113 protein-coding genes, 1 tRNA gene and 3 pseudogenes (2 of these 117 cut by a window edge) are annotated in these 112,334 nt (G+C 60.1%); 54 read left to right on the forward strand and 63 right to left on the reverse strand.

Translation table 11 applies throughout. The features are described from left to right. Positions 1 to 542: the 3' portion of a 4-hydroxythreonine-4-phosphate dehydrogenase PdxA gene (gene pdxA / locus ACP7E0_RS04695; protein WP_426123273.1), read on the forward strand. 487 nt of this gene lie to the left of the window's left edge; only the last 542 of its 1,029 coding nucleotides appear in the window; its start codon lies off the left edge, out of view; the stop codon is at positions 540 to 542. Then, positions 542 to 1,369 carry a 16S rRNA (adenine(1518)-N(6)/adenine(1519)-N(6))-dimethyltransferase RsmA gene (gene rsmA, locus ACP7E0_RS04700; protein WP_426123275.1) on the forward strand — a complete coding sequence of 276 codons (828 nt, stop codon included), beginning with the start codon at positions 542 to 544 and terminating at the stop codon, positions 1,367 to 1,369. The genes pdxA and rsmA overlap by 1 nt, the downstream gene beginning before the upstream one ends. A 233-nt stretch (positions 1,370 to 1,602) precedes the next feature. On the opposite strand, the gene gmk is transcribed toward rsmA, so the two are convergent. The 7 genes from gmk to fabD all read right to left on the reverse strand — a co-directional run bounded on the left by gmk (position 1,603) and on the right by fabD (position 8,568). Continuing rightward, the gene (gmk, locus tag ACP7E0_RS04705; protein WP_426123277.1) at positions 1,603 to 2,271 is read right to left on the reverse strand and encodes a guanylate kinase; all 669 of its coding nucleotides are present in this window, start codon (positions 2,269 to 2,271) and stop codon (positions 1,603 to 1,605) included. A gap of 2 nt (positions 2,272 to 2,273) precedes the next feature. Beyond that, on the reverse strand, positions 2,274 to 3,161 hold the full coding sequence (locus ACP7E0_RS04710) for a YicC/YloC family endoribonuclease (RefSeq protein ID WP_426123279.1): 888 nt from the start codon (positions 3,159 to 3,161) through the stop codon (positions 2,274 to 2,276). A 167-nt stretch (positions 3,162 to 3,328) separates the two neighbouring features. Next, on the reverse strand, positions 3,329 to 4,510 hold the full coding sequence (gene mltG, locus ACP7E0_RS04715) for an endolytic transglycosylase MltG (RefSeq protein ID WP_426123280.1): 1,182 nt from the start codon (positions 4,508 to 4,510) through the stop codon (positions 3,329 to 3,331). A gap of 307 nt (positions 4,511 to 4,817) precedes the next feature. After that, entirely contained in the window at positions 4,818 to 6,077 is a 1,260-nt protein-coding gene (gene fabF / locus ACP7E0_RS04720) for a beta-ketoacyl-ACP synthase II (RefSeq protein WP_426123281.1), read from the reverse strand. Between the two features lie 220 nt (positions 6,078 to 6,297). After that, positions 6,298 to 6,534, reverse strand: coding sequence for an acyl carrier protein (locus tag ACP7E0_RS04725; protein ID WP_018327362.1), 237 nt, complete (start codon positions 6,532 to 6,534; stop codon positions 6,298 to 6,300). Positions 6,535 to 6,859: 325 nt separating this feature from the next. Next, positions 6,860 to 7,597 carry a 3-oxoacyl-[acyl-carrier-protein] reductase gene (gene fabG, locus ACP7E0_RS04730; RefSeq protein ID WP_113245345.1) on the reverse strand — a complete coding sequence of 246 codons (738 nt, stop codon included), beginning with the start codon at positions 7,595 to 7,597 and terminating at the stop codon, positions 6,860 to 6,862. Positions 7,598 to 7,623: 26 nt separating this feature from the next. Further along, positions 7,624 to 8,568, reverse strand: a complete 945-nt coding sequence (gene fabD, locus ACP7E0_RS04735) for an ACP S-malonyltransferase (protein ID WP_426123285.1) — start codon at positions 8,566 to 8,568, stop codon at positions 7,624 to 7,626. 228 nt (positions 8,569 to 8,796) lie between these two features. Between fabD and ACP7E0_RS04740 the strand changes: the two genes are divergently transcribed. Beyond that, positions 8,797 to 9,840 (forward strand): aldo/keto reductase, encoded by a 1,044-nt coding sequence (locus ACP7E0_RS04740; protein ID WP_426123286.1) that lies wholly within the window; start codon positions 8,797 to 8,799, stop codon positions 9,838 to 9,840. Positions 9,841 to 9,916: 76 nt separating this feature from the next. On the opposite strand, the gene ACP7E0_RS04745 is transcribed toward ACP7E0_RS04740, so the two are convergent. Both ACP7E0_RS04745 and gcvA read right to left on the reverse strand, forming a co-directional pair. Next, positions 9,917 to 10,369 carry a GNAT family N-acetyltransferase gene (locus tag ACP7E0_RS04745; protein ID WP_426123288.1) on the reverse strand — a complete coding sequence of 151 codons (453 nt, stop codon included), beginning with the start codon at positions 10,367 to 10,369 and terminating at the stop codon, positions 9,917 to 9,919. Positions 10,370 to 10,619: 250 nt separating this feature from the next. Beyond that, the gene (gene gcvA, locus ACP7E0_RS04750; RefSeq protein WP_426123289.1) at positions 10,620 to 11,519 is read right to left on the reverse strand and encodes a transcriptional regulator GcvA; all 900 of its coding nucleotides are present in this window, start codon (positions 11,517 to 11,519) and stop codon (positions 10,620 to 10,622) included. A gap of 235 nt (positions 11,520 to 11,754) precedes the next feature. Between gcvA and ACP7E0_RS04755 the strand changes: the two genes are divergently transcribed. From ACP7E0_RS04755 to ACP7E0_RS04770, 4 genes are all read left to right on the forward strand, one after another. Further along, positions 11,755 to 12,372, forward strand: a complete 618-nt coding sequence (locus tag ACP7E0_RS04755) for a glutathione S-transferase family protein (RefSeq protein WP_426123290.1) — start codon at positions 11,755 to 11,757, stop codon at positions 12,370 to 12,372. Between the two features lie 27 nt (positions 12,373 to 12,399). After that, positions 12,400 to 13,086, forward strand: coding sequence for an LLM class flavin-dependent oxidoreductase (locus tag ACP7E0_RS04760; RefSeq protein WP_426123291.1), 687 nt, complete (start codon positions 12,400 to 12,402; stop codon positions 13,084 to 13,086). 101 nt (positions 13,087 to 13,187) lie between these two features. Further along, positions 13,188 to 13,448 (forward strand): hypothetical protein, encoded by a 261-nt coding sequence (locus tag ACP7E0_RS04765; protein ID WP_426123293.1) that lies wholly within the window; start codon positions 13,188 to 13,190, stop codon positions 13,446 to 13,448. 162 nt (positions 13,449 to 13,610) lie between these two features. Further along, a complete protein-coding gene (locus ACP7E0_RS04770) occupies positions 13,611 to 15,827 on the forward strand; it encodes an adenylate/guanylate cyclase domain-containing protein (protein ID WP_426123295.1) in 2,217 nt (738 codons plus the stop codon). 32 nt (positions 15,828 to 15,859) lie between these two features. On the opposite strand, the gene ACP7E0_RS04775 is transcribed toward ACP7E0_RS04770, so the two are convergent. Together ACP7E0_RS04775 and ACP7E0_RS04780 are read right to left on the reverse strand one after the other, a co-directional pair. Next, positions 15,860 to 16,384 (reverse strand): YHS domain-containing (seleno)protein, encoded by a 525-nt coding sequence (locus ACP7E0_RS04775; protein WP_426123296.1) that lies wholly within the window; start codon positions 16,382 to 16,384, stop codon positions 15,860 to 15,862. Between the two features lie 45 nt (positions 16,385 to 16,429). Then, positions 16,430 to 17,020: an ankyrin repeat domain-containing protein gene (locus ACP7E0_RS04780; RefSeq protein ID WP_426123298.1), complete on the reverse strand. Its 591-nt coding sequence runs from the start codon at positions 17,018 to 17,020 to the stop codon at positions 16,430 to 16,432. A 1,175-nt stretch (positions 17,021 to 18,195) separates the two neighbouring features. Here ACP7E0_RS04780 and rpsF point away from each other — a divergent pair. The 4 genes from rpsF to rplI all read left to right on the forward strand — a co-directional run bounded on the left by rpsF (position 18,196) and on the right by rplI (position 20,696). After that, positions 18,196 to 18,657: a 30S ribosomal protein S6 gene (gene rpsF, locus ACP7E0_RS04785; RefSeq protein WP_113246009.1), complete on the forward strand. Its 462-nt coding sequence runs from the start codon at positions 18,196 to 18,198 to the stop codon at positions 18,655 to 18,657. A gap of 11 nt (positions 18,658 to 18,668) precedes the next feature. Then, positions 18,669 to 18,917: a 30S ribosomal protein S18 gene (rpsR, locus tag ACP7E0_RS04790; RefSeq protein WP_037107250.1), complete on the forward strand. Its 249-nt coding sequence runs from the start codon at positions 18,669 to 18,671 to the stop codon at positions 18,915 to 18,917. 201 nt (positions 18,918 to 19,118) lie between these two features. Beyond that, positions 19,119 to 20,096: a DUF2232 domain-containing protein gene (locus tag ACP7E0_RS04795; RefSeq protein ID WP_426123300.1), complete on the forward strand. Its 978-nt coding sequence runs from the start codon at positions 19,119 to 19,121 to the stop codon at positions 20,094 to 20,096. Between the two features lie 24 nt (positions 20,097 to 20,120). Then, a complete protein-coding gene (gene rplI / locus ACP7E0_RS04800; RefSeq protein WP_426123302.1) occupies positions 20,121 to 20,696 on the forward strand; it encodes a 50S ribosomal protein L9 in 576 nt (191 codons plus the stop codon). 108 nt (positions 20,697 to 20,804) lie between these two features. Here rplI and ACP7E0_RS04805 read toward each other — a convergent pair whose 3' ends face one another. From ACP7E0_RS04805 to ACP7E0_RS04815, 3 genes are read right to left on the reverse strand one after another with little or no spacing between them, the layout of a single operon-like run. Further along, on the reverse strand, positions 20,805 to 21,860 hold the full coding sequence (locus ACP7E0_RS04805) for an HlyD family secretion protein (protein WP_426123303.1): 1,056 nt from the start codon (positions 21,858 to 21,860) through the stop codon (positions 20,805 to 20,807). Between the two features lie 19 nt (positions 21,861 to 21,879). Beyond that, positions 21,880 to 23,553: an MFS transporter gene (locus ACP7E0_RS04810; protein WP_426123305.1), complete on the reverse strand. Its 1,674-nt coding sequence runs from the start codon at positions 23,551 to 23,553 to the stop codon at positions 21,880 to 21,882. A 7-nt stretch (positions 23,554 to 23,560) separates the two neighbouring features. After that, positions 23,561 to 24,004 (reverse strand): MarR family winged helix-turn-helix transcriptional regulator, encoded by a 444-nt coding sequence (locus ACP7E0_RS04815; protein WP_426123307.1) that lies wholly within the window; start codon positions 24,002 to 24,004, stop codon positions 23,561 to 23,563. 357 nt (positions 24,005 to 24,361) lie between these two features. Between ACP7E0_RS04815 and ACP7E0_RS04820 the strand changes: the two genes are divergently transcribed. The 9 genes from ACP7E0_RS04820 (at position 24,362) to ACP7E0_RS04860 (ending at position 33,442) form a co-directional block, all read left to right on the forward strand. Further along, on the forward strand, positions 24,362 to 25,864 hold the full coding sequence (locus tag ACP7E0_RS04820; protein ID WP_426123308.1) for a replicative DNA helicase: 1,503 nt from the start codon (positions 24,362 to 24,364) through the stop codon (positions 25,862 to 25,864). A 143-nt stretch (positions 25,865 to 26,007) separates the two neighbouring features. Beyond that, the gene (locus ACP7E0_RS04825; protein WP_426123309.1) at positions 26,008 to 26,652 is read left to right on the forward strand and encodes a TerC family protein; all 645 of its coding nucleotides are present in this window, start codon (positions 26,008 to 26,010) and stop codon (positions 26,650 to 26,652) included. Positions 26,653 to 26,781: 129 nt separating this feature from the next. Further along, positions 26,782 to 27,945: an alanine racemase gene (alr, locus tag ACP7E0_RS04830; protein WP_426123310.1), complete on the forward strand. Its 1,164-nt coding sequence runs from the start codon at positions 26,782 to 26,784 to the stop codon at positions 27,943 to 27,945. A gap of 65 nt (positions 27,946 to 28,010) precedes the next feature. Further along, positions 28,011 to 28,259, forward strand: coding sequence for a type II toxin-antitoxin system ParD family antitoxin (locus ACP7E0_RS04835; RefSeq protein WP_426123311.1), 249 nt, complete (start codon positions 28,011 to 28,013; stop codon positions 28,257 to 28,259). Then, the gene (locus ACP7E0_RS04840) at positions 28,259 to 28,570 is read left to right on the forward strand and encodes a type II toxin-antitoxin system RelE/ParE family toxin (protein ID WP_426123312.1); all 312 of its coding nucleotides are present in this window, start codon (positions 28,259 to 28,261) and stop codon (positions 28,568 to 28,570) included. The genes ACP7E0_RS04835 and ACP7E0_RS04840 overlap by 1 nt, the downstream gene beginning before the upstream one ends. Continuing rightward, a complete protein-coding gene (radA, locus tag ACP7E0_RS04845; RefSeq protein WP_426123314.1) occupies positions 28,570 to 29,973 on the forward strand; it encodes a DNA repair protein RadA in 1,404 nt (467 codons plus the stop codon). Before ACP7E0_RS04840 ends, radA begins: the two co-directional genes overlap by 1 nt. A 240-nt stretch (positions 29,974 to 30,213) precedes the next feature. Continuing rightward, positions 30,214 to 30,828, forward strand: a complete 615-nt coding sequence (locus tag ACP7E0_RS04850; RefSeq protein ID WP_113315092.1) for a CvpA family protein — start codon at positions 30,214 to 30,216, stop codon at positions 30,826 to 30,828. Between the two features lie 251 nt (positions 30,829 to 31,079). Then, positions 31,080 to 32,570: an amidophosphoribosyltransferase gene (gene purF, locus ACP7E0_RS04855; protein WP_426123316.1), complete on the forward strand. Its 1,491-nt coding sequence runs from the start codon at positions 31,080 to 31,082 to the stop codon at positions 32,568 to 32,570. Between the two features lie 131 nt (positions 32,571 to 32,701). Continuing rightward, a complete protein-coding gene (locus tag ACP7E0_RS04860) occupies positions 32,702 to 33,442 on the forward strand; it encodes an SDR family NAD(P)-dependent oxidoreductase (protein WP_037107202.1) in 741 nt (246 codons plus the stop codon). Positions 33,443 to 33,450: 8 nt separating this feature from the next. Here ACP7E0_RS04860 and ACP7E0_RS04865 read toward each other — a convergent pair whose 3' ends face one another. The 5 genes from ACP7E0_RS04865 to ACP7E0_RS04885 all read right to left on the reverse strand — a co-directional run bounded on the left by ACP7E0_RS04865 (position 33,451) and on the right by ACP7E0_RS04885 (position 39,589). Next, positions 33,451 to 33,858, reverse strand: a complete 408-nt coding sequence (locus ACP7E0_RS04865; RefSeq protein WP_426123317.1) for a GFA family protein — start codon at positions 33,856 to 33,858, stop codon at positions 33,451 to 33,453. Positions 33,859 to 33,906: 48 nt separating this feature from the next. Continuing rightward, positions 33,907 to 34,770, reverse strand: a complete 864-nt coding sequence (gene pssA, locus ACP7E0_RS04870; RefSeq protein WP_426123318.1) for a CDP-diacylglycerol--serine O-phosphatidyltransferase — start codon at positions 34,768 to 34,770, stop codon at positions 33,907 to 33,909. 32 nt (positions 34,771 to 34,802) lie between these two features. Continuing rightward, positions 34,803 to 35,501, reverse strand: coding sequence for a phosphatidylserine decarboxylase (locus ACP7E0_RS04875; RefSeq protein WP_426123319.1), 699 nt, complete (start codon positions 35,499 to 35,501; stop codon positions 34,803 to 34,805). Between the two features lie 130 nt (positions 35,502 to 35,631). Then, the gene (locus tag ACP7E0_RS04880) at positions 35,632 to 37,515 is read right to left on the reverse strand and encodes an ABCB family ABC transporter ATP-binding protein/permease (protein ID WP_426123320.1); all 1,884 of its coding nucleotides are present in this window, start codon (positions 37,513 to 37,515) and stop codon (positions 35,632 to 35,634) included. Positions 37,516 to 37,720: 205 nt separating this feature from the next. Continuing rightward, positions 37,721 to 39,589: a LysM peptidoglycan-binding domain-containing protein gene (locus ACP7E0_RS04885; protein WP_426123321.1), complete on the reverse strand. Its 1,869-nt coding sequence runs from the start codon at positions 39,587 to 39,589 to the stop codon at positions 37,721 to 37,723. Positions 39,590 to 39,848: 259 nt separating this feature from the next. On the opposite strand from ACP7E0_RS04885, the gene ACP7E0_RS04890 reads away from it, so the two are divergent. The 3 genes and pseudogenes from ACP7E0_RS04890 to ACP7E0_RS04900 all read left to right on the forward strand — a co-directional run. Then, on the forward strand, positions 39,849 to 40,469 hold the full coding sequence (locus tag ACP7E0_RS04890; protein ID WP_426123323.1) for a TIGR00730 family Rossman fold protein: 621 nt from the start codon (positions 39,849 to 39,851) through the stop codon (positions 40,467 to 40,469). A gap of 118 nt (positions 40,470 to 40,587) precedes the next feature. After that, positions 40,588 to 40,824 (forward strand): transcriptional regulator, encoded by a 237-nt coding sequence (locus tag ACP7E0_RS04895; RefSeq protein WP_426123325.1) that lies wholly within the window; start codon positions 40,588 to 40,590, stop codon positions 40,822 to 40,824. Positions 40,825 to 40,829: 5 nt separating this feature from the next. Next, positions 40,830 to 41,089, forward strand: a pseudogene (locus ACP7E0_RS04900) (type II toxin-antitoxin system RelE/ParE family toxin); the annotation flags it as partial. Positions 41,090 to 41,219: 130 nt separating this feature from the next. Here the strand turns inward: ACP7E0_RS04900 and rarD are convergent. After that, positions 41,220 to 42,158: an EamA family transporter RarD gene (gene rarD / locus ACP7E0_RS04905; protein WP_426123326.1), complete on the reverse strand. Its 939-nt coding sequence runs from the start codon at positions 42,156 to 42,158 to the stop codon at positions 41,220 to 41,222. 240 nt (positions 42,159 to 42,398) lie between these two features. Between rarD and ACP7E0_RS04910 the strand changes: the two genes are divergently transcribed. Further along, positions 42,399 to 44,384 (forward strand): bifunctional 2',3'-cyclic-nucleotide 2'-phosphodiesterase/3'-nucleotidase, encoded by a 1,986-nt coding sequence (locus ACP7E0_RS04910; RefSeq protein WP_426123609.1) that lies wholly within the window; start codon positions 42,399 to 42,401, stop codon positions 44,382 to 44,384. A gap of 241 nt (positions 44,385 to 44,625) precedes the next feature. Beyond that, a complete protein-coding gene (locus tag ACP7E0_RS04915; protein WP_426123328.1) occupies positions 44,626 to 45,399 on the forward strand; it encodes an alpha/beta fold hydrolase in 774 nt (257 codons plus the stop codon). Positions 45,400 to 45,408: 9 nt separating this feature from the next. Here the strand turns inward: ACP7E0_RS04915 and cimA are convergent, their stop codons facing one another. The 8 genes from cimA to cysS form a co-directional block, all read right to left on the reverse strand. Then, the gene (gene cimA, locus ACP7E0_RS04920; RefSeq protein ID WP_426123330.1) at positions 45,409 to 47,025 is read right to left on the reverse strand and encodes a citramalate synthase; all 1,617 of its coding nucleotides are present in this window, start codon (positions 47,023 to 47,025) and stop codon (positions 45,409 to 45,411) included. A 162-nt stretch (positions 47,026 to 47,187) separates the two neighbouring features. Next, positions 47,188 to 48,147, reverse strand: a complete 960-nt coding sequence (gene pip / locus ACP7E0_RS04925; protein WP_426123331.1) for a prolyl aminopeptidase — start codon at positions 48,145 to 48,147, stop codon at positions 47,188 to 47,190. 35 nt (positions 48,148 to 48,182) lie between these two features. Continuing rightward, positions 48,183 to 48,656 (reverse strand): GFA family protein, encoded by a 474-nt coding sequence (locus ACP7E0_RS04930; protein WP_426123333.1) that lies wholly within the window; start codon positions 48,654 to 48,656, stop codon positions 48,183 to 48,185. A 1-nt stretch (position 48,657) separates the two neighbouring features. After that, a complete protein-coding gene (locus ACP7E0_RS04935) occupies positions 48,658 to 49,152 on the reverse strand; it encodes a GFA family protein (protein ID WP_426123334.1) in 495 nt (164 codons plus the stop codon). Continuing rightward, a complete protein-coding gene (locus ACP7E0_RS04940; RefSeq protein ID WP_426123335.1) occupies positions 49,149 to 49,631 on the reverse strand; it encodes a GFA family protein in 483 nt (160 codons plus the stop codon). The genes ACP7E0_RS04935 and ACP7E0_RS04940 overlap by 4 nt, the downstream gene beginning before the upstream one ends. Further along, positions 49,628 to 50,032, reverse strand: coding sequence for a type II toxin-antitoxin system VapC family toxin (locus ACP7E0_RS04945; RefSeq protein ID WP_426123610.1), 405 nt, complete (start codon positions 50,030 to 50,032; stop codon positions 49,628 to 49,630). The genes ACP7E0_RS04940 and ACP7E0_RS04945 overlap by 4 nt, the downstream gene beginning before the upstream one ends. 14 nt (positions 50,033 to 50,046) lie before the next feature. Then, a complete protein-coding gene (locus tag ACP7E0_RS04950; RefSeq protein WP_426123336.1) occupies positions 50,047 to 50,301 on the reverse strand; it encodes an antitoxin in 255 nt (84 codons plus the stop codon). A 56-nt stretch (positions 50,302 to 50,357) separates the two neighbouring features. Beyond that, entirely contained in the window at positions 50,358 to 51,788 is a 1,431-nt protein-coding gene (gene cysS / locus ACP7E0_RS04955) for a cysteine--tRNA ligase (RefSeq protein ID WP_426123337.1), read from the reverse strand. A gap of 411 nt (positions 51,789 to 52,199) precedes the next feature. Here cysS and ACP7E0_RS04960 point away from each other — a divergent pair, with 411 nt between their 5' ends. After that, complete coding sequence (locus tag ACP7E0_RS04960; RefSeq protein ID WP_426123338.1) at positions 52,200 to 52,337, forward strand: hypothetical protein; 138 nt, start codon at positions 52,200 to 52,202, stop codon at positions 52,335 to 52,337. 21 nt (positions 52,338 to 52,358) lie between these two features. Here ACP7E0_RS04960 and ACP7E0_RS04965 read toward each other — a convergent pair whose 3' ends face one another. Then, the gene (locus ACP7E0_RS04965; RefSeq protein WP_426123340.1) at positions 52,359 to 53,123 is read right to left on the reverse strand and encodes an SOS response-associated peptidase; all 765 of its coding nucleotides are present in this window, start codon (positions 53,121 to 53,123) and stop codon (positions 52,359 to 52,361) included. Between the two features lie 66 nt (positions 53,124 to 53,189). Between ACP7E0_RS04965 and ACP7E0_RS04970 the strand changes: the two genes are divergently transcribed. From ACP7E0_RS04970 to ACP7E0_RS05005, 8 genes are all read left to right on the forward strand, one after another. Next, the gene (locus ACP7E0_RS04970) at positions 53,190 to 53,612 is read left to right on the forward strand and encodes an NUDIX hydrolase (RefSeq protein WP_426123342.1); all 423 of its coding nucleotides are present in this window, start codon (positions 53,190 to 53,192) and stop codon (positions 53,610 to 53,612) included. 55 nt (positions 53,613 to 53,667) lie between these two features. Next, positions 53,668 to 54,090 (forward strand): TIGR02301 family protein, encoded by a 423-nt coding sequence (locus tag ACP7E0_RS04975; RefSeq protein ID WP_426123343.1) that lies wholly within the window; start codon positions 53,668 to 53,670, stop codon positions 54,088 to 54,090. A gap of 125 nt (positions 54,091 to 54,215) precedes the next feature. Then, the gene (locus tag ACP7E0_RS04980; RefSeq protein WP_113315114.1) at positions 54,216 to 54,485 is read left to right on the forward strand and encodes a hypothetical protein; all 270 of its coding nucleotides are present in this window, start codon (positions 54,216 to 54,218) and stop codon (positions 54,483 to 54,485) included. A 13-nt stretch (positions 54,486 to 54,498) separates the two neighbouring features. After that, a complete protein-coding gene (locus ACP7E0_RS04985) occupies positions 54,499 to 55,248 on the forward strand; it encodes a hypothetical protein (protein WP_426123344.1) in 750 nt (249 codons plus the stop codon). A gap of 73 nt (positions 55,249 to 55,321) precedes the next feature. After that, complete coding sequence (locus ACP7E0_RS04990; protein ID WP_426123345.1) at positions 55,322 to 56,161, forward strand: YgfZ/GcvT domain-containing protein; 840 nt, start codon at positions 55,322 to 55,324, stop codon at positions 56,159 to 56,161. Next, positions 56,158 to 56,766, forward strand: a complete 609-nt coding sequence (locus tag ACP7E0_RS04995; protein WP_426123611.1) for a YfbR-like 5'-deoxynucleotidase — start codon at positions 56,158 to 56,160, stop codon at positions 56,764 to 56,766. The genes ACP7E0_RS04990 and ACP7E0_RS04995 overlap by 4 nt, the downstream gene beginning before the upstream one ends. A 1-nt stretch (position 56,767) precedes the next feature. Further along, positions 56,768 to 57,307 carry a tyrosine phosphatase family protein gene (locus ACP7E0_RS05000; protein ID WP_426123347.1) on the forward strand — a complete coding sequence of 180 codons (540 nt, stop codon included), beginning with the start codon at positions 56,768 to 56,770 and terminating at the stop codon, positions 57,305 to 57,307. After that, the gene (locus tag ACP7E0_RS05005; RefSeq protein WP_426123612.1) at positions 57,255 to 58,271 is read left to right on the forward strand and encodes an NUDIX hydrolase; all 1,017 of its coding nucleotides are present in this window, start codon (positions 57,255 to 57,257) and stop codon (positions 58,269 to 58,271) included. Before ACP7E0_RS05000 ends, ACP7E0_RS05005 begins: the two co-directional genes overlap by 53 nt. Positions 58,272 to 58,295: 24 nt before the next feature. On the opposite strand, the gene ACP7E0_RS05010 is transcribed toward ACP7E0_RS05005, so the two are convergent. After that, on the reverse strand, positions 58,296 to 58,781 hold the full coding sequence (locus tag ACP7E0_RS05010) for a superoxide dismutase family protein (protein WP_426123613.1): 486 nt from the start codon (positions 58,779 to 58,781) through the stop codon (positions 58,296 to 58,298). A 134-nt stretch (positions 58,782 to 58,915) separates the two neighbouring features. Then, positions 58,916 to 59,631: pseudogene (locus ACP7E0_RS05015) on the reverse strand (sulfite exporter TauE/SafE family protein). 138 nt (positions 59,632 to 59,769) lie between these two features. Between ACP7E0_RS05015 and ACP7E0_RS05020 the strand changes: the two are divergent. Continuing rightward, entirely contained in the window at positions 59,770 to 60,000 is a 231-nt protein-coding gene (locus ACP7E0_RS05020) for a hypothetical protein (protein ID WP_426123349.1), read from the forward strand. A 10-nt stretch (positions 60,001 to 60,010) separates the two neighbouring features. Then, positions 60,011 to 60,232, forward strand: coding sequence for a DUF6434 domain-containing protein (locus tag ACP7E0_RS05025; protein ID WP_426123350.1), 222 nt, complete (start codon positions 60,011 to 60,013; stop codon positions 60,230 to 60,232). A 12-nt stretch (positions 60,233 to 60,244) separates the two neighbouring features. Here the strand turns inward: ACP7E0_RS05025 and nadC are convergent, their stop codons facing one another. The 4 genes from nadC to ACP7E0_RS05045 all read right to left on the reverse strand — a co-directional run bounded on the left by nadC (position 60,245) and on the right by ACP7E0_RS05045 (position 65,573). Next, complete coding sequence (nadC, locus tag ACP7E0_RS05030) at positions 60,245 to 61,153, reverse strand: carboxylating nicotinate-nucleotide diphosphorylase (RefSeq protein ID WP_426123352.1); 909 nt, start codon at positions 61,151 to 61,153, stop codon at positions 60,245 to 60,247. 160 nt (positions 61,154 to 61,313) lie between these two features. Continuing rightward, positions 61,314 to 62,912, reverse strand: a complete 1,599-nt coding sequence (locus ACP7E0_RS05035) for an L-aspartate oxidase (protein WP_426123354.1) — start codon at positions 62,910 to 62,912, stop codon at positions 61,314 to 61,316. A gap of 171 nt (positions 62,913 to 63,083) precedes the next feature. Beyond that, positions 63,084 to 64,163 carry a quinolinate synthase NadA gene (gene nadA, locus ACP7E0_RS05040; protein ID WP_426123355.1) on the reverse strand — a complete coding sequence of 360 codons (1,080 nt, stop codon included), beginning with the start codon at positions 64,161 to 64,163 and terminating at the stop codon, positions 63,084 to 63,086. A gap of 171 nt (positions 64,164 to 64,334) precedes the next feature. Beyond that, a complete protein-coding gene (locus ACP7E0_RS05045) occupies positions 64,335 to 65,573 on the reverse strand; it encodes an MFS transporter (RefSeq protein ID WP_426123357.1) in 1,239 nt (412 codons plus the stop codon). 408 nt (positions 65,574 to 65,981) lie between these two features. Here ACP7E0_RS05045 and ACP7E0_RS05050 point away from each other — a divergent pair, with 408 nt between their 5' ends. Beyond that, positions 65,982 to 66,989 (forward strand): aldo/keto reductase, encoded by a 1,008-nt coding sequence (locus ACP7E0_RS05050; RefSeq protein ID WP_426123359.1) that lies wholly within the window; start codon positions 65,982 to 65,984, stop codon positions 66,987 to 66,989. A gap of 6 nt (positions 66,990 to 66,995) precedes the next feature. On the opposite strand, the gene ACP7E0_RS05055 is transcribed toward ACP7E0_RS05050, so the two are convergent. From ACP7E0_RS05055 to rpoZ, 16 genes are all read right to left on the reverse strand, one after another. Continuing rightward, positions 66,996 to 67,841 carry an MOSC domain-containing protein gene (locus tag ACP7E0_RS05055; protein ID WP_426123360.1) on the reverse strand — a complete coding sequence of 282 codons (846 nt, stop codon included), beginning with the start codon at positions 67,839 to 67,841 and terminating at the stop codon, positions 66,996 to 66,998. A gap of 67 nt (positions 67,842 to 67,908) precedes the next feature. Beyond that, positions 67,909 to 68,565: an HD domain-containing protein gene (locus ACP7E0_RS05060; protein WP_426123362.1), complete on the reverse strand. Its 657-nt coding sequence runs from the start codon at positions 68,563 to 68,565 to the stop codon at positions 67,909 to 67,911. Between the two features lie 38 nt (positions 68,566 to 68,603). Beyond that, entirely contained in the window at positions 68,604 to 71,462 is a 2,859-nt protein-coding gene (locus tag ACP7E0_RS05065) for a DUF2339 domain-containing protein (protein WP_426123363.1), read from the reverse strand. A gap of 141 nt (positions 71,463 to 71,603) precedes the next feature. Beyond that, positions 71,604 to 72,113, reverse strand: coding sequence for a PaaI family thioesterase (locus ACP7E0_RS05070; protein ID WP_426123364.1), 510 nt, complete (start codon positions 72,111 to 72,113; stop codon positions 71,604 to 71,606). 14 nt (positions 72,114 to 72,127) lie between these two features. Next, positions 72,128 to 72,874 (reverse strand): DNA repair protein RecO, encoded by a 747-nt coding sequence (gene recO / locus ACP7E0_RS05075; RefSeq protein WP_426123365.1) that lies wholly within the window; start codon positions 72,872 to 72,874, stop codon positions 72,128 to 72,130. Positions 72,875 to 72,970: 96 nt separating this feature from the next. Continuing rightward, positions 72,971 to 75,292, reverse strand: coding sequence for a Tex family protein (locus tag ACP7E0_RS05080; RefSeq protein ID WP_426123366.1), 2,322 nt, complete (start codon positions 75,290 to 75,292; stop codon positions 72,971 to 72,973). Positions 75,293 to 75,416: 124 nt separating this feature from the next. Continuing rightward, on the reverse strand, positions 75,417 to 76,673 hold the full coding sequence (locus ACP7E0_RS05085) for a class I SAM-dependent methyltransferase (protein WP_426123368.1): 1,257 nt from the start codon (positions 76,671 to 76,673) through the stop codon (positions 75,417 to 75,419). A 301-nt stretch (positions 76,674 to 76,974) separates the two neighbouring features. Next, positions 76,975 to 77,973 carry a glutathione S-transferase family protein gene (locus ACP7E0_RS05090; RefSeq protein ID WP_426123369.1) on the reverse strand — a complete coding sequence of 333 codons (999 nt, stop codon included), beginning with the start codon at positions 77,971 to 77,973 and terminating at the stop codon, positions 76,975 to 76,977. Between the two features lie 156 nt (positions 77,974 to 78,129). Continuing rightward, a complete protein-coding gene (gene era, locus ACP7E0_RS05095; RefSeq protein WP_113313569.1) occupies positions 78,130 to 79,062 on the reverse strand; it encodes a GTPase Era in 933 nt (310 codons plus the stop codon). A 110-nt stretch (positions 79,063 to 79,172) separates the two neighbouring features. After that, positions 79,173 to 79,889, reverse strand: a complete 717-nt coding sequence (gene rnc / locus ACP7E0_RS05100; RefSeq protein WP_426123372.1) for a ribonuclease III — start codon at positions 79,887 to 79,889, stop codon at positions 79,173 to 79,175. Continuing rightward, positions 79,886 to 80,620, reverse strand: a complete 735-nt coding sequence (lepB, locus tag ACP7E0_RS05105) for a signal peptidase I (RefSeq protein WP_426123614.1) — start codon at positions 80,618 to 80,620, stop codon at positions 79,886 to 79,888. The genes rnc and lepB overlap by 4 nt, the downstream gene beginning before the upstream one ends. Before the next feature lie 203 nt (positions 80,621 to 80,823). Next, on the reverse strand, positions 80,824 to 81,231 hold the full coding sequence (gene acpS / locus ACP7E0_RS05110; protein WP_426123615.1) for a holo-ACP synthase: 408 nt from the start codon (positions 81,229 to 81,231) through the stop codon (positions 80,824 to 80,826). Positions 81,232 to 81,308: 77 nt separating this feature from the next. Next, entirely contained in the window at positions 81,309 to 82,028 is a 720-nt protein-coding gene (locus ACP7E0_RS05115) for a DUF2062 domain-containing protein (RefSeq protein ID WP_426123374.1), read from the reverse strand. A 59-nt stretch (positions 82,029 to 82,087) separates the two neighbouring features. Then, positions 82,088 to 82,240 carry a DUF3563 domain-containing protein gene (locus ACP7E0_RS05120; protein WP_082546971.1) on the reverse strand — a complete coding sequence of 51 codons (153 nt, stop codon included), beginning with the start codon at positions 82,238 to 82,240 and terminating at the stop codon, positions 82,088 to 82,090. A 292-nt stretch (positions 82,241 to 82,532) separates the two neighbouring features. Beyond that, complete coding sequence (locus ACP7E0_RS05125; RefSeq protein WP_426123376.1) at positions 82,533 to 84,755, reverse strand: RelA/SpoT family protein; 2,223 nt, start codon at positions 84,753 to 84,755, stop codon at positions 82,533 to 82,535. A 158-nt stretch (positions 84,756 to 84,913) separates the two neighbouring features. Then, the gene (rpoZ, locus tag ACP7E0_RS05130) at positions 84,914 to 85,321 is read right to left on the reverse strand and encodes a DNA-directed RNA polymerase subunit omega (RefSeq protein WP_060641402.1); all 408 of its coding nucleotides are present in this window, start codon (positions 85,319 to 85,321) and stop codon (positions 84,914 to 84,916) included. A 597-nt stretch (positions 85,322 to 85,918) separates the two neighbouring features. On the opposite strand from rpoZ, the gene ACP7E0_RS05135 reads away from it, so the two are divergent. Beyond that, positions 85,919 to 86,497, forward strand: a complete 579-nt coding sequence (locus tag ACP7E0_RS05135) for an NYN domain-containing protein (RefSeq protein ID WP_113313563.1) — start codon at positions 85,919 to 85,921, stop codon at positions 86,495 to 86,497. A 61-nt stretch (positions 86,498 to 86,558) separates the two neighbouring features. Here ACP7E0_RS05135 and smpB read toward each other — a convergent pair whose 3' ends face one another. Then, the gene (gene smpB, locus ACP7E0_RS05140; protein ID WP_113313562.1) at positions 86,559 to 87,035 is read right to left on the reverse strand and encodes an SsrA-binding protein SmpB; all 477 of its coding nucleotides are present in this window, start codon (positions 87,033 to 87,035) and stop codon (positions 86,559 to 86,561) included. After that, positions 87,035 to 87,919: a 4-hydroxy-tetrahydrodipicolinate synthase gene (gene dapA, locus ACP7E0_RS05145; RefSeq protein ID WP_426123379.1), complete on the reverse strand. Its 885-nt coding sequence runs from the start codon at positions 87,917 to 87,919 to the stop codon at positions 87,035 to 87,037. Before dapA ends, smpB begins: the two co-directional genes overlap by 1 nt. Before the next feature lie 314 nt (positions 87,920 to 88,233). Here dapA and ACP7E0_RS05150 point away from each other — a divergent pair, with 314 nt between their 5' ends. After that, a complete protein-coding gene (locus ACP7E0_RS05150) occupies positions 88,234 to 90,306 on the forward strand; it encodes a transglycosylase SLT domain-containing protein (RefSeq protein WP_426123381.1) in 2,073 nt (690 codons plus the stop codon). A gap of 121 nt (positions 90,307 to 90,427) precedes the next feature. Next, positions 90,428 to 91,321, forward strand: a complete 894-nt coding sequence (locus ACP7E0_RS05155; RefSeq protein ID WP_426123382.1) for an alpha/beta fold hydrolase — start codon at positions 90,428 to 90,430, stop codon at positions 91,319 to 91,321. A 105-nt stretch (positions 91,322 to 91,426) separates the two neighbouring features. Here ACP7E0_RS05155 and ACP7E0_RS05160 read toward each other — a convergent pair whose 3' ends face one another. The 4 genes from ACP7E0_RS05160 to ACP7E0_RS05175 all read right to left on the reverse strand — a co-directional run bounded on the left by ACP7E0_RS05160 (position 91,427) and on the right by ACP7E0_RS05175 (position 95,706). Next, positions 91,427 to 92,494, reverse strand: coding sequence for a porin (locus ACP7E0_RS05160; RefSeq protein ID WP_426123384.1), 1,068 nt, complete (start codon positions 92,492 to 92,494; stop codon positions 91,427 to 91,429). Positions 92,495 to 92,595: 101 nt separating this feature from the next. Beyond that, positions 92,596 to 93,525: a tyrosine-type recombinase/integrase gene (locus ACP7E0_RS05165; RefSeq protein ID WP_426123385.1), complete on the reverse strand. Its 930-nt coding sequence runs from the start codon at positions 93,523 to 93,525 to the stop codon at positions 92,596 to 92,598. Between the two features lie 174 nt (positions 93,526 to 93,699). Next, a complete protein-coding gene (locus ACP7E0_RS05170) occupies positions 93,700 to 94,764 on the reverse strand; it encodes a porin (RefSeq protein ID WP_426123386.1) in 1,065 nt (354 codons plus the stop codon). A gap of 852 nt (positions 94,765 to 95,616) precedes the next feature. Continuing rightward, positions 95,617 to 95,706: transfer RNA gene (locus ACP7E0_RS05175), tRNA-Ser, on the reverse strand. A 346-nt stretch (positions 95,707 to 96,052) separates the two neighbouring features. Here ACP7E0_RS05175 and ACP7E0_RS05180 point away from each other — a divergent pair. After that, a complete protein-coding gene (locus tag ACP7E0_RS05180) occupies positions 96,053 to 96,232 on the forward strand; it encodes a hypothetical protein (protein WP_426123388.1) in 180 nt (59 codons plus the stop codon). Between the two features lie 87 nt (positions 96,233 to 96,319). Here ACP7E0_RS05180 and ACP7E0_RS05185 read toward each other — a convergent pair whose 3' ends face one another. Next, positions 96,320 to 98,542: a caspase family protein gene (locus ACP7E0_RS05185; protein ID WP_426123390.1), complete on the reverse strand. Its 2,223-nt coding sequence runs from the start codon at positions 98,540 to 98,542 to the stop codon at positions 96,320 to 96,322. Positions 98,543 to 98,874: 332 nt separating this feature from the next. On the opposite strand from ACP7E0_RS05185, the gene ACP7E0_RS05190 reads away from it, so the two are divergent. The 4 genes from ACP7E0_RS05190 (at position 98,875) to ACP7E0_RS05205 (ending at position 101,565) form a co-directional block, all read left to right on the forward strand. Continuing rightward, positions 98,875 to 99,231: a PilZ domain-containing protein gene (locus ACP7E0_RS05190; protein WP_426123392.1), complete on the forward strand. Its 357-nt coding sequence runs from the start codon at positions 98,875 to 98,877 to the stop codon at positions 99,229 to 99,231. A gap of 98 nt (positions 99,232 to 99,329) precedes the next feature. Beyond that, on the forward strand, positions 99,330 to 99,743 hold the full coding sequence (locus ACP7E0_RS05195; protein ID WP_426123394.1) for a DUF2177 family protein: 414 nt from the start codon (positions 99,330 to 99,332) through the stop codon (positions 99,741 to 99,743). A gap of 203 nt (positions 99,744 to 99,946) precedes the next feature. After that, positions 99,947 to 100,315, forward strand: a complete 369-nt coding sequence (locus ACP7E0_RS05200) for a PilZ domain-containing protein (RefSeq protein WP_426123395.1) — start codon at positions 99,947 to 99,949, stop codon at positions 100,313 to 100,315. A gap of 128 nt (positions 100,316 to 100,443) precedes the next feature. Beyond that, positions 100,444 to 101,565: a pyridoxal phosphate-dependent aminotransferase gene (locus ACP7E0_RS05205; RefSeq protein WP_426123396.1), complete on the forward strand. Its 1,122-nt coding sequence runs from the start codon at positions 100,444 to 100,446 to the stop codon at positions 101,563 to 101,565. Between the two features lie 59 nt (positions 101,566 to 101,624). Here the strand turns inward: ACP7E0_RS05205 and ACP7E0_RS05210 are convergent, their stop codons facing one another. After that, positions 101,625 to 101,891, reverse strand: a complete 267-nt coding sequence (locus tag ACP7E0_RS05210; protein ID WP_426123398.1) for a sel1 repeat family protein — start codon at positions 101,889 to 101,891, stop codon at positions 101,625 to 101,627. A gap of 538 nt (positions 101,892 to 102,429) precedes the next feature. On the opposite strand from ACP7E0_RS05210, the gene ACP7E0_RS05215 reads away from it, so the two are divergent. The 5 genes from ACP7E0_RS05215 (at position 102,430) to ACP7E0_RS05235 (ending at position 105,469) form a co-directional block, all read left to right on the forward strand. Then, positions 102,430 to 102,771, forward strand: a complete 342-nt coding sequence (locus ACP7E0_RS05215; protein ID WP_426123617.1) for a DUF2147 domain-containing protein — start codon at positions 102,430 to 102,432, stop codon at positions 102,769 to 102,771. A 356-nt stretch (positions 102,772 to 103,127) separates the two neighbouring features. After that, a complete protein-coding gene (locus tag ACP7E0_RS05220) occupies positions 103,128 to 103,301 on the forward strand; it encodes a hypothetical protein (protein ID WP_113312591.1) in 174 nt (57 codons plus the stop codon). Between the two features lie 12 nt (positions 103,302 to 103,313). Further along, the gene (locus ACP7E0_RS05225; RefSeq protein WP_037107001.1) at positions 103,314 to 103,487 is read left to right on the forward strand and encodes a hypothetical protein; all 174 of its coding nucleotides are present in this window, start codon (positions 103,314 to 103,316) and stop codon (positions 103,485 to 103,487) included. Between the two features lie 81 nt (positions 103,488 to 103,568). Further along, entirely contained in the window at positions 103,569 to 103,889 is a 321-nt protein-coding gene (locus ACP7E0_RS05230) for a YnfA family protein (RefSeq protein ID WP_426123618.1), read from the forward strand. A gap of 77 nt (positions 103,890 to 103,966) precedes the next feature. Further along, a complete protein-coding gene (locus ACP7E0_RS05235) occupies positions 103,967 to 105,469 on the forward strand; it encodes an AMP nucleosidase (protein WP_426123400.1) in 1,503 nt (500 codons plus the stop codon). Between the two features lie 3 nt (positions 105,470 to 105,472). On the opposite strand, the gene ACP7E0_RS05240 is transcribed toward ACP7E0_RS05235, so the two are convergent. Then, entirely contained in the window at positions 105,473 to 106,429 is a 957-nt protein-coding gene (locus tag ACP7E0_RS05240; RefSeq protein ID WP_426123401.1) for a lysylphosphatidylglycerol synthase domain-containing protein, read from the reverse strand. A 106-nt stretch (positions 106,430 to 106,535) separates the two neighbouring features. Between ACP7E0_RS05240 and ACP7E0_RS05245 the strand changes: the two genes are divergently transcribed. Beyond that, positions 106,536 to 107,540 (forward strand): glycosyltransferase family 2 protein, encoded by a 1,005-nt coding sequence (locus ACP7E0_RS05245; protein WP_426123402.1) that lies wholly within the window; start codon positions 106,536 to 106,538, stop codon positions 107,538 to 107,540. 8 nt (positions 107,541 to 107,548) lie between these two features. Here the strand turns inward: ACP7E0_RS05245 and ACP7E0_RS05250 are convergent, their stop codons facing one another. Continuing rightward, positions 107,549 to 108,463 carry a diacylglycerol/lipid kinase family protein gene (locus tag ACP7E0_RS05250; protein WP_426123404.1) on the reverse strand — a complete coding sequence of 305 codons (915 nt, stop codon included), beginning with the start codon at positions 108,461 to 108,463 and terminating at the stop codon, positions 107,549 to 107,551. 278 nt (positions 108,464 to 108,741) lie between these two features. Between ACP7E0_RS05250 and ACP7E0_RS05255 the strand changes: the two genes are divergently transcribed. Then, on the forward strand, positions 108,742 to 110,247 hold the full coding sequence (locus tag ACP7E0_RS05255; protein ID WP_426123406.1) for a glycosyltransferase family 39 protein: 1,506 nt from the start codon (positions 108,742 to 108,744) through the stop codon (positions 110,245 to 110,247). 16 nt (positions 110,248 to 110,263) lie between these two features. Here the strand turns inward: ACP7E0_RS05255 and ACP7E0_RS05260 are convergent, their stop codons facing one another. Next, positions 110,264 to 110,611, reverse strand: a complete 348-nt coding sequence (locus ACP7E0_RS05260) for a winged helix-turn-helix transcriptional regulator (protein WP_113312597.1) — start codon at positions 110,609 to 110,611, stop codon at positions 110,264 to 110,266. A gap of 101 nt (positions 110,612 to 110,712) precedes the next feature. Here ACP7E0_RS05260 and ACP7E0_RS05265 point away from each other — a divergent pair, with 101 nt between their 5' ends. Both ACP7E0_RS05265 and ACP7E0_RS05270 read left to right on the forward strand, forming a co-directional pair. After that, positions 110,713 to 111,726 carry a zinc-binding alcohol dehydrogenase family protein gene (locus tag ACP7E0_RS05265; RefSeq protein WP_426123407.1) on the forward strand — a complete coding sequence of 338 codons (1,014 nt, stop codon included), beginning with the start codon at positions 110,713 to 110,715 and terminating at the stop codon, positions 111,724 to 111,726. Between the two features lie 91 nt (positions 111,727 to 111,817). Beyond that, positions 111,818 to 111,931: pseudogene (locus ACP7E0_RS05270) on the forward strand (DMT family transporter); the annotation flags it as partial. Positions 111,932 to 111,999: 68 nt separating this feature from the next. Here ACP7E0_RS05270 and ACP7E0_RS05275 read toward each other — a convergent pair. Then, positions 112,000 to 112,334, reverse strand: partial view of a L,D-transpeptidase gene (locus tag ACP7E0_RS05275; protein WP_426123409.1) — the 3' portion only. Its footprint extends 283 nt past the window's final position; only the last 335 of its 618 coding nucleotides appear in the window; its start codon lies beyond the right edge, outside the window — the gene reads right to left on this strand; its stop codon occupies positions 112,000 to 112,002.

Below are 112,334 nucleotides of genomic sequence, written 5' to 3' on the forward strand. Positions count from 1 at the left end.
CCGGACCGAAACTGATGGCCGTACCTGTGACCATCCATATCCCGCTGAAGGATGTGCCTGAACAGCTGACCGCCGACCTGATCTACCGGACCTGCGTCATTACCGTGCGTGACCTCAAGAACCGTTTCGGCCTTGCCTCCCCGCGTGTCGCCGTTGCCGGCCTCAATCCGCATGCCGGTGAAAATGGCGCATTGGGCCTGGAAGACGATGCGATCATCCGCCCCGTCATCGAGCGGCTGAAGACTGAAGGCGTCGACATTACCGGCCCCCTGCCCGCCGATACCATGTTCCACGATCGCGCCCGCGCCACCTATGACGTGGCGATCTGCATGTATCACGATCAGGCGCTGATCCCTGCCAAGGCGCTCGGTTTCGACGATAGCGTCAACGTCACGCTCGGCCTGCCGTTCATCCGCACGTCGCCAGACCACGGCACTGCATTCAGCCTTGCCGGCAAGGGCATTGCCCGCGCCGACAGCCTGCTGGCAGCACTGCGGATGGCCCAGCAATTGGCGGATAATGCCGAACGAGGGAAAAACTGATGGCGGCGATCGACGGCCTACCGCCGCTGCGCGATGTAATCACCCGCCACGGCCTCGACGCAAAGAAAGCGCTCGGCCAGAACTTCCTGCTCGATCTCAACCTCACCCAGAAGATCGCCCGCACGGCCGGTCCGCTGGAGGGTGTGACCGTGATCGAGGTCGGCCCCGGTCCCGGCGGCCTCACCCGCGCCATCCTGTCGCTGGGCGCCAAGAAGGTCATCGCGATCGAGCGGGACGCCCGCTGCCTGCCCGCCCTTGCGGAGATCGCCGATTTCTATCCTGGCCGCCTTGAGGTGATCGAGGGTGATGCGTTGAAGACGCCGTTCGAGGACCTTGTTACCGAAGGCCCCGTCAAGATCATCGCCAACTTGCCCTACAATGTCGGCACGCAGCTTCTGGTCAACTGGCTCCTGCCTGAAACATGGCCACCGTTCTACCAGTCGATGACGCTGATGTTCCAGCGCGAGGTGGGCCTCAGGATCGTCGCCGACGCCGATGACGACCATTACGGCCGCCTCGGCGTGCTGTGCGGCTGGCGCACCAATGCCCGCATGGCCTTCGACGTATCGCCACAGGCCTTCTCACCACCGCCGAAGGTTACCTCGTCCGTGGTTCATCTGGAGCCGATCGAAAACCCGATCCCCTGCGCGGCCGCAGACCTCGAAAAAGTGACAATGGCTGCCTTTGGCCAACGCCGCAAGATGCTGCGCCAGAGCGTCAAGTCGATCGGCGGCGAAGCCTTGCTGGCCAAGGCGGAGATCGACCCGAAACGCCGGGCGGAAACGTTGTCGGTAGAGGAATTCTGCCGGTTGGCGAACTGCCTTTGATGGCGGTTTGAAGAGCGAGCCGCTGGGGACACCCCTGCCAACTTCACTACGAGTGCAGTTCTACGGATTTAATGCGCCAACCCCGGTCTCCCTCTTCTCCCCAACGGGGAGAAGAGCCGAGCGATGCGAGGCGATGAGGGGGCGGTTCGGCACATTCTGAGTGTTTGGCCCCCTCATCCGGCCCTGCGGGCCACCTTCTCCCCGCTGGGGAGAAGAGGGAGCGTGCCGCGCGATTACGCGATCTTCGGCGTTTCCGTCAAAAGCCCGTTGACGAATTCGAACAGGCCAGGGCGGCGGTCGCGGCGCAGGCGTTCGGCTTCGACGATGGCCTGGACGGAGGCAAAGGCGCTGTCGAGGTCCTCGTTGACGACGATATAGTCGTATTCCAGCCAGTGCTCGATCTCGGAGCGCGAATTGGCCAGCCGCGTGGCGATGACCTCTTCGGTATCCTCGGCGCGGCGGTGCAGGCGCGACTGCAGTTCGGCCATGGTCGGCGGCAGGATGAAGATCGACACCACGTCGCCGCCCATCTTTTCCTGCAACTGCTGGGCGCCCTGCCAGTCGATATCGAACAGCATGTCCTGTCCTTCCGACATGGCGGCCTCGACGGCGTCGCGCGGCGTTCCGTAGAAATTGCCGTGGACCTCGGCCCATTCCAACAGCGCGTCGGTCTGGCGAAGCCCCTCGAACTCGCGGATCGACTTGAAGAAATAATGCCGTCCATCGATCTCGCTCGGACGCCGCTTGCGCGTCGTCACGCTGACCGAAATGCTCATGTGCGGGTCGGATTCGAGCAGGTTGCGCGCAATCGTCGATTTGCCGGCGCCCGAAGGCGACGAGATCACCAGCATTAGGCCGCGGCGCTGAATGGCTTTGATAGAGGTTTGGCTCGCGGGGCTCATGGTCACTCCAGATTTTGGACCTGTTCACGGAACTGGTCGATAACGACCTTCAGTTCGATACCGGCGGCGGTCACGGCAGCGGTATTCGACTTGGAACAGATGGTATTTGATTCGCGGTTAAATTCCTGGGAAAGGAAATCGAGTTTGCGGCCGACGGGCCCACCTTTTTTCAAAAGGTCGCGGGCAGCCGTCACATGGGTGCGCAGGCGGTCGATCTCCTCGCGGATATCGGCCTTGGCCGCCAGCATCGCCACCTCGGCATAGAGGCGATCCGGATCGACCTTCGAGCCGCCGTCCATCACCAGGGCGATCTGGCTGGCAAGGCGGGCGGTGATCGCGGCAACGCTGCGCGACGGATCGGTATCGATCTCGCCGGTCAGCATCTCGATCCTGTCGATCTGCTCCAGCAAGACGCGGTAGAGCGCCACGCCCTCCCCTTCACGCATCGATGTCATGTCAGCAAGTGCCTGCCGCAGCCCGGCGAGGATATCGCCGTCGCGCGCAGTGCGCTCGCCTTCCTGTTCCTCCGGCTCGCGGAAATCGACGATGCCGCGAATGGACAGCAGCGTGTCGAGACGCAGCGGTGACGGATCGATGACATCGCGCAACTGCTCGCGCAGCGACAGGACGGCGGAAAGGGCACCCTGGTTGATCACCGGCTCGACGCCGGTCTCGCTGGCGCTGACGTTGAGGTTGACCTGCATGTTGCCGCGCGAAAAGCACTCGCCGGCCAGCTTGCGGATTTCGGTCTCCAGATGCTCGGTGCCCGCCGGCAGGCGCAGCCGCAGATCGAGGCCCTTGCCGTTGACCGAGCGCAGTTCCCACGCCCAGCGATAGCGTCCGCAAGTCCCCTCGCGGCGGGCAAATCCCGTCATGGATTGCAGCGGCATCGTGTTGTCCTCCGGCCCTACGGCGCCTATGCATCAAAACCAATGGAAAGACGCGGCAGGACATTGAATTGATGCATGAATGTGTACGGCCCCAGCACGGTCAACCGCAAGGGTCAAGCGTACCGGAGCCGTATCATCCACAAGCGTGATGCCGGAAATCCAGCCTCTTACGGCTGAGCCGGTGCAGGCTCGGCTTCCTTTGCCGCAGCAGCGGCCTTTTCAGCCTCGATCTTGCGCCAGCGGCGGACGTTGTTGTTGTGCTCGTCGAGCGTGGCCGCAAACACGTGTCCGCCCGTGCCGTCGGCGACGAAATAGAGGTCGGATGTTCGCGACGGATTGGAAACCGCTTCAAGCGCTGCCCGGCCCGGATTGGCGATCGGCGTGGGCGGCAGGCCCTTGATCATGTAGGTATTATAGGGGGTGTCCTTCTCCAGGTCCGACTTCAGGATCGGCCGGTCCGCCGGCTTGCCGTCCCCGCCGAAAATTCCATAGATGATCGTCGGATCGGACTGAAGACGCATGCCTTTTTCAAGGCGATTGATGAAGACGGAAGCGACGCGCGACCGTTCGTCAGCGATGCCGGTTTCCTTCTCGACGATCGAGGCCAGGGTGACGAATTCGTCGCGGCTGGCGATCGGCAGGTCCGGATCGCGCCGGTCCCAGATCTGATCGACCAGCTGTTTTTGCGCCGCCGCCATCTGCGCGACGATTTCCGCACGCTTGGTGCCGCGCGAGAATTTGTAGGTATCCGGACGAAGCGTGCCCTCTGCCGGCATCTGCGCCGGCAGGTCGCCTTCCAGAACCGGATCGCTGCTCAACCTGGCAAACATCTGCTTGACCGTCAGGCCCTCCGGCAGGGACACCGAGTAGAGGATGGACTTGCCCGATTTCAGAAGCTGCATGATCTCCTGCATCGAGGAGCCGGCCTTGATCTCGTATTCGCCGGCCTTCAGCGTATCATTGTCCTCGAGATAGGCTTCCGACATGAAACGGAAGACGCGGCCATCGGAAACGATATTGTTGCGCTCGAGGTTGCTGGCAATCTCCTGGATGCCGGCCCCGCTGCGCACGATGAAATTGGTATTGGCCGTCAGCGGCCCATTGTCCTCATAGGCGGACATCGCATAATACACCGTCCCGGCTGCAGCGATGGTCAGGCAGACGATCACGGTCATCAGGAAATTCAGAAAGATAACGACCTGGCTTTTTGCCTTGCGCGACCGCTTGGGCGGCTGCGGCACTTTTTCCGGACGAAGAGCTTCGCTCGCCGATTTCGGGATGATCGGGCCGTTATTGCCCGCCTCGTTGCGGCCGAAAGGCGCTGCGTTGTTTTCGTTTGCGTCGTTCACTGGTGTCCTGGGTCTGGAATTCGCATCATGCACGTCTCCATTCCTGATGCGAACTCCAGAAGAGAAGCAGGAATGAGAATCACCTTGTCACGATTATAGCGACAGTACGCCTCTGGCCTTGTGTCAGCATGGTTACAAAGCCACATGCTGACGATACCGGCTCAGTCGCAATCGTCCATATGCCATGTTTGAACCGAGCAATGCGGCAAAAGCACGATAGTGGGAGAATTATCGTACTTGCAGGGCACGCCAGCCGATGCCGGCGTTGATGACAGGCCGCCATCCGGCGGGCCTGTTGTGTCCGAAATCAGGCGTAGCGGCGCAGAATCAACGAGGCGTTGGTGCCACCGAAGCCGAACGAATTCGACAGGGCGACATTGATCTCGCGCTTGCGCGCCACATGCGGCACTAGGTCGATCTTGGTTTCGACCGAGGGGTTGTCGAGATTGAGCGTCGGCGGCGCGACATTGTCGCGGATCGCCAGCGCGCAGAAAATCGCCTCGACAGCACCAGCCGCACCGAGCAGGTGACCGATCGCCGACTTCGTCGATGACATCGAGACCTTGCCTGCATGGTCACCCATGACGCGTTCGACCGCACCGAGCTCGATCGTGTCGGCCATGGTCGAGGTGCCGTGGGCGTTGACATAATCGACATCGGACGCCGACAGGCCGGCACGCTTCAGAGCCATCTGCATGCAACGATAAGCACCGTCGCCATCTTCGGCCGGAGCGGTGATGTGATAGGCGTCGCCGGACAGACCGTAGCCGACCACTTCGGCATAGATCTTGGCGCCACGCGCCTTGGCATGTTCGAGCTCTTCCAGGACGACGATACCGGCACCCTCGCCCATGACGAAGCCGTCACGATCCTTGTCGTACGGGCGCGATGCCTTGGTCGGGTCGTCGTTGTGCTGGGTGGACAGCGCCTTGCAGGCGGCGAAACCGGCCAGCGCAATGCGCGAAATCGGCGATTCCGTACCGCCGGCGACCATCACATCGGCGTCGCCCATGATGATGAAGCGCGCCGCGTCGCCGATGGCGTGGGCGCCTGTGGAACAGGCGGTGACGACGGAATGATTGGGGCCACGCAGCTTGTGGCGGATCGATACCTGGCCGGAGGCAAGGTTGATCAGGCGGCCTGGAATGAAGAAGGGGGAAACCCGGCGGGGGCCTCGGTCGCGCAGCGTGATGCCGCCCTCGACGATGCCTTCGAGGCCGCCGATGCCTGAACCGATCATCACGCCGGTGGCGATCTGGTCTTCGTCGGTCTTCGGATGCCAGTCAGCGTCGGCAAGCGCCATGTCGGCTGCCGCCATCGCATAGATGATGAAACTGTCGACCTTGCGCTGTTCCTTCAGTTCCATCCAGTTGTCGGGATTGAAGGTGCCATTGGTGCCATCGCCGAACGGCAGGCGGCAGGCAATCTTTGCAGGCAGGTCGTCGACTTCGAATTCGGTGACTTTGCGGGCGGCATTGTCGCCGGCAATGAGCCGCGACCAGGATATCTCGGTTCCGCAACCCAAGGGAGATACCATGCCGGTACCGGTGATAACGACACGTCTCATGCCCGTGATCCATCCTGCCTGTTAGTCTCAGAACCGGACCGGACCTCGCGCTAAAAACCGGATCCGTACATCCTTTTCCGTGATGCTGTACTGCGTGATCTCAGGTACGGAAGCCATCAGGCTTTCCTTGACCACGCTTTTTGCTCCCGAAATGGGGAGCAGTCCCGCTAAAGGGACGAAAGGCGGGCCGCAGAGCGCCCCGCCCGAACACGGCCTGATATCAGGCCTGTGCCTTTTCGATGAACTTGACGGCGTCGCCGACCGTCAGGATCGAATCCGCTGCATCGTCAGGAATTTCGACGCCGAACTCTTCTTCGAATGCCATGACCAGTTCGACGGTGTCGAGCGAGTCAGCGCCCAGATCGTCGATAAAGCTTGCGCCTTCCGAAACCTTTTCGGCATCGACGCCAAGATGATCAATAACAATTTTCTTTACGCGTTCTGCTACGTCGCTCATGTCGGATTCCTCGACCTTTGTTTTTCTCAACGATGCCGTTCTGACATCGGTACCCTATTAACGCCTGGTAGATCAAGACGATCCGCCCGGCAATTCCTTCAATCGAAAGCGGGCAAACCACGCCTGCCAAAGCCAGCGTATACCGCATATCTTCCGATCGACTGCGCACAGTCATGGCCCGCTTAACACGGTTTAAGTCTGTCGCAAAGTCCGAAAATCTCCGGGAATGGCTTGGTCAACATGCAATTCCCGGTATTTCGCCCCCACGTCTCCGATTGATGCGAAAACGTGGCGACACAGGCCTTTGACGGCCCGTACCAAGGAATTAGATCATCGCCATGCCGCCATTGACATGGATGGTCTGGCCGGTGACGTAACCGGCCTCATTCGAAGCCAGATAAGCAACTGCGGAGGCCACTTCTCCGCCCGTTCCCATCCGCTTCATCGGGATGGCGCCCATGATGGCGTCCTTCTGCTTGTCGTTCAGCTTGCCGGTCATCGCACTTTCGATAAAGCCAGGTGCCACGCAGTTGACGGTGACGTTGCGGGTGGCGATTTCCTGGGCGAGCGACTTGGAAAAACCGATCATGCCGGCCTTGGCGGCACAGTAATTGGCCTGGCCCGGATTGCCGGTGACGCCGACGATCGAGGTGATGTTGATGATGCGGCCATGGCGGCGGCGCATCATCGGATGCGTCAGCTCGCGGGTCAGCCGGAAGACCGAGGTCAGGTTGACTTCGATAACGGCGTCCCAGTCCGCGTCGCTCATGCGCACGAACAGGCCGTCCTTGGTGATCCCGGCATTGTTGACGAGGATATCGACGCCACCGAGTTCGGCCTCCGCCTTTTCGCCGAGCGCCTTGACGGCATCGCGGTCAGCCAGGTTTGCCGGAAACAGGTGAACGCGCTCGCCGAGCGAATTGGCCAGCTCTTCCAGCTTTTCGACGCGGGTGCCGTGCAGGCCGACAATGGCGCCCTGCGCATGCAGGATGCGGGCAATTTCTTCGCCGATGCCGCCGGATGCGCCGGTAACGAGGGCCTTGCGGCCAGACAGATCGAACATGGTCTTGGGTCCTTGTTGGGGTCGGCTCAGCCGAGCAGAGTTTGAAGCGCCGCGTCGATGTCGGCGGGAGAATTGACGGCGATGCCGGTGACTGTCTTGTCGATGCGACGCGCAAGCCCGCTCAGCACCTTGCCGGAGCCGATCTCGTACAGCGTCGTCACGTCATGGGCGGCAAACCACTCGACGGTTTCGCGCCAACGGACCTGACCGGTGACCTGCTCGACCAGAAGTGTGGCGATCTCGCCGGCATCGGTCACCGGGGCCGCGCGCACATTGGCGATCAGCGGCACGGCCGGATCGTGCTTGGAAACAGTTGCCAGCGCCTCGCGCATGGCATCGGCTGCAGGCGCCATCAGCGTCGAATGGAAGGGTGCCGAAACCGGCAGCAGGATGGCGCGCTTGGCGCCCTTTTCCGTCGCGAGCGCCGCCGCCTTTTCGACCGCCGCCTTCTCGCCCGAAATCACCAGCTGGCCGCCGCCATTGTCATTGGCGATCTGGCAGGAACCGATCTCGCCGACGGCATCGCAGATAGCCTGCACATCGCTGTGTTCCAGCCCGATGATCGCCGCCATCGCGCCTTTACCAACAGGAACTGCCGCCTGCATGGCATTGCCGCGAATGCGCAACAGCCGGGCCGTGTCTGCCAGCGAAAACGTGCCGGCGGCACAGAGCGCGGAATATTCGCCGAGCGAATGGCCGGCGACATAGGAAACCTTGGATTTCAGGTCGAGGCCCTTGGCTGCCAGGACCCTGAGAGCTGCGATCGACACCGCCATCAGCGCCGGCTGGGCGTTGGCCGTCAGCGTCAGCGTTTCTTCCGGGCCGTTCCACATGATGTCGGAGAGCTTTTCGCCGAGCGCGTCATCGACTTCGGCAAAGACGCTTGCTGCTTCAGGGAAGGCATCGGCCAGATCCTTGCCCATGCCGAGCGCCTGGCTGCCCTGTCCTGGAAATGTGAATGCAATTGCCATGAGGTTTTTCCTCGTCATGCGTGGTCTGGCCACGCCGTTTCATTCCAACTCTTTGCCGGCAAACATAAGGCAGGCATAGGCTTTTTCCTCTCCATTCACATTCCTGGCCCCTGAGTCAAGCTTTTGAGCCCCAAAGCCCAGCCTGTGCACGGTAACCGCTTTTCTCTTGCGCTGCAGCAAACAGCCTCTACATTCGCCGCCGAACAGTTTTGAGGCACTTTGAGCACCATGAAATACAACACACTCGGCCGCACCGGCATCAAGGTTTCGGAAATCTGCCTGGGCACCATGACCTGGGGCACGCAGAACAGCGAAGCGGAAGCTCATGAGCAGATGGATTATGCCGTCAGCCAAGGCGTCAACTTCTTCGATACCGCGGAGCTTTACCCCGTCACCCCGGCCGGCCCGGAAACCATGGGGCTGACCGAGGACTATATCGGCACCTGGCTGAAGAAGAGCGGCAAGCGCAACGAGATCGTCGTCGCCACCAAGGTCGCCGGCCCCGGCCGCCCTTATATCCGCGGCGGTTCGCCTGCCAGCCCGAAGACCATGCGCGAGGCGCTGGAGATCAGCCTGAAGCGCCTGCAGACCGATCATGTCGATCTCTACCAGATGCACTGGCCAAACCGCGGCCACTATCATTTCCGCCAGGCCTGGACCTACGACCCCTCGCATCAGGACACATCCGCGACGATCGAGGATCTTGCCGCCATCCTCGAAACGCTCGGCGCGTTCGTCAAGGAAGGCAAGGTCCGCGCCATCGGCCTCTCCAACGATACCGCCTGGGGCACCATGAAGATGCTGTCGCTTGCCGAAAAACACGGCCTGCCGCGCGTCGCCTCTCTGCAAAACGAATACAATTTCCTCTACCGCGCCTTCGACCTCGACCTGGCCGAAGTCAGCCATCACGAAAATGTCGGCCTGCTCGCCTATTCGCCTTTGGCCGCCGGTCTTCTTTCCGGCAAATACCTGAACGGCGCCAATCCCGAAGGCTCGCGCCTGTCGATCAACGGCGACCTCGGCGGCCGCTACACCGAATACCAGGAAGGAGCCGTCCAGGCCTACGCCGCCCTTGCCCGCGAACGCGATCTCGACCTCGCCCAGATGCAACTCGCCTTCAGCCTGACGCGCCCCTTCATGACCTCGGTGATCATCGGAGCGACCAGCATGGCGCAATTGAAGACGAATATCGGGGCAAAGGATGTGGTGCTGTCGGCAGACGTGCTGAAGGGCATTGCCAAGCTGCACAAGATGTATCCGGCGCCGATTTGAGGGGCATAGCGGGGCGCCCGGCTTGCGCCAGAAACCGTCACAGCCGGGCAACCCATGAGGTCGCCCGGCCGCTGTTTCAGCCCTTTAATCGCAAATGCGCGTTCTGGAACGGAAAGCCTTCATCGTCGTTGGCTCTCCGCGACACTTCAACGAACCCAAACGCCGTGTAGAACCGCATGGCTTGTTCGTTTTCGGTATAGACTTCCAATGAAAGCGCGCCTTTTCGATCCACCGCATGGGTGATCAGCGTGCGTCCAATTCCCCGGCCCTGCTGGTCCGGGGCAACAAAAATTCCCCCGATGAACGTGTCCATCAAGCTGATGAAGCCAACGGGTTCACCCATGTGGCAGGCTACCCAGGTCTCAGCATTGGGCAGGTATTTTTCCTCGATCAGTTGCCGCTGTTCGATGAGCCTGGATGCACCGATGAACGGGTGAGCGAGAAGGGAAGCGTCGAGCCAGATGCCCGACAGTTTTTTGGTGTCCGTCGCCGCCACAAACGGCCGGACCACCGGATTTTGGTTCTCCATGAGAACTCCACAGAATAGATATGCAAAGAAGACCGGCACCTTGGTGGTGCCGAGCGATACCGCTACATGCGGTTTAAATCTGATCCTCTGCGCATAAGTCTCCTTCTGCCAATACGTCTGTTTATGTCCATCAAATCATGACGTCAATGGCGGCTCTGGCCCAACAGGCAACTGACCTCTTGGCCGCATAGCCGGAAGCGGACATAGCCCCGAACCTGCCTGCCCTGATGCGCTTATTTTGCGCAGCCCGTCAGCCTGACAGGAATTCCCCTGACGCCTCCGCCTTCAGCCAGCCGATAAACTGCTGCACCGTCTTGCGCGCAGCCGTTTGCGGATGCGTGACTGCGTAGTAAGCAAAATCGGTTGGCCAAGGGGTTTCCAATGCCAGCGCAAGGCGGCCGAGAGCAATTTCCTCAGTGGCATACAGATCACGCACAAGGGCTATTCCCTGACCGGCGATGGCCGCACGGACAAGCAGGAAATCGTCGTCGAAAGATGGCCCACGCTCAGCGCGCTGATCGTCGGTAACACCGGCGGCCCGAAACCACATCGGCCAATCCGCCCGTGCACTGTCCTGAAGAAGCGGATAGGCAAGGCAATCTGCGGGATTGTTGATCGGTGGCCCGTTCCTCAACAGCGCAGGAGCTGTGACAGGCAGGAGAACCGGGGTCATCAATCGTTCCGAAACGAGGCCCGGATAGCGACCAAGACCATGACGGATGGCAACGTCGACGCGATCCCTTTGTAGATCGGCGAGTTCCGACGTCGCCTCCACACGAATTTCGATCTCCGGATGACGGGCCGTGAACCGTCCGAGGCGAGGCACCAGCCAGGATGCTGCAAAAGACGGCTCCGTGCTGACGGTCAGCGCCGGCCGGGCATTGACCGTCTCCAGGACGTCAAGACTGCGAGCGATCTGGTCGAAAGCCAGAACGAGTGCCGGGTGCACCTTCTCGCCGGCTGGCGTCAAACGCACACCATAACGCGTGCGTGTGAACAGCATCACGCCAAGGCGATCTTCCAATTGCTTGATCTGCTGGCTGATGGCCCCGGCGGTGACGCCCATGGCATCCGCCGCTTTCTTCAGGCTGCCATGACGCCCGGTTTCAGCAAATGCGCGCAGCGCAAGGAGGGGGAGAACGGGATTCAATGATTAGCTCACCTAAACTTTAAGCGAAGAATGAATCGTTTTTTATCGACAATAATTCAACGTATTAACAGATTTTATGCCACCGCGCAAATTTAGAAAAGCGCATATCAGGAAGCGACGCATAACACATGCCAAACTTACCATCGACGAATTTCCACGGTCCCGTCATCACCGTGGCCGCAACACTGCAGTGCAGATCAGGCCGGATTTTGTATCTCCCCAGCGGGCAGCCTGAATGATTGACCTTTATACCGACTCTTCCCCGAACGGGTTCAAGGCAACAATTGCGCTCGAAGAACTGGCGTTGCCCTATCGCCTGCATCATATCGACATCGACCAAGGCGAGCAACCGGCCTTCCTGGCCCTCAATCCGCACGGCCGTATTCCAGTGATCGTCGATCACGAGACTGGCGTCACTTTGTTCGAATCCGCCGCCATCCTGCTCTATCTCGCAGAGAAGAGCGGACAGCTTCTTCCACAGGCGACCCTTGCGCGATGGGAAGCGATCAAGTGGCTTCAGTTCCATTCATCGAGCATCGGACCGCTTCTGGGTCAGCGGGTTCACTTCGAAATGTTTGCCGAAGCTAAAATACCCGCGGCAATCGAGCGCTACCGCCGCCTGACGGAAGACGCGTTCGCGGTGCTCGACGGCCGGCTTGCGACGAATGAATGGCTGGCGGGCGAAAATTACTCCGTCGCGGATATCGCCAATTTCGGCTGGACCCACATCGCCGTGATCTGCGGATTTGGCTTTACTCATCACCAGCACCTTACCCGGTGGCACGATCACGTTGCCCTGCGCCCTGCCGTCCAACGCGGCATTTCCCTTCCGGCTCCGGCAACCGGCCCCTGAGCAAGCATTTCATAGGATACGATCACGATGAACATTATGGATAACACCGCAACGACGGGCAACCTGCTTGGAGGGGCCTCCTTTGATACCTTCGCAGCGCATCCGGGCTATCGCCGCATGTTCGCACCCGGCCATCTGACGATCGGCATCTTCCTGCCGTTGCGTTTTTGGCAGGGTGACATGCGGGTGTTGGAAGGCCAGGCCGAACACGTTGCCGATATTGATCGCCGGGGCTTTGCGGCCGTGTGGGTCCGTGACGTCCCGCTATACGATCCAAACTTCGGTGATGCGGGGCAAGTCTTCGACCCTTTCACCTATCTCGCCTACCTGGCGGCGAAGACCGAGCGCATTGCGCTGGCAACTGGAAGTGCGATCTTCAGTTTGCGCCATCCCATCGACCTTGCGAAAATGTCGGCGACGATCGACCATCTCTCGGGCGGAAGGCTGGTGATGGGCATTGCATCAGGCGACCGGCCTGTCGAGTTCCCGGCTTATGGTATCGATTTCGACACGCGTAGCGCGCGTTTCGCAGAAGCTGTCGCCTGGTTTCGCCAGCTTGTCGCGGCAGGCCAGCCGTCCATTCGCGGAACGTTGGGTACGATCCAGGAAGCAACTTTATTGCCCAAACCCGCAGCAGGACGTATCCCGCTCATTGTGACGGATCAAGCCGTCAATCGCCGGAATGGGTGGCGGAACACGCGGATGGCTGGCTGACATATCCGCAGGCCACCCATACCGCAGACGGCCCGAAACGGCTGGCCGCGAACATTCGTGCATGGCGCAAGGTTATCCCCGATGGCGGGTTCAGGCCGCACATGACCAACGAATGGCTCGATCTTGTCGACGATATCGATTTCCCGCCCACCCCGCTGCAAGGCGGCTTCGTGCTCAGGACCGGCAGAAAGGGCTTGATAGCGCTTCTTCACGCGTGGCGGGAGGCCGGTGTCAATCATGCCGCCCTTGGCATCCAATTTTCGGAACGCCCCGTTAAAGAGATCATCCAGGAGCTGGCCGAGGAGATCCTGCCGCACTTTCCGTCGTTCGAGGGTCATGAACGGTTGAGAGCAAGATGGTGACGGATATCGGCACGAAGGATGTGGCGCTGCCGACCGGGGTTATGAAGGGCGGATTGGGGCCTGCCATCCTGTCCTGACGGCCCTGGATTTGGACAACCGCGATGGCATCGGCGATGGACCTACTGTAGGATATCGCCCAGAGCACGCCGAGAAAGCCCGGACATGGAGCGTCATCTCGCAGCAATCCTGATCGCCGATGTCGTTGGTTACAGTCGTTTGAGCCAGATCGACGAAGAAGGCACGCGCGTTCGTTTCCAGGCCGATATGCAGCATATCTTCGAGCCGGGGATTGCCGAACACAGTGGCCGGCTGGTCAAGACCATGGGAGACGGCCTGCTGGTCGAATTCCACAGCGTCGTCGATGCCTTGCGCTGTGCCATCGGCGTGCAGCAGCAGAAAACCAAGCAGAATGCGGCCGTGCCAGCCGAACAGCGGCTCGATTTCCGCATCGGCGTCAATCTCGGCGACATCATCGTCGAGGGTGAGGACATCCACGGTGACAGCGTCAACATTGCCGACCGGATACAGGCGCTGGCCGAACCGGGCGGCATCGCCATTTCCGGGACCGCCTATGACCAGGTAAAAACGAAACTTGCGGTCGGCTACGCCTCACTGGGGGAACAGAAGGTCAAAAGCATCAGTGAGCCGATCCGGGTGTACCGGGTTTTGTTGGACCCGGCAGTGGCGGGCAAGACGATTGGCGCTCGCAAAAAGCGGCGTTCCTGGCGGATTCCAGCCGCAATGGCGGCGATCGTTTTCCTTCTGTTGGCGGGTGCCGCGTTCTGGTGGCAACCCTGGACGCTTCTGCAAACGCCGGCGGCCGTGAACCGCCTGGCTTACCCGCTGCCGGATAAACCATCAGTCGCCGTGTTGCCCTTTATCAATGTCAGCGGCGACAAGGAGCATGATCACCTTGCTGAAGGCCTGACAGACGATCTCATCACCGAACTGTCAAAGGTGTCCGGCCTTTTCGTCATCGCGCGCCATTCCGTTTTCGCGATCGGCGATACCTCCGGCAAAATCCAGGACGTGGCGGCGGAACTCGGTGTCCACTACGTCCTGGAAGGCACTTTGCAGCGGGCCGGCGCAAGACTGCGGATCAACGTCAAGCTTATCGATGCACTCACCGGACTGTCGCTCTGGGCCGAGCGGTACGATCGCCAATATGCCGACCTCTTTGCGGTGCAAGACGATGTTATCGGCAAGATCATCTCGGCCCTGGCCGTCAAATTGAGCGAGGGCGAACGGGACCAATTGGCACGAATCCCCACCGACAATCTCGAGGCCTACGACTACTATCTGAGAGCGGAGCAGGAGGGGATAACCTACAGCGATGTCGAGACCTATCGCAGGACATTGTCGTTTTACCAAAAGGCAATCGATCTCGACCCGAACTTTGCCAATGCACACGCCGGCATCGCCCGCGTCGCCGTCGATGTCTGGCGCAACGACTACACCTATCTCTGGTCGGCAGCCGTGGCCCGCAAGATAGCCTATGACGCGGCAGGGCAAGCCTTGAAGCTGGATGCCAAAAATGCGCGGGCTTTGGCTGTGCTTGCCTTGCTTCAACTGGTCGACGGGCGCGAGACCGAGGCCATTGCGTCCGCCAACCAGGCCGTGGAAGCCCAGCCAAGCGATGCGGAAGCCTTTGGAAACCTGGCCCTCATTCTGGCCCACACCGGCAGCCATGAACAGGCCATCGCTGAAATGGAGAAAGCCCTGCGGCTTGATCCTTCCCCCCCGCCGAGTTTTCAACTCTTGGCCGGCATCGTCTTTTACACGGCACGCGACAACGAACGGGCCATCCCCTTCATGGAAGCGGCGCGGATCGCGCTCCCCAACGCCGAACCGGTGCACGAATATCTGGCGGCGGCATACATGACGCAGGGAGCACCGGCGCGCGGGGCGGAGGAAAAGGCAAGGTTGCTCGAACTATTTCCGGACAGCAATCTGACCTATTACGGCTATCTCTACGATTACTGGCATGAGGAGGACCTGCAGTACCATTTGACCGCTCTGCGGGCAGCCGGTATTCCCGAATGGCCTTTCGGGTTTAAAGGGGCTGAGGCCGATCGGATCAGCGGGGCAGACCTGCGAAATCTGGTCAACAACAAGACATGGACCGGCAAGCACAAGAACGGCACCGATTTCATCCAGTATTTCGACACGGCAGGAAACACTGCGTATCGCAGCGCCAATACCAGCATCACCGGTGTGACGGAAATCCAGGATGACCGCCTCTGCGAGACGTTTGCTGGCTATTTCCTGGACCGCATGGTTTGTGGGTACGTCTACCGCAACACGGACAGGCAGAACCCTGCCGCGCAATATGTCCATGTCACGCCGCAGGCCCTGAAATTTTTCTCGCTATCCCCCTGACAGGAAGCACAAACCCGGCCACGGCGGACGGATCAATTGACGCTCTTGCGCCAATCTTTGTGCAGCTTTTCCGTAACGAGGGTCTGCTGGACGTCTGCCCAATGCTTCTGCGAATTGCCGACTTTGGTCGGGTTCTTTTCAAAGCCGTCGGCAGCGCCCGGATCATAGCTGATATAGAGCTTGCCTTCGATGATCCGCCAGGCTTTAGGATCGATATTGGTAGTCACCGTTCCAAGCGAAACACCGTCAGCACAATAGCCGCCATACTGCGGCGCATATTTGGCCGGTTCCTTTATGAAAAGGTCACGATTTTCGGCACTCGCAAAATGCCAGGTGGCACCCAGCCAGTGGTGGGAGTATTTTGAGCTGCCCTCCACTGCCTCGTTCTGTGTGAAATAGGCGACCGGATCGTAACCTTTGATGGCGACATCGCCGAAATAGCCCGTATTGACCAAGGGATCCTCGGCTGCCGCGTTAGGGGCAAACAGCAGGAAACAGGCCACGCCTCCTGCTGTCACTGCGCTCTTTAAAAAGTGGTTTCGTTTATCATCAGACATAGCGTGCTCCGTTTGGCCGGCCCGGCTTGCTGTTTGAATAAAATGTCACTTTCGTTTCGTGCATTCGGTGTAGAGCCACTCGCCAACCATACCGGCTTGCTGGCAGACAGCGCCTGCTTTCAAAAGCAGGTCCGCGGCCTCCCAATGCTCCCGCCAGCCAGCCTGGGTCAAAGGCGTCACACCGTTTCGTTCCTTCGCTTCGATGTCCGCCTTGCTGACCAATAGAAATGCGACCACATCCGTGCGGCCTTCCTCGGCGGCCGCGTGAAGCGGCGTCATATGATAGAAATTCCTGTTGTCGTTCACCGCTGCGCCCTTGGCGACAAGCAGCTTTACGACGTCAAGATTTCCGCCATAGGCGGCGGCATGCAAGGCGGTCAGCCCACCTTTGTTGCGAACTTCAATATCAGCACCGCGTTCCAGCAGAACGGCAACGACATCAGCATGTCCGGCCAGTGACGCGATGACGAGGGGCGGATCGCCAGCAGGATCGGGTTCCGCCACATTGGCACCCTGTTCCAGCAGTTGCTTCGCGCTCGCGACATCTCCATTTTTGGCCGCATCGTGCAACGGGCCGGCCCATACAACCGACGTCCAAAACATGGTTCCAACAACGGAAGTGCAAAGAAAATTCATCTCTCACCCACCCATCCCGCTCTGGTTTGGCAACAGCCGAATGGTATTTAAGGTATCACGAATAGATATCCGGAACAAGAATAGCGCGGGGAAGTCGCCGTTTTGGGCGGAGGCGAAACAGGTTCCGGCCGCCATCAAAAAATCGTTCCCGCAAATCCCCGCCCTCAAAACCCGTGCCATACTTCTTCCCGTCCCACCACGGATACACCGGTTTGCGTTGCCGGCGAGGTGGGGCCGGTGCCCGGATGGTTTGGCGGAACGCGCGCAAAATCCCCGGGGCTGCGTGAAAGGCGGTTCTCCTCCGGTTCGTGAATGAACCGGGCGTGCCGGGTGGTCACGCCGTCCTTGGACGGCCCAGGGCCAAACCCCGCCGCATTGAAAGGCCTGGCGGATAAGCGGCCGGGCTGGGGCATTGGAGGCTTTCCTGTCAGAGAGGAAAGCGCAGAAGAACCTGAGAAGCGCGGCAAAAGACATCGAACGGGGCGCCGGAAGGCGTCATATAAATTACTTAGTCATCGGCACTTTCCAGCGCCCCGGCCAAGGAAGCATCAGAGAAAACCACGGCGGATTTTTCTGGGCGTGGCTTGAGGTGTTGAGGGGACCGCGAACTCCCTCTTCTCCCCCATCGGGGAGAAGGTGGCCCGCAGGGCCGGATGAGGGGGGCGAAGCCACCTTGAAGCGTAAAATCCGGGGAAACTGAAAATGGAACAATTGAGAAATCGCCACGATGTAAGGCCTGCCCCTCCATGCCGAACCACCCCCTCATCCGCCCTTCGGGCACCTTCTCCCCGCTGGGGAGAAGAGGGAAACCGACCTCCCCTTGTGGGGAGGGGTAGGACGGCAAGCGCGGAGCAAAAGACCCGTTCCAGACCCCTTGAGCCACCCTACCGACAAGAATGGACAGCCCCTATTTCCCCCTCACCCCTTGCTTCCTGCCCGGAAATGCGTATAAGCGCGCTGTTCGCAACACCCGGTCTTCTGGCTGGTGGCTGAACGGAGGGCCGGTTTCCCTTAAGAGACCTGTCAGGACCTAAAGGGGTCCAGCCTCCCGTGTCTCCGCTCTCGACCGTCTCGAAACAACACTTTCTTGCCGGCTGCTCGCAGCCACTTGAACAGTCGTTGAGGCTTAGCCGCCGATTTCCGGGTGACGATTAACGCAAGAAAGGCAAAGCCTCATGGCTCTTTATGAACATGTATTCCTTGCCCGGCAGGATATTTCCGCACAGCAGGTCGACGCTCTCGTCGAACAGTACAAGGGTGTACTGGAAGCTAACGGCGGAAAAGTCGGGCGCGTCGAAAACTGGGGCCTCAAGTCCCTGACGTACCGCATCAACAAGAACCGCAAGGCTCACTACGTTCTGATGGACATCGATGCTCCGGCACCGGCCGTTCACGAGATCGAGCGCCAGATGCGCATCAACGAAGACATTCTTCGCTACATGACCATCGCTGTTGAAAAGCACGAAGACGGCCCGTCCGCCATGACGCAGAAGCGCGATCGCGATGACCGTCCGCGCCGTGATGGCGACCGTCCTGACCGTGGTGGCTTCGGCGACCGTGGCCCGCGTCCGCCGCGCGAAGGTGGCTTCGGCGACCGTGAAGACCGTCCGCGCCGTCCGCGCGAAGACCGGGCATAAGGAGAGACATTATGGCTGATACATTATCCGCTCCGGCACGCCGCCCGTTCCATCGCCGTCGCAAGACCTGCCCTTTCTCCGGCGCCAACGCTCCGAAGATCGACTACAAGGACATCCGTCTGCTGCAGCGCTACATTTCCGAGCGCGGCAAGATCGTTCCTTCGCGTATCACGGCAGTCTCCCAGAAGAAGCAGCGCGAACTGGCCCAGGCCATCAAGCGCGCCCGCTTCCTCGGCCTCCTGCCTTACGTCATGTCCTAAGACTTGACTCTCCGTTGAGAGATTGACTCAACGGAAGCTGACTCAAGGTGAGGCGAACAGCCGATGGCATCGCCTCACCTTCTCCCTTCCGCGTTGGGCGTGGATCGGAAACACCGGCGCATTCGGCGCTAAAACCCATGTTGGGGCTTGGTTCTTGATAAAAGAAACGCCTCTAACTGCTTGATAGCAGGACAGCGAACCGTGAAAACATTGAACCAGACATCGCTGTTAACAGGCGCATTCGCCGGCGTGACCGCCGCCTTGCTTTCGCTTGGCGCGAACACGCAGTCGTCGTTTGCGATCGTGCTTTATGCCGCGTCTGCGCTGCCGATCCTGATTGCCGGCCTTGGCTGGGGCAATACCGCAGCGATCGCCGCCGTCGTCGTTGCCGGCCTGACAGGCACCGTGCTTGTCTCCCCCTATTTTGCCCTTCTGATCGCCGTCATCACCCTGATCCCGGCCGCATGGCTTAGCCACCTTGCTAATCTGGCCCGGCCGGCATCCGAGCTTGGCGGACCCGATGGGGCGATGGCCTGGTATCCGCTGTCGGACATCCTCACCAATCTCGCCGTGCTGGTGACGATCGGCATGCTGATCGTCGGCGTTATCATCGGTTATGACGGCACCATGTCCGACCGGATGATCGACATCGTCTTGGAAGCGCTGAAGGCGCAGGAGCCCGCTTACAATCCGGATGTCGCCTCCATCGCCCAGATCAAGTCGATCTTTTCCGTCGCCCTGCCGATGGTTCAGGGTGCGATCTGGGTGCTGATGCTGTTTGCTGCCTATTACATCGCCACCCGCATAGTCCAGACCTCCGGCAAGAGCCTGCGTCCGCGCGAGGACATGCCGTCGACGCTGCGCATGCACCGCTTCTCGATCTTCGCGTTCCTCGCCGGCCTGCTGCTTGCCTTCATGGGCGGCGTTCCGGCGATCGTCGGTGCTCTCGTTTGTGGCACGTTCGGCGCGGGTTTCCTGCTTGCCGGCTTCGCCGTCTTCCATTTCCGCACACGCGGCAAGTCCTGGCGGCTTCCGGTGTTGTGGCTTGGCTATCTGTCGGTGCTGATCTTCACGATCCCGGCATTCTTCTTTCTCCTGTCGGGTCTGATGGACACGCGGCGCGCCATCGCGCTGTCACCGGCAGGGAAAACCACTGAGACTGAAACAAAAGACCTCTGAACAGACAAACGAAAGGACACTATCATGCATGTCATTCTTCTCGAACGCGTTGCCAAGCTCGGCCAGATGGGCGAGACCGTCAAGGTTCGCGACGGTTTTGCCCGCAACTACCTGCTTCCACTCGGCAAGGCGCTGCGCGCCAACGAAGCCAACAAGAAGCGTTTCGAAGCCGAGCGTTCGACGCTTGAAGCCCGTAACCTCGAGCGCAAGTCCGAAGCCCAGACCGTTGCCGAAACCCTCGGCGGCAAGTCCTTCATCGTCGTCCGTTCGGCCGGCGAAACCGGTCAGCTCTACGGTTCGGTCGCTGCCCGCGACATCGTTGACGTTCTGGCTGCCGAAGGCTTCAACATCGGCCGCAACCAGGTCGACCTCAACAACCCGATCAAGACCATCGGCCTGCACGAAGTCGTGCTGCACCTCCATGCCGAAGTCGAAATCAAGGTTCATATCAACGTTGCCCGTTCGGCCGAAGAAGCAGAACGCCAGCAGAAGGGCGAAAGCCTGACATCCGCCGACGCCATCTACGGCGTTGACGAAAATGCCCTGAAGCCGGAAGACTTCTTCAACCCGGAAGCCGAATTCGACGGCGAAGACGAGTAATCGTCACAGCGACGGGCACCCAGGCGGTGCCCCGCTTGCACTACCGGCAAAACGAAAGGCCCGCGATTGATATCGCGGGCCTTTCGCCTTTCAGGGGATGACTGGCTGCTACTTGACGGCCTGCGGCTCGGCCGCCTTGTCGATATGAACTTCCACCGACATGCCCGGTGCCAAAGCTTCTGCCAACGGCTGGCCGGGGTCGATCGAAACGCGAACACCAACGCGCTGGGCGACCTTGGTGAAATTGCCGGTGGCATTGTCGGCGCGAATGACGCTGAACTCGGAGCCTGCGGCCGGCGAAAACCGCTCGACATGGCCTTCCAGCTGCGCCTTGTTGAGCGCATCGACGGTAAACACCACCGGCTGGCCAATCTTCATGCCGTCGAGCTGGGTTTCCTTGAAATTGGCGATGATCCAGACATCCTTGGGCACGATGGCCATCAGCTGCGTTCCGGCAGTCACATACTGGCCGATCCGCGCACCGACTTCGCCGAGCCTGCCGTCCTGCGGCGCGGTAATGGTGGTATTGTCGAGATCGATCTGCGCCAGTTGAACGGCGGCTTCGGCGCTGCGTACACCTGCTTCGAGCCCCGCCCTTGAGCCGATCGTGGTGGCAAGATTTTGGCGCGATACTTCGATCGACGCCATCGCCTGATCGACACCGGCCTTTGCCTGATTAAGCGTTGCCTGGGCGGTATCAACATCGACCGATGTAGCGATACCCTTTTCAGCCAGCGGCTGAATCCGCACCCAGGCCTGATTGGCCCGGGTCAAAGCGGCAGCGGCGCTGTCTCGCTGGGCTTCGCTGGCGACAATGCTTGCCTTGGCAGACAGCTCCTGCTGGTAGGAGTTGGCAAGCAACGCCTTCTGCGCATCCAGCGTGCCCTTGGCCTGCGCCAGCTTCTGGGTAAAAATCCGGTCGTCGATCTTGACGAGAACCTGCCCTGCCCTCACCGCTTCATAATCCTTCACCGGGACTGCGGCGACATAGCCGGACAGTTGCGGGCTGACAATCGTCACATAGCCGCGCACATAGGCATTGTCGGTCATCTCGACGGTGGTCGCGAACGGTGGCAGCCGCCACGCATAGAGCACCAAGAGAACACCGGCAAAACCGGCCAGCAGCGTCAGGATGGTCGTCGGGGAACGCAGTGTCTTCAGCATGAAATATACTCTGGACGGATCAGGACTGGGCGGCAACCGCAGGTGCGGCTGACGTTTGCGGAATAAGACGTTGCCAAGCCAGATGGCCGAGCAGAAGGACGAGACCGGTAGCGGAGGCAATGGCAATGACCAGGAAGGCGTCGTTATAGGCAAGGACATTGGCTTCGCGCGTCACCTGCTGGCCAAGCAATTGCAGGCCTTCGGCATTCAGCAGCGATTTGTCGGTGATGACTTTGCCATAGGACCCCGAGAGTTGCGACACACGCTGGGCTACGAAGGGATTGGTGAGCAAGATGTGCTCGACCAGGACGTTGGAATGGAACTTTTCCCGAAGCGTTACGAACGTACCGAGTGCTGCCTGCGCAACGAGTGCGCCAATGCTCTGGGTGAACAGGAAGATCACCAGAAAATTGACGAGGAAGGGGGCGCCCTTGGCGAGCGCAGTGGCAAATCCCTTCGACATCACCGGCGGCAGGAACATTGCAGCGCCCGCCGCAACCATCGCCTGGCTCAGATACATCTGCTCCGGCCGGGTCAGGCTGGTCGATTGACTATCGAGAAAAGCACCGGTGGCAATCAGCACCAGTGCCAGCACATGCGCGGTTTCGACATAACGTGTCAGCATCAGAACCGTGCAGACAAGCCCACCCGCGATCGAGGCCAGCAAGATGATCGCATACATGGTCTGCGTCTGGTCGTTGAGCAAGCCGAGCTGCATGTAGAAATTTGCCGCCGTCGTCGTCTGCTCGGAACTGACGACGCGAAACAAAAGCAGGATGCCGGCCATGTGCATATTCTCTCTCGAGAAGACCCAGCGCAGATCGATCAGCGGCATCTTGCGGGGCAGCTCGAGAACGACCATCAGCGTCAACGCTGCAATCGATCCGGCCAACAGCATCCCGAGCCACGGCACCTCGAACCACCAGTAGAGCCGCCCGAGCGTCAGGAAGACGGCCAGGCAACCAAAACCGGTAGCAAGCAGCAGATAGCTGAGGATATCCATCTTCTGGATGACGTTGGCACGGGGTGGTGGTGTCAATGGCAGAAGATAGACGACCGGCAGCGCCATCAGCGCAAGCCCCATTTCAAACGTATAGAGCGCATGCCAGCCGCCGAGATCCATCAGCGGCGGCGAGATGATGCGGGCGATGGGTGCTGACAGCGTCGTATTCATCAAGGCAAGGCTGAGGCCTACCGACAGCTTGCGGGCCGCCGGGAAGGCTTCGAGCATATAGAGGAAGCCGAGTGTCGACAGAGGGGCTGCGGCCATGCCGCTGAGGAAGCGGACGACGGTTGCCGAATGCAGATCGGAGACGAAGAGATTGAGAACGGAGGCAAGGATGAAGCAGACGATGCTGAGTTCGGCGAACCGCCGAAGACCGTATTGCATACGGATCTTGAACAGGGCAATCGACATCGACGCATAGGGCGCGATGTAGGCGGCCGAGAGCCAGGCGACCTCCGATGTCGTTGCAGAGAGTGATCCCTGAAGCTGGTAGATATTGGCATTGAGCAGGTTCATGCCGAGGCCCTGCGTCAGGAACAGCAGAAGCGAAGACGCCATGTAGATGGCCGCTCTTGCCGGGCTCATCGGTTCGGGCAGTGGCTGAATGGGTTGCGGCACTGGATCAGCGACCGGCGTTTCGAGCGCGATGCGGTTGTCGTTCGCGCTGCCTGGAGCCACCGTGCTCATCTGCCGCTCAATCCCTGCCGATGGAGACGAGATTACCGGCCATCAGGCTGACGACCTGCAGGGCGATGGCCTTGTCCTTGTTATCGACGCCACCCAGAACCTGTTCGCGGATCTCGCAGGCCAGCTTATCGATTTCACCGGCGATATCGCGGCCACGGTCGGTCATGTGGATCTGCTTGGCGCGCCGGTCGCTTGCCTCGACGCGCCGCTCGATAAAACCCTGCTTCTCCATGCCGTCAAGCAGGCGCACGATGGTCGGGGTCTCGATGCCGAGTTCGTCAGCCAGTTCGCGCTGGTTGAGGCCATCGCGTTTCGACAGGGCAAACAGGGCTCTCGCACGCGACAGCGTCAACCCCCGCTCCTTTACCCGCGCATCAAACAGCGCCCGCAGCTTGCGGTTCACCGAAGCCAGGGCATCGAAGAGTTCGCGATTAACGGCAGAGTTGAGCATTTCGTACCTTTTGCATATTAGTAGCATACTATCTATTTCAGCCCTATTTAGTTGAAAGACGCCCGTCTTTCAAGCCGTTGATGCTGGCCGGGCTAAAAACCGTGTGAACCGCGGCCAACCGGGCTAGAATGCGGCAATCCATTGGCGGGCACCGATTCGGATGAAATCCGGTCAATAGGAAATAGCGCTATCGACAGTTTTTTCGAGTTCGACCATAAGCCCCTGTGAACAACGGTGACGGCGTGTCACCGCTGCCAATGCGGCAGCCACTGTTGCAGCCAAGTCATTGACGCTTGGCGGCAAGACCCGCACACCGGTAGCACACCAAAGAATGACGACAGACAGAGACGGGACGCCATGAACGAGATCGCGCGCAAACTTGCACCCATCGCCAAGGATCAGGCCGAAGCACAGTACCGCGAGGCACCGAACAACCTTGAGGCGGAACAGGCGCTGCTGGGCGCCATTCTCGTCAACAACGACGCGTTCTACCGCGTCTCGGACTTTTTGAAGCCCGTGCACCTCAACGAACCCTTGCACCGCAAGATTTTCGAAGTGGCCGGCGACATCATCCGCATGGGCAAGATTGCCAATCCGGTGACCATCAAGACCTTCCTCAAGGCCGACGAGAAGGTCGGCGATATAACGGTAGCAGAGTACATGGCTCGGCTGGCGGGTGCCGCGGTCTCCATCATCAACGCGGAAGACTACGGCCGGGCGATCTACGATCTGGCATTGCGCCGCTCGCTGATCACCATCGGCGAGGACATGGTCAATATCGCCTATGACGCGCCGCTCGACATGCCGCCGCAGAGCCAGATCGAAGACGCCGAACGCCGCCTGTTCGAACTGGCCGAAACAGGCCGCTACGACGGCGGCTTTCAGGCCTTCAACGATGCCGTTGCACTGGCGATCGACATGGCCGGTCAGGCCTTCGAGCGCGACGGCCATCTTTCCGGTATCTCCAGCGGCATCCAGTCGCTCGATGCCCGCATGGGCGGCCTGCAGCGCTCCGACTTGATCGTGCTTGCCGGACGTCCGGGCATGGGCAAGACCTCGCTGGCCACCAACATCGCCTGGAACGTCGCGCATGCCTATGAACCGGAAGTCCAGGCCGACGGATCGTTCAAGGCGAGGAATGGCGGCGTCGTCGGCTTCTATTCGCTGGAAATGTCCTCCGAACAGCTGGCTACACGTATCATCTCCGAGCAGACCGACGTGTCCTCCTCAAAAATCCGGCGCGGCGACATTTCCGAAGCCGAGTTCGAGAAGCTGGTCGGCTTTTCCCAGACGATGCAGAAGACGCCGCTCTATATCGACCAGACCGGTGGTATCTCGATCGCCCAACTGTCTGCCCGCGCCCGCCGCCTGAAGCGCCAGCGTGGCCTCGATTGCCTGGTGGTCGACTATATCCAGCTGATGACTGGTTCAGGCAAGTCGAGCGACAACCGCGTACAGGAAATCACCCAGATCACCACGGGCCTGAAGGCGCTCGGCAAGGAACTGAACGTGCCGATCATCGCGCTGTCGCAGCTCTCCCGTCAGGTGGAAAGCCGCGAAGACAAGCGCCCGCAGCTCTCCGACCTTCGTGAATCCGGTTCGATCGAGCAGGACGCCGACGTCGTTCTGTTCGTGTTCCGCGAGGAATATTACGTGAAGAACATGGAGCCGCGCGACGAGTTCGACCCGAAATACGAGGAGTGGAAGCAGAAGTTCGAATCGGTCAAGGGCACCGCGGACGTGATCATTGCCAAGCAGCGTCACGGACCGACCGGTACGGTCAAACTGGCCTTCCAGGCAGAGTTTACCCGCTTCACCGATCTCGCCGATCCGTCGTTCACGCAATACGAGGAACACTGACCGGCGAAAAATGCCGCTGAACCACACAACGGTCACCGGCCGTGTTGCAAATCTCCAGGCTTGCGGATAAGCGGAAAGAAAATTAGCAAATCAATCGCGGCATTTTGCCGCGATTGCCGTCATCAGCCTGGGGAAATCTGTTCATGGAAGCTTTTATCGCGCTGCTGCAGGTGCTTGCGATCGATCTCGTTCTCGCAGGCGACAACGCCATCGTCATCGGTCTTGCGGCAGCCGGTCTTCCCAAGGAACAGCGCGGCAAGGCGATCCTGATCGGCATCGCCGCCGCCACCGTCCTGCGCATCATCTTCGCCCTTCTCGCCACCCAGCTTTTGCAGATCCTCGGCCTTCTGCTCGTTGGCGGCATCCTGCTTCTGTGGGTCTGCTGGAAGATGTGGCGCGAGCTGCGGACGACTGCGAAGGAGGAAACCGAGGGCCTGGAAACGCTGACCGGCGAAGATATGGACAAGAGCGGTTCTGTCGGCAACGGCGCGCCGCGCAAGACGCTGAAGCAGGCTGCAATCCAGATCGTCATCGCCGACGTCTCCATGTCGCTTGACAACGTTCTGGCGGTTGCCGGTGCCGCTCGCGAGCATCCGAACATCCTCATCCTCGGCCTTGCGGTATCGGTGGCGCTGATGGGCATCGCCGCATCGTTCATCGCCAAGCTGCTGCACAGGTTCCCCTGGGTCTCCTATCTCGGCCTTGCCATCATCCTCTTCGTCGCGCTGAAGATGATCTACGAAGGCTTTATGGAAGTTGAGCCGCTGATCACATCGTCGCTGATGTAGTCGGCCCCTTGGCTGACAGACGGTGGGGCCTCCCGCCTGCAACGACAATCCGCGACCTCTTCGACAGCGTTTGCGGATTGCCAACTGAGGCGATTGCAGCCGCCGCCGCTTGGCTGTATTTCTCTCGCCATGGCCAACCTGCACACTCCCCCTTTCGCCGATCCTGCCTTTGAGGCTGCGTCCAACCGACTAACCATCGACCTCGGCGCGCTCGCCGATAACTGGCGCCATATGGACAGGTTGTCCGGCAAGGCGCGGGCGGCAGCGGTTCTGAAAGCCAATGCCTATGGTATCGGCATCGAGCCGGCGGCACGCACGCTTTATGCCGCCGGTGCGCGGGATTTCTTCGTTGCCAGTGTCGAGGAAGGTGTGGCACTGCGCCCGATCGTGCCGGACGCACGCATCCATATTCTTGCCGGCATGTGGCCGGGCAACGAACAGCTGTTCTTTGATCATGGTCTTGTGCCGATCATCAACTCCGAGGAACAACTGGCTTTTTTCATGTCGGTGCTGTCGCAGCGCGGCGATCACCCTTGCGTGCTGCATATCGATACCGGCATGAATCGCCTGGGGCTGACGCGCGATGAAGCGCTGGCGCTGGCCGGTGATCCTGCGCGCCCAGCCAGCTTCTCGCCCATTCTGGTGATGAGCCATCTCGCCTGCGCCGACGATCAGGCGCATCCGCTGAACCGCCGGCAGCTTGAAGCATTCCGGGCGGTTACGGCCGCTTTCGAAGGCATCGAATCAAGTCTTGCCAATTCTGCCGGCATCCATCTTGGGTCCGATTTTCATTTCGACATGACCCGGCCGGGCATCGCCACCTATGGCGGCGAAGCCGTCAACGGTTTGGCCAATCCGATGAAGCCGGTGGTGACGGCAGAGGCACGCATCCTGCAGATCCGCCGCGTCAGGACCGGCGAGACCGCAAGCTACGGCGGTTCGGCCCAATTTTCCCGCGACAGCCGGGTGGCGATCGTCGCCATCGGTTATGCCGATGGTTATCATCGCTCGGTCTCCGGCGGCGGCGTCACCCTGCGCCAGGCAACACCATCAGGCGCCTACGGCTTCCTGCATGGCAGACAAGTCCCGCATCTCGGCCGCGTCACCATGGACCTCAGCCTGTTCGACATCACCGACTTCGCCGACAATGCCGTCCGGCCCGGCGACTATATCGAACTGTTCGGCAACAATGTCGCCATTGACGACGTTGCAAGAGCTGGTGGCACGATCGGCTACGAAATGCTGACCAGCCTTGGGACGCGGTATGAGCGTGCGTATATCGAGGCCGAATAGCTTTACGAGATTGCGGCTTGGAATCCGGAAAATGATGTTCTAAACTGGAACAAAAGGAGATCATCATGTCTGATATCCAATTGAGTGATGAAGATCGGGCGTTTATTGAGGAGCGCGTTCAAAGCGGGCCCTACAAGACTGTAAACGACGTTGTTCATGCCGGGCTTCGATCGCTGCAGCGTGATGAGGCCGCTCTGAAAAGCCTTATTCAAGAAGGGCTTGATGACATCGCCGCAGGACGTTTCTACGAATTCGGTGAAGAGGACGATTTGACCGAATTTATCATGGACCGTTCCAAAGCGCGAAACGCCTGATGCGGAAACGGCGCTTTCGCCTCTCCGAACAGGCGGCAGATGATCTGACCGATATCTATGACTACATTGCCAAAACCAAGCCGAAAGCTGCACAGCGTGTCGTGGATGCTATCCAGGCAAAAATCAGATCCATTGCTGCCTTGGCTCTGCCCGGCACGCCGAAGGACGATATGAAACCGGATTTGCGTGCCGCTGTTTTCCGAAATCACATGATTTATTTCCATGTCACAACCTCCCATCTCCTGATCCTGCGCATCCTCCACGGCCGCCAGGACATTACCTCTGAAAACTTCCCCGAAAGCGAAATTTGATGGCGAAAGCCCGGACACAATTTATCTGCCAGAACTGCGGTACCGTTCACGCCCGGTGGGTCGGAAAATGCGAAGGCTGCAACCAGTGGAACACGATCGTCGAGGAAGACCCGATGGGCGGCATTGGCGGCGGGCCTGGCCGGACGCCGAAGAAGGGCCGCCCCGTGGCTTTGACGACGCTGTCTGGCGAGATCGAGGACGCGCCGCGCATCATGACGGGGATTTCCGAGCTTGACCGGGCCACCGGCGGCGGTTTCGTGCGCGGGTCGGCGGTGCTGATCGGCGGCGATCCCGGCATCGGCAAGTCGACCGTGTTGATGCAGGCCGCCGCCGCCCTGTCTCGCCAGGGGCATCGGGTCATCTATGTCTCTGGCGAAGAAGCCGTCGCGCAGGTGCGGTTGCGGGCGCAGCGGCTGGGGGCTGCCGATACCGAGGTGCTGCTGGCCGCCGAGACCAATGTCGAGGACATTCTGGCGACGCTCGGCGAAGGCAAGCGGCCGGATCTCGCCATCATCGATTCGATCCAGACACTGTGGAGCGACACCGCCGATTCGGCGCCGGGCACGGTGACGCAGGTTCGCACCGGCGTTCAGGCGATGATCCGCTTTGCCAAGCAGACGGGTGCCGCCATCGTGCTGGTCGGCCATGTCACCAAGGACGGCCAGATCGCCGGACCGCGCGTCGTCGAGCATATGGTCGACGCGGTGCTCTATTTCGAGGGCGACCGCGGTCACCATTACCGCATCCTGCGCACCGTGAAGAACCGCTTTGGCCCCACCGACGAGATCGGCGTGTTCGAAATGTCCGACAAGGGCCTTCGCGAAGTCACCAACCCGTCGGAACTGTTTCTCGGCGAGCGCAATTCGAAATCGCCGGGTGCCGCTGTCTTTGCCGGCATGGAGGGAACGCGCCCCGTGCTGGTCGAAGTGCAGGCGCTGGTGGCGCCGACATCGCTCGGCACGCCGCGCCGCGCGATCGTCGGATGGGACTCCGCGCGCCTGTCGATGATCCTGGCGGTGCTTGAAGCCCATTGCGGCGTCAGGCTCGGGCAGCACGACGTTTATCTCAATATTGCCGGCGGATACCGTATTTCCGAGCCCGCAGCCGATCTTGCGGTCGCTTCCGCATTGGTTTCCTCGCTTGCCGGTCTTGCCCTTCCCTCCGATTGCGTCTATTTCGGCGAAGTCAGTCTGTCCGGGTCCATCCGGCCGGTTGCGCATACCGCCCAGCGCCTTAAAGAAGCCGAAAAACTCGGCTTTTCACAGGCCGTCCTGCCTGCCGCTTCCGCCGACCTGCCCAAGGGCAGCGGCATGAGCTGGGGAGAGATGGAAAGCCTGCCGGATCTGGTGGCGCGCATTGCCGGCTCGAAGGGAGCCCTGAAGCAGGCCGACAATGATGATTGAGGAACCCGCCGCTTAAAAATGGCGAATTCCAGTGAAAACAGTGTTCAATCATGGACCATCGAAAGACGCCTCTCGCGTCATCATATATGGTTCGCGGAAAATCAGCGTGAGGTCGCGCTGCAGCATGGCTTTTGAATCGCGCTCGATTTAAAAGCCATGCTGCAGATCAAAGGGGTGCTGCGTCCTTTGCGCGTCCGGCAGGACGCGCGGCGCAGCAGGCGGTTTCGGAGTAGGACAAATATGCCCATTACAATTCTCGACGGTATCGTTCTCGGCGTCGCGCTTTTCTCGGCCATCCTGGCCATGGTTCGCGGCTTTTCCCGGGAAGTTCTGTCGGTCGCAAGCTGGCTCGGCGCCGCGGCTGCCGCCTATTTCCTTTACCCGTACCTGTTGCCCTACGCCAAGAACTACACCAGCAGCGATACGGTCGCGATGATCGGCTCCGCCGGCGTCGTGTTCCTGGTTGCGCTGATCATCGTCTCCTTCATCACCATGCGGATCGCCGACTTCATCATCGACAGCCGCATCGGGGCGCTGGACCGCACACTCGGTTTTCTGTTTGGCGCGGCACGCGGTGTCCTGCTCGTGGTCGTCGCCATGCTGTTCTTCAACTGGCTGGTCGCCCCGCAGCAGCAGCCGGTCTGGGTCACAACAGCCAAATCCAAACCGCTGCTCGACAATCTCGGCGGCAAGCTGATCGCGCTCCTGCCTGAAAATGCCGATGCCACCATCCTCGACCGCCTGCGCGGCAAGGATACGACCGGCGAAGGCGAGAACGAAGGCACCGGCGGTACAACCACCCAGCCTCCGGCCGAAGAAACGCCTGCCACCAACGGTGCAGCGACCAACGGCTAAGGCCGGACGATAGAATGAGGGCCCGCTTTTGCGGGCTCTGTCCATTTTGCAACGATGATATGTGAAACCCTCAGGCCTTGCCGGCTTGAAGGCCTACTGCATAATTCTTAAATCGGAACCGATTTGAGAATTATGCAGTAAACTGAAAGCGCTACAGCGACCTTTGCGCGTCATGAATGACGCGCGGCGCTATAGGGATCTGATACGATATGCCAAACGCGTTCCAGCCGTTAACACAAAGGCCAACAGCGATGACCCATTTGCGAGCCGCAGAAATTCACGATGAAATGGACGGCGATACGCTGCACGAAGAGTGCGGTGTGTTCGGCATTCTGGGACATCCGGATGCGGCAGCGCTGACGGCGCTCGGGCTGCACGCCCTACAGCACCGCGGCCAGGAAGCAGCCGGTATCGTCACCTTCGACGGCAAGCAGTTCCACACCGAAAAGCGCATGGGTCTTGTCGGCGATCATTATACCGACCCGGCGATCCTGGCTAAGCTGCCGGGCACCATCTCGATCGGTCACACGCGCTACTCGACGACGGGCGAAGTGGCGCTGCGCAACGTGCAGCCGCTGTTTGCCGAACTTGAAGTCGGTGGCATCGCCATTGCCCATAACGGCAACTTCACCAACGGCCTGACGATGCGCCGCCAGATCATCGCCACCGGCGCCATCTGTCAGTCAACATCGGATACCGAAGTCGTCCTTCATCTCATCGCCCGTTCGCGTCATACCTCGACGGCCGACCGTTTCATCGATGCCATCCGGCAGATGGAAGGCGGTTATTCGATGCTGGCGATGACGCGCACCAAGCTGATCGCCGCCCGCGATCCTACCGGCATACGGCCGCTGGTCATGGGCGAACTCGACGGCAAGCCGATCTTCTGCTCGGAAACCTGCGCACTCGACATTATCGGCGCAAAATACATTCGCGACGTTGAAAACGGCGAAGTGATCATCTGCGAAATTCAGGCGGATGGTTCGATCCAGATCGATGCGCGCAAGCCCGTCAATCCGCAGCCGGAACGGCTCTGCCTGTTCGAATATGTCTATTTCGCCCGCCCCGATTCGGTGGTCGGCGGCCGCAACGTCTATGTGGCGCGCAAGAACATGGGCATCAACCTTGCCAAGGAATCCCCTGTCGTGGCCGATGTGGTCGTGCCCGTTCCGGACGGCGGCACGCCGGCTGCGATCGGTTATGCCCAGGCGAGCGGCATTCCTTTCGAACTCGGCATCATCCGGAACCATTATGTCGGGCGCACCTTCATCGAGCCGACACAGTCGATCCGCGCCTTCGGCGTCAAGCTGAAGCATTCAGCCAATCGGGCTATGATCGAAGGCAAGCGCGTCGTGCTGGTTGATGATTCGATCGTGCGCGGCACCACGTCGCTGAAGATCGTCCAGATGATCCGCGATGCCGGTGCAACGGAAGTGCACATCCGCGTTGCCAGCCCGATGATCTTCTATCCCGACTTCTACGGCATCGACACGCCGAACGCCGACAAGCTGCTGGCCAACCAGTACACCGACATCAAGGCGATGGCGAAGTTCATCGGTGCCGATTCGCTGGAGTTCCTGTCGATCGACGGCTTGTACCGCGCCGTCGGCGGCGAAGACCGCAACAATGCCCGCCCGCAGTTCACCGACCACTATTTCACCGGCGACTATCCGACGCGGCTTCTCGACAAGAACGGCGATACGACAAGTCCGAAACTGTCCATGCTCGCCAGCAATGGCTGAACCACTCGCCTAAGCCCGAAAGGGCTTGAGGAACAGCGCTTGCCGCCCTGAACCTTCGCTTCCTGACTTGCGTCAGAACCCGGACGTGTGGCACAGCAAGCCCGCATCAATGAATTCGGAGCCACCCAGACATGATCGATCTCAAGGGCCGCATAGCACTGGTCACCGGCGCATCGCGCGGCATCGGTTACTTCACAGCGCTTGAACTGGCCAAGGCCGGCGCACAGGTGATTGCCTGCGCCCGCACGGTCGGCGGGTTGGAAGACCTTGACGACGCGATCAAGTCGGCTGGCGGACTGCCGGCGACGCTGGTTCCCTTCGACCTTGCCGACATGGCCGCGATCGACAAGCTCGGCGGGGCCATCAACGAACGCTGGGGCAAGCTGGACATTCTGGTTGCCAATGCCGGCGTTCTCGGCGTCATCTCACCCGTCGGCCATGTCGAGGCCAAGGTGTTCGAGAAAGTCATGACCGTCAACGTCACGGCCACCTGGCGGCTGATCCGGTCCGTCGATCCGCTGCTGCAGCAATCCGATGCCGGCCGCGCGCTGATCCTGTCTTCAAGCGCTGCCCACAAGTGCAAGCCCTTCTGGGGGCCCTACTCCGCCTCCAAGGCGGCCGTCGAGGCGCTGGCACGCACCTGGGCCGGTGAAACACAGCGCCTGCCGCTGCGCATCCTTTCGGTCGATCCGGGTGCCACCCGCACCGCCATGCGCGCCCAGGCCATTCCAGGCGAAGATCCATCGACCGTACCGCATCCGTCCGAAGTTGCGGCAAAGCTCCTGCCGCTGGTCGGCCCGGATCAGACGGAAACCGGCAAGCTGTTCATCGTCCGCGAAAACCGCATCGTCGATTACCGCCTGCCGGATTGATCTTCAAATCAGACCGGGTCTTTGTCAAAGATGGTGATGCCCGCCGGCAACTGAACCCAGGAGTGCCTGCGACAGGTGTAAACCGAGTCCTGCGGGGCCGGAAAATCCGGGTCGGCGAAACCGCCGACCGCAACGGCCACCGATTCTTGATCCACCTCTTCTTCAGTGTGAAACAGATTTGTTCCACAGACAGGGCAGAAGCGAAACCGGAACCGGGCGCCCTGATCGCCCGTCCGGACATAATCCGTAGCCGTTCCGAAAACCGTATAGGGCACCGCAAATGCAGCCAATGCTGCAAAGACACTGCCGGTTCGCTGCTGGCAGGCGAGGCAGTGGCAGACGCCAACACCCAGCGGCTCGCCGTGTATTTCTATCTGCAACTGGCCGCAACCACAGGAAGCTCGTCTGGACAGCATGAAACACCTCGTCAGGCTGCAAGCTCTGATCGCCAGCCAAACAGCCGTTTACAAACTTTTGTCCACCGGCAGGCCATCTTCGCCCGGCGTAGAGAGATCGGGGTGTCCCGGCCACTTGCTGCCATACTTGCGGTGCCAGGCGCGGGCGCCGAACGGCAGTGTCAGCAGATAGCCGACGGCGGTGACAACCATCGTTTCCCACGTAAAGCTCATCAGTGTCGCGACATACAGAACGACGAACAGGATGACGGGGAGAACCAGATCGCGGCGAACGCGGTTTTCGGACTTGCCCGACCAAACCGGCAGCCGACTGACGAGCAGGAAGGCAATCAGTACCGTGTAGGCCGACGAAATCAAACCCATGAGGTGGCCCGGCTGTACACCCAGCAGCCCCAGATAGACCGGAAGCAGCACCAGCATGGCACCCGCCGGGGCCGGCACGCCGACGAAATACTCGGATTGCCACTTGGCCTTGATATCGCGCTCGGCCATGACGTTGAATCGGGCAAGACGCAGACCAGCGGCGATGACGTAGATCAGCGCGGCGATCCAGCCGATCGAACGGGCCTCGTCCAGCACGTAAGCGAACAGCACCAATGCCGGCGCGACGCCAAAATTGACGATATCAGCCAGCGAATCCATCTGGACGCCGAATTTTGACGTGGCCTTCAGGAGACGGGCGACACGCCCGTCGATACCATCCAGGAAGGCTGCGACCAGCACCATGGCCACGGCAAGTTCGAAGCGCCCTTCAAAGGCCAGACGAACGCCGGAAAGCCCGGCGCAGATGGCCAGCACCGTGATCACATTGGGGACGAGCAGCCGCAGCGGAATTTCCCGCAGGCGTGGCCCGCGCGCTTCATCGTCGTCGTTCGGGCCGTGCGGGTCAAAGGGCGGAAAGGGTGTTTCCATGATCTGCTCCTGTTTCGCGGAAGGCTCTTTCATCAGCCGCGCCGGCTGATGACAGGCCCCTTGGCGGAGCCGAATTCCGCCAGAACGGTTTCGCCGGCAATGGCCGTCTGGCCAAGGCTGACGCGGGGCTCGGCGCCTTCCGGCAGGAAGACATCAAGACGCGAGCCGAACCGGATGAGGCCGAAGCGTTCGCCGGCCTGCAGCGTATCATTGGGGACCGACCAGCAAACGATACGGCGGGCGACAAGGCCGGCAATCTGGACGACGCCGATTTCACCATGGGTGGTTTCGATGACCAGGCCGTTGCGCTCGTTCTCATGGCTCGCCTTGTCGAGTTCCGCATTGACGAACTTCCCGGCACGGTAGGCGATGCGACGGATAGTGCCGCGCACGGGCGCACGGTTCACATGGCAATTGAAGACGTTCATGAACACGGTGATGCGCAGCATCGGCACCGTTCCAAGCCCAAGCTCTTCCGGCGGCGTCATCATCGCGATCGACGAGACGCGGCCATCGGCCGGGCTGATCACGAGATCATCGTCGAGCGGCGTCATGCGTTCGGGATCGCGGAAGAAATAGGCGCACCAGGCCGTCAGGATAAAGCCGATCCACATCAACGGTTCCCACAGGAAACCGAGAACCAGCGAAACAACGAAGAAACCGGCGATGAAGGGATAGCCTTCCTTGTGCACCGGAACCAGCGTGTTGCGCACTGTATTGATCAAGCTCATGAACTCATGTCTCCATATTTTCCTGGCCCCAGCACCTACAGTGAAACGGCGGGCCGGGCAATGCGATTACGGTATTCGCCGGCGGCAATAGCAGGCAGCCTTCGATCAACGGGCGACTGTGATCTGACCTTCAAACCGCCGCCGGGCCACGAACGACCACGCCGAGATCGTCGCTCTCGCGCACCTTCTTCAAGGTCTCCTCGGCCTGCGTGGCTTCACGCTGGCGGTTCCACATGGAGGCGTAGAGGCCGTCGCGGTCGATCAGTTCGCCATGGGTACCGCGCTCGGCAATGCCGCCGTCCTTCAAGACGATGATCTCGTCGGCATGGATGACGGTGGAAAGCCGGTGGGCGATGACCAGCGTCGTGCGGTTCTGCGAGACGATGTCGAGTGCCGTCTGGATTTCCTGCTCGGTGCGGGTGTCGAGTGCCGAAGTCGCCTCGTCAAGGATCAGGATCGGCGGGCTTTTCAGCACCGTGCGCGCAATGGCGACGCGCTGCTTTTCGCCGCCCGAAAGCTTCAGGCCGCGCTCGCCGACCATGGCGCCATAGCCTTCCGGCAGGCTTTTGATGAAGCCGCCGATCTGGGCAATGTCGGCCGCGGCCTCGACTTCGCCTTGAGTGGCGGAGGTGCGGCCGTAGCGAATGTTATAGGCGATAGTGTCGTTGAACAGCACCGTATCCTGCGGCACCATGCCGATGACGGCGCGCAGGCTTTTCTGCTTCACGTCGCGCACATCCTGGCCATCGATGGTGATGGCGCCTTCCTGGACGTCGTAAAATCGGTAGAGCAGCCGGGACAATGTCGATTTGCCGGCGCCGGAGGGACCGACGACCGCAACGGTCTTGCCGGCCGGCACTTCGAACGAGATGCCCTTGAGGATCGGCCGGGCCGGATCATAGGCGAAGTGTACATCCTTGAAGGCGATGGCCCCCTTTTCGATCACCAGTTCCACAGCATCCGGGCTGTCGATAACTTCGGCCTCGACTTCCAGCAGGTCGAACATCTGTTCGATATCAGTCAAACCCTGACGGATTTCGCGGTAGACGAAGCCGATGAAATTGAGCGGGATGGAGAGCTGCATCAGCATGGCGTTGATGAAGACGAAATCGCCGAGCGACTGTTCGCCGCGCTGGACGGCGAGTGCCGACATCACCATCATGATCGCCGTACCGGCGCCGAAAATCACCGCCTGGCCAAAGTTCAGCCAGCCGAGCGAGGTCCAGACCTGCGTCGCCGAACGCTCATAGCGCTCCATCGACTGGTCGAAGCGCTTCGCTTCCATTTCTTCATTGCCGAAATATTTGACCGTCTCGAAGTTAAGCAGCGAATCGATCGCCTTGGTATTGGCGTCGGTATCGCTGTCGTTCATGGCGCGGCGGATGCCGATACGCCAGTCGCTGGCCTTGATGGTGAACCAGATATAGATGACGACCGTCACGGCGGTGACCATCAGGTAGCTGAAACCGTAGCCCCACCAGAAGATGATCGCCGTCATCAGAAACTCGATGAGGGTCGGCACCGTGTTGAGGATGGTGAAGCGGACGATCGTCTCGATGCCCTTGGTGCCGCGCTCGATGATGCGCGACAGGCCGCCGGTGCGCCGCTCCAGATGGAAGCGCAGCGACAGCTGGTGCATATGGATGAAGGTGCGATAGGCAAGCTGGCGCACCGCATGCTGGCCGACGCTGGCAAACAGCGCATCGCGCAACTGGTTCAACCCCGCCTGCAGCAGACGGGCAAGATTATAGGCCAGCACCAGCATGACGGCGCCGGTAAAGACGACGGGCAGGACGCCGACAATATGGGTCTTGCCATTCAGCGCATCGGTCGCCCATTTGAAGAAATAGGGCACGAGCAGCAGCACGACCTTGGCGATCAAAAGGATGACCGTCGCCCAGACGACGCGCATCTTTAAATCCGCGCGGTCACTCGGCCACATATACGGCCAGAGGTTGATGATCGTCTGCAGCGGATTGCCTGAATCCGCCGATACCGTCTTCTTCTGCGCCACGTCTTGTCTCGCCTTCGTTCTCCGGCCGCCTTGTCAGAGACAGCCGTCATTGCACGCCTTGAATGTCGCCCGGATGAAGGACATCCGGCAAAGACGAACAAACGCAATTTTCCAATTAAAAGCGGCGCCCTTCTCAAGGCGCCGCTTTATGTTTCAGATAAGTCTCATCATCGCCCGCTGCAATGGAGCGACACATGAAAAGCCGTCAAGGCAGATGCTTCACATGTTTGCGGTGCATCTCTTCCGATTCGGTTTCAGACATTGCCTTGTCCGGCACGCCGAAGATCTGGCCCGGCAAAATCCGGTCGGGATCGGTGATCTGATCCTCGTTGGCAAGGTAGATCGTTGTGTATCGAACACCGGCGCCATAGACGCGGCGCGAGATCTGCCAGAGCGTATCGCCACGGCGGATGATCACGGAGGTCTTGCTCTGCTGCAGGGGAGCCTGCTGGACGGTTTCGGGTTCGCCTGCCTGCCCCGTTGCAGGTGATGTGGCGGTTGCGGCACCGCCGGTTGCCGTTGCGGCAGTACCTGACTCTGCGGCAGGCTTCTGCGCCGTTTCCGTCGCATCCGCAGGTTTGGCCGTGGTGCCGTCCTGAGTCGGCGCCGAGCTGGTTGCCGCAGCGCTGTCCTGAACGGGGGCAGGCGTCGCGGTTTCCGCCACCACCGCATCGTTACCCGTGCCATCGGTGCGCGGCATCAGCGCCGAGCCGACTGCCGCTTCGATTTTGCCAAGCGATGCGGAAACGCTCGGTGCATCCTTCGGAAGCGCCTTCAGCATGGCAAGCGCGTCCGACGCTGCCTTTGATGTCTTGGCCGCCATTTCCCGGACGCCTGCATCGAGATTGTCGGCAACCTTGAAATCAGCAAGCGACTTCAACGCAATTTCGGTGGACGACCGTGCAGCTGCCAGTTCCTCATCAGTCGGTACCTTACCATTGACAAAGAGCCCTTTCAGCAGGCCAAGCGCCTTGGTGGCCTCTAATCGCAGGCCATCGAAGCTGCCGCCTTCGAACGGCACGACAGAACCCTGTGCATTGCCTTGAGCAACGGCAGCGACCTGATCGCCAACCGGACGATCGAACGGCACGGCAGCACGCAACTCGACCTTGCTGCCATCGGCTCCCATCATATCCGCACGAATGGTGTGATTGCCGACCGGCAGATTGATCGTGCCATCGACGACGAAGCGGCCCTGTTCATCAGCCTTGGTTTCGCCGACCAGAACGTCGTCGGCATAGATGCGCACGAGAGCGCCGGCCTTGGCATTGCCGGCCACGAACATCTTCTTGCCTTCGATCTCGACGGCGGAAACGCCGACTTCGGATTTTTCGTTCGTGGCGGGGACAACAGCCACGTCAGATGTGGCCGCAGCTGTGGACCCGGCGGCCGTATCGGCCGGCTTGGCGGCATTCGTTGCCGATGCCGAAGCATCCGGCGCCGGTTCGGCCTTGGTCACTCCACCGTCAACCGCGTCAGCCGCCGGCTTGGTGAGGATGCGGCTGGCTTCACCGGGTTTCGACACCATGGCGAGCAGTTCGCCGGTCTTATCCTTGGGGATCGAGACGGTGGCGACTTCTTCCGAGGACTTGGTCACGCCGTTTTCGCCGACACTGCGCAGCGTCAGCTGATAGTCGCCGGCCGGAAGCGGCTTGTCGAAAATCGCCGCAAAATCGCCGGTCGCGCCGACATCGGCCGTACCAACGATCGTCTCGCCATTGACGATTTCGACCTTTGTGTTCGGCTGGGCCCGTCCGGCAATGACAGTCGAGCCGTCCGGTTCGACACGCAGTACGTCGAAGCCAGGCACCGTCCACGCGGCAGCCGCATCGGCGGGCTTGGCATCGGTCGCAGTCGCAGTTTCGCCCGCCACGGTCGGGCGTGCACCCTTCGCGTCTGCCGGCTTGCTGTCAGTGGGCTTTGTCTCTGCAGTATCCGCTGGCGTTTGGGCCGGAGCTTCCGCCGTGACCTTGTCCTTGCTGCCGTTGATATTGGGCATGACAAAGAAAATCATCAGCAGCGACGCAATTGCCAGGACGATAAGGGCCACCCAGCCGGCCTTGTTCTTCATCATGCACATCTCCAAATGGCCCGGAACCGCCCGCGCCCGACATGAGCGCAGAAGGACAGCTTTTTCCAAGCCTTTATGCCAGCAGCTTTCCGCCTGTTTTTGCTGAACGGAATCAGCCTGACTATTACGTCAGCTCATGCTTAAAAAATGCTAACGATTCCCGAGGTTTTCCACAAGCATCGCCGCATGTTCAGATCGGCCGAAAGCCCTGTTTCCCGTCATTTTTCTTGACGCATGCAGCCCCGCGATGTCTCTTTGGGCCATGAGTGAGAAAAATATCCCGATTCGATCCGTTTGCGTCTACTGCGGCTCCCAGCCCGGACGCGATCCGTCCTTCATGGATGCCGGCCGGATTCTCGGCAAATCCATCGCCGAGAACCATCTTCGCCTCGTCTATGGCGGCGGCACGAAAGGCATCATGGGCGCCGTCGCAAGCGGCGTTCTTTCGCACGGCGGCCGCGTGACCGGCATTATACCAGAATTCCTGATGGATATGGAGGCCACCCGTCATTCGCTGGGGCAACTCAGCGAACTGATCGTCACACCGGACATGCATGACCGCAAGCACAAGATGTTCGAGCGCTCGGATGCCTTCGTGACATTGCCGGGCGGCATCGGCACGCTTGAGGAAATCGTCGAGGTGATGACCTGGGCGCAACTTGGTCGCCACCGCAAGCCGATCGTGCTCGTCAATATCAACGGCTTCTGGGATCCGCTGATGAAGCTGATCCACCATATGGCCGACAGCGGCTTCATCCACACCGCCCATCTCGTCCAGCCGCTGGTGATCGATGCAGCCGACGAAGTCGTCCCGGCCCTGCTTGAGCACTGGGCCAGCCAGGTCGACCGCGATGGCGACGACGGGATCATCGCCAAGCTGTGACGCTATCGGCCGGAATGGCATTTGATATGGCATCCGGCCCGATTTCTGCAGTGTTGATCGCTTTGGCACAGAGTTGTATTCTGCCGCCAATATTGGTCGAGCTAGGAAGATGAGTTCCATGAGCGGTAAAAACGGCATTTCCGAAGACCTCAGCCGCCGCATCGACAAGCTCGCTGCCCGTTCTGCCTTGATGCGCCAGAAGATCATCGAGGATGCCTTATCTCACGGCCGCTCCCTTGCCTGGCAGGAAAAGTGGATCGAGGGCGTGCAGGACGGTATCGAGGAAGCTGATCGCGGCGACGTTGCCACCGCCGAAGACATCGCAGCGGTTCTCAACAAATACAATCCGACGTAAAACCCGTGGGGATCGTATGGACGAAACGCTACCTGCTGGAGCTCTCCCGCATCGGCGATTACATCGCCACGCACAATCCGCGAGCAGCCGCGCGTATCGTCAATGATATCCACGCGAAAACGCACAGGCTGCTATCCGACAACCCTTTCATCGGACGCCGGGGCGAGATCACCGGGACGCGCGACTCGTCATACCCGGCACGCCTTATATTGTTGCGTACCGTGTCGGAGATACACAAATCGAAGTTCTTTTCGTTCAGCATGGCGCGCGGGAATGGCCGGAAGACGCCTGAAGCGCGGCGCGATCTTTTAAGGATGCTAACCGCTCTTTAGTTCTTTGATTTACGCAATTCGTTCTCGCAAACCCGTAGCGCAGTCTTTGCGCGACAGCCTTGCCTATTCTGCCGGGTTCGGCACGGCTGCCCGGCGGGCGCGGCCTTCCAGGATCATCGACGTCGAATAGACCGCCAGCGCTGCCCAGATCAGGATGAAGGCGATCAGCTTCGACGTGCCGAACGGCTCGTGGAAGACGAAGACGGCGATGATGAAGATCATCGTCGGGGCGATGTACTGCATGATGCCGATGGTCGAGAGCTTCAACAGCTTGGCGCCGTTGGCATAGATCATCAGCGGGATCGCCGTCACCACGCCGCAGGCCATCAGCCAGGCGACATCGACCCAGCCGGTATCGATGAAATGTCCCTGACCTGTGAATTCCAGATAGGCGATATAGCCGAGTGCCGGAACGCTGAGCAGCAGTACTTCCAGGAAGAAGCCCTGGTTGGGTCCGACCGGCAGCGTCTTGCGAAAGAAGGCGTACAGGCCCCAGGAGAGCGCAAGGCCAATGGACACCCACGGTAGGCCGCCGGCGTCAAAGGCCAACACAACGACGGCGATAGCAGCCAGAACGATCGCCACCATCTGCGCCGGATTGAGCTTTTCCTTCAGGAGAACGGCGCCAAGGAAGATCGAGAACAGCGGGTTGATATAATAGCCAAGCGCCGTTTCCAGCGCCCGCCCTGCCCCGATTGCCCAGACATAGATGCCCCAATTGATGGTGATCAGCACTGCAGTCAGCATCGCCATCTTCAGCATGCGCGGGGTGCGCAGGGCCACCTTCACGTCTTCCGTGCGGCCAAGCAGGATCAGGACGGCACCGGCCAGCGGCACCGACCAGACGATGCGGTGCGCCACGACCTCGGAAGCCGGGATATGGGCAATCGCCTTCATGAAGAACGGCAGGAAGCCCCAGAGAAGATAGGCCGTCAGCGCGAAGGCGAAGCCGCGCGGGGAATCGCCATTTTGCACCGCCGGTGTTTGTTTCGCGTCAGACATGGCATTTCATCCCGTTTCGGTTTGCCCTGTGGCAGCCCTCAGTCATTTTGGCCGTCGTACTCCAAACACGATTGATCAACCAATTCATTTCCGTGAACCTTGCTACAGCAAAGCTCACAATCGATGGTAAGAGAATTGTTACGGGACTGACAAAACACCCAGATTTTACGGGGTGCATTTCACAGTCTGGCGCTCTACGTTCCTTCCAGCCAATGACCGGTCAGACGAAGGGACTCTATGATGTCATCCATCCTCGCGCTCCACCCGATTACCCGCCGCTCGCTTCTGAGCGGTGTAGCGGCCACCTCCGCGCTCGTTCTTCTGCACCCCTTTGCAGCGCGCGCAGCCGCCAATCAGGCGCATCTGCGCATCATGGAAACCACCGACATCCACGTCCACGTCTTCCCTTACGACTATTACGGCGACAAGCCGAACGACACGCTGGGCCTAGCCCGCACTGCCTCGATCATCGATTCGATCCGCGCCGAGGCCGGCAATTCCTTCCTTGTCGATAATGGCGATTTCCTCCAGGGCAATCCGATGGGCGACTACATGGCCTATCAGCACGGCATGAAGGAGGGCGATGTCCACCCGGTCATCAAGGCGATGAACGTTCTCGGATATGAGGCGGGAACGCTGGGTAATCACGAGTTCAACTACGGCCTCGACTATATGTTCAAGGTGCTCGGCGGCGCCAACTTCCCGTATGTCTGCGCCAACCTAACCAAGGGGCAGCTCGCCGCTAACCCGAAGGACGACACGCTTTTCTTCAAGCCTTACACGATCGTGGAAAAAACCATCACCGATGGTTCAGGGGCGGCAAGCGAGCTGAAGATCGGCATTATCGGCTTCGTGCCACCACAAATCATGCTCTGGGACATCAAGAACCTTGAAGGCAAGGCGCAGACCCGCGACATCGTCGAGGCCGCCAAGGCCTGGGTGCCGGTGATGAAGGAGGAAGGCGCCGATATCATCATCGCGCTTTCCCATTCCGGCATCGATGGCTCAGGCCAGAGCGACCGCATGGAAAATGCCTCGCTCTATCTCGCCGGTGTCGAAGGCATCGATGCCGTTTTTACCGGCCACCAGCATCTCGTCTTCCCCGGCCCCAAGAGTTTCGACGGCGTCGACGGCGTCGATCCGGTCAAAGGCACGCTGCTCGGTAAACCGGCTGTGATGGGCGGGTTCTGGGGCTCGCATCTCGGCCTGATCGACCTCTTGCTGGAAAAAGATGGCAACGGCTGGAAGATCGTCGATTTCACCACCGAGGCCCGGCCGATCTATCACCGCGAGGACAAGAAGGTGGTCGCCGACGTGCCTGACCGCGCCGATGTCATTGCCGCCGCCAGCGCCGAGCACGAGGCGACGCTCGCCTATGTCCGGACGCCGGTCGGCAAGACCTCGGCGCCGCTTTATTCCTATTTTGCGCTGGTGGCCGACGATCCCTCGGTGCAGATCGTCTCCAATGCGCAGACCTGGTATATCAAGGACATGCTGAAGGACACGGAATTCAAGGACCTTCCAGTTCTGTCGGCAGCCGCCCCCTTCAAGGCGGGCGGCCGCGGTGGCGCCGACTACTATACCGATGTGCCCACCGGCGATATCGCCATCAAGAACGTCGCCGATCTCTATCTCTATCCGAACACCGTGCAGGCCGTCGTCATCACCGGGGCGCAGGTGAAGAACTGGCTTGAAATGTCGGCCGGCATGTTCAACACCGTCGCACCCGGCGCCAAGGATGTGGCGCTGCTCAACACCACATTCCCCTCGTACAATTTCGACATTATCGACGGTGTCACCTACCAGATCGACCTGTCGCAACCGGCCAAATATGACGGAGACGGCAAGGCCGTGAACCCCGGATCGAACCGCATTCAGAACCTTGCCTTCGAGGGCAGGCCGATCGACCCGGCCCAGAAATTCGTCATCGCCTCCAACAATTACCGCGCCGGCGGCGGCGGCAAATTCCCCGAGATTGCCAGCGACAAGGTGGTCTTCGCCGCCCCCGACACCAACCGCGACGTCATCGTCCGCTACATCATCGCCGAAGGTACCATCAACCCATCGGCCGACGGCAACTGGAGTTTCAAGCCAGTGGAAGGTGCCACGGCCGTGTTCGAGAGCGGACCGAAGGCGCGCGGGCTGATTGCAGACGTGAAGGGTGTGAAGATCGAGGATGCGGGTGACGGCGCGGATGGGTTTGCGAAGTTTCGGCTGGTGTTGTGAATAAAGCTTAGCACTGTCTCGACCGCACCAAATATAGCCTCTCCCGCTGTGAGCGATAGGGGACGATGCACCACGCGGTTGTCTAGCCGCATTGGAACATTGCCTCAGCGTAGACGTTGTGCGAGGTCACGCGATTGAGAAGAGGAGGCCGGATATGTCCCCGGCGACCCGGCAACGACTTCGCCTGTCCGGCGGCACAGAATTATCCTTCATCACGGCAGGTAAGGCATCCGAGCCCGCCGTGCTGCTCTTGCATGGATTTCCGAGTTCGGCGCAAACATTTCGAGACGTCGTGCCCCACCTGTCACAGGCCGCCTACGTGATTGCACCCGATTTGCCTGGCTTCGGCCAGTCCGATGTTCTGCCGGGGGTGTCGTTCGCCGCGATGGGCGATGCGATCATGGAACTGCTGGAACACCTTTCGATCGGACCGCGCTATATCTACCTCCATGATTTCGGTGCGCCGGTCGGTTTCCACATCGCAATGCAAGCGCCGGAGCTTGTCCTCGGCCTCATTATTCAAAACGCCAACGCCCATGCAACGGGATTTGGGGCCGAATGGGCTTCGACACAGGCGTTCTGGGCGGATCCCAGCCCCGAGAACGAGGCGAAGGCGACCACTCATCTGACATTCGAAGGCACGCGCGACCAGTATGTCGCAAACCTTCCACCGGACGTTGCCGCTCTAGTTTCACCCAAAGGCTGGGAGGAGGACTGGCGGGTCATGTGCATGCCGGGCCGGATGGACACGCAGCGGGCAATTCTCGTGGACTATGGAAACTACGTCGCACGGTTCGATGCCATTGCCGATTATCTCGCCCATCGACAACCACCTTCCCTGATGCTGTGGGGCCGGCACGATCCCTTCTTCAACCTTCGGGAAATCCATTCGTGGCTTGAGGATTTACCCCGGATGGAAGCGCATGTTTTCGACGCCGGCCACTTTATGCTCGAGACGCACGCGCCTGCAGCCGTATCGCTCATGGTCGACTTCATCAAGCGCACACAACGATAGGCGAAATGACTACTCTGCCGCAGCCAGCCCCGCCTGATCGCGGTTCTTCAACAGCTTGAACACGATCGAATCCATCAGTGCCTGAAACGATGCGTCGATGATGTTGTCGGAGACGCCGACCGTCCACCAGCGGGCGCCGGTGCCGTCGACGGATTCAATCAGGACGCGGGTGATGGCCTCGGTGCCGCCGTTGAGGATACGGACCTTGTAGTCCACCAGTTCCAGATCCTCGATCTCCGACTGGTATTTGCCGAGATCCTTGCGCAGCGCCAGATCGAGCGCGTTGACCGGGCCGTGACCTTCGGCGACCGACATTGTGGCTTCACCGTCGACCCAGACCTTGACCACCGCTTCTGAAACCGTCTTCAGGTTCCCATTGGCATCGAAGCGGCGTTCGACCATGACGCGGAAGCTTTCGACGTGGAAGAAGTCCGGGACCGAGCCGAGGATTCTTTGCGCAAGGATGGCGAAGCTGGCATCGGCGCCTTCATAGGCATAGCCGGTCGCTTCGTTTTCCTTGACGATGGAAATCAGCTTGTCGAGCTTCGGGTCGTCCTTGGAAACGATGATCCCACGGCGCTTCAGGGCGTTGATGAAATTGGCCTTGCCGCCCTGGTCCGACACCATGACCTTGCGCAGGTTGCCGACGCTTTCCGGCGTCACATGCTCGTAGGTGCGCGGATCCTTCAGCAGTGCCGAGGCATGGATGCCGGCCTTGGTGGCAAAGGCGGAGGCGCCGACATAGGGCATCTGGTGATCGGGCGAGCGATTGAGAAGCTCGTCGAAGGCATGCGAAAGCTGGGTGAGTTCCTGCAGCCTGTCGGCATCGATGGCCGTCTCGAAGCGGCTCGTATAGGCCTCCTTCAGCGCCAGCGTCGGGATCAGCGTCACCAGATTGGCATTGCCGCAACGCTCGCCGATACCGTTCAACGTGCCCTGGATCTGGCGCACGCCGGCCTCGACGGCAGCCAGCGAATTGGCGACCGCCTGGCCCGTATCGTTATGCGCATGGATGCCGAGATTGGCGCCCGGAACGCCGTGGGCGATGACGGCCGTAACGATATCGCGGATTTCCGGCGGCTGCGTGCCGCCATTGGTATCGCACAGCACGACCCAGCGGGCGCCGGCGTCATAGGCGGTTTTGGCGCAGGCGAGCGCATAAGACGGGTTGGCCTTGTAGCCGTCGAAGAAATGCTCGCAATCGATCATCGCTTCCTTGCCGGAGGCAACGACGGCCTCGACCGAAGACTGGATCGATTCGAGGTTTTCTTCGTTGGTGCAGCCAAGGGCGACGCGGACGTGATAATCCCAGCTCTTGGCGACAAGACAGATCGCGTCGCTTTCGGCTTGCAACAAGCTTGTCAGCCCCGGATCGTTGGAGGCGGACACGCCGGCGCGCTTGGTCATGCCGAAGGCGACGAAGCGGGCGTTTTTGGTGCGTTTCTTGCTGAAGAACTCCGTATCGGTCGGGTTGGCACCGGGATAGCCGCCTTCGACATAGTCCATGCCAAACTCATCCAGCAGTGCCGCAATGGCAATCTTGTCCTCGACCGAAAAATCGATGCCCGGCGTCTGCTGGCCGTCGCGCAGCGTGGTGTCGAAGAGGTGGATGCGTTCGCGGGTCATGAATGTTCCCTCCAAAGGAACGGAATGTCTTCTTGAGTATGCCCCTCACCCTAGCCCTCTCCCCGCTTGCGGGGAGAGGGGATGACCGAGGCTGCCGCTTGGTCCTTCTCCCCGTTTACGGGGAGAAGGTGCCCGACAGGGCGGATGAGGGGCAACTGCCGCCTACTGTTTCCCCGCAAACCCATCCGTCGCGCGGATCAGCCGATCGAGAATGCCGGGCTCGGAATAGGCGTGTCCCGCCCCTTCGATCAGATGAAACTCCGCTTCCGGCCATGCGTTATGCAGCGCCCATGCGTATTTTGCCGGGCATGGCATGTCGTAGCGGCCGTGGACGATGACGCCCGGGATGCCGTGGAGCATGTGGGCGTTGCGCAACAGCTGCCCCTCGTCCAACCAGCCGGCATTGATGAAGTAATGATTTTCGATGCGGGCGAAGGCGTGGGCGTATTCTTCCTGCTCGAAGGGCGTCGAGGTCGAAGGCTCTGGCAAAAGCGTGATCGTCTCGCCTTCCCAGATGCTCCACGCCTTGGCGGCGGCAACGCGGGTCGCCCGGTTGTCGCTGGTCAGCCGCCGGTGATAGGCGTGCATCATTTCGTGGCGTTCGTTTTCCGGGATAGGTGCTAAAAAGCGTTCCCATTTGTCCGGGAACATTTCCGAGACGCCAAACTGATAGTACCAGTCGAGCTCGGCCTTGGTCAGCGTGTAGATGCCGCGCACGACGAGTTCGGACACGCGCTCCGGATGTTTTTCGGCATAGGCGAGCGCCAATGTCGAGCCCCAGGAACCGCCGAACACCAGCCATTGCTCGACGCCGGCCATTTCGCGCAACCGTTCGATATCGGCGACCAGATGCCAGGTCGTGTTGGCTTCCAGTTCCGCATGCGGGGTGGACTTGCCGCAGCCGCGCTGGTCGAACAGGGTGACGTCATAGAGCTTCGGATCGAACAGGCGACGATGGTTCGGCGAAATCGTGCCGCCGGGGCCGCCATGCAGGAAGACTGCCGGCTTGGCGCCCGGCGTGCCGGATTTTTCCCAATAGATCGTGTGGCCGTCGCTAACGTCGAGATGGCCGGAGGCATAGGCTTCGATTTCAGGATAGAGCGTGCGAAGAATTTCGGTCATGCTGTCTGCTTTCGAGAGTAATATAAAGCTGTCGATCAGGTGGCGCTCGGGAACTGCGGCCAGACCTCGGTATCGTGGTCCGGATGCTGGAAGGAGATGATCTGTTCCTGCTGCATGTAATAGTTGGGATCTTCATGCACCGGCTGGTCGAAGATCGTCGTCACCCAGGCATTGCGGGCGGCGAAATTCACCTGGATTTGCGGTGCAAGATCGGAGCGATCGTCGAAGGCGCCGATGGCGATTTCCAGCCCGCCCGGATGCTTGTAGGTCAAAGGCGTGCCGCAGGCAGCGCAAAAACCGCGGGCGATGTTAATGGAGGACTGGAAATAGCTAGGCTCACCGCGCGTCCATTCGGTCTCGCCTTTCGCGGTAACGAGGGGGCCGAAGAAGCCGCCAAAGGCCTTCTGGCACATGCGGCAATGGCAGATCGACGGGCGGCCGAGCGCGCCATGAATCTTGAAGCGAACGGCACCACACTGGCAGCCTCCGGTTCGAATGGTTTCGGTCATGTCAGTCCTCCGGTGGCCAATGTTGCGTATCGTAGTCGGGATGCTGGCGGTTCGATTCGAGAATGGCGATATGCCGCTCGGTGATCGGCTCGCTGCCGTCGTCCATCTCCGTTCCGGGCAATCCCGGTAGATGCGAAAACCATGGCATGCGTGACTCGACGCCTGATTGGGTCAGCGGCCGCACATCATAGGGATCATCGAGCGAGCCGAGCACGATATTGATGAAATCCGCCTCAGGCATATCGTAAAACAGCGGCGTGCCGCAGAGGAAACAAAAGCCGCGCCGGACCAGATGCGAGGAACGAAACCAGCCGGGAGCCCCGCGGGTGATGCTGAAATTGGCGCGCGGCGCGTTGGCCAGCGGCATGAAATAGTTGCCCGACGCCTTCTGGCACATGCGGCAATGGCAGAGATGCGGATCACCGAGCGTTCCCTCCGCCCGGTAGCGAACCGCGCCGCACTGGCAGCCGCCGGTATAGATGCGGCTGATGCTCATCCTCGCTCCTTCGGCGGCCATTCGGCCGTATCACGATCCGGATGCTGGTAGGAGACGAGATCGGCGAGAAAAGATGTCGCATCCTTATCGGCCATCGTATCCTCGCCCGGCAATTGCGGGATGTGATCGACATAGGGCAGCTTGGCCTCGATGCCCCACTGGATTGTCGGGACGATGCCTTCCGGCCTGTCGAAAGCGGCAATCGTCAGCGCCAAGCCATCCGGTGCCTCATAGGTCAGCGGCGTGCCGCAATCGCTGCAAAATCCACGGGACGCTGCATTGGAAGACTGGAAGCGCTTGGGTTCGCGACGCGTCCAGGAAAGCTTTGCCTGGCGCACGGAAACCAGCGGCAGATAGAAATTCCCCGCCGCCTTCTGGCACATGCGGCAATGACAGACGGAGGCATCGCCGAGTGCTCCTTCGACACGGAATCGAACGGCACCGCATTGGCAGCCGCCGGTATGGACGAGAACGGTCATGGATGCTCCTCCGTCGCCAACCAGTTTTCGATATTCAACCCTTGGACCCGTGAAAATTCACGGGTGTTGTTCGTGACAATGGTTAGACCGAGCGAATGTGCATGAGCGGCGATAAAGAGATCAGCCAAACCGATCGTTTTGCCCTGACGCTCCAAAGCGTCACGTATGACACTGTAGCTTTGGGAAGCCGCGTCGTCATAGGGGACGATGGTAATGCGGGATAAGGTATTCTCAACGAGATAGGATAGCCGGGACGATCCTTTTTTCCTGATCCCGTAACGCATCTCGGAGGCGACAATGGCACTGACGCAGAGTGCATCTTCACCGACCCGTTCCATGTACTGACTTGCAATACCGAACGGGTTGCGGATCGTATCCGACAGAATATTCGTATCGAGCATGTAAAGCACGCCGTTCACAGACTGAAGTCCTTCGGCGGCGGGCTGTCTTCATCAAGGTCCGGGAATTCCTCATCAAGCGGTTCCTGCGCCCGAAGCCACTCCAGCAAGCCGCTTTTCTTTTTCGGCTCGATGATCAGCCGGTCGCCTTCCTTGCGCATGATCGCCTCGTTTCCCGGGAGTTCGAATTCCACGGGAATACGGACGGCCTGATTGCGGCCGTTGCGAAAGAGCTTTACCTCGCGTCCCTGGTCAACCTGGATCACATTCATGACAGCCTCCTTCAGCATAGGCCAAAGCATATGCCCGCCTCGTCAGAAAGACAAGTTTATCGCCTGACGTCCCACGTCGTTACCCGCTCGCCGGTCGCCGCATCCTTGCCATCCTTCAGCTGGATACCCTTGGCGGCGAGATCGTCGCGGATCTTGTCGGCCTCGGCAAAGTTCTTGGTTTTCAGCATTTCAAGCCGCATCGCCACCAGCGCGTCAACCGCCGATGCAACCGCGCTGTCAACCTCCGCCTCCTTCGGCAAAACACCAAGCAAAGCGGCACTTGCGGCAAAGACCGGCAGCACGGCCGGATCGGCATTGGCGGCAGAGGCCAAGGCGTGCAGGGCTTGCACCGCCGCCACCGTGTTCAGATCGTCGGCCAATGCGTTGAGCACGGACGCATCCGGCTGCGCATCGCCAGGCGTTCCGGCCGGCCATTTGGCCAGCAGACGCTCCGCTTCCTCCAGCCGTTTGATCGAGAAATCGATCGGCTCGCGATAATGCGTCATCAGCATGGCCAAGCGCAGAACCTCGCCCGGCCATTTGCGGCCGCCAAAGGTTTCGGTGTGCAGCAATTCGTAGATGGTGACGAAATTGCCTTCGGATTTCGACATCTTGCGGCCTTCGACCTGCACGAAGCCATTGTGCATCCAGACGTTCGCCATGACCTTGGTGCCATGGGCGCAACGCGACTGGGCGATCTCGTTTTCATGGTGCGGGAAGATCAGGTCCAGCCCGCCACCGTGGATATCGAAGACCTCGCCGAGATAGGCGGCTGCCATGGCCGAGCACTCAATATGCCAGCCGGGACGGCCCCGGCCCCAGGGCGAATCCCAGCCGGGTTCCTCCGGCGACGAGAGCTTCCAAAGCACAAAGTCGCCAGGACTTTTCTTGTGAACGTCCACGGCGACGCGTGCGCCAGCCTGCTGTTCGTCAAGGTTACGTTTGGAGAGTTCGCCATAGTCGGACGTTGAAACGGTATCGAACAGGACTTCCCCATTGGTTTCATAGGCATGGCCGCGTTCGATCAGCCGCTCTATCAGCGTGATCATGTCCGACTTTCCGTCGTCACGCGGCTGCACGAATTCGGTGGCACGCGGCTCGTGCGTCGGCTCAAGGCTGCCAAGTATCGCCACGTCGGAGTGGAACTGGTTCGCTGTCTTCTCCGTCACGCGGCGGATCGCCTCGTTCAGCGACAGTGTACCATTGCCGATCTCCGTACCGAAATCCCGCAGCGCCCGCGCATTGATCTTGTCGTCGAGGTCGGTGATGTTGCGGGCATAGGTCACGTGGCTTTCGCCATAGACGTGGCGCAGGAGCCGGTAGAGCACGTCGAAGACGATGACCGGGCGGGCATTGCCGATATGGGCGAAGTCGTAGACCGTCGGGCCGCAGACATACATGCGGACATTGTCGGGATCGATCGGCGTAAAGACCGCCTTCTCCCGCGTCAGCGTGTTGTACATTTTCAGTGTCGGCAGTCCGTCCATTCCAATCTCCCATTCCGCATATGACCGAATCACGCAGGCGCCCGGCTGAACCTTCGCGTTGTCATCTTGATTTTTGGGAGACGAAAACGGCCAGGCCAGCTTTGAGGCTAGCGAATAATAATCCGGCAGGTGATGCAGATAACCGTTTTCATGGGCTGCTTTATCGCGCTTCGATCCGTCCCGGTCAAGAGGTCAGCCGCGCTCCAGCATGTTAAGTTGAAATACTGGATTATTCGTCATTGTTTTGTCATGATTGGGCTTATCTGGAGACACCGGATGTCCGGGGAGACAGGGCTTTGAGCACTTGCACATTAAAGCCTGTTTCCTGGGGCACAATAGGAAACGCCGTTCTGGTGGAGAACACATAGGCGAAGCGCTTCCGCTTAGGAAAGCATCTGAGGAGAGTTTGAAATGCCTGGTAAAAACACCGACAAGAACAGCCCGCGAGCGGCGGCCAATCTCGTCGAGCAATACCGTCCGCTTGGCCTGAAGGCCGTGCTTGCCGCTGCGCTGCAGATCAAGCCAAAGCCGGTGAAGAAGCCCGCTTGAGCGAAGATATGGCCTGATCGCTCAAAAGAGCGACAGCTGCGGATTTGCGGGCGGGTCCTTCGGCTTTGCGGCAGGCCGTGCAGAGACATGCACCGGCGTCTGAAGATCGGCGCCGGTATTGGCTACCTTGTTGACCCGGTCAGACACGGCGATGACGTCGAAATAATCGTCATCGGCCGGCGCCAGCAAATCAGCGACATCGCGCGGTTCCTGCGTCCTGCAATCAAGCCAGCGGGCAAAATCCTCCGGCTTGATCACCACCGGCATGCGATCATGGACGTCGCCGATGCGCGCATTGGCATGGGTCGTCAGGATTGCGCCTGTGTCGACCTCGGATCCATCCACCGAAGACCAAGTCTCCATCAGCCCGGCAAACGCAACGATGCCGCCGTTTCTGGGCGTGATCCAATAGGCCTGCGACGCCTCGCCGCTTTCCTTCGACGGCCGATGCCATTCGTAGAACCCGGACGCCGGGATCAGCACGCGCCGATGGCGCATCGCCGCCTTGAACGAGGCTTTTCCAGCTGCGGTTTCAGCGCGCGCATTGATCAAAAGTGGAAAATCACGCGGGTCCTTGACCCAGGACGGCGTCAGCCCCCAGCGCACCAGAAGCGCCCGGCGGTCCGGCAGGTTGCTGCCCGGCCTTTGGCGCTCGCCGGACATGACGATCAGGATCGGCTGCGTCGGGGCAATATTGAAGCGCGCCGGAAAATCCTCCGTCTCCAGTAGACCGAATACTTCCGCCAGTTCCTTCGGTGTCGCCGTCAGCGAAAATCGTCCGCACATGGCTTTCAAATCGCACTTCGCCTAAGGTGGGTCAAGATTTTCAATGCTTTTCCGGTTCCCATCAACATGACAACCTCTCCTCAACTCGCCTCGTCCGCCATTCTCGAACGGAACGGGCGCTACCTGCTTGTGCGCCGCGCCAATCCGCCTTCGGCCGATATGTATGCGTTTCCGGGCGGCCGCGCGGAGGCAGGGGAAACGCCGGCGGAAACGGCGGTGCGCGAGTTTCATGAGGAAACCGGCATCCTGCCGCGCAATCCGCTGCTGTTTGAGACCTACGACCTGCCGCCGAGCGAAGCGGACGGGGCCGGCGCACGCCACTTCTTTCTTTCGGTGTTCAAGGTCGAGGCCGATCCGGATGTCGTTGCTATCGCGGCTGACGATGCGGCTGATATCGGCTGGTATACGGCCGCTGAAATCTTTGGCCTTCCCATCCCCGAAAGCGTGCGGCAATGCGTGGAAAAACTGGAAACACAGCGGCCGCGATAAGCGGCTTCGCCAAAATCCGCTTGCTCCCAGGCATGATTCGGGGCTTGAAAGGGCAATGATCCGTTTTCTGGCCACACGATCGTATCTTCTCTTAGCTTTTGCCTGTTTGCCGCTCGGTGCGCAGGCGCAGGACGTGCCGCCGTCAGGCACTCCTACTGTCGCCACCGAGAAGCCAGCACCTTATGATGCGCGCCTGTTGCGATTGTCGGAAATCCTTGGTTCCGTTCACTATTTGCGCACGCTCTGCAAGGATCCGGCAGCCGATACCTGGCGCCAATCGATGCAGGATCTGCTCGACAAGGAGGCAAAGGGCGAAGCCCAGCGGCGCGCGCGCATGACGGCTGCCTTCAACCGCGGATACCGTACTTTTGCGTCCGTTTATACAGCCTGCACCCCACCGGCCGTGGTCGCCGACGAGCGATACCGTGCCGAAGGAGCAACACTTGCTTCAGAAATAACCGCCCGTTTTGGAAATTAACGATAAATTAACCTCTTTCTTCAGGAGCCCGTGTCGTTTTGGGAAAAGGCTGCTAAGGTTGTTAAGAGAGTGGTAAGAAGTGGCATCACCCCGAGTCTGGTGCCAAGTAAAGAGCGTGAAACGGCATGGAACGAATGATGGAACCAAGTCTGAATGACATCGACGACATGATTGTTCATGAGAAGATGCAGGCAGCCCTGGAACACCAGAATGAAGCCTGGGCGGATGGAATGGCCGATGGTATCGAGCCTGAAATCATTGCCGATGCTGCCGTTGCGCTTGCCATTCGCGAAACCATCCGCCTTCATGGCGAAGACGGTGCCGAGGCCATGCTGAACTCGCTTCGCGAGCGTATGCTGGCCGGTGAATTCTCGCCGGAACGCACCCTGCAGTAGTTTCGAGGCCGTCATGGAACGTCAGATATCAGCATGCCGGATGCGTGCGGTTCGCCTTTCCGCGTTGCTGCTTGCCGGTCTGCTTGCCTCATCCGTGCTTCTGCCCCAGCCCGCCTTCGCGCTTAGCGAATTGAAGCAGATACCTGGCGAGAAAAGTCAGGACAAGCAGGCCAAGGACGTTCCCGAAGAAGACGAACCGGGCGACGAAGGCCCTATGCAGATCCCGATGCCGGATCCGCTGGTCAACAAGCCTGCCCGTGATGCCAAAGATTATTCGGTCGAAGACAAGGCACCTGCCGCCGCTGTCGAGGTGCTGTCGGACGTTTCGAAGATTCCCAAACCTGTCGCCCGGATGCGCGAACTGATCGTCGAGGCCGCCGCCTCCGGCGATATCGAGCGGCTGCGCCCCCTGCTCGGCAAGGGTCCGACCCAGACGCAGGTCGGCGAGAACGACGCCGATCCCGTCGAGACACTCAAGGGCCTCTCCGGTGATCCGCAGGGTATTGAGATCCTGGCTATCCTGCTTGATGTGCTCTCGACCGGTTTCGTGCTGACGGAAAAGGGTACGCCCGAGGAGGCCTATGTCTGGCCCTATTTTACCGAAAAGCCGCTGGCTTCGCTGAGCCCGCCGGAAAAAGTCGATCTGTTCCGCTTGGTAACGGCTGGCGATTTTGCCGAGATGGAAGAAGGCGGCAACTATAATTTCTACCGCGTCGGCATCACACCCGACGGTCAGTGGAAATTTTTCGTGGCTGGCGACTGAGGACACACGCAAAGCGCTTGCCGCGACGCTTGCGAAATCCTACCTGTTTGACCTGATGAACAGGACAAACGCCATGCAGCCCGTCGCCCTTCATGATCGTGCCGTGATTACCGTGTCCGGACAGGACGCGCAGGAATTTCTGCAGGCGCTAATCACCACAGATCTCGATCTGCTCGAAGACGGCGAAGCGAAACCCGGTGCACTTCTGACACCACAGGGCAAGATTCTCTTCGATTTCATTGTCACGCGGGACGGCACATCGATCCGCCTCGAAACCGGCACTGACCAGGCCGAATCGCTGTTGAAGCGGCTGACGATGTACAAGCTGCGCGCACCGGTTCTGCTTGCCCTCACCAATCCGGCTACGGTCACCGTCCGCTTCGAAGCAGCGCCGGGCGCCTATCGCGATGCGCGGTTTGCCAAGGCCGGACAGGCGGTTTACCGCGCCTACGACACGCTGGGCGAAACAGCGGGAACCGACGACTATGACCGCCTGCGCATCTTGAATGGTATTGCCGTCTCGGGTTCCGATTATGCACTGCAGGACGCATTTCCCCATGATGTGCTTATGGACAAGAACGGTGCCCTGTCCTTCAAGAAGGGCTGCTATGTCGGCCAGGAGGTCGTGTCGCGCATGCAGCATCGCGGCACCGCCCGGCGGCGGGTCGTGATCGTCGCTGCAGAAACCGCATTGCCCGAAACAGGAACGCCGCTGACCGCCAGGGGGCGCTCGATCGGCGTGCTCGGTAGTGTCATCGGGTCGTCGGGGCTTGCGATCGTGCGCATCGACAAGGCCGGCGACGCCATCGCCTCGGGTGAGCCTATCCTTGCCGTAGACGTTGCGGTGACGCTCACTCTGCCTGCCTGGACTGGCCTGGAATTCCCGGCTGAAGCCGACGAGGCGAGCGCCTGATGTCTGCCCGTGCCTGGCAGCGCATGCTCTCCGGACGGCGGCTCGATCTGCTCGACCCGTCACCACTTGATGTCGAACTGTCCGATATTGCCCATGGGCTTGCCCGCGTCGCCCGCTGGAACGGCCAGACGGACGGTGACCATGCCTTTTCCGTTGCCCAGCACAGTCTGGTGGTCGAGGAAATCTTTCGCCGGCAGTTCAGCTGCACGGCCGACGAATGTCAGATGGCGCTGCTCCACGATGCCCCCGAATATGTGATCGGCGACATGATCTCGCCGTTCAAGGCGGTGGTCGGCGGCGGCTACAAGGTGGTGGAGAAGCGGCTGGAAGGCGCCATTCATCTGCGTTTCGGGCTGCCGTCCACCGCACCGGCCGAATTGAAGACCCGAATCAAGAAGGCCGACCAGATCGCTGCCTATTTCGAGGCGACCGTTCTTGCCGGGTTTTCGCTTACGGAAGCCCGCAAATTCTTCGGCCAGCCGCGCGGCATTACCCGCGAGATGATCCTGATCGATCCGCTGCCCGCCATCGAGGCGCAAAGATTGTTTGCCGAACGGTTTGAAGTCATCGAAGCGGAACGCGCAGCTGTGCGGGCGGTGTCCTGAGATGCCGGTGATCGTCGTCTCGCCTTTGTCGCGCATCGCCGAAATGGCCGTGCGCCACCGCGCCTGTGAAATGATCAGCCTGATGGCGAAGGAGCAGGCCTTTCATCGTCCGGCAGTAATCGCGGCCGACCGTCATCTGCTGCTGGGGATGAACGATATCACCTTTGCCGGAAATGCGGCGCTTGTGGCACCGGGCGAAGAGCACGTGCTGCAGATCATCGAATTTGCGAAACAATGGGACCGGTCGGCACCGCTGTTGATCCATTGCTGGATGGGTATTTCGCGCTCGCCTGCCGCTGCCGTTATCGCGGCCCTGGCGGTGGAGCCGGATCAGGACGAGACTGGGCTTGCGCTGCGGCTGCGCGCCGCCTCGGCTTATGTCACCCCCAATTCCCGGCTGATCGAGATCGGCGACCGGCTGCTGTCGCGCAATGGCCGGCTGGTAGCGGCGATCAAGGCGATCGGCCGTGGCGCCGATACGGATGGAAATGCGCCCTTCGTCTTCTCCCCGTTGCCGGAGCCTGCCGTCCATGCCGGCTGAGGGGACTGTCACCGTCGAAATCGGCCTCAACGCCGCGATCGTCGCGGTGACCAGCCGTTCGCCGCGCATCCTTGCGGTCAGCGACGAGCACGGTGACAGCCGTGACGGCCTGCCCTTCGGTCCGTTCGATCCCGCCCGTCACCGGACGTTCGAAACCAGCCTCAGAGCCAGCGTCGAACAGCAGACAGCACTCGACCTCGGCTATATCGAACAGCTCTACACATTCGGCGACCAGGGCCGCCACCGCCTGGCGGGCGAAAGCAGCACACATATGGTGTCGGTCGGCTATCTGGCTCTCACCCGCACCGACGCCGAAAACAATGCGCGGCTGGCCGAGGCCGGAGCCCATTGGCGCGACTGGTACAGCTACCTGCCCTGGGAAGACTGGCGGCAAGGCCGGCCGGTGCTGATCGACCAGCTTATCCTTCCGGCGCTCCGCCAATGGGAAAAGGGCGGCCATCAGGACGAACGCATGGGGCTGCCGCAGCGGCGCACCCGCACACGTCTTGCCTTCGGACTCGACGATTTCCCCTGGGACGAGGAGCGTGTGCTGGAGCGCTACGAGCTGCTTTACGAGGCAGGCCTCGTGGGCGAAGCGGTGATCGATGGCCGCGCTGCAGCGACAGACACGTCACCGGTTGGCCTTGCCATGCGCCACGATCATCGCCGCATCGTTGCTACCGCCATTGCGCGGTTGCGCGGAAAAATCAAATACCGGCCGGTGATCTTCGAGCTGATGCCGCCGGAATTCACGCTCACCGAGTTGCAGGCAACGGTCGAGGCGATTTCCGGGCGGCATCTGCACAAGCAGAATTTCCGCCGCCTGGTTGAAGGTGCAGAGCTGGTCGAACCGACTGGCATGCTGACCGCTGCGACCGGCGGACGGCCCGCCGCCCTCTTCCGCTTCCGCCGCCAGATCCTCGACGAGAGGCCGGCACCCGGCCTGAAGGTTGGCGGGCGATAGGCGCTGCCGAACCGCTTGGTTGCGCTACTCGATGACGGCGCAGGCCAGCCTGTCGCCGGCATCGCCCGAAGGCTGGCTGCGGTTGTCGTCGGATTTTGCATGCACCATCAGCGCGCGGCCGCGAATGCCGTTTTCGGCATTGTCGAGAGCCACCATGCTGTCGTAGACCTGAGCCCGCATGACACCATCGGCGCCGACATATTGATTGGGCATATCACCAGCATGTGGGCCGTTGGTGGCAAGGAAACCATGTTCGGTGTCGCCGGGATTGAAATGTTTACCGGCGGATTCGTGGTTGTGGGCGGCATCACATTTGCCGGTTTCATGCACATGAAAGGCCACCCATTTGCCGGGCGGCAGATTGGTCACCTCCACCTCGATCAGCACGCCGTTCTTGCCCTGCGTCAGCGATGCCCGGCCGGTTTCCTTGCCGTCCTTGCCGATGAAGTTAGCAATGGCGGTTTGGGATGTTGATTGCGCGAATGCGGCCGTTGCGGTGACGAGAACCATGGCGAGCGTGGTGATCAGGCGTTTCATGAGACATTCCTCCGGTGGAGATGATTTCCTCAAGATGCAACGCCTGATGAGACCAGCGGTTCCACAATCAACCGGCGCGATCGGTGAAACCGGCTCTGATGCAGGAATCAGAATATCCGAATGGCCGATGTGGCGATGATGACAAAGGAAACGGCGATCATCAACGGCCGCACGGGCAGCCGCTTGACGACAAGCGCACCGACAGGCGCTGCGAGCACACCGCCAAGGACGAGGCCGACCGCAGAGCCGAGATCCGACCAGCCAAGCGTCATCACGAAAGTTGCCGAAATCGTCAGGGTGACGGCAAATTCGGTGAGGCTGGTGGAACCGATAACCTTCTTTGGCTCATGGCCACGGCCAATCAGCGATGTGGTGACGATCGGTCCCCAGCCACCGCCACCGGCCGCATCCAGCGCCCCGCCACCGAGACCGATAAACGGCACAACCCAATCCCGGACCTCGCGCAGCCAGAGCGGACGAAAGGCCTTGAACACGATGTAGATGCCGACCAGTACCAGATAGGCCGAGACGAACGGCTCGATCATCTCGCCATCGACATTGGAGACGCCATAGGCGCCGAGCGCACCGCCGATCATACCGCGGCCGGCGCCAGACGTGCGACGAGGCGCCAGTCGATATTGCGCTGGTAGGTGTGGGAAGCTCCGGAAGCCGCCGTCGTAAAAATCTCCGCAATGTGGGTCATGGCGCTTGCCGTTGCCGGAAGTATGCCGACCGCGAGCAGACTTGTGGTGGACAACAGGCCGAATGCCATACCTAAAGCGCCATCGACCAATTGCGCGAAAAAGCAGATGGCAACGAACATCCAGAAATCTGCCGACACGAACAGTCCTTCTTCAAATCAAGTCTTTTCGAAACAGGGCTATTTGCGTCAACCGAATGGTGTCGGTAAAGGTTCCCGCCCGGTAATTCACAGGGCCTCCGATGCAAGAAAAGCGATGAGATGACGATAATTGCTCTTCTCCTCGCCGGTGCTGTTCCGACCGCACCGGAGAACAAGCCGGCCATTCCCGATTACTTCGGTGGCAACGGCACCACCGGCCAACCGGCGATCATTCAATGCAATCCGACGATTGAAGATGCGAACGGGCAATTTAAGACCTGCCGATACGACTGCGGCAAGACGCTGACCATCGGCGCACGCGTGGTCTGCCCGTTCGTGCTGCAGCGGTAGGAGATAAGACATGACGGCTTTCGACTGGCACGCCGATTTTATCGACCGCGACACCCCAATCACGCCGACCTACCGCAACACGCAGAATGTCCGCCGTTTTCTCACAGCCCAATGCGGCGACGGCTTTGCGTTCGACCGTGCCTTCATGGCCTGGATCAAGGACGGTGCGGAAAAGACGATGGGGGACGTTGCCGACGAATGGAAACGCCGTCACCCCACTGCCGATACCTGATACGCCTGTGCCTTAGCCGATGACCACGTCCAATCCGATATCCAGCGTCGGCGCCGCCATGGTGATCTTCGAGGTCGAGATAAAGTCGACGCCGGTTTCGGCGATGGCACGGATGGTCTGGAAATTGACATTGCCAGAGGCTTCCAGCTTGGTCCGGCGCGTATCGGCGTGATAGGCCTCGCCCGGCAACTGCCAATGGGCAGCATTGATGGCAACGGCTTCGCTGAGCAGGTCCGGCCCCATATTGTCGAGCAGGATAACATCCGGGCTGGCTGTCAGCGCCTGGCGCATCTGGTCCAGCCCATCGACCTCGACCTCGATCTTGACGAGATGACCGCAATAGGCGCGCGCAGCATGGACGGCGGAAGCAACGCCGCCGGAGACGGCGATATGATTGTCCTTGATCAGGATCGCATCATCGAGGCCATAGCGATGATTGGAGCCGTCGCCGAGGCGCACCGCATATTTTTCCAGCGCCCGCAGGCCGGGAATGGTTTTTCGCGTGCAGCAGACTTTTGCGCGCGTATGGGCGATTTCGGCTGCGAATTTCGAGGTATAGGTGGCGACGCCGCAGAGATGCATGAGGAAATTCAGCGCCACGCGCTCGGCCGACAGCAGGCCACGGGCCGGGCCGGAAATGCGGGCAAGCACGGTGCCGGGCGCAATCCGGTCGCCATCCCTCACCAGAGCCTCGAAGCGGATCGTTGGATCGATCAGGCGGAAGGAGGTACGAGCCAATTCCATACCGGCAACGACACCGGTTTCGCGGGCGTTCATGTCCGCCGTCGCCGTGCGGTCAGGAGCAATCGTCGCATAGGTGGTGATATCGCCGGCGCGGCCGAGGTCTTCGAGAAGCGCCGCACGGACCTGATCCTCGACCATCAGGGCGGGCAGGTCGGGGCGAAGGGCTGTGGGTGTCATTGGCAGGTTTCTTTCGGTTGTGAGTTCCTCTTCTCCCCAGCGGGGAGAAGTGCCGAGCGACTGCGAGGCGATGAGGGGGCAGCACGGCACATTCTGGGTGTTTAGCCCCCCTCATCCGGCCCTATGGGCCACCTTCTCCCCGCAGGGGAGAAGGGAAGTCTCAAACACTTTCCGTTTCGGTCACCTCGGCAACGACCCGGTCGGCCTCGGCAAGCGTCAGAAATGTCCGGTGCTTCCATTCCGGCCTTGGCTCCGGGCAATCGGAACGGTAATGGCCGCCGCGGCTTTCGGTGCGCAGATAGGCGCCCGCGGTGATCAGTTTGGCCGTAGTGACGATATTGCTGAAGCGCAGCCGGGTGTTCTGGCGTTCCAGGTTGGCGATGGCGCGGATCGCTTTGACCAGCGTATCCTGACTGCGGATAACGCCGACATGGTCGCTCATGATATGGCGCAGCGCCTTCAGCGGCGGGCTGTCTTCCAGGGTCACCGGATCGTCGTTTTCGCCGGCATTATCGCCCCAGTCGGTGATCTTCGGTTCCGGCAGCATGCCCTTGATGTTTTCGGCAATACGGGCGGCAAAGACCACGGCTTCGAGCAGCGAATTGGAGGCCAGCCGGTTGGCGCCGTGGACACCGGTGGAGGTCACCTCGCCGGCAGCCCAGAGGCCATCGATCGACGTGCGGCCTTCCGCGTCGGTCAAGACACCGCCCATGTGGTAATGCACGGCCGGGACGACCGGGATCGGCTGCGTGACGGGATCGATGCCGGCGGAGATGCAGGAAGCGTAGACGGTCGGGAATGCTTCGGGGAAATGCGCACCGACCGCCTTGGTGCAATCAAGGAACGCGCCGCGCCCGGCCTGCACCTCTGCAAACACGCCGCGCGAAACGATGTCGCGGGGCGCAAGCTCGCCGTCCGGATGGATATCCAGCATGAAACGCTTGCCGGCCGAATTGATCAGGTGGGCGCCATCGCCGCGTAGGGCCTCGGTTGCCAAGGGTGCTGGGTCACGGCCGATATTGATCGCCGTCGGGTGGAACTGGATGAATTCCGGATCGGCGATGATGGCACCGGCGCGGGCGGCCATGCCGACGCCCTGACCGCAGGCTTCAGTCGGATTGGTGGTTACGGAGAAGAGATGACCGACGCCGCCCGAGCAGAGCACCACGGCACGGGCCGGAAACGCCACGCGCGTCTTCGACTGGCCGGCATCCGGGCGGGCAATGACGCCGGAGATGAAGCGGCCCTGGCGCACCAGTTCCTCGACAACATACCCTTCCAGCACCCGGATCGACGGCGTGTTGCGCACGGCCGCGATCAACGCTTCCATGATCGCCTTGCCGGCCATGTCGCCCTTGACGCGGACGATACGGCGCTCGGAATGGGCGGCTTCGCGCGACAGCAGCAGCTGCCCCTCAAGATCACGGTCGAACGGCACGCCATAGCCGAGCAGATCGTGGATGCGCGCCGGACCTTCGGCGACCATCATCCGCGTCATCTTCTCATCGACGATACCGGCACCGGCAATCAGCGTATCGGCCACATGTTTGTCGATGGTATCGCCCAGCCCCATGGCAGCGGCGATGCCGCCCTGCGCCCAGGCGGACGAGGCGCCGTGGCCGATCGGGGCCGCAGCCAGCACGGTGACGGGACGCGGGCTGAGTTTCAGCGCGCAGAAAAGCCCGGCAAGGCCACCGCCGACGATGACGATATCGTCAATGCCGTTGAAGGACTGTGGGCGGAAATGATCGGTCAGCATGCTTTTTCTCCTCCGGGAGTATCTCCCTCTTCTCCCCAGCGGGGAGAAGTGCCGAGCGCACGCGAGGCGATGAGGGGGTGGTGCGGCAAACTCTTGCCTGCTTGGCCCCCTCATCCGGCCTTCGGCCACCTTCTCCCCGCCGGGGAGAAGAGGCAGCACTCAGCTTACCCTTTACTGCTTCAAATTCACCATCCGCTCGACGGCAAGTCTGGCGCGGCCGGCGATTGCCGGGTCGACCAAAACTTCCTCCGTCATGAACAACAGGCTGTCGAGGATCTTCGGCAGCGTGATGCGCTTCATGTGCGGACAGAGATTGCACGGCTTGATGAAATCGACGCCCTGGATCTCGGCCTGGATGTTGGAAGCCATCGAGCATTCGGTGACCAAAAGCACGCGCGCCGGGCGCTTGTCCTTGACGTAGTTGATCATGCCCGAGGTGGAACCGGCAAAATCGCAGACGGCGATGACGTCCGGGTGGCATTCCGGATGGCCGATGATCTCGATGGTGGGATCGGCTTCCTTGTAGGCCAGGAGTTCGGCCGCGGTGAAGCGCTCGTGCACCTCGCAGTGGCCCTTCCAGGTGAGGATCTTCTTTTTCGTCTGCTTGGCGACGTTCATCGCCAGATATTCGTCGGGAATGCAGAGAACCGTATCGCTCTCCAGGCTTTCGATGACGGCAAGCACGTTGGACGAGGTGCAGCAGATGTCGGTCTCGGCCTTCACGTCGGCGGAAGTATTGACATAGGTCACCACCGGCACGCCGGGATAACGCTCTTTCAGAAGCCGGACATCGGCGCCGGTGATCGATTCCGACAGCGAGCAACCGGCCTTGCCATCCGGGATCAACACGGTCTTTTCCGGATTGAGCAGTTTGGAGGTCTCGGCCATGAAATGCACGCCGCACTGGATGATGATCTCGGAATCGACCTTAGTGGCGTCGCGTGCCAGTTGCAACGAATCGCCGACAATATCGGCGACGCAGTGGAAGATATCCGGCGTCTGGTAATTGTGGGCGAGGATGACGGCGCCGCGCTCCTTCTTCAGCCGGTTGATGGCATGAACATAGGGCGCATAGACCGGCCATTCGAAAGCGGGGACGAACTGCTTGACGCGCTCATAGAGATGCGCCGTCTCGCGGGCGATCTCCGGCGTGAACGTCAAGTCCGGCCGTTCGAGGATGCCGAAACGCTCGGCGGCGGTCTTTACCGCGCCGGAAGCCTGAATGGCCGCATTGGTCTGTGCGATAGTCATCGAACTGCTCCTCTTGCCGCCCCTCCGGCGGCAGACCTATTTTGCTCAAATTGAGCATAATAGGATCAAAACAAAACCGGCAGTGCCGGAGGATGAGATTTAGAAAGTTTTGTGACGGTTTTCAAGAATGCCCTCCCGCTATTTCTGCAGGAGGGCAAGAAATCGCGGGTATCACGCCATCGCCGGGCGAGCAACAGCCTTTTCCTCGATCGGCCAATGGACGATGGCGGCAAAGATGCCGAGCGCCACGCCGAGCCACCAGACCGGATCATAGGAGCCGAAATGGTCATAGAGATAACCGCCCATCCAGACGCCAAGGAACGAGCCGATCTGGTGCGACAGGAAGACGACACCGCCCAGAAGGCCGAGATGGCGCGTTCCGAACATAATGGCGACAAGACCGTTTGTCGGCGGCACCGTCGATAGCCAGAGCAGTCCCATGACCGCGGCAAAGATGATCACCGACGTCGGCGACTGCGGCAGGAGCAGGAAGGCGGAGACGACGATGGAGCGGGCGATATAGATCCATGCCAGAAAATAGGGTTTTGAATAGCGCTGGCCGATGAAACCGGCGGCCAGCGAGCCGATGATGTTGAAGAAGCCGATCAGCGCCAGCGCGATCACCGCATAACGGGCATCGATGCCGATATCGCCGATATAGGCCGGGAAATGCGCGGTGATGAAGGCCACCTGATAGCCGCAGACGAAGAAGCCGGTGACCAAGAGCAGGTAGCTCTTGTGGCCGAGCGCTTCCTTCAGCGCTTCGCCGATCGACTGTTTGTACTGGACTTCCTTCTGACTGCCGGACGAGGAGTTGCCGCGCAGCGGAATAGCGAACAGCGGCACGAGCAACATCAGCGCGCTCATGTAGAGCAGGCTGTCCGACCAGCCGAAGGCCGAAATCAGCCCTTGGCTCAGCGGCGCAAACAGGAACATGCCGGCCGAACCGGCCGCCGTGCAGATGCCGAAGGCCATGGAACGCTGTTCCGGCGTGACATTACGGGCAAAGGCAGACAACAGGATGCCGAAGGAGCCTGAACCGACCCCGAGCCCAACCATGACGCCGCCGCCGATATGCAGCCAGATCGGCGCATCGGCAAAGGCCATGATGATCAGGCCACCGGCATAGACGAGGCCGGAAAAGGCCAGTACCCGCCAGGAGCCGTATTTATCGGCGATCGCCCCGAAGAAGGGCTGGCTGACGCCCCAGGCCAGATTCTGAAAGGCCATGGCCAGCCCGAACGTGGTGCGATCCCAGCCGGTATCGGCAAGCATCGGCAACTGAAAGAAGCCCATGGCCGAGCGTGGCCCGAACGTCAGAACGGCAATGAGGGAGCCGGCGATGATGATCAGCCAGGGCAGACCGGGACTGGCGGTCCGCGTGGCGGAAGCGGTGGAAACGGCGGACATTCAGCGACTCCGTGTGATTGAAGCGGTAATCTACGCTGTGGCATGCTGCTAAAAAAGCGAAATAAAATGACGTTCGGATCAGCCACATTGATGAATGAAAGCCATCGTTCAGCGGCGCGCACGGAAACTGTGGCGATAATCTCGTGGCGTTCGCAGCTTCAACACCTTGAATTGGCGATTGAAATTGGCAGTCGAAGCGTAACCGGCCGCTCAGTTAGATATGATCGAGCACCCGGCCAGGACGGAGATGGTCACCCTGCCCCGCCGTTGGCGCCGCCATCGTTCTCGATAAGGGCGACGCTTCCGTATCGCGGGTTTTTCACCGATGAAAAACACCCTGCAAGACTGCCTGTATGGTCTCGGACGAGCCGCTGCTACGGTCCCCACCACAATCACGCGGAGGCTCGCATGCTCGACAGGACGAAACCGGCCAGCATCACACTCTGGGACGGACGCTCCATCCCACGTCTCGGCATGGGCTGCTGGGCAATCGGCGGCCCCTTTTATGCCGGCGATGTGCCGCTCGGCTGGGGCGACGTCGATGACAGGGAATCGATCCGGGCGATCCACCGCGCCATTGAACTCGGTATTCGCTTCTTCGATACGGCGTCGAATTATGGCGCCGGTCATTCCGAGGAGGTATTGGGCGAGGCGCTCATTGGGCATCCCGATATCGTCGTCGCAACCAAATTCGGCTTTGCCACTGACCCGGTGACGAAACAGGCGACTGGCGCATTCGCCTCACCGGAGTTCATCCGCGCTTCGGTGGAGACATCACTGACGCGGCTGAAGCGCGAGCGGATCGATCTCTTGCAATTCCATCTCAACGAATTCGATCCGATCGAGGCCGATACGGTCTTTGCCACGCTCGATGGCCTGCGGGCCGAGGGCAAGATTGCTGCGTACGGCTGGAGCACGGACTGGCCGGACCGGGCGGCGCGTTTTGCCGGGCGCGCCGGCTTTCTTTCGGTGCAGCACACGATGAACGTGCTGGAACCGGCAGACAGGATGATCGCGCTGGTGGAACAGGCCGATCTCATTTCGATCAATCGCGGCCCGCTGGCGATGGGGCTGCTGTCCGGCAAGTTCAAACCGGGTGACCGGCTGGCGGCAAACGATGTGCGCAGCGCCGCTTTCGACTGGCTGCAATATTTCCGCGACGGCATGGTTGCTCCGGAGTTTTCACAGCGGCTCGATACGATCCGTGACCTGTTGCAGACCGATGGCCGGACGCTGACGCAGGGCGCCCTGGCGTGGCTCTGGGCGCGCTCGCCGAATACGCTGCCGATCCCCGGCTTTCGCACGGTGAAACAGGTCGAGGAAAATGCCGGCGCGCTGGAGAAAGGACCATTGCCCGCTTCGACGATGGACGCGATCGACGACGCGTTGCAACGCGCACGGCGTTCTTCAGTCTGACCGGATTTACGCCCTGATTTTCATCGGCCAGCGGTCTTGCCGCGCCGTGACGATCCGCATCGCGTCGCCGAGATTGACGGTTCCTTCGGAGCGCGGCACGGCATTCCAGCCGAACAGGACGCCGGGCACGCGGCGATCGGCCGAAATGCGTTTTTCGGCGAGACCCTGGATCGGATTGCCGCCAATACGCTCGCCGCTCACCTGATCCTGCGTCGTCATGATGCAGCGGGCGCAGGGTTTAACGAGATCGAAGATGATGCCGCCGATCTCGACGCTTTCCCAAAAATCCTCTTCCCAGGGTTCGTCATTGTCGATCAGGATATTGGTGCGGAAACGGTCCATGCCGACCGACTCCTGCCCCTTGGCGATCAGCGTGACGTTGAGATCGGCAAGCGACGAAGTGGTGGTAATCAACACCGGAAAGCCATCGGCGAAGCCGACGGGTGCCGCCTCGCCCGCCCATTCCTCGCCAACCACGCGCGTCGCCCGGTCATCCATATGCACCAGCTTGACCGGACGGCCGAACCAATCGGAAAGTGTGGTATTGGCGCGATCCTCGGAAACGGCGGCGTTGACATGGCTGTCCCAGACGCGGACATCCAGCCTTCTCGCGGGATCGAAAGACACGGTCGTCGTGCGGGTGCCCATTTTCAGATGCACACCGCCGGCCACATGGGTGGCCTCGACCTGCGCCAGCAACTGCAATTCGCGCTGGGTGATGAATTTTCCATCGGGATCGACAAACATGAAGCGGCGGTCTCCGGCCAAGCCGTCATGTCTTATGGAAACCGAGGTCTGCGCGATGGCGCGGCCACTCTTCAGCGGGTGAATATTGAGACCGGTCACCTTCATGTCGTCACTCCCAGGCGTTCAGATTGTGATTCAAAAGCATGGCAACCCGGCCAACAACCTGTTTTAGCTAGATTTCCTCGATCAGCATACCAAGCACTGCGCGCAGCCGCTCCTGCCTTTGACGGGCAAGCGCCCGGCCTGCCGCCGTCTGGAAACCGTCCGTCAGTTTGAACAGCTTCGTCTCGAAATGGTCAATGGCAAAGGCCTTGTCATCGAGCGGACGGTCTTCTGCCAGCGGGTCGAGCGGATCGTAAAGGCCGCTCCCCATCCGCCCGGCAATGTAGAAGCAGCGCGCAGCGCCGATCATGCCGATCGCATCCAGCCGGTCGGCATCCTGCAGGATTTTCGCCTCCAGGCTTTCCGGCGGGATGTTGGCCGAAAAGCTGTGGGTGACGATCGCGTGGGCGACCGCAGTGATCTCCGCAGTTCTCCAGCCGAGTTCATCGAGCAGTTCGAAAGCTTTTTCGGCAGCAAGCCGCGAGGCGTGGGCGCGATCGGGCGAATTCTTTTCCACCGAGACGCAATCATGCAGCAGCACGGCGGCGGCGATGATGCGCAGGTCTCCCCCCTCCGAGCCATGGATGCGCAGAGCGTTCTTCCACACCCGGATCAGATGGGCAGCATCATGCGAGCCATCATTGCCGGAGACGGCATAAGGCAGCAATTGTTCCGCAAGGGCCTGGTGAGGCGCAAAGGCTGCGGCAAGCGAGGCAGTGTGGCTCATGTCAAATCCATGCCGAAAGAACAGTCGAATCTTAGTCGTCAGTTTACTTGGCCGGGTTGCGCGTCGATGTCCACCGGCGTTTCCAGTTGCGGCTCAGCACCAGCCTTGCCGGACAGGATTTTCTGGTAGAATAACCCAATGCCGATGAGGACCGCGCCGAGCCCGATAAACGAGAGCGCGCGCAAAAAGCCTTCGAGATTGGCCATGTCGATCAGAAAGACTTTCAGCACCGCGACAAAGACCAGCACCGCGGAGGCGATACGGATGCTCTTGGCATTAAAGCGCGAGCCGAGCACCAGGAGCAGGACGCCGAGCAGCAGCCAGACGACCGAATAGGTGTATGTCTCGCCCTGCAGGAAACCCTTCCAGTCGGCAATGTTCTGCCCCTGCCAGAACCGCCGGACCGACAGCGTTGCCCAGGCAAAGACCAGCACGGCAGCGGCGACGGCAAGCACCGTGACGTAAGGAACCGGCCGTTTGCCACGCGCATACCAGGCGAGACCGGCATAGCCCAATCCCGGCAGCAGATAGCCGATCAAAAGCAGATCGAAGAACGGCACGGAACCGAGCAGTTCGCCGCTGAAATAGGGATTGAGCCCGATCAGATGGGCACCAAGGATCGACAGGATCGACAAGACGCCGATCGCCATGCTGCCGTAACGGAAGACCGGGCTTGGCGATTTTCGGTCGAGCGTCATCATGATGGCGGAGCCGCCGACGGCGAGCAGCGTGTAGATCGATTGTTCACCGAGCGTCGGCACCGCACTGTCGAGCACGCCGCCGTTCATGGCATGGCGGACCAGGATGGCGACCGTCAGCAGCACGAACAGGCTGGCGAGTGCCTGCAACAGATTTCGCACCCGCAGATCCGGCCAGCGGCGAAGCTCGAATGCCGAGAGGACAAGCAGCAGCGCCGGAATGCCATAGCCGGCGAGAAGCGCGTTGAACACCGGTGTTTTGCCAAGGTGGAGCGGACCGACGATGGTCGGTTCCCAGGCGATGCGGGCGAGCACGGCGACAGCAGCGCCGACCATCATCCACGGCAGTGCCGGCCACGACCGCAGACGTGTTGCCGCGACATAGGCAGCTCCGAGAAGCGCGATCAGGATCGTGGTCGCCAGACCATCGGTCAGGGCATGCAGCGAAATGACGATGAGGCCGAGAGAACCGGCGATCAGAAATGCCTGCGGCAGATCGAAGCCTTTACCCTGCGCCCTTTTGCGCGAAAACCACTCGGCGAGACCGAGAAGGGAAACGCCAGCCGCCAGCGCGAACAGTCCGTGCGGCAGATCGAACGTCAGGTTGCCGGTCATCAGCAGCGACATGCCGATGAGCGCGATCGGCACGACAGCCGTGATGGCGGCCCAGATCGTTGCCAGCGGCGGCCGTTCTCTGCCATGCAGGTGAATGGCAAGTGCCCCCAGAGCGATGAAGCCACAGGAAAGCCCCACGCTGGCCAGCATCGCGGTGTGGCCGGAAACCGCCAGCGTTGCGATATGGCCGGGGATTGTCGGATCGATGAAGGTCAAAAGGCCGCTGAGCGCGGTCATGCTCCAGACGCCGATTACGGCGACAAGCGCCGAGAGAATGGCAGGATAGACGGCATATCCACGCACCGCGCCGAGTGCCGCTAAGGCCGTAACGATCAGGCAGAATTCGATGATCGGATAGCCGGACGCGGTGGCGAGCGGGCTGATCATCGCCAGTGCTGTCAGCAAAGCGGAAATTCCGGCGGTCGCCGTGATCGCGACGAAAGGCGGCGTCATCGTGCGTTCCCAGGAGGGAAGCGCCGTCGCCAGCGGTTGGTCCGCCTCTGCCGGCTCGCTGTCGATGATACCAGCCAGCCGGCCGGGCCAGATAAGGCCGATACCGGCGATCATCACCAGCATGATCAGGGTCACGGGCCGCGTTTCAAACGGCGTCGAGGAGGCGATATAGGCAAGTGTCCAGGGGCTAAGGCCGATATTGGCCATCGACGGCACGACGGTCCAGCGGCGGATGCGGGCGGCAAGAAGGGTGGCGATCCAGGCGATGCCGAGAAAGCCGAACAGGCTCCATGGGCTTGGGCTTTCAGACGAGACAAGCGCCGGGGTGACCAGCGACGCCAGCAGGCCGAGGCCGGCCAGCGCCTGACCATGCAACAGCGACAGGGCGACGGTGGCGAGCGATACCAGAGCCAGCAACGCGAAAGCCGTTACCGGGCCGATGAACCCGTAGACGCCGTGAGCGGCATAGCAGACGCCGAACAAAGTCACCGCGCCCGCAGCTGTCAGGATGCCGGGGATCATCGCATTCTGGAATGCGTCGGCAACCAGCGGCACGGCGCGGCGGCGGATGAATTCGCCGATCGCCATCAGCACCAGCCCGAAGATGGCCGCCATGAACAGGCGTACAGCCGGGCTGAGCAGCCCGGCATCAATCGAATACTTGACCATGAAAATGCCGCCGAGCGCCAGCGCGATACCGCCGACCCAGACCGCCCAGCGCGCGCCGAGGCGGCTTTCGAGGCTTTCCTTCTGGCGGGGGACGACGGCATCGATGGTGGTCGCAGCACTCGAGCGGGCAGCGACGGGCTCGCCGCGCGAAGCTTTTTCGACCGCATCCTGGCTGGGCGGCGGGCCTCCGAAGATCGTGTCGCCCGTCGTGATATCCGCGAGGCGTTTGCGTTCGAAGGGAGGCGTGTCCAGCGGTTGCGGCGCGCTTTGCGGCACCTCCGGCCGATCCGCGGCTTCAACCACGGCATTGACACTCGGAACGACAGGACGAAGCGCCTCCAGCTGCGCCAGATGTTCCTTCAGTGCGGCAATCTCGGTGTCCAGCCTTTCGGCTGTCTTGCGTCCGTTGAGAAGCGCTGCGAGCGCGAGACCAAAAGCAACGAAAGCAATGACTTCGAGCATGTTTTCTCCCTGGCACCGGGGACCGGCGCAATGCTGCCGACCATACAGCTTTTCAACTAAAGGCCAAATCTAAGACGGCTCAGGGCAGCAATATGTTCACCGGATTATTGCCAAGCTTAACCGGCTCGTCTTGCTGCAGGCCTACCGCATCAGGTTCTCGATCGGAAAGATCGCGCAGGTTTCGGTGCCGTGGGCGAGCAGCTTGCCGTTCTTGTCCTTCAGCCAGGCTTCAGACGTTGCCAGCGTGCGGCCGCGATGGACGATCTTGCCTTCGCAGAACACCTCGCCCATGCCGGGAAGCAATGGGCGCACCAGATTGACCTTGAACTCGACCGTCGTGTAGGCCTCGCCCGGCTTCAGCGTCGTCATGACGGCGCAGCCAAGTGCGGAATCCATGATCGTTGCCGCCCAGCCGCCATGCACCGTGCCGAGCGGATTGAGATGTTCGGCGGATGGCAGGCCCTTGAAGACAACCCTGCCCTCTTCGACTTCGCTCAAGCCGAATTTCAGCGTCGCGGCCATCGGAGGTGCTGGATGAACGCCTGCCAGCAGATCGAGCATCGCCTTCAGTCCGCCGTCGCGCGCAACAGCCTCAAGCGGCACCGTGCCGATGCCGGACACGGTCATTCCAGGGTAGAGTTCGACGTTCATGCTTTCGGGATTCCTTATGGAGGGACTGCAGCACTTTGCGGTTTCAGAGCCTTGAGTGCGGCCTGGACGAAACCGTCGCGGGCGGTCGAAAGGCCGATGCCGCGTGGTTCGTAGACGTGGCGGTGGAGAAAGAATGCGGTCATGCGGAAAGCGGCAGCGAGGCTATCGTAATCGGCGGCACCGCCGTCGGCCAGAAACCCGGGCAGCGTCAGCATCTTGTCGGCATAGGGCGCGCCTGCCGCTCGGCTGACGGCGCGGCCGGATTTCGGCGAGACATAGATCAGATCGTCGCGCGTGCCGGTCGCGGCACATTCCGCAAGGTCTAGACCGAAGCCGAGATCGTTCAGAACCGCGATCTCGAAGCGCACGAACAGTTCTCCGGCGTCGCTGGGATAGTGCAGGTTTTCAAGGATGACGTCGAGCGCTTCATAGAGATGCGGATGCGGATCGCGCTCCGGCAGAAGCCTCAGCAGCGCGCCCATGGCCTGGACGCCATAGACCGAGGTTGCCGCCTCCATCAGTCGCGCTGCACGAAGCCGCACCGGCTCCATCCTGAATTCGCCGAGATGCTCGTCGAGCCGTGCCCGCCAGGTGACCTCGACCTCATTGCCGGGTTGCAGCACCGGCTGCATCGTTCGCGATCGGCCGCCGCGCACCAGCCCGAGATGGCGGCCACGCGCCCGCGTCATCACCTCGGCGACGACGGAGGTTTCCCCGTGCCGCTTGACGCCGATGATGATGGCCTGATCGCTCCATTGCATGTCTTGAGTTTTACCCCTGGCGGCAGGCGAAGACAATCAGGATGGAGCCCGATTGCCGACGGTGCCGGCAACCGGATCTCCCCGATGCTGTGTGTCCTACTTCCGCTTCATCGCCTCGGCAAGTGCCGCACCAAAGGCGCCTTGCGACGGTGCCTGCGGCTTTTGCTGCTGGGCGCGCGCCAAGGTCTGGCGGGCCTGGTGGGCGGCTTTCGGATCGCTCTTCATCTCGCCAGCGCCTGACTCTGCGGCACCGTCCTTGCGCATGGTAAGACCGATGCGCTTGCGGGGGACATCGACCTCGGTGACGCGCACCTGCACAACATCGCCGGCTTTCACCACCTCATGCGGATCCTTGACGAAACGGTCGGCAAGCTGGGAGACGTGGACGAGCCCGTCCTGATGCACGCCGATATCGACGAAGGCACCGAAGGCGGCGACATTGGTGACGGTGCCTTCGAGCAGCATGCCGGGCTTCAGATCCTTGATGTCATCGACGCCGTCGGTAAAGGTCGCCGTCTTGAAGCTCGGGCGCGGATCGCGGCCGGGCTTTTCGAGTTCGGCAAAGATGTCCTTGACCGTCGGCAGGCCGAAGCGCTCATCGACGAAGGTTTTCGGGTCAAGCTGCTTGAGCGCGGCGCTATCGCCCATGATGGCGCGCAGGTCGCGGCCGCAGGCGGCGACGATCTTCTTGGCGACGCCATAGGCTTCCGGATGCACCGAGGAGGCATCCAGCGGTTCCTTGCCGTCGCGGATGCGCAGGAAGCCGGCGCATTGCTCGAAGGTGCGGGCGCCAAGGCGCGGTACTTTCATCAGTTCCTTGCGGCTGGTAAAGGCGCCGGTGGCATCGCGGTGGGCGACGATGGCTTCCGCAGACGACTTTCCGAGGCCAGAGACGCGGGCAAGCAGCGGGGCCGAGGCGGTGTTCAGATCGACACCAACCGCATTCACCGCATCTTCGACGACGGCTTCGAGCGAGCGGTTGAGGCGGCCCTGATCGACATCGTGCTGATACTGGCCGACGCCGATCGATTTCGGTTCGATTTTCACCAGTTCGGCCAGCGGGTCCTGCAGGCGGCGCGCAATCGAGACAGCGCCGCGCAGGGAAACGTCGAGGCCGGGGAACTCATCGGCTGCGGCCTGCGAGGCGGAATAGACCGACGCGCCAGCCTCCGAGACGATGACCTTGGTGGGCTTCGGGCCGGCCGGCAGTTGCGTCAGCATGTCGGCGACCAGACGTTCGGTCTCGCGGCTGCCGGTGCCGTTGCCGATGGCGATCAGTTCGATCTTGTGCTTGCGCACGAGGCTGGCAAGCTCCGCCTGCGTGCCGCGAATGTCGTTCTTCGGCGGGAACGGATAGACCGTGGTGGTCTCCAGCAGCTTGCCGGTGCCATCAACGATGGCCACCTTGACGCCGGTGCGGATGCCCGGATCGAGGCCCATCGTTGCGCGCGAACCGGCGGGGGCAGCAAGCAAGAGATCCTTGAGATTGCGGGCGAAAACGTGGATTGCCTCCTCTTCGGCCCGCTCGCGCAGTTCGCGCATCAGGTCGAGCGATAGCGACATGGAGAGCTTGACGCGCCAGGTCCAGCCGATCATCTCCATCAGCCACTTGTCGCCCGGCAACGTGCCGCCGACCCGGTAGACGGCGGCGATGGTGCGCTCGACCGGCTTGACCGGCGACGTGTCGTCGAGATCGACGACGATATCGACGGAGAGGAACTCTTCGTTCCAGCCGCGCAGCATGGCAAGCGCCCGGTGTCCGGCCACGGTTGCCCATTTCTCCGAATGATCGAAATAATCCGAAAACTTGGCGCCGGCCTCCTGCTTGCCATCGACAACCTTGGACCGGATCAGCGCCACCTGGCGCATATGGGCACGCAGCCGGCCGAGCAGGTCGGCATTTTCGCTGATGCCTTCGGCGATGATGTCGCGCGCGCCATCGAGTGCCGTCTTCACATCCGGCACATCAGCAGTGATATAGGCGCCGGCGCGGTCTGCCGGCGCAATGGTGCGGTCGGCAAGAATGGCTTCGGCGAGCGGCCCGAGGCCCCGTTCGCGGGCAATCTCGGCCTTGGTGCGGCGCTTCGGCTTATAGGGCAGATAGATGTCTTCCAGTTCTGCCTTGGTGGTGACGCCGGCGATCTTGGTTTCCAGCTCTGCCGTCAGCTTGTCCTGGCTACGGATCGAATCCAGGATCGAAATCCGCCGGGCCTCGAGTTCGCGCAGATAAACCAGCCGTTCGGCAAGATTGCGCAGCTGCGTGTCATCCAGCCCACCGGTCACTTCCTTGCGGTAGCGGGCGATAAAGGGAACGGTCGCACCTTCGTCCAGAAGCTCGATGGCTGATATCGCCTGTGCAGGCGTTGCCTTGATTTCCTGGGCGATGAGGACGGCGATAGACTTTGATGGCAGGGACATGGCATTCCGTGGTTTGCGCTGATTTGGCAGGGAGCATAGATGCACATGCCATCAAGGCCAAGTGAAGGCACCCCTCGCCTCGGGGCGTCCACAGATGGATACCGGTGTCGTGCCGGCGGATGGCTTAGAATACCACCGGCTCCAGTGGCGGGCGGGTCTTCTCGAACGCGCGCAACGTCCCTTCCCGCTCGCCGATATAGTTGCGCGTATAGGGCACCGCTTCCAGTTGGTGCGACAGCTGGATCTGGAAGATCGACAACTTATCGTAGAGGAAGGCCGTTTCCGACGAGGCCAGATAGAATTCCCACATGCGGAAGAAACGCTCGTCATAGAGCCGGATCGCTTCCTCCTTGCGGGCGGTAAACCGTTCACGCCAGGCCCGCAACGTGTGGGCATAGTGCATCGGCAGGATCTCGATATCCCGGATCACCAGCCGGGCCTTCTCGATCGCCGGCACCACCTCGGACAGTGCCGGCATGTAGCCGCCGGGAAAGATGTATTTCTCGATCCATGGATTGGTCGCCCAGGGCTTTTCCGCCTGACCGATCGAGTGCAGCACCATCACGCCCTTGGGCGCCAGCAATCCTGCCATCTTGGTGAAAAAATTACCGTAATTGGCCATGCCGACATGCTCGAACATGCCCACCGAAACGATACGGTCGAACTGGCGATCAACAATCGTCCGGTAATCCTGCAGCTCGAACCGGACGCGATCCTCAAGCCCGCGCTTTTGCGCCCGGGTGCGCGACACTTTCAGCTGTTCTTCACTGAGCGTAATGCCGGTGACATCGACACTTGAGGACTCGGCCAGATACATTCCCATGCCGCCCCAGCCGGAGCCGACCTCCAGCACCGACTGGCCGGGTTCCAGCAGAAGCTTGGCGGCGATATGGCGTTTCTTCGCCGTCTGCGCCTCGTCGAGGCTGATACCGGGTGGATCGAAATAGGCGCAGGAATATTGCCAGTCCTGATCGAGGAACAGGTCGAACAGCTTGCCGTCGAGATCGTAGTGATGGGCGACATTGTGCTTGTTGCGATTGACCGGCAGGCGGCTTTTGATCTGCTGCTCGGCCACATGCAGCAGCGCCGTCGCCGTGTTGCTGATCGTTGCAGCTTTCTCCATACCGTTGGCTTTCACCATCGATAACAGGTCGAAAATGTTGCCCTCGTCGATGACGATGCGCCCCTCGACATACATTTCCCCGAACCGCAGGCCCGGATCGCGCAGGATCGCCTTTTCGGCTTCCTCATCCAGCGTCCGTACGGTCACCGGAATGCCGGAACCGTCTCCGAGAATCGCCCGCTCTCCCGACGAGAGGATGAGTGTCAGATTGCCTTTTTGAACCAGCCGGCGGAAAATTCTCAGAAATGTCGTGTTCATTCTGGACCTCGACCACAGATGCAGCGCATTCTGGTGAATGGTCACGTGCCGCCGGCCTTGGCTTTGCCGGACATTCGGAAACGACAAGAACCGCAGCTGGAGCGCCATCGGCGTCGTCCGGGAGGGCGGAATGTGGGCAATGCGCATGGAGCGGTTGCCATCCGGCTGCCGGACAGATCGTCTGGGCGCTCCGGTCAGGGAGCTCTATCCATCAGAACACCCGTTAAAGTAATCGTGTTTCGCCAATCCGCAATAGCTTGGCGGGTCCCTCAAGGATTTATTTACTTATCAAATCGGATGGTCAGGCCGCCGCAACGCCCTTGCCTGCAAGCCTTGCGCGATCATGCGGACGATCGAGATCGAGCAGCGGACCGAGCGGAACGATCCCCGTCGGGTTGATATGGGCGATGGAATAGTAACCGCGTTTGATATGATCGATCCGGGCCGTCTCGCGAATACCTGGCCATTGATAAATTTCACGCAGGTAGTTCGACAGGTTGGGATAGTCCTCCAGACGCCGCAGATTGCATTTGAAGGCGCCGTGATAGGCGGCATCGAAGCGGATCAGCGTGACGAACAGGCGGATATCGGCCTCGGTGAACGAGGTCCCCGCGATATAGCGATTGGCGGACAGATGTGCGTCCAGCGTATCCAGCATGTCGAAAAGGACGGTGACGGCATCCGCGTAAGCGCCTTGAGTCTTGGCAAAGCCGGCGCGATAGACGCCGTTGTTGACCCGCTCGTAGATCGGCGCATTCCAGCGGTCGATCTCCGGGCGCAGACGTTCCGGATAGAAATCCTGCGTGTCGCCGGTCAGGTGATTGAAGGCGGTGTTGAGGATACGGATGATATCGGCGGACTCGTTGTTGACAATGCGGCCTTCCTTGCGATCCCAGAGCACCGGTACGGAGACCTTGCCGGTATAGTGGAGGTCGGATGCCGTGTAGAGCTCGTGCTGGTAGCGGATTTTGCCGACGCGCGGACCGGCATCTTGCGGCTCAGCATAGGTCCAGCCGTTTTCGCCCAGTTCCGGCTCGGAGATAGACACGGAAATAATGTCTTGCAGGCCTTTCAGATTGCGCATCATCAAGGTGCGCGAGGCCCAGGGGCAGATGAAGGCGACGAACAGCTGATAGCGCCCGGCCTCGGCGGGAAGTGCCGCCTGCCCGTCCGGTCCCGGCGATCCATCCGCGGTGATCCAATTGCGAAAACTGGTCGGCTCGCGGTGAAAGGCGCCGTTCTTCATTTCGCTGGCGGCTACATCGCCGGCTTCCCATTTTCCATCGACCAACTGCGGCATCGTCACTGTCCTTATCCAGACCCGGAACCGCCGGGCCGTCTTCTCGCTCTGGAATCTCATGCGCGCGGAGAAACGGCAAGACAGCGCGTCCGTGACAGACTGTTCGATGATCCAGAACCGGACACGAAAAAGGCGCCGTTTCCGGCGCCTTGTGTTCTACTTCGGGAATTCCAGGCCCATTTCGCGGAAGCGCTCGGGGTCGTCGCCCCAGTTTTCGCGGACCTTGACGAACAAGAACAGGTGGACCGGCTGTTCGAGGATTTCGGAGAGTTCCTTGCGGGACGCCATGGAGATGGCCTTGATGGCATCGCCGTTCTTGCCCAGCGCAATCTTCTTCTGGCTGTCGCGCTCGACATAGATGACCTGCTCGATGCGCACCGAGCCGTCCTTGCGCTCTTCCCACTTTTCCGTCTCGACATGCGACGAGTAAGGCAGTTCCTGATGCAGGCGCAGGAACAGCTTTTCGCGGGTGATTTCCGCAGCAAGCTGGCGCATCGGCAGATCGGAAATCTGATCCTCCGGATAGTACCAAGGGCCTTCCGGCAGCTTCATGGCGAGATAGTCGAGCACGTCGTCGCAGCCGGAGCCGGTCAGTGCCGAGATCATGAAGGTGCGTTCGAAATCGACAAATTCGTTGGCGGCGGTCGCAAGCTTCAACAGGTCTTCGCGCTCAACCTGGTCGATCTTGTTGAGAACCAGCATCTTCGGCTGTTCGACATGCTTCAAACCTTCGAGAATGGTTTCCGCGTCGCCCTTCAGGCCGCGTTCACTGTCGATCAGCATCATGATCGCATCGGCATCCTTGGCGCCGCCCCAGGCGCTCGTGACCATGGCGCGGTCGAGACGGCGGCGCGGCTTGAAGATGCCGGGCGTGTCCATGAAGACGATCTGGGCTCGTTTGTGGATGGCAATGCCGCGCACGATGGCGCGCGTCGTCTGCACCTTGTGGCTGACGATCGACACCTTGGCGCCGACCAGCTTGTTGAGTAGCGTCGACTTGCCGGCATTGGTGGCGCCGATCAGGGCGACGAAACCGGACCGGGTCGGGCCTTTTTCGGTTTCTACTGCGGTTGGTTCTGTTTCGCTCATGGTGTCCGTAATTTCCGATTGGGCGACCGGGCGCCGCTGAGGCGCGCAAAATCGCATTGTCTGTCAAAGGATTGCCTGATCTTTCGGGAGGAACCGTGCCTCCGGACAGATCAGGCCGCCGTCGCTTTCTTCCAGACGCCTTCGCGTTCCAGAATCTTTGTAGCGGCCACCTGTTCGGCGGCGCGCTTGGACCGGTCGATGCCCGTTTCCGGAGCAATACCGGGTATTTCGACGGTGACCGTGAAGCGCGGGTCGTGATCCGGGCCGGAGCGGTCGTCGATACGGTAGCTTGGCGTCACACCGAACTTGGCGTGGGCCCATTCCTGCAATTCGGTCTTGGCGTCGCGCCGCGCACCATCCACCCGGCTTGCCCGCGACGACCAGTGACGCTGAATAAAGCCGCGCGCCGCCTCCAGCCCACCGTCGAGATAGATCGCCGCGATCAGCGACTCTACCACATCAGCGCGGACATTGAGCATCGATTTTCCGGTGAGTTTCTTCACGTCGGCGCCGGTGCGGATGAACAGATGCAAGGACAGGGAATCGGCTACAAGCGCGCAGCTGTCGGCGCTGACGAGCTGGTTCAGACGAACGGAAAGCTCGCCCTCGTCGGCATCCTTGAAGGTATCGAACAAAAGTTCGGCAACACACAGCCCGAGCACGCGGTCACCCAGAAACTCCAGCCGTTCATAGTTGGAACCCTTGGCGTTGCGGGCGCTGGCATGGGTCAGCGCCCGGTCAAGCCGTTCCTTCTGGGCAAAGTTGTAGCCGATCGCAACCTCAAGCCGCTGCCGGTCCTCGGTGTTCAGCGAACGGCCCTTGCTCATTCGACGCCCTTGAAAAGACGGTCGTAGCGCAGGTTGGTCGGCCACTTCCAAATTTCGCGGAAGGACGTATCGTTGCCGAGCGAGAAGAAGATCATCGAGGCGCGGCCGATCAGGTTCTGCGCCGGGACGAAACCGACGTCGAAACGGCTGTCGGCCGAATTGTCGCGGTTGTCGCCCATCATGAAATAATGGCCTTCGGGAACGAGGAACTCGCGGGTGTTGTCGCCGCGCGAATCCGGAAACTGGTCGAGCGTGTCGAAATTGACGCCGTTGTCGAGCGTCTCGCGGAAAACCGGAACGTCGGCACCGGTGTCGTATTGGTCGTCGGCCCGGAACATGCCGTCCGGAACGCGCTGAACGGCCTTGTCGTTGACATAGAGGATGCTGTCGCGAACCTGGACCTTGTCACCTGGCAGGCCAATCAGGCGCTTGATATAATCGATGTCCGGGTTCGGCGGGAAGCGGAACACCACGACATCGCCGCGCTTGGGTTCGCTGGCGAAGATGCGGCCTTCAAACAGGTCGGGCGAGAACGGCAGGGAATATTTCGAATAGCCATAGGCGAACTTGTTGACGAAGATATAGTCGCCGACCAGAAGCGTCGGCATCATCGAGCCGGACGGGATGGTGAACGGCTGGAAGAAGACCGTGCGGATCACCACGGCGAGGAGAAGTGCCTGGATGATGACCTTGACGTTCTCCCAAAGGCCGCCGCCCTGCTTCTTGTCGATGTTTTCTGCCACGCCACTTGTTCCTTGATCTGATCACCACGCGCGCTTCAAAGCCGCGTGGATCTATTCGCTGCGGTTCCGTACCTGGTCCGGCCATCCAATTGGAGGCTGCCTGACGCATATCGTGCGCGGCGCCGTCCTCTCAAATGAACGCAAGCCCGATTGGACGGTCCGTTTCATTCGGACATGCTCTAAACGCTTCCTCAATCTTGAGCAACGGGCAGAGCCTCAATTATGACGAAGGCCTGCGCCAGCGGAAAATCGTCGGTGATGGTCAGGTGAATGACGCCGCGATGGCCGGCGGGCAGGATTTCGGCAAGCCGCTCGGCAGCGCCTCCGGTTAGCTGCATGGTCGGCTTGCCGCCCGGCAGATTGACGACGCCCATGTCTTTCCAGAACACACCCTGCGCCAGGCCGGTGCCGAGCGCCTTGGAACAGGCTTCCTTTGCGGCAAACCGCTTGGCATAGGATTCGGCACGGTTCTTGCGGCCTTCGGATTTACGGATCTCGATGTCAGTGAAACAGCGATGGCTGAAACGCTCGCCGAACCGCTCCAGCGAGTTGGCGATACGCCGGATGTCGATCAGGTCACTGCCGATGCCGATAATCATCGAAATGAAAATACCTTCGTGAAAGTGCAACAAGAGCAAACGATGCGCCCTCTGCCAAGTTAAAAATTTGTCAGAAATCAAACATCATCGGCCCAAGCGACGGCACGCGCGCGGAGCTTGCTTTGGCGGCGGGACTGGAAGAGCCTCGCAGCGTAGAAAGCCGCCACATAAAAGACGGCGCCGCTGATGGCAGCAAGCGGCAACGAGCCGATCAGCATCGGCTTGAGCACAGGGCCCCACAGATGGGAGAATTCCAGATGGCGCAGCATATGGAGGATATCCTGACCGGCCATGGCGCCGTTGCTCTCTGTCCCCAGCATGATCAGGCCGACCTCATAGGTGGCCGCCAGAATGAACGGAATGGTCAGCGGATTGGCGAGCGCCGTCGAAATGCCGGCGGCGATCATGTTGCCGGACAGGAGATAGGCGAATGCCAAGGCGATGAGAATGTGAAAACCGACAAATGGGGTTGCCGAGGAGGCAGCGCCAGCGGCAACGCCGACCGCAATCGAATGGGGCGATGACGAGAGCCTGAGCACGCGCATCGACAGATAACGCAGCCCGCGCGAAAAACCTTTTCGCGGCCACAGGAACTCACGGAGCTTTTCCGACCACGTGGCCGGCTTCTTGCGTCTGAACAACATAACGCTCTGATAGACGATGCGGATATGGCTGTTCAATGGCACCGGCGCGAAAATCCGCATTTCCAACGCTGCAAGCGCAAACAGCCCAGACCAGTCAGCATCAATGACGGCCCATCGGATCTGCGCTTGATGCACAGACAGTGGAGCAGCCATACGCTGTCTGCATAGGTCCCGGCAGCCTGTCGATGCAGGCAGCCGGACAAGACGATGGCTTAGAACGAGTTGCGGAACAGGCCGCGGTCGATCTGACGCTGGCGGTATTCCAGGTCGATCCGGTCGAGCGAACCATTGAGATAGTTCAGTTCGCGGTCTTCGACAGACGGTACGCGCAGGGCGTTGGTGATCTTCTTCAGTTGCTTAAACATGGTAAACCTTCTTTTGTTTACCTCCCGACACTGAAGATAGTGGAACCAAGTGCCCTTCACCAGAGCTACAAAAACGCGGCAGCCATGCACCGGGTGCATGACCTGCACGTTTTAGCCACAGAGAATGCACAATCAAAGTGCAATTGCCGTCGAGCCATGCGGAACGCCGATCAATCATGGCGAAATGTAGACACGATCGCCCGCCAACTGCCGACCATTCGGAAGTGGCTCAGGGCTGGCCGCCGATTTCAATCCGGTGCAAGGAGGAGAAAGTAATGCCGCAAAGGCGGCATTACTCGAAGACGCGCTTTACCGTCGAAACGCTCGGCAGGTCGCGGATCTGCGTGATCAGGTGATTGAGCTGACGCAGGTCCCAGACCTCGATATCCAGCTGGAACTCACTGAAATCGGCAGCCACCTGCCCCATCGACAGGGTGCGGATATTGATATCGCTGGTGGCGACCGCCTGAGCAATCTCGGCCAGCGTTCCCGGCTCGTTGAGCGCATTGATCTGGATGCGCGCCATGAAACGGGTATTGTTGGCTTCGTCAAGATCCCAGCGCACATCGATCCAGCGCTCCGATTCTTCGTCGAACCTCTGCAGGCTCGGCGACTGGATCGGGTAGATAGTGATCCCCTTGTCCTTCTCCATGATCCCGACGATACGGTCGCCAGGCACGGCGCCGGACGCGCTGAAATGCACCTCGGCATTTCCGGAAAGCCCGCGGATCGGCAGAGCCTCCGGCCCCTCGCCGTCCAGCACGTCGAACATGTCCTTCGGGCGTCCGGGCAGCTTGAAGACCATGCCGGCGGCACTGCGCATGTTGAACCAGCCATCATCACTGGGCTTGACCGTGACACGCTCGTCCTGGTGATCGGGATAGACGGCGCGCAGGACATCGAGCGAGGACAGTTCGCCACGTCCGACAGCGGCGATCGCGTCTTCGATCTCCTTGTGGCCGAGCCGATGCAGGACAGGCTTCATCCCCTCGCGGGTAAACGATTTTCCGGCCCGCTCGAACGTGCGCTCGAGGATGCGGTAGCCCAGGCCGGAATACTGTTTGCGGACGGCTGCACGGGTGGCACGGCGGATGGCTGCCCGGGCCTTGCCGGTAACGACGATCTCTTCCCAGGCCGGCGGCGGCACCTGGATTCCGGAGCGGACAATCTCGACCTCGTCGCCGTTGTTCAGCCGGGTGACCAGCGGCATGATACGGCCGTTGATCTTGGCGCCGACGCAGGTATCGCCGATATTGGTATGAACTGCATAGGCAAAGTCGATCGGCGTCGCACCGCGCGGCAGCGCGATCAGCTGGCCCTTAGGCGTGAAGCAGAAGACCTGGTCCTGGAACAGTTCGAGCTTGGTGTGCTCAAGGAACTCCTCCGGATTATCCCCTTCGGCAAGCGACTCGATCGTCCGCCGCAGCCAGGAATAGGCGTTCGACTTCGGCGACAGCTTGACCTCGCCAACCGGCTCGACGCTGTCCTTGTAGAGCGTGTGGGCGGCGATGCCGTATTCGGCGATCTCGTGCATCAGGCGGGTGCGGATCTGCAGCTCGATACGCTGGCGGGACGGGCCGACGATGGTCGTGTGGATCGACTGGTAGTCGTTCTGCTTCGGTGTCGAGATATAATCCTTGAACCGGCCCGGAACGACGCGCCAGCGGGTATGGACGATTCCGAGTGCCCGGTAGCAATCCGGAATATCGGCGACGATGATGCGAAAGCCCCAGACGTCGGAGAGCTGCTCGAAGGAGAGCGACTTCGACTGCATCTTCTTGAAAACCGAATAGGGCTTTTTCTGCCGACCCTTGACCAGCGTGCCCGTCAGGCCCCTGGCCTGAAGCAGTTCGTCCAGCTCGGCCTCGATCTTCTTGATCAGGCCTTCATTGCGGGTCGAAAGCTCCTCAAGGCGCCGGGTGACCGTCTGGAAGGCTTCCGGGTTGATATGGCGGAAGGCGAGGTTTTCAAGCTCCTCGCGCATATCCTGCATGCCCATGCGGCCGGCAAGCGGCGCATAGATATCCATCGTCTCTTCAGAAATCCGGGCGCGCTTTTCCGCCGACATATGGTCGAGGGTGCGCATATTGTGCAGCCGGTCTGCGAGTTTGACGAGCAGGACGCGCACATCGTCGGAAATCGCCAGAAGCAGCTTGCGCAGGTTTTCGGCCTGCTTGGCCTTCTTCGTTACGAGATCGAGCTTCTTGATCTTGGTGAGCCCTTCGACCAGCGCACCGATGTCTTCGCCAAAAAGGTCATCGATTTCCGCACGCGTCGCCGTCGTGTCCTCGATCGTGTCATGCAGAAGGGCGACGGCGATGGTCGATTCATCGAGATGCATCTCGGTGAGGATGGCTGCAACTTCGAGAGGATGGGAGATATAGGGATCGCCGCTTGCCCGCTTCTGCTGGCCATGTTTTTGCATGGCGTAAACATAAGCCTTGTTGAGAAGCGCTTCGTTTACATCGGGCTTGTATTTTTGAACGCGCTCAACGAGCTCGTATTGGCGCATCATCCGCGAGGGACTCCAGGACATATCCGGAAACAAAAAGTGCGCCAATCATAGGAGTGGCGCACTGCTTTGCAAATACCGGTGTCACGAGAATTCCAAACGAAAACGCGGCATTGCATCAGAGCAGCGCGTCCGGCCGAAAGGCCGGACACCGCATTGGCTCAATAGTCGTCGCTTTTTTCCGGCGGAACGAGTCCTTCGATACCGGCCAGCAGCTCTTCTTCCGACATGCGGTCGAAGGTCACGACCTCAGGCTGATCGTCTTCGCCCGACTGGTCGGCAAAGACGGAGGCAGCGTCGCCGCTGATCATCGAAGCCGGATCGGGCTCGGGCTCATCGACTTCGACATGCTTCTGCAGCGAGTGGATCAGGTCTTCCTTGAGATCGCCCGGCGACAGTGTTTCATCAGCGATTTCGCGGAGAGCCACGACCGGGTTCTTGTCGTTGTCGCGATCGATGGTGATCGCAGCGCCCTGCGAGATCAGGCGGGCGCGATGGCTTGCAAGAAGCACAAGCTCGAAACGGTTATCGACTTTGTCGATGCAATCTTCAACGGTGACGCGGGCCATTGCCTGTCCTTTGGATCTCAAGAGCGCAGCTTCGGTCGCGGGTTCCGTGAGGCCGCCCGCCGCTGCGCCGATTAACAACACCGGTACCCGTCCAGCCGTCGGCTGACGGTATGCGCGGCTCCGATTTCAGGAATTAACCTGCCCGATACAATCAAAAGCACACAAATTCAAGTTTTTCCTGCATCAACGAACAAGTTATCCGGCAATCGCGCTCGCGTAGAGACCCGCGAATAAAATAGCGCAGGGCTGCTTCATCAAAATGATAGGCTTTGACATCCGCGCGAATGATGATTGAATATCGTAATATTGCCGCCATTCCGGGGAGAGAGGCTACTGGCAGAATCGGGATAGCCCCACGACCCCCGGAAAAAAATGCTAAAAAAGACTGGATATTTCGCATTTTCAGCAAAAAACTGCGAGAAATAGCTATTTCAACTGGAATTTTCTTGGACTACAGCGAAAGCAGGTCCAGAAAGCTGGAATATGATGAAATCTTAATGTATTCGAGCTGTTCTGCCATTGATGACATCTCCTCCCGGTTCCGCACGGTCAGGTTGAAAATCAAAAAAAACATTGAGACAACAAAAAGGAAATACGATGTTCGACCCACGCGAAAAAATCGCGCTCTTTATCGACGGGGCCAACCTCTATGCCGCATCGAAAAGCCTTGGTTTCGACATTGATTATCGCAAGCTTCTCAAGGCTTTCCAGAAGCGAGGCTATCTACTGCGCGCCTATTACTACACGGCGCTGATTGAAGATCAGGAATATTCTTCCATTCGCCCTCTGATCGACTGGCTAGACTATAACGGTTACAAGGTTGTGACAAAGCCAGCCAAGGAGTTCACTGATTCTCTCGGCCGCCGCAAGATCAAGGGCAATATGGACATCGAACTGGCTATCGATGCGATGGAGCAATCCGAGACCGTCGATCATCTGGTGATCTTTTCCGGCGACGGCGATTTCACCACGCTGGTGGAAGCGTTGCAGCGCAAGGGGCGCAAAGTGTCCGTGGTTTCGACAATGTCGACCCAGCCCCCCATGATTGCCGACGATCTGCGGCGCCAGGCAGATCACTTCATCGAGTTGGTCAGCCTCAAGGCCGAAGTCGGCCGCGACCCGTCGGAACGCCCGGTCCGGGTGACAGAACCGGTCAACGACGAATTCCACGACTGAACAGAAAGAAGGACCGGCTGATTGTCAGCTGGTCCTTTTTCTTTAAGGCCGGCTTTCCAGCTCAGTGATCCTTGAGAAGCCTGCTCTTCTGCCGGTTCCAATCGCGTTCTTTTTCGGTCTCGCGCTTGTCGTGAAGTTTTTTACCCTTGCCAAGCGCCAGTTCGAGCTTAGCCCTGCCCTGGTCGTTGAAGTAAATTTTCAGCGGAATGAGCGTCATGCCATCGCGATTGATCGCGCTCTGAAGCCGGCCGGCCTCGCGTTTGGACAAAAGCAGCTTGCGACGGCGGCGCGGCTCGTGGTTGAAGCGGTTGGCCTGCAGATATTCCGGCAGGTAGGAATTGATCAGCCACATCTCGCCGCCCTCGTCGGTGGCGTAGGATTCGGCGATATTGGCTTTGCCCTCGCGCAGCGACTTGACCTCGGTGCCGGTCAGAACCAGACCGGCCTCGTAGGTATCCATGATCTCGTAATTGTAGCGGGCCTTGCGGTTCTCCGCGACAATCTTCTTGACCACCCGCTGGCTGCCTTTAGGTGCCATCAGTTCATCAACCCTGCATGACGAAGTGCTGCATCGATCGCGGCCTCCGTTGCCGGCTCAAGCGTCGACAGCAGCGGCGAACGCACGGTGCGGCTCATCTGGCGCAGGCGGTTGAGGGCATATTTGGCACCGCACAGGCCCGGTTCCATGAAGATCGCCTTGTGCAATGGCATCAGCTTGTCCTGATAATCGAGCGCCTTGGCATAATCGCCGGCCAGCGTCGCTTCCTGGAATTCGGCACAGAGGCGCGGCGCCACGTTGGCGGTGACCGAGATGCAGCCGACGCCGCCATGAGCGTTGAAGCCAAGTGCTGTTGCATCCTCACCCGAAAGCTGGACGAAGCCAGCGCCGCAGGACAAGCGCTGCTCGGAGACGCGTTCGATCTTGCCGGTCGCATCCTTGACGCCGATGATCGACGGATAGCCCTTGTGCAGGGCTGCCATCGTCTCGACACTCATGTCCACGACCGAGCGGCCGGGAATGTTGTAAATAACGATCGGCAGCTTCACGCTTTCGGCAATCGCTGCAAAATGGGCGAAAAGCCCCTTCTGGGTCGGCTTGTTGTAATAGGGCGTCACCACCAGAACCGCGTCCGCGCCGGCCTTTTCAGCGTGCTGCGCCAGTTCGACAGCCTCTGTCGTGTTGTTGGAGCCGGCCCCTGCGATCACCGGCACGCGCTTTGCTGCGGTCTCGATGCAGAGTTCCACCACGCGTTTATGCTCGGCATGCGACAGGGTGGGCGATTCACCGGTGGTGCCGACAGGCACCAGACCGTGACTGCCTTCGCTGATCTGCCATTCGACATGCGCGGCAAAACTATCCGTATCCACAGCGCCGGAAGCGGTGAACGGGGTGACGAGTGCGGGAATGGATCCCTTGAACATGCACGACTCCTGACGGCCGGGGAGCTTGAAACCAACCCACGCTTTAGCCGCATTTCATGGTTAGAAAACTGGCGCACCATAATCATGTGAGGTGCCTGCGGCAAGCACTCTATAACGCCATTCATCGCCGGTTTCAGTCTATTACCCCAGCGCAGATGGCGTTTTTATGCTTTCCGGGTGAAACTGTCTCTGGCGCGGGGGCGCCGATATTTATGGGATTGAATGGAAACGGGTAATCTTTCGTTAACAATTGCATCGCCAAATGAGAGACAAGCCCAAACGAGAGACAGACACTGGGAAGCGTGGGGTACTTGATGCGTGGAGTTAAGTCTCTCCGGATGATTGCGATGCTGAGTGCGTCGGCAGTGCTTGTTTCGACGTTTACCGTTAGCGCACAGGATGATCAGGTTCCGCTGCCGCGGGTGAAGCCAGAGATACTGGTGAAAACCAGCCGCGCGCCCTCCCCTGAAGTCACCGGCTCGATCATCTCCACGACGGCCTCTGTCCCGGTCAACTCCAACCTGAAAGCCGGACTGGACGCTCTTTCCAACAAGGATGCCGGGAAAGCCATCCTCGCGCGCAACGCTATGGCCAAGGGCACGCTGGACCGTCATATTCTCACCTGGGCGATTGCCACGTCGGGACAGAAAGGCGTGCCTTCCTACGAAATCGCTGCCGCGCAACAGGAACTAAAGGGATGGCCGGGGCTTGGCGCGTTGCGCGCCAATTCCGAACGCGCCCTTTATCGCGAAAATCCACCCGTTGCCGACATTCTTTCGGCCTTTGGAACGACACGGCCAGAAACAGCCGACGGCACCATCATCCTTGCGCGGGCTTTGCAAGACACCGGCAAAAACAGCGCGGCATCGAAATTGCTGCGGGATCTCTGGTCGAAAGACGCTCTCGACAAGGAAAACGAAACCAAGATCCTTGCCGAATTTCCAACCCTACTGACGACGGCCGACCACAGACAGCGGATGCAGATGTTGCTCTATCGCGGCCGTCTCGACCAGGCTGCCCGGTTCAGCGATCTCGGCAAGGCGCAATCGCTTTATCGCGCGTGGGTCGCAGTGGCCAAGAAGGCTGACAATGCACAAGCCCTGATCGCTGCCGTCGATCGTTCCTGGTCAAAAGAGCCGGCCTATCTGTTTATCCGGGTCGAATATCTGCGCAAGCAGGAGAAGTACGAAGAAGCAGCCAAGCTTCTGGCCGGCCTTTCTAAAGACAAGGACGCTCTCGTCAACCCGGGTGAATGGTGGGTCGAGGAACGGATCATCAGCAGGGGTCTGCTGGACCAGGGCAAGTTCAAGGCGGCTTATGCGATCGCGGCAAACAATTCCGCGGTCAGCCCGGCAGACATTGTCGATGCGGAATTCCATGCCGGCTGGTATGCTTTGCGCGGGCTTAAGGATGCGCCGACCGCGGCGAAGCATTTTCAGCGTATCCTGAAAGCGTCCAACAGGCCGATCTCGGTTTCGCGTGCATGGTACTGGATGGGGCGTGCTGCGGAAGCCGGCGCTCCCGGCGATGCAAAGGAATATTTTGCCAAGGCAGCCACCCTTCCCGGCACATTCTACGGGCAGCTTGCCGCAGCACGGATTGGCCGCACGGGATTGAATGTCACCTACCCGTCGCCGACGGCCGATGATGGTGCGCGGTTTGAAGGCCGCGAGGCGGTGCAGGCCATTGCGCGGCTGGAAGAGGCAGGGCACGGCTGGCGGGCCAATAATCTCTATCGCGCCTTGGCCGAAGAGATGACAAGTCCCGGCGAACTCGCCATTCTTTCGGCCCGCGCAGAAAAAACCGGAGGGCACCAGTTGTCACTGCAGATCGGCAAGCTCGCCTTCGGCCGAGGCATCGATGTTGCGGCCCTCGCCTTCCCGATCGGTGTCATTCCGGCGAATGCCAATATCAGCGGTTCGGGAAAAGCGCTTGCCTATGCGATTGCCCGCCAGGAAAGCGCCTTCAATCCGGCAGCGATCTCGCCCGCGAATGCACGCGGACTGCTGCAGATCCTTCCCGGCACGGCAAAGGGCGTGGCCGGACGGCACGGCCTTGCCTATTCGCAGGAACGGCTGACGACGGACACCGCCTACAATGCCACACTGGGAGCGCATTATCTCGGCGAACAGATCGACGATTTCGGCGGCTCCTATATCCTCACTTTTATCGCCTATAATGCCGGCCCTCGCCGCGTGCCCGACTGGATCAACCGCTACGGTGATCCACGCGGAAAATCGATCGACGATGTCGTCGACTGGATCGAGCGCATTCCCTTTGCCGAGACACGTAATTATGTGCAGCGGGTGATGGAGAACTATCAGGTTTATAAGTCCCGGCTCGGGCAAACCGCTGATATCGTTCATGATCTGCGTATTGGCCGCTGAGTTTGTGCAGGTCCGCCGAAACGCTGTAACCAGCGCCTGAAGGTACAAAACCCCGAGCCGCCCTCTTTCGGCATCGTCACGATGCGCTATGATTCTCTTGTTTCACAGGAAGGGAGAGAACGTGACGCCCCCCATCAATACCTGCTTTCAGGAACGCCGTTTTACAGCCAGCGACGGCTTGCAACTTTATGCCCGTGACTACGGTCACGACAATCCGCAGGCACAGCATTCGCTACCGATCATCTGCCTGCCGGGGCTCAGCCGCAACAGCCGGGACTTTCACCTCTTGGTGTTGCGGCTCGCTGCGCACTCCGAACGGCCACGCCGCGTGATTGCTGTCGATTATCGTGGCAGGGGCTTTTCCGCCTGGGATCCCGATAAAAGCCATTATCAGTTGGCGGTTGAGGCCGGAGACGTACTGACCGCATGCGACGTCCTCGACATTTCGCGTGCAATCTTCATCGGCACCTCGCGTGGCGGCCTGATCCTGCATCTGCTCGGCGCCATGCGCCCGGCGCTGCTCGGCGGCGTTGTGCTCAATGACATCGGACCGGTCATCGACATTACCGGCCTGCTGTTGATCCGGCAGTATCTGCAGGCACAAGGGAAGTTCCACTCATGGGGCGAAGCCGTCGAAAGCCTGCAAAACGTGCACGGAGCCGCGTTCCCGTCACTTGATCCGGTAGACTGGAAAGATATGGCGGAGGCGATTTTCCGGGAAAAGGATGGCGTGATCACCGCCGACTTCGATCCGGCGCTAATCGAGCCACTCAAGAGCCTCAATGCGGACACGCCAATACCCGATCTTTGGGCGCTATACGAAGGGTTCAAAGCAATGCCTTTGATGACAATCCGGGGGGAGAACTCGACCATTCTCTCAAAGGCAACCGTCGCCGAGATGACCGAGCGGCATCCCTGTATGAAATCCGTTACGGCCAAAGGTCAGGGCCACGCCCCGTTGCTCCATCGCGCCGACCTGCTTTCGGAGATCACAACTTTCATCAACGCAATTTGATAAGCGCCCTCGTCTGCGCGGTCACAGCAAAGGGCAGAAAGCTCATAAAACGGAAAAAGCCCGGTCTTTCGACCGGGCTTTCCATCACTGACATGAAGCCAGAGATTAGAAGTCGCGCTGCAGGCGGAGGAAGCCAGTAACTTCGTCGCCGCCAACCTGTGTGAACGTGGCGGAGTCGTCAACGTCCTGATACTGAACAGTCGCGAGAGCCTTGAGGCCATCGGTGATCTGGTAGCCAGCCGTCAGGCCAACACGCCAAGCATCAACATTGCTGATGAAAGCGTAATCGCCGAAGTACTGAGCAGCCGGAGTGATAGTCAGCTTGTCAGTTGCCTTGAACTCGTACGATGCTGCAACGGTCCATTCGGATTCGTTGTAGTAAGCGTTCGGGTCAGTTGCGTAGACACCAGCCAAGCTGAACGTGCCAGCGCCGAGTTCAGCAGACAGAATAGCGCGGATTGCGCCATCTTCACGTTCCGTATCGTAGCCGCCGATCAGAGTAGCCGTTACGCCACCGATCGAGCCGGAAACCATGGCAGCAACGCCAACGCCGTTGTCATGTGCGCGGAAAGCGTTCGGCAGGAGCGGAAGGCTGGCTGGGCCGTTAAGGCCTTCGAGTTCATCAACCGAGATACCGGCCTTGAATGCGCCGCCATCGTAGGTGTACGAGATCGAGTTGAACAGGGTCGTGGTTGCGAGAGCGTCGGTTTCGCCAGCAATGCCGTCGTCCCACCAGCTGTAGTAGTAGCCGAACTTGAAGCCGGCAATCGCGAACGAAGCCGTATCAAGGAAGGTAGAACCGCTGTTATCAGACTGGTCTGCGTTGGTCTGCAGAACGATCGTGCTTTCGAGCGTGCCAAGTTCAGTGTCGTTCTTGGCATCGAACTGCAGCTGACCACGTGTGAACGTATCCCAGTCAGACGTGCCGCGACCGCGGGAGCTGCCGTCCAGGCGACGATCCGGACCGAAGTCGGTCTGGAAACGGACGTAACCGCCGATCTTCAGGCAGGTTTCCGTGCCCGGGATGTAGAAGTAGCCAGTGCCGAAAGCGTCGCAAACGCGAACGTATTCCATTGGTTCCGGCTCAGCAGCAACGATTGCGTCAGCTGCCTGGGCGCCGGATACTGCTGCGAGAGCTGCAGCGGAGCCGAGAAGAAGGCTCTTGATGTTCATTTCTGACCTCCAGTCAGAAATACCCGATCAAGCGCCGTTGGCCTTCCCTCCGCAATCCCGTCCAGCTCCGGGAAGGCCAGCAGGTAATTCCCTTCCGAGAGCTATTGGTGCCGTTCCAAAATCGGCACACATACATCCAGGTCATAGGAAGCAAGATGTGCATAACGCATGGTAACATGCAGCGTTTGGTGACCTAGCCACATTTGAACCCGTCGGATATCGATACCCCCTCTGACCAGGCGTGAGGCGCAAGTGTGCCTTAGCACGTGGGGTACGACATCGCTGTCGGTTGACAGGCCGACTTCCAGTTTTGCCTGATTCCAGACCGCGCGGAATTGTTGCTGGTCGATTGTCACGAATGGACCGATCTGACCGGAATGCCGAGTAACAGCGGCGACCGCGCGTGACGTCAGGGGTACCGAGCGGCTCTTTCCGGATTTGGTCACCCAAAACGTTGCACGGTCATCGTGAATGTCATTCCACCGAAGGCTAATGGCCTCACCCAATCTGGCGCCCGTATCAACGAGGAAGATACAGAAGCGATGATACAGTTCGGAATGGTGCTGTATGGCCGCAAAAAGCCGGTCCTCCTCGTCATACTCAAGGAAGCGAATGCGGCCGGACTTCTCCTTCTGCCGCCGGAATTCGGGTAAACTGTGCACGTCTCCCATTTTGAACGCCTTCCGCAACAGCTTGCTCAGTGCCGCCATCTTTCGATTGATGGTTGCGTTGCTGTTGCCGCGTTTGCGGAGAGAGGCGATCAGGCCATCGAGCATTTCGTCAGTGAATACCGAGAACTCAGGCGTAATCAGCAGAGTGTGGAGTTCATATATAAAGGCCGTCACATTGTATTTGTGCGAACCTGGCTCCCAGAGCAGATCTCCATAGCGCTCAAAGAGCAGCTTGAGAGATACGCTTTCCACCGGTTTGGCGGGGCGGCCGACAGCGAATTGGTAGTGGAGACTATAGGCCCCGATACCTGCGCTTTCAAAGTCGGCGTTACCGCCCGCTTTGTCTCGTGCCCGGCTCAATGAATCCCCTCCAATGAGGAATTATTCAAGGACTGCCGCGCTCGGCATTCAATTCAAAACCTGCATCGAACGGATCGCCAAAGTCTGCACCGTCAACAACAGTTACTCAAATGCAACAGCCCGCAACCCCTCATAGAGGTTGCGGGCAATTTACAATCCGATCAGATGATCAGATTAGAAGTCGCGCTGCAGACGGACGAAGCCGGTGACTTCGTCGCCGCCGACGTCGAACGTGTCGCTGTCGTCGATGTCCTGGTAGGCAACAGTCGCGAGAGCCTTGAGGCCGTCCGTGATCTGGTAGCCAGCCGTCAGGCCAACACGCCATGCATCAACATTGCCGATGAACGCGTAGTCACCGAAGTACTGAGCAGCCGGAGTAAGGGTCAGCTTGTCGGTTGCCTTGAACTCGTACGATGCTGCAACGGTCCACTCGGATTCGTTGTAGTAAACGTTCGGGTCTGTTGCGTAGATGCCAGCCAGGCTGAACGTGCCCGGACCAACTTCAGCGGACAAGATAGCGCGGATGGCGCCTTCTTCACGTTCAGTGTCATAACCGCCGAGCAGGGTAGCTGTTACGCCACCAACCGAACCGGACAGCATGGCAGCAACGCCAACGCCGTTATCCTTGCGGCTGAAATCGTTCGGCAAACCGGCGAGACCACCATCGCGACCAATGCCTTCGAGTTCGTCAACCGAGATACCGGCCTTGAATGCGCCGCCATCATAGGTGTACGAAATCGAGTTGAACAGCGAGTTCGACTGCAGAGCGTCGGTTTCGCCAGCGATGCCATCATCCCACCAGCTGTAGTAGTAGCCGAACTTGAAGCCGGCGATCGCGAACGAAGCCGTATCAAGGAAGGTCGAGTCGCTGTTGCCAGCTGCGTCGGCGTTGGTCTGCAGAACAATGACGCTTTCGAGCGTGCCAAGTTCAGTGTCGTTCTTGGCGTCGAACTGCAGCTGACCGCGGGTGAACGTATCCCAGCTGGAATTGCCGTTGCCTTCGAAAGCGCCGCCCTGTACTGCGTCACGACCGAAGTTGGTCTGGAAACGGACGTAACCACCGATCTTCAGGCAGGTTTCCGTGCCCGGGATGTAGAAGTAGCCAGTGCCGAAAGCGTCGCAAACGCGAACGTATTCCATTGGTTCCGGCTCAGCAGCAACGATTGCGTCAGCTGCCTGGGCGCCGGATACTGCTGCGAGAGCTGCAGCGGAGCCGAGAAGAAGGCTCTTAATGTTCATTTCTGACCTCCAGTCAAAAGTTTCAAACAGGTCTGGGTATTATACTGAAGGACAGTATTCCCTGCCCCATCCCCAACATTTAAGAAGTCGGACGATCAACCGCCCTTGCTTCCGGAGTTGAAAATACAAGACGAGACCGTTGGCGCAATCACCAACTTACCAGTTCGTCATGTTTGGCCCGCCCTTCCCCCTGCGCTGTTGCTGAAACGACACAAAACGGCCCCAAGCGGCCGGAAGTTATTAACAAGACATTAAGAAAACCCTTTATTCATCAGTGCTTAGCCGCAGCCGACGGCTCCCTCGACGTATCAGAACGAGGCAAAAAAGGGGCGAAACGCCGCTGCACAGGCGGATTCGCGGTGTTGCGCGCGGCACGTCGAGACGGCAGTGTCGATCATCTGGTGCACCCGCGAGCCGGAATCGCGACACCACGATGGACGGCAAACGGAGAGATTCGCAGAATCAGCGGCGCCATGCGCCTCGACGTCGATTCGCGCGTGCACATCGGCCAAGCCATCAAAACCGCATCGATGCACGCCTCGTACCGGAGAACGGGCCGGGTCGTGCCGACATTTGGTGGCGGGCGGGAACAGAGTTTGGGGGTGGAGAGACCATTGGGCTTTTGGCGGCAAAAATTGCCGGCCTGATCAAACGCCATTCCGTCTGTTTCAAATTTGACAGAGCATCCCGACTTTGCAGCCAACAGCGCAAGGCAACACGAAACGGAGGATGGGTTCAAACTGAGCGACGCAAGGTCATACACGTGGAAAAGCGACAATGTGCATCGAGGCGCTAATATCAAACGCGGCAATCGATGCGTGCCTGACGGAAAATCTCGAAGGTAAGGTCTAGTGGCGGAGAAGATGGGATTCGAACCCACGATACCCTTCCGGGTATACTCCCTTAGCAGGGGAGCGCCTTCGACCACTCGGCCACCTCTCCGTTAGCGCCTGACTAGAGTCAGGAGCCATTCATTGCAAGGGGTTTTTGCGGTTTCCCGCTACAAAGTTGATTTCCGCACCCGTTGGCGCGGTCCTGCAGGCTGCAAACGGCGGGACAGAGCGGGATATGGCACTCTCTCTGAAGAGCCTTGCCCACCTATGTCCGGGATCGGCGGCGATGGCCGTGGCGCAAAGGCCTGCCATGGGCCGCGGCGCGGCGGAAGCAATTGGCATTTTTGCATTGCCGATTGCCCGCAACGGGGCTGTTGCGCTAATCCTTCTCTTTATAAGGGCCATTCCGCTAATATCGGGCGGACGGCCGATAACAACAGGTTCGGAAACACACCATGAGCAGCGACAGCAAGCCCGACATAAAAGTGACGATCGAAAAGCTACGCAATGGGCGATGGGCTTTCGTGCTCAAGCGCGGCGCGGTCGTCTATCCCGCCCACGGCCAATTCACCAACCAGATCGAGGCCATCGCTGCCGGGCAGGCCGCGCTCAAGGCATTGGAAAGCAACCGCTAAGCCGATCCGCCTTTCCTCGGCAAAAGGGCCAGAGCTGTTGAACAGCCCTGGCCCTTTTGCTTTCAACACTTGTTGGCCGCCTTTATCTCAGCTCTTTTTCGCCAGGCGGTCGATCGCATTTTGGGTGGCGGCGCCGAAATCCCCGTCCAGCGGGCCGCTGTAATAGCCGCGATCGCGCAGCAGCGCCTGGATTTCCTTGCGGAAGGCGGGTGTGAAATTGTCCGGGGAGGTCTTCAACTCCTGAAGCTTGGACGGATCACCGCCTTCGACGCTTGCCGCCGCCCAGCGCACGGCCTCTTTCGGATCGGCCCTGGTGCCCAGCCCCCAGTCATAGAGGCGGCTCAGATTGCCCATGGCATAGGCGCTGCCGGCATTCGAGGCCATTTCATACCAGTTGCGCGCCTGCGCATAGTCCTGCGGCACAGCCTTGCCGTCATCATAGAACCAGCCAAGCAGCGCCATCGAATAGGCGTCGCCGACATTGGCGGCCTTTTCATACCAAACCTTTGCCTGGGCATAATCCTGTGGCGTGCCAAGACCGTTCTGATAGGCCCAGCCGAGCGAGGACATTGCATTGGCATCGCCGGCTTCGGCGGCTTTCTGGTACCAGGAGAGCGACTGGTCGAGGTCTTTTTCGACACCGTTACCCTCGCGGTAGAACCAGCCTACTGTCGCCATGGCATTGGCGTAACCCTGATTGGCGGAGAGCTGATACCATTTCAGCGATTCCGCGTAATCCTGCGGAACACTGCCATAGCCATCGCGATAGAGCCAGCCGAGCGATGCCTGCGCATAGGAATTGCCGTTATTGGCGGCGTGCTCGAACATCTCCTTGCCCTTATCGACATCGACGGGGCCGTCGGTACCGTAGATCGAGAACCAGGCGAGGTTGGTCAGTCCATACATATTGCCGCCGTCGGCAGCCTTTTGATAGTTGGTGCGGGCATCGGCATAGTTGCGGCCGGCGTCCTGCGCCCGGCCGAGCATATTGACGAGCATCATGTCATCGGGATTTTCGTTGACGGCCTGGGCGCAGGCTGTGAGCGCACGCGCCGCATCGATCTTCAGGAAATTGACGCCGAGGAAGCCCGGCATCGATTGCGGCTCGCCGGCGAGCAGATAGCAGTCACGCGAGGCCTGCGTGTCCTTGCCGGTTTGCGAAATGTTCAAGCCCTTCTTCGGCTCGAGCGCTGCGATCTGGGTTTCCGCTTCCGTCCTGTGCTTGCTGTCGGGGTAACGCTCGACGAAACGGGTCAGCGCCGCGCCATCGGTCGATTGCTTGAGCGCCTCCCAGGCGATTTCGTCCGGCGTCACCGTTGTCTGGGCCGCCTCTTCCAAGAGTTTCAGCTTCTTTTCGGCCAGCATCTTGTAGACCGGGTCGGCGCCGTGCTTGGCCAGAAACACTTCGATCAGGTCCTTGTCGGCGAGATCGCGGATGTTCTGCCAGTCGGCAGCGGCGGCGGACTGGCCGTTCGGCGAGACCTCCTGCGTGTTGCCGTTGTTGGTAATGCTGATGTTCACTTCCTTGATATTGAGGAATATCTGCGCGCCGCCGAGCGAACCATAAACGAAAGGCTCCTGCTCGCGATTGGTCGCCGTCACCACTTCATCGCGGACCTTGCCGAGCGCAATGCGCACATCGACGCCCGGTTCCGTCAGATATTTCGACAGTGCCGTGGCAAACGGGCTGTTCTTGCCCTCGCCGTCCATTGCAACGGTGCCGGCCTTCGAGGCGAAGGCGACCAGGAGGTCGGCCGATTCGGGCTCGACACGTGCCAGGCCGCGGCTAACGGCGCGGGTGGAAATCGAGCGGCTCATCGATTGCTCGAAGGGATTGTTGCGGCAGGCATCGAGAATGACCAGTTTCAGCCGCGTTGCACCTTCAAGTGAGCGCTGCACGCGGTCGAGCGGGATTGCCTCGTCTTCCACGTCCTTGTCGGTCTTCAGGCTGACATCGACCGGCAGGAGGAAATTCTGGCCGTTCATCTCCATGCCGTGGCCGGAATAATAGATGATGGCGACATCCGCACCGGCGGCAGTGTCCTCGAAATCGCGTAGCGCCCGGACCATTGCGGCGCGGTCGAGATCGTGAACCGCCATCACCGTATCGAAACCGGCCTCCTCGAATGAGGTCTTCATCAGCTCGACATCGTTGGCCGGGTTGTTGAGCTGCGATGTGGCCTCATATTTCTCGTTGCCGATCAAAAGTGCTACGCGTTTTGCCGCCTCGGCAGAACCGGCCTGAAACGCGATGATCGACAGCGCCAGAACGAAGATCGGCAGCCAGCCATGGAAATGACGCTTGAACATGATTTTCCCCTCCGCGCTCGTGCAGTCTGCCGGGGTGTAATGCACCCTGGAGAACTGCGCAAACATGATCCCTGTTTCGCCCGGCCTTTTCGCTGCCAGCACGCTTTGCATGAAAGTATTACGTATGGGCGGGTGGGTTTCAATGTCCGCCTTCAGGCTTTTTTAAGCAAGGATGAAGACAAGGCCACTGGGACCGCAAGGTCAGCGCAAGGATGGCGTTGGAAACTGCTACCATAGCGGCATGCGCGTGGCGAACGCAGTGCGCCCGCCTGACTACACGTTGCAACATCCAGCAGAAACGGCGCGCCGCCGCAGATTTTCCGGAGTTTCCCATGTCGATGGTGATGCATCTCGCGGAGGCAAAACCGGGTCAACTGACCACCAGCTACAAGCACTATTATATAGAGCGCCCCTGCCGCATCCTTGTGGTCGGCCAGCATTTGAAGACGAAGACGAAATATCAGTGCCTGCTGCGCCACATTTCCATCGGCGGTGCCATGGTCGATTTCAACGCCAATATCCTGCTGCCGAAGCATTTCTTCCTGCAGATCGACGGCTTTCAGGAGGAGATCGGCTGCTCGCAGGTCCATCGGCACCGAACCGAACTCGGCGTGCGCTTCAATATGCAACTGGCTCCGGAATTCGTAAGCCGCCTGATCCGGATGAATTTTACTAGCGGCTTGATCTGAAAGCCGGATGGTGACCACAAGCGGATCTCCTATTTTCGCCAAGTGGCAATCCACACAGGGCTGGCTGCCGTAGCAAGGGCGAAAGAGGATCAATCATCATGAAAACTGTTCTGATCGCCTACGCGGGAACTCTGGTGTCCCTGTTGATTGCCGATGCCATCTGGCTCGGGCTGGTGGCACGGACGTTTTACCGCAACCAGCTTGGCGAACTGATGCTGCCATCTCCGAACTTCGCTATCGCCTCCATCTTCTATGTGTTTTTCGCGATGGCCGTCGTTCTGCTAGCCGTTATGCCGGGGGTCAAGGCTGGTTCCCTCGCCACAGCGTTGGGTTATGGGGCCGTTCTCGGACTTGCCGCTTACGGCACCTACGACATTACCAATCTGGCGACGCTGAAAGGCTGGCCGCCGATTGTCAGCGTGGTCGATATGGCCTGGGGCACCTTTGTTACGGCGTTTTCCGCCAGCTGCGGCCTGCTGGCTTGCCGGTATTTTGCCGATGCAGCCTCCTGATTCGCGACACCGCGACAGGCAGAGTGCGTCAATTTACATCCTCATTAAATTTTTAAGGAATGTTTTCAAAGGATTGCAATATCCCTGACCGATCCTGCACACGTCGCACGCTGCTCTCATGAGGAGGGTGAGAGCGATGAACGCAAACGATGGAGCAAATGTGGATTCATCATCCAGGCCCCATCGCTATCGAGGGAGTGACGATGCAGAACTCGACAATGTATTCCGTGGTCAGCTCCAAACTGTACGAGCAGCGTTTTGAACGTTTCAAGATCGGACAGGCGGGCACGTTGATGGCTGTCAGGCCGGCGCTTGGCGGCGTCTCGACCCGAACCTGCAAGATGACCGAGATTTCGCGCGGTGGTGCCAGCTTCGTCGTCAACACGACGATCGGACTTCCGCAGCACTATTATCTGACCATCGTCGGCACCAAGAAGCGAATCGGATGCGCCGAAGTTTATCGCCGCGACAACCGCATCCAGGTGCATTTCATCAAGCCGATCGACGAGGAATTCCTGCATCAGATCGTCCGCTACGAATTCTTCACCGGCGGCGAGCTGAAAAAGCACTAGCAGCCGCCGGAATTTGAGCACGTATTACTATGGGTGCGGCCCCTGACGTGATGGATTTGGTTTCCATGATAGCGAAACCTCGCTAGTCTCCGCAACGATTTCATCCATTGTCAGGCTCGATCATCCGCATGTCCGCATTTTCCAGATTTACTCCTCTCGTCGCTTCGCTTCCTTCCACCATTCCCTTTGTCGGGCCTGAAGCAATCGAGCGCCAGCGTGACCGCCCGATCGCGGCGCGGATAGGCGCCAATGAGAGCGGTTTTGGTCCTGCTCCGTCGGTTCTGTCGGCGATGACGGAGGCTGCCGCAGGGGTCTGGCGATACAACGATCCGGAAAATTTCGAGCTGAAGAAAGCACTTGCCGGCCATCTCGGCACCGAGGCGGACAATATCGCCATCGGTGAAGGCATCGACGGGCTGCTTGGGCAGATCGTTCGCATGGTGATCGAGCCCGGCATGCCGGTGATCACCTCGCTTGGCGGTTACCCGACGTTCAATTTTCATGTAGCTGGCCATGGCGGCCGGTTGGTGACGGTTCCCTATGCCAACGATCGCGAGGATCTTGACGGCCTGTTGGCTGCGGTCAAGCGCGAGGATGCGCCGCTCGTCTATTTCGCCAATCCCGACAATCCGATGGGTAGCTGGTGGGATGCAGAGAGCGTCGTCGCCTTTGCGCGGGCGTTACCGGAAACGTGTCTTCTCATCCTTGACGAGGCCTATGGCGAGACCGCACCGGCTGGCACCATTCCCTCGATCCAATCGCTGATCGACATGCCAAACGTGATCCGCACGCGTACCTTTTCCAAGGCCTATGGCTTGGCGGGCGCCCGTGTCGGCTATGTCATCAGCACGCCCGGAACGGCGCAGGCCTTCGATAAGATTCGCAACCATTTCGGCATGAACAGAATTGGCACCGCAGCGGCTGTCGCATCACTGGCGGACACAGATTATCTGGTTGAGGTTCTTGAGAGGATTGCCGCCTCGCGCGGCAGGATCGCCGATATCGCTGTCAGCAACGGGCTCACGCCCCTGCCCTCGGCAACAAATTTCGTGACGATTGATTGCGGCAAGGATGCCGTCTTTGCGCGGGCAATCGTGGACCGGTTGATGGCCGACCACGGCATTTTCATCCGCATGCCGGGTGTTGCGCCGTTAAACCGCTGCATTCGGGTCAGCACCGGACCGGAGGCGGACATGGCGCTTTTGGAGGGAGCCTTGCCGAAAGTATTGGAAAAGCTCGGCAGGCAGTAGAACCACGCCTCATCTTCGGAGGTCTTGGTTCTACCGCCTGTCGTTGATGCGATGATGTCTCAATGCATTGTCATCCATTCGCGGGCGGCGCGCAGGGCCGTGGCGAGGTCAGTCTTGCTCATGGTCATCGTCAGGTCGGCGCGCAGCGCTGCGGCACGCTCCGATCCCTTGATGGCCGCGATGTTCAGCCATTTGTGCGCGGCGACGAGATCGACATCGCAGCCACGTCCGGTTGCATACATCAAGCCCATTTCGCAAAAGACGTCCGCGCGGTTTTCGCCACCCATTGTGGCATCCGAAGCATTCTGAATGTCAAAGCGTGCCATTGTCTCTGTCCCTGTTTACCTGGTTGGTTACGTCCGTAGTCCCTGTTTTATCTGCCTTTTTTAGGCTCCTTGAAGGGGCTGCCGTCTTGTGCGGCTTTGGCCCCTTGAAGGTTGTCGGCGGGTTGTTTTTCCCTGCTCGTCTTATGGATTTGAATATGCAGCAGTGGTTTCAATACACGCTTAAAATGCATGATTAATGTGAGACAAACAAAGTTCAAACGATTGGTAAACTTGGCTTTTTGTTAAACATCGGACCACCCGGAAACGCTGGCTTTTGCCTCAATCTTTACGGAAAATTCAGGCGGCGATTTCAACCAATTGCTAACCACGCAAAACGGTCGCCTGTTTCGCCCCGCGGAAAGAGACAGCGCGACAGGCGATATTTTGCCGCGAATTTTCACCGCAAAACCGGCCGGGCGCATATTTACGTTTACGTCCGCGTAAGCTATTTTCCAGCTATTGAGCGGTGAGGAGACCTGCTCTGGCAACGTTTCGCCCGAAACCAACGGTATTCGGCGAATTCTACGGGAGGCAAATGATGATTCGTACATTGATACTGACGGCAGCCATGACGATGGCGACGGCAACCGCAGGCTTCGCCGCCGAACCGATCGTCGGCAACTGGAAGACGGCCAGCGGCGAGACCGCCGTCATCGCATCCTGCGGCGGCAGCTATTGCATCACCTTGAAGACGGGCAAACATGCCGGAAAGCGCATCGGCAACCTGGCCGGCAACGGCGCCAGCTATTCCGGCGAGATCACCGATCCGAACAACGACAAGACCTATAGCGGCAATGCATCGATCAGCGGCGCCTCGCTGAAAATGCAGGGCTGCGTTCTCAAGATTCTCTGCAAATCTCAGACCTGGACACGGATGTAATCCGAGCCGAACATCCGGCGGGCATGCCCGCCGGAGCCATTTCTGACATTCAGCATCCATATGCGGTGTGCCGTTTGACCGGGCAGTGCTTTGGACCGTCCCGTCTTCCGACGCTTTTTGTTACCGCCCGGCCATTCCCCGCATTCATCAAACCTTTCCGAATAGTCATCCCGCGCCCGGTGCTTTACCTGGCATGAGGCTGCCGGCTGGCGCCACAACGTCTTTAAGCGGCTCCGCAGATAACGAAGATGAACGGGAGATGAACCGAGGTCTCAGGAAGAGTTCAGTTTGCCTATGCGAAAAGGTCATCATCGAGTTGAACCCCGATCGACACACCTGACCAAACGGACAAAGCCATGGACATTCTCGCCCGCCGCCTCACCATCATCAGCATGCTCATGGTCGTCTTCGCGCTGACGCTCGCAGCGGCTGTCAGCGCCGATAGCCAGCGCCGCCGTCACCACTATGCCGGCTCGATTGCCGACTGCACCGTGCACACCACAAAGTTCTGCGAACAAGCCAAGCTCTAAGGATCAAAGACCATGTTCTCCCTCACCCATTCCGCAACCATCGCACTGCGCATGCTGACGCTCGCAGCCCTTTTGATGGCTCCGGTGGGTGCGCTCGCCTACAGCAAGGCCTCCGGCCTTGGGATCGGCAAACAGGGAGCCGGACTTGTCCTGTTCGTGACGCTGCAGCGCCAGTCAATGATCTAAGGTCCCGCGCCGCCTTCGCGCTCTTGCACATTTGAATCGACTGCCTTCCTATAATCAGCCACAGGAAGGAACCCCATGCTCATATCCGCATTCGCCTTCTATGCCCTTGCCGCTCTTGCGGAAATAGCCGGCTGCTTCGCCTTCTGGGCTTGGATGAAGCTGGACAAGCCGATCTGGTGGCTCATTCCCGGCATCGCCAGCCTCGCGCTCTTTGCCTGGCTTCTTACCCTCATCGAAACGGCGGCAGCCGGACGCGCCTACGCCGCCTATGGCGGCATCTATATCGCCGCATCGCTCGCCTGGCTGTGGATTGTCGAGGGCGCCCGGCCTGATCGATGGGATGCAACCGGCGTCGCACTCGCCCTTGCCGGCACTGTCGTCATCCTCGGCGGACCGCGCTGACCGGCTTTTCCTGAACTACCGCCTGTGCATTCCAATCTTGTCGTTTGCTTGTAAAAAACGGCATCCTATAATGCCGCATGAACAATCGAATCTCTTCCCTCTCCGCCCTTTCCATCGCAACGCCCGACGTTTTCGAACCGCAGACGTTTGACGATCCGCTTGCAGCCGTGGACGCACTCTCGGCGCTCTACGATCGCAATACGAAGTTCCTGGTCGATGCCTTCACGGAGCTTGGCCGGACCGGAACGCCGGTCTCGCGCTACCGCGCCTGCTATCCGCAGGTCAGCATCGAGACCAGCAGCTTCAGCCATGTCGATTCGCGCCTGTCATATGGTTATGTCAGCGCGCCGGGCGTCTACACGACCACCGTCACCCGGCCAAAACTGTTCCGGCATTATCTGAAGGAACAGCTTGGGCTTTTGATCCGCAGCCATGGCGTCGGCGTGACCGTATCCGAATCGACCACCCCGATCCCGCTGCATTTCGCGTTCGGCGAAGGCGCCTATGTCGAAGCGGCGATGGCGGAGAATATCGATATCCCGCTGCGCGACCTGTTCGATACGCCGGACCTGACCACCACCGACGACGAGATCGCCAACGGCGCCTACGAGCCAGGCCCCGGCGAGCCCTCGCCGCTTGCGCCGTTCACGGCCCAGCGCATCGACTATTCACTGGCGCGGCTCAGCCACTACACGGCGACCAGTGCGACGCATTTCCAGAATTTCGTGCTGTTCACCAACTACCAGTTCTATATCGACGAATTCTGCCTCTGGGCGCGCCAGCAGATGATCGACGGCGGCAACGGCTACACCGCCTTCGTCGAGCCCGGAAACATCACCACCCAGCCCGGATCGGACAAGCCCGATTCGGACCTGACGCTGGCCCGTCTGCCACAGATGCCAGCCTATCATCTGAAGAAGAAGGGCCATGGCGGCATCACCGTCGTCAATATCGGCGTCGGGCCTTCGAACGCCAAGACGATTACCGACCATATCGCCGTGCTGCGGCCGCATGCCTGGCTGATGCTCGGCCATTGCGCGGGCCTGCGCAACAGCCAGACGCTCGGTGACTACGTTCTTGCCCATGCCTATGTGCGCGAAGACCACGTGCTCGACGACGACCTGCCGGTGTGGATCCCGATCCCGGCGCTCGCCGAAGTTCAGGTGGCGATGCAGGATGCCGTGGCTGAGGTGACCGGCTATGAGGGCTATGACCTGAAGCGGATCATGCGCACCGGCACCGTCGCCACCATCGACAACCGCAACTGGGAACTGCGCGACCAGCGAGGCCCGGTCAAGCGGCTGTCGCAATCACGCGCCATCGCGCTCGACATGGAATCGGCAACCATTGCTGCCAACGGTTTCCGCTTCCGCGTGCCCTACGGCACACTGCTCTGCGTTTCAGACAAGCCACTGCATGGAGAGTTGAAACTGCCGGGTATGGCAACGGCCTTCTACAAGACGCAGGTCAGCCAGCATTTGCAAATCGGCATTCTGGCACTGCAGAAGCTGGCGGCGATGCCGCCGGAAAAGCTGCATTCGCGCAAACTGCGCAGCTTCTTCGAAACCGCGTTCCAGTAGTCCTCAGCGGCGCGGCGACAACAGAATCGACAAAAGCGTGCCGGCAACCGCCGACACGACGATCATCAGATGCGCATTGACGCTGGCGCTGGCCAAAAGGTCAAAGGCAGCCCCCTTGGCCGGTGCACCGAACGAGATTGCGCCTGCCGTGATGCCAGCCGGATAGGTGCCGACGCCAGCCGGTGCATGCACTGGCAGGACCGACGACAGTTCGCCGCCAAGCGCACCGCCAAAACAGGCGGCGAGCGGCAGGACGCCCATGGTGGCCAGCACCCAGGCGAGCACGGCGACCTTCGTCGACCAGTTGAGAACGGTCATCAGCCATGCCCTGACGAATACCAGCGCATTGGCTGGCAATCCGGCTTCAACCTCGACCAAAAGCAGCCCGAGCTTTTCCGGCAGGCGCCGCTGCAGAACGGCAAGCGCATGGCCTTTCAGCAGGAACAGCGCCAGCGGCGATACGAGAAAAAGCCCCCACAGCAACCAGCCGAGCGACTGGCTATCACGGCCGATGATCAGGCCGACGCCGGCGGCAGCGAACAGGGCATGCAGATCAAGAAGCCGCATGAGCAGCAGCGCCGAGGTGCTGCGCGTCAGGGGGACGGCAAACTCCGAACGCATCAGGATCGGAAAACTGGTTTCCCCTGCCCGGAAGGGCAACATGATATTGAGAAGGTTGTGGACCTGCGTGACCCGCAAAAGCGCCAGGAAACGGCCCCGCGTTTCGTTGGGGAAATAGTCGTATATCCGGTAGCAGCGGATGAAATAGGTGCCGACCAGAAGCAGAAGCGCCGACAGGACGGGAACAAGGCCGATGCCGGCCCATTGCCGCAAGAGAACCGGCCAACCCCAGAACCACTGGATGAAAGCCGCATAGACGATGACGGCCACAAGGGAGACGGCGGTCATCCGGTTGCGGACAAGCCATGAGCCCCGGCTGGCATCCTCTCCTGCATTCATATATTTGGTACTTTCCTGTCCGGTGCTATGGCACGGCTGGTTATCACGATAACCCAGGCGAGAGAACCTGCAGCATTTTTAAAAGGCTTTGATTTTGGATCCTATCTTGGAAGCAAACAGGACAGATACCGATACTGTCCCGCCGGTCGAGTTGTCCGTCGTCGTGCCGATCTACAATGAAGAGGAAAGCGTCGGACCGCTGGTTACCCGCATCCGGGAAGCCATGGCAAATTTCGACAAGCCCTGGGAGCTCATTCTCGTCAATGATGGAAGCACCGACGGGACGCTCGTCAGCGCCCGCAAGGAACTGACGAGTGGCCTGCGGCTGAAGATCGTCGAGCTGCAGCGCAATTTCGGCCAGACCGCCGCCATGCAGGCCGGTATCGACCTCGCGTCCGGCAGATTGATCGCCACGCTCGACGGCGACCTGCAGAACGATCCGCGCGATATTCCGGCCATGGTCGCGGCCATCGAGGAACGTGAACTCGATCTTCTGGTCGGCTGGCGCAAGAACCGCCAGGACGGTCTGTTCCTGCGCAAGATTCCGTCCTGGTGCGCCAATTACCTGATCGGCAAGATCACCGGCGTGAAACTGCACGACTACGGTTGCAGCCTGAAGATCTATCAGGCCTCGATCATCAAGCAGGTCAAGCTGATGGGCGAGATGCACCGCTTCATTCCGGCCTGGGTCGCAGGCGTGGTGCCGAGCAGCCGCATCGGCGAAATGCCGGTCACCCATCATGCCCGCCAGCACGGAACATCGAAGTACGGGATTTCCCGAACCTTCCGGGTCATTCTCGACCTGCTCTCGGTGCTGTTCTTCATGCGCTACAAGGCGCGGCCGGGGCATTTCTTCGGGTCGATCGGACTTTTCGCCGGTGGTCTCAGCGCGCTGATCCTGCTCTACCTGTTCATCGACAAGTTTGTGTTCGGCAATGATATCGGCGCAAGGCCGATGCTGATCGTCGGGGTCATGCTGTTCCTGTCCTCGGTGCAGCTGATCACCACCGGCATCCTCGCCGAAATGATGGCGCGGCTTTACTCCGGAGAGAACGATTCACCGCCCTATATCGTGCGCAAAGTCTTCGATCACGAAGGCTCGGGCAGCTGACACGACCGTCAGGCCGGGGTTAAATCCCCGGCACCGACCAGCAATTTGAGTTCGCCCGGATGAACCCGCAGGCTGACATCGCGGCCGATCGGCAAAAGCTCACCATCAATGACGCAATTGATCTTGTGGCGCGCCTTGGGGAAATGCAAGTCGACCGCCGAAACGCTCATTTCGGTAATCAGCGCGCTTTCGCGGAATTTCCCGCGCAGGATATCGAATGTCAGCTTGGCGACGCCTGACGGTTTCAACGGCGGCGCGGTATAAAAGCCGAGATGACCGCCGGTGACATCATCGGCATACATCAGCGCATTTTGACCAAAGTGGTTGTTCGACACGGAGATGGCCGACACCTCGCGCGTCTCGCGAACGCCGTCCACCTCGAACTCGATCTCGAATTCCGGCGGATTGAACATCACGCCAACGGCAGCGCGCGTCGAGGCGCGGATTTTGCCGAGCCTCGACGCGAAGCTGTAGGATTCGCGGTAGCGTACCATGCGGGCATGCAATCCCATGGAAAACTGGTGAACGAAGGCGCGGCCATCGGCACTGCCAATATCGGCATCGACAATTTTGCCTTCGGCCAGCACGTCCAGTACCTTCCAGATATCGAGCGGCAGTTTCAGGGCGCGGGCAAACAGGTTCATCGTTCCCGCCGGAACGATACCAAGTGGGATGCCGCTTTTCCAGGCGACGCCGGCCGCTGCCGAAATCGTGCCATCGCCACCGCCGGCAATCATCGCATCCAGATCATCGCGCTGCGCCGTCTGCTGCAGTGTCTCTTCCATCTCCGAACCGGCAACAACGGCGATTTCGACTTCATGCCCTGCCGCGCGAAACACCTCTGTGGCCTTGGCGCTGTAGGCTTCCATATCCGTCGAGCGAAACGTTCCGCCGTCGCGATTGAAAATGGCTTTGATTTTCATTGATTGTCCTTAACTGCATTGTGCAGGCCCTCTCTATATGGGACGGCGAAAGCGGATTTGCAGGGTGAACAGCAGGCAATGGCAATTCTTCGCTGCGCCGCCGCGCGGCTATAGCGACAAATACCAAGCGCCTGTTGTTTACGCGTTCGCGTGTGGTAGAACCGCCGCGATCTCAGTGTAAAGGCCATTCTCCACATGACTGTTGCGACCTGCACCGCGACGATAGCGCGCCCGCTTCCAGATTTGTCCGTCTATCGTCGATCGGGGCACGCGCAACCATGAATCAATTCGTCAAAACCCTGCAGGCGCGACCGAATACGGTCATTCTGCTGATCGCGGTGTATTTTCTCATCAATCTGATCGCTCGTGTATCCCTGCCCAACTCCTTGGAAATGGATGAGGCCGGGCAGATTTTGATGAGCCAATGGTATGCTCTGGGATATGATACCCAGCCGCCATTCTTCAATTGGGTACAACATCTGGTAATCGACGGAATCGGCCAGTCGCTGTTTGCGCTTAGCCTCGTCAAAAACCTGTTTCTGTTTTCGAGTTATGTCTTCTATTACCTCGCCGCCCGGCAGGTCCTGGCAAGCAAGGGCCTTGCGGTCGCTGCAGCGCTCGGTTTGCTGACCATTCCGGAGATCGGCTGGCTGGCACAACGCGACCTCACCCATTCGAACGCCTCGCTTTTTGCCGCCTGCCTGTTTCTCTTCGGGCTGTTTCGCACGCTCGACCGGCCGACGATCACGAGCTATCTGGTGACCGGCATCGCTATCGGTATTGGCCTGATATCGAAGTATAATTTCTCGATTCTGTGTTTCTGCGCCTTCGTTGCCCTGCTCGCCAGCCCGGCCTACCGGCAGCGGATTTTCGACTGGCGCATCCTCGTTACCGCGGCGGTGGCGCTGCTTATCGTCGCGCCGCATGGTCTTTGGCTCGTCCAGAATTTCGATATCGCCTCGCGTGACACCGTCACGAAGCTCGCGTCCGGCGGGCAGGATGGCGTGCTGTTGCAAATCCTGCGCGGGCTCTCACAATTGCCGCTGACCATTTTGGCCTATGGCGCTCTGACCGTGCTGATCTTTGCGTCGGTTGCACGCGGAGGTTTCTGGCCTGCCCTGCGCGCCGGCAATCCGAGGACGCGGCTGGTCGAGGTCATGCTCGCCGTCCTTCTGGTCTTCCTGCTGTTCCTGATCTTCTTCATGGGAACCGCGGAACTAAAGACCCGCTGGGTTTCACCAGTGCTGTTCATTCTGCCGCTGTATATCTGCATGAAGCTCGACGCGTACGGGATAGACGACAGCGATTTTCTGAAGCGCTTCATTCCCGTCATCCTGCTGCTGATGGTGCTCATTCCGGCATCGCTGGTCCTGCGTATCGTTGCGGCCGGAGCGATAAACGATCACCCGAAGCTAACCGTACCCTATCAGCAGCTTGTCGAGGACATCGTCAGGAAACCCGCCATCACACCCGCGCTGGTGATTGCGGGAGATGCGTTCCTCGCTGGAAATATCCGCATGCAGCTTGCCGATACACCGGTCGATACCGAAACGTACCCGCTCTACAGCCCGCCGTTCGACTGGTCCGCGAGCAAGCCGATCCTGCTTGTCTGGCGCGCCAATGACGACGACGGCGCCAAGGTTCCGCCGGAGGTGGAAAATCGTTTGAAGCTACACATCGGCACGCTCCCGCTGCTTCAGCCGCAAACGATCGCCCTACCCTATATCTATGGCAGCGATGGCGATCTTTTCCGTTTAGGCTACGCCTGGGTGATCAAGCCCTAATCGATTTTCGGCACAATCATTCTGCCGCCTGCAGCATGATGTGTTCGTCGCCCCACAGCTTCATCGCCATGATCACCGGCTCGAGGCTGCGGCCGCGCGGCGTCAGGCAGTAATCCACCCTGGGGGGAACCACGGCAAAAACCGTGCGCTCGACAAGGCCGTCGGCCTCCAGTTCGCGCAGCTGCTTGGTCAGCATGCGCTGGGTGACGCTGGTCAGGCGGCGGCGGATTTCGTTGAAGCGCATCGTGCCATCCAACAGGTGATAGAGGATGACGCCCTTCCATTTTCCATCGATCAGATGCAGCACGCCTTCGACCGGGCAGCCGGGAGAACAGGTCAGGAGCTTGTGGCGAACACGTGGCACTCACGGTATCCTTTTGGGTACTATATACACTTGTTGTGCATTCTTGCGCTATTGCAGCATAATGCGCATTTAGCTTCTGTTCAAACATGAAGGAGCCAGCCGTGCGCGCCATTGCCTACAAGATCCCCCAGGCCATTTCCGCCGAGACCTCGCTGATCGACGTGGAGCTGCCCGTGCCGGTGCCGGAAGGCCGGGACATCCTGGTCGAGGTCAAAGCGATTTCGGTCAATCCCGTCGATGTCAAAATTCGCGCCAACGCCAAGCCAGAGCCGGATCAGTTGAAAGTGCTCGGCTGGGATGCGGCGGGGATCGTCAAGGCGGTCGGTCCCGGCGTGAAACTGTTCCAGCCGGGTGATGCCGTGTTCTATGCCGGCGCTATCGACCGGCCGGGCGCTAACTCCGAATTTCATCTGGTCGACGAGCGCATCGTCGGCAACAAGCCGGAAACGCTGGACTTCCCGGCAGCTGCGGCCTTGCCGCTGACCTCGCTCACCGCCTGGGAGGCGCTGTTCGACCGGCTGAAGGTCAACGATCCGGTTCCTGGAGCTGCCAACGCGATCCTGATCATCGGCGGTGCCGGTGGCGTCGGCTCGATCGCCATCCAGCTCGCCCGGACGCTGACCAATCTTACCGTGATCGCCACAGCTTCCCGCCCCGAAACCCAGAAATGGGCCTATGATCTCGGCGCCCACCACGTGCTGGATCATTCCAAGCCGCTGGCACACCAGATCGACCAGCTGGCGCTCGGCGCCCCGGCCTTCGTCTTCTCCACCACAAATACCGCCGATCACCTGGAAGACATCATTGCCCTGATTGCTCCACAGGGCCGTTTCGGGCTGATCGACGATCCGAAAGTGCTGGATGTCATGCCATTCAAGCGGAAGGCCGTGTCCATCCACTGGGAGCTGATGTTCACCCGCTCGCTGTTCAAGACCAAGGACATGGAAGAGCAGAACAGGATTCTCACCGAAATCGCGCGGCTGGTCGATAGCGGCAAGATCCGCTCGACGCTGACGGAAACTTTGGGGCTAATCAACGCCGAAAACCTGAAAAAGGCGCATGCGTTGATTGAAACCGGCCGGACCAAGGGCAAGCTGGTGCTGGCGGGTTTCTAGGTCAAACAGAATCAGCTTGCGAAACGCCTGCCGGATTTCCTCCGGCGGGCGTTTTAGTTAACCTGGCTCCGGCAGGAAAGCCGGTTAGGTGCTCGGTAGCAGGGTGTTTCTGGGTGAGGAGATCGGCCTGTTCGAGATCAGCGCGGCCGTCATCACCGGTCTGGGCGTTGCGCTATCGACGGGACTTTTCTCGGCGAAACGCTGATCCCCATTGCAATATCAGCCAAAGCTCTGCGGCCTGGTTCTCCGGGGCGTTTTTGCGTGGCCGACGTCTCAGGCCTGCAGGACGACGACGCGACCGCCGACGGTTGCGCGCTCATAGAGATCGACGACATCGTGATTGAGCATGCGCACGCAGCCGCTCGACATCGCCTGGCCGATCGACCAGGGCTGCGTCGTGCCGTGGATACGGAACATCGTGTCGTTGCCGTTCTGATAGAGATAGATCGCGCGGGCGCCGAGCGGATTGTTTGGCCCGCCGGGAACCCCGCCGGCATATTTCAGGTTCTTGCCTGGATCGCGGCGGATCATGTTGTCGGTCGGCGTCCATGTCGGCCATTCGGCCTTGCGGCCGATCGTGGCCGAACCGGCCAGCGCATAGCCGTTGC

This window comes from Pararhizobium sp. PWRC1-1, assembly GCF_049897905.1.
In the GTDB taxonomy this organism is placed as follows: Bacteria; Pseudomonadota; Alphaproteobacteria; order Rhizobiales; family Rhizobiaceae; genus Pararhizobium.

Bases quoted from the DNA above. Each gene is read 5' to 3' on its own strand.
- ACP7E0_RS04945 (WP_426123610.1), bottom strand. From the start codon at position 50,032: ATGCTCGATACGAATATTCTGTCGGATACGATCCGCAACCCGTTCGGT.
- ACP7E0_RS05170 (WP_426123386.1), bottom strand. From the start codon at position 94,764: ATGAACATTAAGAGCCTTCTTCTCGGCTCCGCTGCAGCTCTCGCAGCA.
- ACP7E0_RS05085 (WP_426123368.1), bottom strand. From the start codon at position 76,673: ATGAACACGACATTTCTGAGAATTTTCCGCCGGCTGGTTCAAAAAGGC.
- ACP7E0_RS05125 (WP_426123376.1), bottom strand. From the start codon at position 84,755: ATGATGCGCCAATACGAGCTCGTTGAGCGCGTTCAAAAATACAAGCCC.
- ACP7E0_RS04840 (WP_426123312.1), top strand. From the start codon at position 28,259: ATGCGGAAACGGCGCTTTCGCCTCTCCGAACAGGCGGCAGATGATCTG.
- rpoZ (WP_060641402.1), bottom strand. From the start codon at position 85,321: ATGGCCCGCGTCACCGTTGAAGATTGCATCGACAAAGTCGATAACCGT.
- ACP7E0_RS05220 (WP_113312591.1), top strand. From the start codon at position 103,128: ATGGACATTCTCGCCCGCCGCCTCACCATCATCAGCATGCTCATGGTC.
- pip (WP_426123331.1), bottom strand. From the start codon at position 48,147: ATGACCGAAATTCTTCGCACGCTCTATCCTGAAATCGAAGCCTATGCC.
- ACP7E0_RS04835 (WP_426123311.1), top strand. From the start codon at position 28,011: ATGTCTGATATCCAATTGAGTGATGAAGATCGGGCGTTTATTGAGGAG.
- purF (WP_426123316.1), top strand. From the start codon at position 31,080: ATGACCCATTTGCGAGCCGCAGAAATTCACGATGAAATGGACGGCGAT.
- rpsR (WP_037107250.1), top strand. From the start codon at position 18,669: ATGGCTGATACATTATCCGCTCCGGCACGCCGCCCGTTCCATCGCCGT.
- ACP7E0_RS05120 (WP_082546971.1), bottom strand. From the start codon at position 82,240: ATGTTTAAGCAACTGAAGAAGATCACCAACGCCCTGCGCGTACCGTCT.
- ACP7E0_RS04770 (WP_426123295.1), top strand. From the start codon at position 13,611: ATGGAGCGTCATCTCGCAGCAATCCTGATCGCCGATGTCGTTGGTTAC.
- ACP7E0_RS04805 (WP_426123303.1), bottom strand. From the start codon at position 21,860: ATGCTGAAGACACTGCGTTCCCCGACGACCATCCTGACGCTGCTGGCC.
- ACP7E0_RS04940 (WP_426123335.1), bottom strand. From the start codon at position 49,631: ATGACCGTTCTCGTCCATACCGGCGGCTGCCAATGCGGTGCCGTTCGA.
- rnc (WP_426123372.1), bottom strand. From the start codon at position 79,889: ATGAGCAAGGGCCGTTCGCTGAACACCGAGGACCGGCAGCGGCTTGAG.
- ACP7E0_RS04865 (WP_426123317.1), bottom strand. From the start codon at position 33,858: ATGCTGTCCAGACGAGCTTCCTGTGGTTGCGGCCAGTTGCAGATAGAA.
- ACP7E0_RS05240 (WP_426123401.1), bottom strand. From the start codon at position 106,429: ATGAATGCAGGAGAGGATGCCAGCCGGGGCTCATGGCTTGTCCGCAAC.
- ACP7E0_RS05035 (WP_426123354.1), bottom strand. From the start codon at position 62,912: ATGCTGACCGATCATTTCCGCCCACAGTCCTTCAACGGCATTGACGAT.
- ACP7E0_RS04960 (WP_426123338.1), top strand. From the start codon at position 52,200: ATGCCTGGTAAAAACACCGACAAGAACAGCCCGCGAGCGGCGGCCAAT.
- rpsF (WP_113246009.1), top strand. From the start codon at position 18,196: ATGGCTCTTTATGAACATGTATTCCTTGCCCGGCAGGATATTTCCGCA.
- ACP7E0_RS04975 (WP_426123343.1), top strand. From the start codon at position 53,668: ATGATCCGTTTTCTGGCCACACGATCGTATCTTCTCTTAGCTTTTGCC.
- nadC (WP_426123352.1), bottom strand. From the start codon at position 61,153: ATGACACCCACAGCCCTTCGCCCCGACCTGCCCGCCCTGATGGTCGAG.
- ACP7E0_RS04980 (WP_113315114.1), top strand. From the start codon at position 54,216: ATGGAACGAATGATGGAACCAAGTCTGAATGACATCGACGACATGATT.
- ACP7E0_RS04875 (WP_426123319.1), bottom strand. From the start codon at position 35,501: ATGAGCTTGATCAATACAGTGCGCAACACGCTGGTTCCGGTGCACAAG.
- rarD (WP_426123326.1), bottom strand. From the start codon at position 42,158: ATGTCTGACGCGAAACAAACACCGGCGGTGCAAAATGGCGATTCCCCG.
- ACP7E0_RS04825 (WP_426123309.1), top strand. From the start codon at position 26,008: ATGGAAGCTTTTATCGCGCTGCTGCAGGTGCTTGCGATCGATCTCGTT.
- acpS (WP_426123615.1), bottom strand. From the start codon at position 81,231: ATGATTATCGGCATCGGCAGTGACCTGATCGACATCCGGCGTATCGCC.
- ACP7E0_RS05150 (WP_426123381.1), top strand. From the start codon at position 88,234: ATGCGTGGAGTTAAGTCTCTCCGGATGATTGCGATGCTGAGTGCGTCG.
- nadA (WP_426123355.1), bottom strand. From the start codon at position 64,163: ATGACTATCGCACAGACCAATGCGGCCATTCAGGCTTCCGGCGCGGTA.
- ACP7E0_RS04895 (WP_426123325.1), top strand. From the start codon at position 40,588: ATGAGCGGTAAAAACGGCATTTCCGAAGACCTCAGCCGCCGCATCGAC.
- ACP7E0_RS04990 (WP_426123345.1), top strand. From the start codon at position 55,322: ATGCAGCCCGTCGCCCTTCATGATCGTGCCGTGATTACCGTGTCCGGA.
- ACP7E0_RS05180 (WP_426123388.1), top strand. From the start codon at position 96,053: ATGAGCAGCGACAGCAAGCCCGACATAAAAGTGACGATCGAAAAGCTA.
- ACP7E0_RS04985 (WP_426123344.1), top strand. From the start codon at position 54,499: ATGGAACGTCAGATATCAGCATGCCGGATGCGTGCGGTTCGCCTTTCC.
- ACP7E0_RS05200 (WP_426123395.1), top strand. From the start codon at position 99,947: ATGCAGAACTCGACAATGTATTCCGTGGTCAGCTCCAAACTGTACGAG.
- ACP7E0_RS04725 (WP_018327362.1), bottom strand. From the start codon at position 6,534: ATGAGCGACGTAGCAGAACGCGTAAAGAAAATTGTTATTGATCATCTT.
- ACP7E0_RS04815 (WP_426123307.1), bottom strand. From the start codon at position 24,004: ATGCTCAACTCTGCCGTTAATCGCGAACTCTTCGATGCCCTGGCTTCG.
- ACP7E0_RS05055 (WP_426123360.1), bottom strand. From the start codon at position 67,841: ATGAAGGTGACCGGTCTCAATATTCACCCGCTGAAGAGTGGCCGCGCC.
- ACP7E0_RS04755 (WP_426123290.1), top strand. From the start codon at position 11,755: ATGATTGACCTTTATACCGACTCTTCCCCGAACGGGTTCAAGGCAACA.
- fabD (WP_426123285.1), bottom strand. From the start codon at position 8,568: ATGGCAATTGCATTCACATTTCCAGGACAGGGCAGCCAGGCGCTCGGC.
- ACP7E0_RS04745 (WP_426123288.1), bottom strand. From the start codon at position 10,369: ATGGAGAACCAAAATCCGGTGGTCCGGCCGTTTGTGGCGGCGACGGAC.
- ACP7E0_RS05195 (WP_426123394.1), top strand. From the start codon at position 99,330: ATGAAAACTGTTCTGATCGCCTACGCGGGAACTCTGGTGTCCCTGTTG.
- radA (WP_426123314.1), top strand. From the start codon at position 28,570: ATGGCGAAAGCCCGGACACAATTTATCTGCCAGAACTGCGGTACCGTT.
- ACP7E0_RS05050 (WP_426123359.1), top strand. From the start codon at position 65,982: ATGCTCGACAGGACGAAACCGGCCAGCATCACACTCTGGGACGGACGC.
- ACP7E0_RS05005 (WP_426123612.1), top strand. From the start codon at position 57,255: ATGCGCCCTTCGTCTTCTCCCCGTTGCCGGAGCCTGCCGTCCATGCCG.
- ACP7E0_RS04775 (WP_426123296.1), bottom strand. From the start codon at position 16,384: ATGTCTGATGATAAACGAAACCACTTTTTAAAGAGCGCAGTGACAGCA.
- recO (WP_426123365.1), bottom strand. From the start codon at position 72,874: ATGCAATGGAGCGATCAGGCCATCATCATCGGCGTCAAGCGGCACGGG.
- ACP7E0_RS04860 (WP_037107202.1), top strand. From the start codon at position 32,702: ATGATCGATCTCAAGGGCCGCATAGCACTGGTCACCGGCGCATCGCGC.
- ACP7E0_RS05160 (WP_426123384.1), bottom strand. From the start codon at position 92,494: ATGAACATCAAGAGCCTTCTTCTCGGCTCCGCTGCAGCTCTCGCAGCA.
- ACP7E0_RS04810 (WP_426123305.1), bottom strand. From the start codon at position 23,553: ATGAGCACGGTGGCTCCAGGCAGCGCGAACGACAACCGCATCGCGCTC.
- alr (WP_426123310.1), top strand. From the start codon at position 26,782: ATGGCCAACCTGCACACTCCCCCTTTCGCCGATCCTGCCTTTGAGGCT.
- ACP7E0_RS05255 (WP_426123406.1), top strand. From the start codon at position 108,742: ATGAATCAATTCGTCAAAACCCTGCAGGCGCGACCGAATACGGTCATT.
- ACP7E0_RS05045 (WP_426123357.1), bottom strand. From the start codon at position 65,573: ATGTCCGCCGTTTCCACCGCTTCCGCCACGCGGACCGCCAGTCCCGGT.
- pssA (WP_426123318.1), bottom strand. From the start codon at position 34,770: ATGGAAACACCCTTTCCGCCCTTTGACCCGCACGGCCCGAACGACGAC.
- ACP7E0_RS04935 (WP_426123334.1), bottom strand. From the start codon at position 49,152: ATGAGCATCAGCCGCATCTATACCGGCGGCTGCCAGTGCGGCGCGGTT.
- ACP7E0_RS05185 (WP_426123390.1), bottom strand. From the start codon at position 98,542: ATGTTCAAGCGTCATTTCCATGGCTGGCTGCCGATCTTCGTTCTGGCG.
- ACP7E0_RS05115 (WP_426123374.1), bottom strand. From the start codon at position 82,028: ATGGCTGCTCCACTGTCTGTGCATCAAGCGCAGATCCGATGGGCCGTC.
- ACP7E0_RS04740 (WP_426123286.1), top strand. From the start codon at position 8,797: ATGAAATACAACACACTCGGCCGCACCGGCATCAAGGTTTCGGAAATC.
- fabG (WP_113245345.1), bottom strand. From the start codon at position 7,597: ATGTTCGATCTGTCTGGCCGCAAGGCCCTCGTTACCGGCGCATCCGGC.
- ACP7E0_RS05070 (WP_426123364.1), bottom strand. From the start codon at position 72,113: ATGAACGTCGAACTCTACCCTGGAATGACCGTGTCCGGCATCGGCACG.
- ACP7E0_RS04965 (WP_426123340.1), bottom strand. From the start codon at position 53,123: ATGTGCGGACGATTTTCGCTGACGGCGACACCGAAGGAACTGGCGGAA.
- dapA (WP_426123379.1), bottom strand. From the start codon at position 87,919: ATGTTCAAGGGATCCATTCCCGCACTCGTCACCCCGTTCACCGCTTCC.
- ACP7E0_RS05215 (WP_426123617.1), top strand. From the start codon at position 102,430: ATGATTCGTACATTGATACTGACGGCAGCCATGACGATGGCGACGGCA.
- ACP7E0_RS04780 (WP_426123298.1), bottom strand. From the start codon at position 17,020: ATGAATTTTCTTTGCACTTCCGTTGTTGGAACCATGTTTTGGACGTCG.
- rsmA (WP_426123275.1), top strand. From the start codon at position 542: ATGGCGGCGATCGACGGCCTACCGCCGCTGCGCGATGTAATCACCCGC.
- ACP7E0_RS04710 (WP_426123279.1), bottom strand. From the start codon at position 3,161: ATGCCGCTGCAATCCATGACGGGATTTGCCCGCCGCGAGGGGACTTGC.
- ACP7E0_RS05135 (WP_113313563.1), top strand. From the start codon at position 85,919: ATGTTCGACCCACGCGAAAAAATCGCGCTCTTTATCGACGGGGCCAAC.
- ACP7E0_RS05190 (WP_426123392.1), top strand. From the start codon at position 98,875: ATGTCGATGGTGATGCATCTCGCGGAGGCAAAACCGGGTCAACTGACC.
- ACP7E0_RS05090 (WP_426123369.1), bottom strand. From the start codon at position 77,973: ATGCCGCAGTTGGTCGATGGAAAATGGGAAGCCGGCGATGTAGCCGCC.
- ACP7E0_RS05210 (WP_426123398.1), bottom strand. From the start codon at position 101,891: ATGGCACGCTTTGACATTCAGAATGCTTCGGATGCCACAATGGGTGGC.
- ACP7E0_RS05250 (WP_426123404.1), bottom strand. From the start codon at position 108,463: ATGAAAATCAAAGCCATTTTCAATCGCGACGGCGGAACGTTTCGCTCG.
- ACP7E0_RS05225 (WP_037107001.1), top strand. From the start codon at position 103,314: ATGTTCTCCCTCACCCATTCCGCAACCATCGCACTGCGCATGCTGACG.
- ACP7E0_RS05060 (WP_426123362.1), bottom strand. From the start codon at position 68,565: ATGAGCCACACTGCCTCGCTTGCCGCAGCCTTTGCGCCTCACCAGGCC.
- ACP7E0_RS04910 (WP_426123609.1), top strand. From the start codon at position 42,399: ATGTCATCCATCCTCGCGCTCCACCCGATTACCCGCCGCTCGCTTCTG.
- ACP7E0_RS05235 (WP_426123400.1), top strand. From the start codon at position 103,967: ATGAACAATCGAATCTCTTCCCTCTCCGCCCTTTCCATCGCAACGCCC.
- ACP7E0_RS04890 (WP_426123323.1), top strand. From the start codon at position 39,849: ATGAGTGAGAAAAATATCCCGATTCGATCCGTTTGCGTCTACTGCGGC.
- ACP7E0_RS05065 (WP_426123363.1), bottom strand. From the start codon at position 71,462: ATGCTCGAAGTCATTGCTTTCGTTGCTTTTGGTCTCGCGCTCGCAGCG.
- smpB (WP_113313562.1), bottom strand. From the start codon at position 87,035: ATGGCACCTAAAGGCAGCCAGCGGGTGGTCAAGAAGATTGTCGCGGAG.
- cimA (WP_426123330.1), bottom strand. From the start codon at position 47,025: ATGACCCGCGAACGCATCCACCTCTTCGACACCACGCTGCGCGACGGC.
- ACP7E0_RS05025 (WP_426123350.1), top strand. From the start codon at position 60,011: ATGACGGCTTTCGACTGGCACGCCGATTTTATCGACCGCGACACCCCA.
- ACP7E0_RS04930 (WP_426123333.1), bottom strand. From the start codon at position 48,656: ATGACCGAAACCATTCGAACCGGAGGCTGCCAGTGTGGTGCCGTTCGC.
- ACP7E0_RS05205 (WP_426123396.1), top strand. From the start codon at position 100,444: ATGTCCGCATTTTCCAGATTTACTCCTCTCGTCGCTTCGCTTCCTTCC.
- ACP7E0_RS04970 (WP_426123342.1), top strand. From the start codon at position 53,190: ATGACAACCTCTCCTCAACTCGCCTCGTCCGCCATTCTCGAACGGAAC.
- cysS (WP_426123337.1), bottom strand. From the start codon at position 51,788: ATGGACGGACTGCCGACACTGAAAATGTACAACACGCTGACGCGGGAG.
- gmk (WP_426123277.1), bottom strand. From the start codon at position 2,271: ATGAGCCCCGCGAGCCAAACCTCTATCAAAGCCATTCAGCGCCGCGGC.
- ACP7E0_RS05010 (WP_426123613.1), bottom strand. From the start codon at position 58,781: ATGGTTCTCGTCACCGCAACGGCCGCATTCGCGCAATCAACATCCCAA.
- era (WP_113313569.1), bottom strand. From the start codon at position 79,062: ATGAGCGAAACAGAACCAACCGCAGTAGAAACCGAAAAAGGCCCGACC.
- ACP7E0_RS04765 (WP_426123293.1), top strand. From the start codon at position 13,188: ATGACCAACGAATGGCTCGATCTTGTCGACGATATCGATTTCCCGCCC.
- ACP7E0_RS05020 (WP_426123349.1), top strand. From the start codon at position 59,770: ATGACGATAATTGCTCTTCTCCTCGCCGGTGCTGTTCCGACCGCACCG.
- ACP7E0_RS04950 (WP_426123336.1), bottom strand. From the start codon at position 50,301: ATGAATGTGATCCAGGTTGACCAGGGACGCGAGGTAAAGCTCTTTCGC.
- ACP7E0_RS04850 (WP_113315092.1), top strand. From the start codon at position 30,214: ATGCCCATTACAATTCTCGACGGTATCGTTCTCGGCGTCGCGCTTTTC.
- ACP7E0_RS05080 (WP_426123366.1), bottom strand. From the start codon at position 75,292: ATGTCCCTGCCATCAAAGTCTATCGCCGTCCTCATCGCCCAGGAAATC.
- ACP7E0_RS04820 (WP_426123308.1), top strand. From the start codon at position 24,362: ATGAACGAGATCGCGCGCAAACTTGCACCCATCGCCAAGGATCAGGCC.
- ACP7E0_RS05000 (WP_426123347.1), top strand. From the start codon at position 56,768: ATGCCGGTGATCGTCGTCTCGCCTTTGTCGCGCATCGCCGAAATGGCC.
- fabF (WP_426123281.1), bottom strand. From the start codon at position 6,077: ATGAGACGTGTCGTTATCACCGGTACCGGCATGGTATCTCCCTTGGGT.
- ACP7E0_RS04885 (WP_426123321.1), bottom strand. From the start codon at position 39,589: ATGATGAAGAACAAGGCCGGCTGGGTGGCCCTTATCGTCCTGGCAATT.
- rplI (WP_426123302.1), top strand. From the start codon at position 20,121: ATGCATGTCATTCTTCTCGAACGCGTTGCCAAGCTCGGCCAGATGGGC.
- ACP7E0_RS04760 (WP_426123291.1), top strand. From the start codon at position 12,400: ATGAACATTATGGATAACACCGCAACGACGGGCAACCTGCTTGGAGGG.